The sequence below is a fragment of the Nocardiopsis sp. NPDC055551 genome, assembly GCF_053619415.1.
This window is the reverse complement of the sequence record NZ_JBSHJJ010000014.1, coordinates 1-111,795: the sequence shown is the minus strand read 5'-3', so window position 1 is coordinate 111,795 and position 111,795 is coordinate 1. Positions and strand designations below refer to the sequence as shown.

The following is a 111,795-nucleotide window of genomic DNA, read 5'->3' as shown; positions in this document are numbered from 1 at the left end:
CGATCCGGAACGGGGGCGGACACAGGATGAGGCCCCCGGCACACGCCGAGGGCCTGCTCACACCGTCCCCCGCCGGTCGGCCGCTACCGGCGCCGACCGATGGGGGCCTGCTCAGGTGGGTCGCCAGGGCGAACCGGTGTTGTCGTTGATGTCCTCGGCGGCCACCTGTCGCAGCTGTCGGGACAGGTCCGACAGGGCGCGCGAGACCGCCAACTCCTCGCCGATCTCGGGCATGTCCAGGTCCCAAGGGTGCTTGCGGGCCATGCCGTGGCCGCGCAACGCGGTACCGTCCTCGGCCTCCAACCCCACCTCGGCCCAGGTACGAGCCATCTCCCCCTCGCTCTCCTCGGCCACGACCACGTCGACGTTCCACCGCTTCGTCGTCTGCATGGCGATCTCCCCTCGCGTGCGGTGAGTGTTCGATGTTCGCGTCGGGCCCTGAGCCGACAGGGCCCGGCGGGGTCCCCCACGAACCTCGCCTACTCCCATCATCGCGCCCGGATCCGCGACCCCGTCGGGGGTTGACCCTTTCGTTCCCGCTCGTTGGCGAGGTTTTTGGCCACCGGACCATCACCCTTCCCCTGATAACGTCACGGCGTGGCCCAGCACTACTTCGACTCCGATCCCGACGCCGCCAGCCGGCCCTCCACGGCCGACCTGGTCCTGCCCGACGTGCACCTGCGTCTGCACACCGACCGCGGCGTCTTCTCCCCCGACAAGGTCGACCTGGGTACCCGGGTCCTGTTGGAGAGCGTTCCCGCACCACCTCCCGAGGGCGACCTGCTCGACGTGGGTTGCGGCTACGGTCCCATCGCCCTGACCCTGGCCCACCGGGCGCCCAACGCCCGGGTCCTGGGTGTGGACGTCAACTCCCGCGCGGTGTCCCTGGCCCGCCGCAACGCCGCCGAACACGGGATGGACCACACGCGCTTCGCCGTGGTCACCCCCGAGGGCGGCCTGGCCCTGGAACAGGGGAAGGGCACCGACAGCCCGCCCGGGGCCGGCGACCTTCAGGGCCCCTTCGACGTCATCTGGTCCAACCCGCCCATCCGTGTGGGCAAGGACGTCCTGCACGGTCTGCTGCTCACCTGGCTGTCCCGCCTGGCCCCCGGCGGGGTCGCCCACCTGGTCGTCCAGCGCCACCTGGGGTCGGACTCCCTGCAGAAGTGGTTGGAGTCCCAGGGCCACCCCACCGAGCGGCTCACCTCCCGCGCCGGCTTCCGGGTCCTGACCGTGCACCCCGCACCCACCATCTGAACCCGGGAAAATCCCCTTTTCGGACGCCATGCCCGATCCCCCACGTGCAGGTCGGCGCACGGAACGGTACGCTTGGGCGACCGGCGCCGGACCACCCGGCCCCCATCGACGAGGAACACACCGCAGTTGAGCACGCAGTTGCGTCCCACGGACGTCAAACGCCTGAACCGTCAGTGGCGCAGGCGCACCGAAGGACGCCTGTCCCTGATGGTCGAGTCGGTCACCCAACCCTTCAACCTGGGTTCGATCCTGCGCACCTGCGCCACCCTGGGCGTGGACCGGCTCTGGCTCACCGGCAACAGCGCCGACCCCGATGACCCCAAGGTCGGCAAGACCGCCCTGGGTACCGGGGCCAAGGTCCCCCACGAGCGCCTGGCCACCACCGCGGAGGCCCTGGCGGCCGCCCGCGCCGACGGCTACAAGGTCGTGGCCCTGGAACTGGCCAAGGGTGCCGTCCCCCTGCACGCCGCGCCCCTTGAGCCCGACGTGTGTCTGGCCGTGGGCGCCGAGGACCACGGGTGCTCCCCCGCGCTGCTCAACGGCGCGGACGCCATCACCTACATTCCCCAGATCGGTCGGGTCGGCTCGCTCAACGTGGCCGTGGCCACCGCGATCGCCCTGACCGAGGCCCGTCGCAGGGAGTGGGCCGGCTTCGGCGACGAGGCCGACGCCCCCATCGGTTCCTGAATCGAAGAATCGTCACCGGGGGCGGGAATCTTTCACCGCCCCCGAACGTATCCTCTTCGACCCCATGTTCCACGACAATCACATCATCCGAGGCGCTACGGCGCAGAGAGAGGAACAGTGGATTCGTCCCGAAGTACCAGCAGCATCCCCCGTGGATGCTGTGACTCTGACACAGACGAGCCCCCTTCTTGGCGGGGCGCACACCTTCGAAAGAACTCGGCCCTTAGACGGACCCAGGCGGTGTGTGCCCGATGAGCACCGTCCTCAGTATCGCCTTCGGCGCGCTGGTGGTCTTCTTGATCACCGTGGCGACCGGATACTTCGTCGCCCAGGAATTCGGCTACATGGCCGTGGATCGCTCACGCCTGAAGGCGCGGGCCTCGGCCGGTGACAATGGGGCCAAACGGGCCCTGGCGATCACCAATCGCACCTCGTTCATGCTCTCCGGCGCCCAGTTGGGCATCACGGTGACCACTCTGTTGGTCGGTTACGTGGCCGAACCGATGATCGGTACCGGGGTCGGAGAACTGCTCGGTGAAGCCGGCGTACCGAACGGCACCGGTCTGGCCATCGGCACCGCCCTGGCCCTGATCTTCTCCACCGTCGTACAGATGGTCTTCGGTGAACTGTTCGCCAAGAACCTGGCCATCGCCCGACCCGAGCCCGTGGCCCGCTGGTTGGCGCTGTCCACCGGTATCTACCTCAAGGTCTTCGGGCCCGTCATCTGGTTGTTCGACCAGGCCTCCAACCTGCTGCTCAAGGCGGTCGGCATCACGCCGGTCGAGGACGTCCAGCACGCGGCCACCCCGCGCGACCTGGAACGCATCATCGCCGAGTCCAGGGAGAGCGGGGACCTGCCCGCCGAGGTGTCCACCCTGTTGGACCGCACCCTGGACTTCCACGACCAGACCGCCGAGCACGCGATGATCCCCCGCCCGGAGGTCACCACGGTTGAGGAGAACGACCCGGTCAGCCTGGTCGTGGAGCACATGTCCTCCGGACACTCGCGCTTCCCCGTCCTGGGACAGGGAGTGGACGACATCGTCGGTGTCATCTGCCTGCGCGACGTGCTCGCCTTGGGCGACCGTGACCTGGCGGGCGTGCGCGTCAGCGAGATCGCCCGGCCCACAGTGATGGTCCCGGCGTCCCTGCCCCTGCCCGGGGTACTCGGCCAACTGCGCGAGGTCGACGAGGAGTTCGCCTGCGTGGTCGACGAGTACGGCGGTCTGGCCGGCGTCATCACCACGGAGGACCTGGCCGAGGAGCTCGTCGGCGAGATCGCCGACGAACACACCCCCGAGGAGGAGTCGCCCGCCCGGTTGGGCGGGGACAACGGCTACCTGGTCCCCGGTGGGCTGCACATCGACGAGGTCGAGCGGCTCATCGGCCACGACCTGCCCGATGGCGACTACGAGACCCTGGGTGGTCTGGTCATCCACGAGCTGCACCGGCTGCCCAAGGCCGGCGACCGTGTCGACCTGCCGCTGCCCCGACCCTCCAGTGCCCATGACGACGATCCCGACATGGCGTTGGCCATGATCGTCCACGCCGTCCAACGGCACGTGCCCCACAGCATCGAGGTCAGGTTGCGTGAGGTCCAGGGCGAGGACGCACAGGAGGTGCGGGCATGAGTGAGATGAACGTGTGGTTGGCGATGGCGCTGACCGTGGTCTTCATCGCGTTGAGCGCGTTCTTCGTGGCGATCGAGTTCGCCCTGGTGGCGGCTCGCCGCTACCGGTTGGAGGAGGCCGCGCACACCAGCGCCTCGGCCCGGGCCGCTCTCAAGAGCGCCCGCGACCTGTCGCTGCTGTTGGCAGGCTCACAGCTGGGCATCACCCTGGCCACCCTGGCCCTGGGTGCCATCTCCAAGCCTGCCTTCCACCACCTGCTGGAGCCGCTCTTCGGTTCCCTGCCAGGATCGGTGGGGTACGTGCTCTCCTTCGTCTTCTCCCTGATCATCGTGACGTTCCTGCACCTGATCGTGGGTGAGATGGCGCCCAAGTCCTGGGCGATCTCCCACCCGGAGAAGTCCGCCACCATGTTGGCCATCCCCATGCGGGCGTTCATGTGGCTGACCCGCCCGATCATCGTCATGCTCAACTCCATGGCCAACGCCGTGCTGCGCCGTTTCGGTGTGGAGGCCGTGGACGAGATGGCCAGCGGGCACAACCCCGAGGACGTGCGCGAGCTGGTCGAGCACTCGGCCAAGGCCGGTGCCCTGGACTCCGAGCGCCGTGACCAGCTGGCCACCGCCTTGGAGGTCAACTCCCAGCCCATCAGCGAGCACATCACCCCGCGCGAGGACATCGCCTGGGTGGGACCCGACGCCGGTGTGGAGGAGATCAAGCGCGTCTCCCGACAGACCACGCACCTGCGTCTGGTCGTGATGGAGGACGAGCAGCCCGTAGGGGTCGTGCACGTACGCGAGGCCCTGACCGGCGCGGCCGACACCACCGCCGAGGACCTGATGCGTCCGGTCCTGACCCTGGATCCGACCACACCCATGTACGCGGCCATGGGCATCATGCGGGAGAGCCGCAACCACCTGGCCCTGGTCGAGAACGAGGACGGCCTGGTGGGGCTGGTGACCCTGCAGGACATCCTGGAGCGGTTGTTGCTGCTGGACACCGCCGCCTGACGTCGGCGCCGCGACGCGGCGCGGACGGGAACCACGGGGAGGGCTCTTGGGCCCTCCCCGTTTCATTGGTCCGTTGGGCGTGGGAACCCGGTCCCTCGGCTCCGGAAGGAAACGTCCTCCGCCTTCCAGGTGTGCTCGTGGCCGGCCGCTCGTTGAAGCAGACGCGCGTACTCGTGACCGACGCCCTGGACGGCGCCCCGTGGGTGGTGGTGATGTCGACCCTGGTCACAGCGCTGGAGCGGATCATCGTGATGGGCCCAGAGAGCGGGCATCCGCGCCCGGTGATCATGGGGGGCGAGTAGGAACGGAACGGTGAGTCCCGACAATTGTCACATCTGTTGACACCCATAGCGGGACCCATCACCCTGTCGGGATGGACGGTGACGCGGTGGCCTTCGTCAAGGCCGATGTGGAACGGGTGTGCGCGGAGTTCGCAGACCTGGCCCCGGCAGTGCGGCTACGCAAGCTCGCCGAGCTGCGAGCGGCCCTGGACGAGACCCTCGGCCAGGCGGCCGTGTCCGCGATGAGCGACGCCCGATCCGAGGGGTGGGGGCTGCGCCGGATCGCGGCGTTCTCGTCCGTCTCCCACGAGCAGGTACGGCGCACCCTCGCCGCAGCAGACGAGGGCACCGCGGGATGAGGGGCCCTACTGGCCGGAGCGAGGCGCGCGTAGGGGACGCGGCTGCCCGGCACCGATCTCAGGGGCGATCTTGAAGCTGTAGCGGCCCAGCATGTTCAGGTGCTCGCTGCCCAAAGGGCTCAGGCGAGCGATGTCGGAGGCGTTCACCCGGGTGCCCTCGGCTCGGATCTGCTCGATGGCGCGGGCGGTGTAGACGGTGTTCCACAAGATGACGACGTTGACCACGAAGCCGAGCGCACCGAGCTGGTCCTCCATGCCCTCTCGGTAGCGCTGGCGCAGCTCACCCTTTTGGCCGTGGAAGATCTTGCGGGCCAGGGTGTGGCGGGATTCTTGACGGTTGAGCTGGGTGTTGACCCGGCTTCAGAGGAGTTCATCGTCGAAGTAAGAGGCCAGGTAGATCGATCGGTCCAGGCGTCCCAGCTCCATCAGGGCCCGGCCGATCGGGGTGGGGGTGCCGCCTCCGGCCAGGTAGCGGAACAGTTCGCTGGTCTTGACCGGGACGACGAAGCGCAGCCCGTCGGCGGAGGCCGGCTCGCCGCCGCCCCAGACGGCCACGATGTCCAGACGTGAGTGGTAGTCGACCAGGTCGGCGTTGGCCGGGGTGAGGGTGGCCTCGCGGATGTAGTTCTGCTCGGTCCAAAACAGCCGGTCCAGGGACAGGGCCTCGCTGGCCTCGGAGACCATCGGGCGCATGCCGACGTTCATGGCCTGGGCTCACAGCACGGCGGCGATGGAGGTGATCATGTCCTCCTTGCGAGAGGGTGTCTGGCCGCCCACGTGGGTGAACCGGTCAAGGCACCCGGTCCAGGAGTGGACCTCCAACAGCACCTCGGGGAAGTCCACAACGGGAACGCGGGCGGCCACATCGGCGCGCAGCGCGGACAGTGAGGCGGGCTCGTCCAAGGCGTCCAGGCCGGACAACACGAGGTGGTCACGACCCTCGCGATCTTCGATGCGCACCGAGGGGTTGGCCGCAAGGCCGTCGGCGAGTTGGGCGACGGCTTGGGCGCGGGCGGCCTTGGCGAAGCGTGCCAGGGACACAATCCGTCCCGGTGGAACCGAGGACAGGTTCCAGGCGGAGGCGCCCAGGGAGCGGATGGCGGCGTAGCGGTCCAGGGCTTTGACGACGCCCTTGCCGCTGATGTCGGTGGGGCTCTTGCGGTAGCGGTCCAGTTGGGAGACGCGCCCTCCTTCGGCCACGTTGACCAGGGCCTGAAGGGTTGTGCGCTGCTCGGGTGTGGGGGCCGAGGACAGGAGTTTGAACCGGCGCAGGGCCACGCGCTCGCGCACACCGGCGATGAGCCGTTCCAGGGTGGTCACGCCGGGAAGCAGGATCTTGGCCTCGACCAGGCGGTTGGTGGCCAGGTCGAACAGCACGCTGGGGCGCTCGTTGCCCGACCAGGAGCGCCGGTAGGCCCAGATGCCCAGCAACAGCCACTGGTGGGGGTCGAAGAGGGTGTAGCCGTAGCGTTCGCGGATCAGCTTCTGGTGGTCCCAGCGGCCTTTCTTCTCCCCGTACCCCTTGAGGTCGTCGGCGGTCAGGCCGAGTTGTTCGGCGATGAAGTCGACGACGGCGGTGGGCACCTCGGTGGGGTCATCCAGGAACGTGCCCAAAAAGCGCACGGTGGTCAGTTGCAGGGCCAGGCCGAGCTGGTTGCGCGGCCCGTAGGCGCTCATCGCCAGGCGGCGCGCGTCGGCGCCCAGTTGTGACTCGTCGGGGACGGTGTTGAAGCGGCTGTAGCGCTCGCGCTGGGCGGCGGTGAGGAAGTTGACCGGCATGAGGGGATGCCTTCCATGGAGCCCGCCCACCGCCCCAGGGCGGTGGGCGGGCTCGGCACGGGGATTGTCCCAGGGGCAAGCCGATCAGGAGGCCGATTCGGCACAAAAGCTCGGATATGGGGGCGGTTATCCGCTCACCCTGCGCTGTCGCAGCCCTCTATAGGGCTGCTTCAACACGCTGCCGTTCGAGTGCGGCCAGAGCGACGGTAGCTCGACTGTGGCCTTCCAACCCGTCCATGACAGCACCGACCACGAGGTGCTGGTGGCGATGGCTTCGGTCAGGCCTTGAACACGTAGCTCAGCTCCGCCTCTGTTCGGAGGCGGAGCTGAGCACCTTGCCCGCTAGGTGATCGTTAGCGACGAGATTTCGCGGCTCGCCGTAGCTCCAGGAATCGCGGGCCTACCTGCGGAAACGATATTCTGTTACCGCTTTCTCCCATATCCGGTCCGCACCCCCAACATGTCCCGCTCCCAGAGGAGAGCGGGGCGTTTTCACCTTCATGTCACAGACGTCTTACCGTGCGTCTACACGATCGGGCCGGACACGTCTCAAGACGAACATGCACCCGACAACGATCAGCCCCAAAGCCGCGAAGCCCAACCAATGGAGGGTGCCTCCGGAGTCAGCGAGGCTGGGGACGAGCAGAACCAATCCCGCCCCGGCCAACGCCATGGGGATGAGAAAGGCGAGGAAGAGCCGGTAAGACCCCTTCCCTTTAGACATGGTGATCACCTCAGAAACAGCTCGCGATCGCTGTGATCGAAGCACCGCCGACGACCGCGAACCCGCCGACGCACGCCGCGCAGACCGGGGCGGTGACAGGAGTCATGGGAACGGAGCAGGAACCGACGCAGGCATAGGCGATGGCGGCGCCCACCGCGCCGCTGACACCGAGCACCGCGGCGACGCACGCGCCCGTGTTGGCGCTCTCGGCGACCGCTTCGTTCGCGACCGCTGTCTCGTCACGGAGCTGCTCGTCACCCACGAACGGGATACCGGTGTCCTCGCTCTGCGTGAGCGCACCGTCCACGTAGCTGCTGATGTGGAAATTGCCGGAGTCGGCCTGGCTGTACAGGGTCTCGGCGTACTGGATGACGGCGCCCTCAGCATCGAAGAGAACCGTCAGGTTACTCAATGGCTCGCTGTAGCCGCCCGAGATCGGGACACTCACCGACGTGTGCTGCGGCTGGTCCGAGTCGGTCTCGATCTGGTAGGCCTTGGCTCCGTCGCGCACCAGGGCCTCGGCCGACGCGTGCACCGTCACTTCGCCGTCGCCGACGAGCGCGGACACATCGGCCGTGAGCCGTTCGGCCGGTGCGCCCTCGATCAGGGCCATGTCGTACGCGTCATCTTGGTTGGCGCCCGCGGCCACGGCGCCGTTGTCAGAACATTCGGTGGCCGACTGGGCCGACGACACCTCAACCGAACCCGCTCTTGGCGGCGTCGGCGATGCCACAGCCGTTCCGGCCGGGATCATCAGAAACGCTGCGGTGACCACACCGATCACGTTGATCGTACGAATGGGGGTCCTCTCGATGAGGGATGGATGGGGTCAGACCCTCCCCTTGCCGTAGCGGCGGCGAGACAATCGCACGGGGCCACCTTCGGTCACACTAAGCAGTGAAATCACTGCTCACGGCAATAGTAGGAGAAGTAGGCCTATACCAAGGCCTCAATACCCCTTGCATCCCAGCCGCCACTGTGGCAGAAAACCCGGCGGTCTACCACAGCCCAAACGCCTCCGGCGAGGGCCTCAGGAATCCAGGTTGGGGAGGGGAGGCCAGTCGGGTGCACCTCTGCTGTGGCCGGGGCAGGGACCCTCAGCTCTCACCCCGTCACCCACCAGCGGTCGAAGACCAGCACACCGAGCCCGAGGCCGCCAGCCCTCCGCGCCACCGGGAGCTGCGGCTTCCGCTCTACGTCGCTCCACCCGGTCACCCGGCAGCGTTCCCGGGCCGAGCCTCGCTCCGCGATGTGGCACCCCGGACACGGCGTGCTCGCGCGGAGCGCGCCGACGGATGACGGGATGGACCTCGAGGAACGGGGGCGTGCGTGGACCGGTCATCGGTCCACCGTGAGCGCCTCCAGCGCGGCGGCCTTATCGGCTTCGGTGGGCAGGGCGTAGCGGCGGGTGGTGTTGATGTCGGCGTGTCCCATCAGTTCGGCGACCGTGACCAGGTCGACCGGCTCGCGCGCCGGCTCGCCACGGCCGCGCACCAGGTCGGTGCCGAAGGTGCGGCGCAGCACGTGCGGACCGAACACCTCGCCGTCATCTGACGGTCCGACCCCCGCCGCCGCGCCCAGCGCGGTGACCGCCGCGGCGGCTGCCCGCGTCGACAGCCGGCCCCCGTCGTAGTTGCGCACCAGCGGTCCCGCGCCGGGGCGGCCGAGATCGTCCAGGAGGAGTTCGAGGGAGGAGCGGATCTCGGCGTGCAACGGCACCGTGCGGTCTTTTCCGCCCAGGCGTCCCTTGCCACGTACTCGCACCGTGCCCTTGCGGGCCGAGGCCCGGAGGTCGGCCACGTCCAAGGCGACGATCTCGGCGATGCGCAGCCCGGCGTAGTAGGCCAGGTGGCAGATCACCCGGTCACGCACCGAGGCGTCCCGGGCCACGGTGCGCAGGAACCGCAGCAGCGTGCGCTGGTCCAACGCCCGGGGCGCGGAGGGGCGGCTCAGGTGTTCGCGCACCACTGCGGGGCGCCCCGAGCCGCGCAGGGCGAAGAAGGCGTCCAGCGCGGCGAGCCGGTTGTTGATCGTGGCCGCCGACAGGCGAGCGCCCCCGCGGGTGCGGGTGTTCTTCAAGGTGCGCCGCCAGTCGCGCACCGCCCAATCCCGCGCGGTCGCATCGGTGAGCGGGTCGCCGTCCAGCGCGCCGGCCTCGCGCGCGTCGGCGAGCCAGGCCAGGAAGTAGCCGACGTTGCGCCGGTACTTGTCGCGGGTGGCCGCGCCCAGGTCGGTCGCCGAGGCCAGCCTCGCGGCGAAGGTCGCACGTTCTGCGTCCAGGTCGCCGGGCAACGCCACGGTTCGGCGCGGTCGCCCGGTGCGTGTGTTTCCAGAAGTAGAGCCTCCCGCAGCGAGGCCGTGCAAGTCACCTGCGAACTACGTGTCCTGCTGGCGAAGGGGCGGAAATGTGAACCAAGGGTGTCAACAGATGTGACAGTTACCGGAACTCACCGTTCCGTTCCTACTCGGACCCCATCATCGACCACGGTGAACCCGTGGGCGCGGCGGCCCGCACCACACCGTGAGCGGGGGCGGGCGTCTTCGGACGTCCGCCCCCGCTCGTTTCGTGCTCACCCGGCCGTCGTCATCGTGCGTTCGTCGACCGAAAAAAATCTTCCTGCATTTTAAACTCCGGTCGCGTTAACCCCCTACTCAAAGGGCGCAAGGGCTCGCAGAGTATGAAGAGGTCTTCGGGAGGGAAGAACCGAAGGGACCCTGGTCCCGATCCCTGACATTCTGGAATTACCAGGGCGTGTTCACTCAAGACCCACCCCTGTACACGCTTCACTGCGATTGCTAGGTTCACGTTATGACCCAACCGCGGGAACTCCGCGTCATCGAGCAGAAAAAGCTCCTGGTCAGTGTCCGCAAAGCCGCCCAAATACTCGATGTATCAGAGCGCGTGGTATATGACCTCTGCTACAGCGAAGAACTGGAGTCGGTGAAGATCGGACCCAAGAAATGGATTCGTAGAATCACGTGCGAATCACTCAACAAGTACGTCGACAACGCCGTACGCGAATCCCGAATCGACCACGAGCACGGATCACAGACACCGTTGAAAGGTGGTGCCCCGTGAATACACTACCCACAGCCGAAAGAATTCCGGCCCTTCCCAGGCGCGAACCGACCCGACCGATCGAGCCCTCGGTCTCCGGACCCCGCAGACTGACCGCGTGCGCTCGCGACGTGGCCGCCCTGATCGAGGCGGACCCCGGGCTGTGGCCGGCCCTGACCACGTGTGTCACCGACACCAACGGGCTGACCACCGTCCACTACGCCGCCGTGCACGGCGGTGGTCTGGCCTCCTCACTGTTCGGCCCCGACGGGGTCGTCTCCCGCTGGCGCGCCCGCCTGCACGCGCCCACCGAGGCCAGGCGCGAACGCTCCCAGGGCCGCGAACGTGTGGTGACCCTGCGCGGCCACCACTCCGGATACGCCGTCACGGTGCTCTTCACCGTCCTTTCCGGCACCCGCGCCCCCGACGGGGACACCCCCGAACAGGAGTCCGAGAGGTGACCACTCCCCCATCCTCGTCCCGTCTGCTGTACGTGGACGTCAACACCACTCCTTGGCCGCTCAACCACCACGCCTACGTGCACGCGTGCGCCGAACGGTTGCGCAAGGAGGTCGACCACGCCCCGCGGGTCCACTTCCCCGAGAGCCACCTGCAACGGAGCGACACCCGCGGAGCGCTGGTGCGTCTGGACGGACCCGACCACGACGACGTCCTGCTGACCTGGGACGAACAGCGCGGCTGGGCCCGGCTGGAACAGTCCGTCCGTCGTCCCTTGGTCCTTGGCGCCGAGCCCCTACTGGAACCGGAGGCCTTCGCCCACGCCGTCACCGCCCTGCTGAGGCCGGGGACCCGACAGCTGGTGATGGTCCTGGATCGTTCCCGCCTGTTCGCCCATCCGGTGGACGTGGTCTTCGAACGCCGACTGGCGGCCTACCGGGATCTGTGACCCTCCCGGGAGAGTCCTCCTTCGAAACGGGAGGGAAGGAGGACCCCACACCCGTCAGCGGACCCTGTGGGCCAGCACCACAGCGTCGGTCATGGTCACCTCGGTGCCGTCACCACGGCGGCGTGTGCGCGACCGCGGCTCCGCCGCCAGCACCCGCCACCGGTCGGTTCCCAGTACCGCCGTCACCTCCTCGGGCGCCACGTGGGCGCGCCCGTGGCCGGCGTGCGGGGCGTGCCCGTGGGCGTCGGAGGGGTCGTGGCCCACGATGAGCAGCCGCCCCCGCGGCGCGACCCGGTCGGCCAGGTGTTCCACCAGCTTCACGAAGGGCCCCTCGGGGTGGGCGTAGTGGCTGGTGACCAGGTCGAACCCGCTCAGGTGCGGGTCGAGTGCGCCGGCGTCGGCCCGCACCCACCGGATGCGCGCGGCGGCCTCGGCGTCGACCCTGCCCACCGATGCCCGGGCCCGCTCCAGCGCGTTGGCGGAGATGTCCACCGCGGTGACCTCCCAGCCGTGCCGGGCCAGCCACAGACTGTCGGCGCCCAGCCCGGCGCCGACCTCCAATACCCGACCCGGATCCAGGTCGCCGGCGGCGGCCACCAGTTGCGGGTTGGGCTCACCCGGCCCGTGCTGCCCGTGCTCACCGTGCCCGTGGCCGTCCCGGTAGCGTTCTTCCCAGAACTCCCGGTCGAAGTCGTTCCCCATGTGCGTCCCCCCGTCGTCGTTGCTCACAGTCGGTGCCCCTGGCCCACACGCGCGGCCACCTCACGCTCGGCCTCGGCCGAGAAGGGGCGCCGCGCGGCCAGGGCCCGGTCGATCTCGGTGTTGACGAGGTCGGCGTTGATCTGCGCCGCGACAAGGGTGCCGGCCGCTCCGGAGGCCCCCACCTGGGCGGACACGTCGGTGGCGTTGCCCGCCACCCACACCCCGGCCACCTCGGCGCGGCCCATGGCATCCACCGTCAGGTGCTCGCCCACTCCCATGGGGTGGGTCACCGGTGCCAGACCCAGCGGGGCCAGGAAGTCGACCCTGGCCACCATCCGGCCGGCCACGACCAGTGCCCGGCGCTCCACCAGTCCTCCCCCGGCCAGACGTACCCCCGCCAGGGCATCGGCGACCGTCTCCACCCCGGCCACCCGCTCCTCGATCACCTTGATGCCGCGCACGGCCAGCCGCTCGGCCTGTTCGTCCTCCACCGTGGTCCCGTTCGCGAAGAAGAGCACGTCCGCGCTCCACTGGCTGAACATCAGCGCCTGGTGCACCGACATCGGCCCGGTGGCCAGCACTCCGATGGGTTCGTCACGTACCTCCCACCCGTGGCAGTAGGGGCAGTGCAGTACGTCGCGGCCCCAGCGCTCGGCCAGTCCGGGGATGTCGGGCAGTTCGTCGACCAGTCCGGTGGCCACCAGCACCCGGGCCGCTCCCACCGTGCGCCCGTCCTCCAGCGAGGCCACGAACGCGCCCGCCTCGCCCTCGACCGAGCGCACCCGCCCCCGCGTGACGTGGGCCCCGTAGGAGCGGGCCTCGGCCCGCCCCCTCTCCAACAGCTCACCCGGGGGCGTGCCCTCCAGGCCCAGCAGACCGTGCACCCCGGCCGCCGGGGCGTTGCGCGGCTCACCCGCGTCCACCACCAGCACCGATCGTCGGGCCCTGGCCAGGGTGAGCGCCCCGCTCAGCCCCGCCGCGCCGCCGCCGATCACCAACACCTCGTAGAAGTCCTCGACCTGATCGTCCACTGTGGACCACCTCCCCGGACCACAGTGCGCCCCGCCCCCACCATCCGACAAGCCCTGTTGCCGGTGTGGCAAAATACGGGGATGGACCACGATCTCGATCAGGCTCTGAACTCCGTCGGACCACGCCTGCGCACCCTGCGCACCCAACGCGGCATCACCCTGTCCGACCTGGCCACCACCACCGCCATCTCGGTGAGCACCCTGTCACGGTTGGAGACCGGCGAGCGCAGACCCACCCTCGAACTCCTCCTGCCCCTGGCGCGCGCCTACGGGGTCACCCTCGACGAACTCGTCGACGCACCACCCACCGGCGACCCGCGTATCCACATGCGTGCCACCACCCGAGACGGCATGACGATGATCCCCCTGACCCGTCGCCCCGGCGGCATCCAGGCCTACAAACTCGTCTTTCCACCGGGCACCGACCGCCGCGAACCCGACCCCCGCACCCACGAGGGCTACGAGTGGCTCTACGTCCTCAACGGACGCCTGCGCGTGGTCCTGGGCGAACACGACCTGGTTCTCAAGGCCGGTGAGGCCGCCGAGTTCGACACCCGTGTCCCCCACTGGTTCGGTTCCGCCGACGAGCGCGCGGTGGAGTTCCTCAGCCTCTTCGGAGCACAGGGCGAGAAGGCCCACCTGCGCGCCCGCCCCAAGCAGGGTGATCGACCCGCCTGAAGACCCGTCGACGCCCTCACCCCCGGGACAGCACCCGGCCCAGCCGACGGGCGCCCTCGACGAAACCGCCCGGATCGGGACCGGCGTAGTTGAGCCGAAGGTAGGGTCCGGCCGGCTCGGCCGGAAACCACTCATCGCCCGGCGCCACCAACACCCCCTCCTCCTCGCACCGACGCGCCAGGGCCTTGACGTCGCTCCCCTCGGGCAGTCGCACCCACAGGTTCAACCCGCCCGCCGGCACCGCCTCCACCATCGTGGTGGGGGCGTGCTCGGTCAACGCCGCCACCAACAGGTCCCGACGCTGGGCCAACCGCCGGCGCAACCCCTTCACGTGTGTATGCCAGGCCGGGCGGGTGACCACGTCCAAGGCCACCTGTTGCAGCACACCGGACACGTACATCGACTCGCTCTGGGCCCCGGCCGACACCCGTTCCCGCACCGGCCCACGGGCCACCACCGCCGCCACCCGCACCGCCGGCGACACGCTCTTGGTCAGCGAACGCACGTACACCACGTGCCCGTCGTCCTCACGGGCCGCCACCGGAACGGGGTCGGCGTCGATCCCGAAGTCGTGCGCCCAGTCGTCCTCGATCAGGAACGCCCCGTGCGAGCGCACCACCTCCAGCACCTCCTCGATGGTGCGCGTCGACCACCGGGCACCGGTCGGGTTGGCGAAGGTGGGTTGGGCGTAGAAGGCGCGCGCCCCCGTGGTGGCGAACGCCCGGTCCAACTCCACCGGGTCCGGTCCGTACGCCCCGCTGGGCACCGGCACCGCGGCGATCCCCGATCGCGCCGCCGCGGAGATGGCGCCCCAGTAGGTGGGCGACTCCATCAACACCGGTCTCCCCGGGCCCGCCAAGGAACGGAACACCGTACTCAGCCCGCTCTGGCTGCCGGGGAAGATCACCACGTCCCCGGCCGTGACCGGGCTGAGCGTGCCCGGGGTCGACTCGGCCAGGGCGGCGGCGAACCACTCCTGCAATTCGGCCAGGCCCGCCGCCGGAGGTCGATCCACCACCGCCCCGCCGCGGCCGGCCCGTGCCAGGGCCGAACGCACCAAGGACTCGGGCAGCAGTTCCCGATCCGGATAGCCCGAGTGCAGGGCGATGACGTCGTTGGGGGCGGTGCGAAGCGCCACCGAGGGACGCCGGGCCCTTGGGGAGGCGCCCAGAGCGGCGCTCTGCCAACCGTAGTCACGGGCGCGCACCACCCGAGGAGCGCGCACGAAGGAACCCGCCCCGGGCCGACTCTCCACCAACCCCTGCGTCACCAGCACGCGCAGCGCCTTCTGCACCGTCACCGGGCTCACCCCGTGGCGGGCCACCAACTCCCGGCTGGAGGGCAGCCTCGCCCCGGGCGCGGCCCCACCGATCCACTCGCGAAGCCACGCCACGACCCGCTCACTGCTATCGTTGGACATGAAGAAACACGATAGCGCTATCGAACCAGAGGCGCCACCGCTACTCATCTCGCGGGCCGGCCTGGGCTGGGGCCTATTGGGCGTGGCCGCCTTCTCCCTCACCGTCCCCCTGACCCGCCTGGCCGTGGCCGACGGAGGCCTGGCACCCCTGTTCACCGGCACCGGGCGGGCGGTCGTGGCGGCCCTGCTCGCCGCCGGCGCCCTGGTCCTGACCCGACAACGTCTTCCACGCCCTTGGCAGTGGGCCCGACTGGGTCTGGTCGCCGCGGGAATCGTCGTCGGTTTTCCCGTACTGACCTCGCTGGCGCTGACCGGTACCGGCGCCGCGCACAGCGCCGTCGTCATCGGCCTGCTGCCGGCCGCGACCGCCACCGTGGCAGTGCTTCGCACCGGCGAGCGCCCCGGTGCGCGTTTTTGGGCCATGGTCGCCCTGGGAGCCGTGGCCGCGGTCGCCTTCGCCACGCTCACCGGCGCCGCTCCCGGGCCACCCGACCTGTTCGACCTGCTGCTGTTCGGCGCGGTCGTGGCCGCAGCCCTCGGGTATGCCGAGGGCGGCCTGCTCGCCCGGGAACTGGGTGCCTGGCAGACCGTGTCCTGGGCGCTGGTCCTCAGCGCCCCGGTGACCCTCCCCTTGACCCTGTGGTCGCTCTCCCAGCATCCGCCCCAGGCCACCGCCGCCCAGTGGGCGGCCTTCGCCTACCTGGCCCTGATCAGCATGTACCTGGGGTTCTTCGCCTGGTACCGAGGGCTGGCCATCGGCCCCATGGCCCGCGTAAGCCAGGTCCAACTCACCCAACCGGTCATGACCATCACCTGGGCCGCCCTGCTGCTGGGCGAGCCCCTGACCGGGCCCGTCCTGGCCGGTGGCGCGGCCGTGCTGGCCTGCGCCGCCGTGGCGGTGCGGGCACGCCTGGAACCGGGCACGCACGAGCGGGGCCGTACCCACACCGGGTGGGTACGGCCCCGCGGGCGAGCGGCTACGCTCAGGCGGTCTTCGCGGCCAGGTTGACCACGATGTTGCCGCGGGTGGCGCGCGAGTAGGGGCACACCTGGTGGGCGTCCTCGACCAGCTTGTCGGCCTCCTCCTGCGACAGGTTCGGCAGGTTCACGGTCAGGTCGACCACCAGGTCCAGACCCTCGTCCTTGCCCAGGGTGACCTGGGAGTCGATGCTGGATCCGGACACGTCGGCCTTGGTCTGGGCGGCGACCTTCTTCAGGGCACCGTGGAAGCAGGCCGCGTACCCGACGGCGAAGAGCTGCTCGGGGTTGGTGCCCGGGCCGTCGTCGCCGCCCACGCCCTTGGGCACCGACAGGTCCACCGACAGGCGGCCGTCGTCGGTCTTGCCCGAGCCCTTGCGGCCCTCACCGGTGACGGTGGCGCTGGCCGTGTACATCTTCTGGAAAGCCATGACTTGTCCCTTCCTCAGGGGTCGAGCCGCTCGCTCGGCCCCGTTCGCGATGTGGTTCGGTGCCCCGCCTGGGCGGTCACCGAACGGGTGACGTGGTCGAGTAGCGCACGCAGGTCCTCGACCTTGCCCTCGGGCAGGTCGGTGGCGCACAGGACACGAGGGGGAATCCCCTCTGCGCGCTCTCGTAGGCGCTCGCCCTCATCGGTGAGAGCCACGTGGACGATGCGTTCGTCCTCGGGTCCGCGTCTGCGGGTGAGCAGCCCCGCCCCCTCCATCCGACGCAGCAGGGGCGAGAGCGTACCGGTGTCCAGGCTCAACGCCAGCCCCAGTTCCTTGACCGGCAACGTCCCCCGTTCCCACAGCACCAGCATCACCAGGTACTGCGGGTAGGTCAGCTCCAGCTCGGTCAGGATCTCCCGGTAGAGCCCGGTCAGGGCCCGGGAGGCGGTGTAGAGGGCGAAGCACAGCTGGTTGTCCAGAGCGAGGGGGTCCCCCTCCTCGGTGCCGGCCATGTCCCCTCCCCACGATGCGCGTCTCGGCGTTCGTCGGCCACGCTAACAGAATTCGGTTGTGCACAACACTATTGGGCGCGACTATTTTGGTCGGTGTCCTCGCCCGGCCGAGAACGGGCGCCCCGGCGGGGCCCGCACCCCTGGGGGCACGGGCTCCGCCGATCACCTCACAAGAACTCCACGCCCTGGGCCAAGGGCAGCTCACCGCCGTAGTTGACGGTGTTGGTGGCCCGCCTCATGTACGCCTTCCACGAGTCCGAACCCGACTCCCGTCCCCCACCGGTGTCCTTCTCGCCACCGAAGGCCCCACCGATCTCGGCCCCCGAGGTACCGATGTTGACGTTGACGATCCCGCAGTCCGACCCTGCCGCCGACAGGAAACGCTCGGCCTCGGCCTGGTCCTGGGTGAAGATCGCCGAGCTCAACCCCTGCGGCACCCCGTTGTGCAGCTCCACCGCTTCCTCGAAGGTGCGGTAGGACATCACGTACAGGATCGGCGCGAAGGTCTCCTCCCGCACCACCTCGGTCTGGGACGGCATGCGCACCACGGCCGGCTCCACGTAGAAGGCGTCACCGGCCTCCTCCTCCAACCGGCGTCCACCGCCCACCAGCACCCGCCCACCATCGCCCTGGGCCCGCTCCAGCGCCGAGACCATCGCCTTGTGACCGCGCTCGCCCACCAACGGCCCCACCAGGGTCGATTCCTGATAGGGGTCACCGATCCGGTCGCGCAGCTGGGCGTAGGCGTCCACCACCCGCTCACACACCGCCTCCACCACGTCCTCGTGCACGATCAGCCGGCGCAGCGTCGTACACCTTTGACCGGCCGTGCCCGCGGCGGAGAACACGCTGCCGCGCACCACCAGGTCCAGGTCGGCCGAGGGCGCCACCACCGCGGCGTTGTTACCCCCCAGCTCCAACAGGTACCGACCCATCCGAGCCGCCACCCTCGGCGCCACCGCGCGACCCATCGCCGTGGACCCGGTCGCCGACACCAACGCCACCCGGGCGTCCTCCACCAGCACCGAACCCACCTCGGCGCCGCCCAGCACCACCCGGTGCACCCCTTCCGGGGCGCCCACGTCCGCGGCCGCGCGCATCAACAACCCGTGGCAGGCCAACCCCGTCAGCGAGGCCGTCTCCGAGGGCTTCCACACCACCGTGTCACCGCACACCAGGGCCACACAGGTATTCCACGACCACACCGCCACCGGGAAGTTGAAGGCGGTGATCACCCCGACCACCCCCAAGGGGTGCCAGGTCTCCATCAGCCGGTGCCCGGGACGCTCCGAGGGCATGGTGCGCCCGTACAACTGGCGTGACAACCCCACCGCGAAGTCGCAGATGTCGATCATCTCCTGCACCTCGCCCAGCGCCTCGGAGCGGATCTTGCCCGCCTCGATGGTCACCAGCTCGGCCAGGTCCCCCTTGTGTTCGCGCAGCAACTCGCCCAGACGGTGCACCAGTTCTCCGCGCCGGGGCGCGGGGGTGTCACGCCAGGTGGAAGCGAAGGTCTCGGCGGCCTCGGCCACGGCCCGTTCGGCGCTTTGGGGGGTATCGAACTCCACGTCGAACAGGTCCTGCCCGGTGATCGGTGTGCGGGCACTCCCGCTCGCCCCGACCGGCTCGGGCAGATGGGTCACACCGCACCGTTCCAAAGCGGTCCGCGCGCGTTCGGCGAGGACCTGCGTTTCGGGTAGGGAACCGTTGGTCATCAGTTTTGCTCTCTCCGTTGAGAGGGACGACGGACACCTCACACCTTGCCAACTCCGCGCCCCACAAACCAGACCCATCGTCACTCTCGCCCCGCCCCACGGGCCTTCACGGCTTTTTCGTCACCCGTGAACGTTAGACTCGGCGGGCCCATCCCCGACTCGGACAGACCACCCCGTGCACCCTGCCACCACCCTCGAAGAGGACCGCGCCCGCCTGCCCTTCCCCCGCAGGTCGCTGGCCCGGTCCGGATTCGACGCCGCCGATCCTCTCTTCAACGCCGACCTGCGCGACTCCACCACCTACGAACAGGTCCGGGAGGTGGTCACCTCCCACGCCTCCCGCCTGTGGACGGAGGCCACCCGCACCTCCACCAACGGCCCCGTGGACGACCGCCCCCTGTACTGGGCCAGGCTCACCCTCTCGGCGCGCCTACGCGCCTGGAGTCCGTCCTTCGATCTGAGCCCGGACGAGCACGCCGAACTCCTGCGCCTGTGGGAACGCACCTCCCGCGGCATCACCGACCTGGAATTCCCACCGGGAGACCGGTGGGTGCGCGTGGTCGTGACCGGTTTCGACCCCTTCGGACTGGAGGAGGACCTGGAGTGCTCCAACCCCTCCGGGGCCGCCGCCCTGGCCCTGCACGGCTGGACCTTCCCCGTGGGCGAGCGCACCGCGGTGGTGCGCTCGGCGCTGTTCCCGGTGCGTTGGGACGACTTCGCCCACGGCCTGGTGGAGGACGCCCTGGCCACCCGGCACGGTGTCGTCGACGCCGCACTGACCCTGAGCCGTGGTCGCCCCGACCGCTTCGACCTGGAGGTGTTCAACGGCGCCTGGCGCGGAGGGGGCCTGGACAACGTCGGTGTGGGTCGCACCGGGCAGATCCCACTACCCGAGGGGCCGGGTCCCCAGTGGACGCGTTCGTCCCTGCCGGTGGAGCGCATGGTGGAGGCGGCCTCGGGCCCCTTCACCGTGGTGGCCAACACCGAGGTCGTCGAGGTGGCGGCGGACGCGGACGAAGAGGTGAGGCTCCCCCAGGGACCGAGCGAGGGCTCTGCTGCCCGGGCCGGTGGCGGCGGGGACTACCTGTCCAACGAGATCGCCTACCGCAACACCGTGTTGCGTGATCGGACCGGCACCGGGGCGCGTTCGGGTCACGTGCACCTGCCGCGGACCACCCGCCCGGACGAGCACGTGCCGATGGTGGAACAGTTGCGCCTGCTCGTGGCCGCGGCGGTGACGGAATAGAGCCTTCTTTCGGGGCCCGACGCGCCCGGTCGCGTGCCGGGCCCCGAACTTCGCATTCCACCCACGATGGGGCGATTTATTACTCTTTGAAATGCTAAGGTCGCGCTGCGTCCCACTCAGGACCCCCCTCCTTCGATATGGTCCACCCGTGGTTGTCACCTCACTGCAACGAAAAGTCACCGTCTGTAGCGCCCTGGGGCTGCTTCTGCTCCCCGGCTGCCAGGCGGCGGACACGACCGATCCCTACGCCGAAGCCATCGGATTCATCTCCGCCGACCTACCGGACCTGCACACGCGCACCGTGTCCGTGGAAACCGACCACAACACGGTGAGCTACCGGTATCCGGTACTGGGTGAGTCGCACCCGCTTTCGATCCAAGTGCGCACCGCCATGGCCGAACGCCAGACCGCCTTCCTGGAAGAGGCACCCGAGGGGCGCGCCCCCGAACTGAACCAGGACACCGAACTGTTGGCCGCTTCCGCCGACGTCATCGGCCTACGCCTCAACGTCGTCGACTCCACCGCGCAGGGCCCCGAGTCCTCCACGCTGTGGTACGACGCCCATGGCGGGCAGGTGCTGCCCTGGACCTCCCTGTTCCGTGACGAACAGGCCCTGGCCCAGGCACACGTGAACCTGATCGATGTCCTGCGGGAGGAGTACGAACTGACCGACGAGGAACTGCCCGACCCGCTCGGCGAGGTCGCCGCCTACGCCGAGTCCCTGGCCACCGAACAGCAGGGCCAGGAGAGCGAGACCCAAGAGGAGGAGGGCCGCGACACCAAGGAGCAACCGGCGCCGGCCGATTCCTCCGACCGATCCAAGGGCTCCGAAGACGAGGACGGCTCCGACCGTTCCGATGACACCGACGACTCCGACGGGGACGAGCGTGCGGCCCTGCCTCCGGGGGAGGCCGACCTCACCGACCCCGAACAGGCCCAAGAGGTGGCCGATGCCTGGGCCCACTCGCCACTGGCCGACCTGGCCTTCAGCACCGCCGGCGGCCTGGCCGTACGCATGGACCCCGACCAGGTGCCCGGGCCCGGCAACGACGACGAGGTCCTGGTTCCCATCGAACCCGAGGTGGCCGAGGAGACACTGTCCGAACTGGGCTACCAGGCCCGTGACGCCGCCGTCCACGGCAACGCCTCGACCGAGAGCCTGGACCTGGGGCCCGAGGCCACCACCGAAGGCACCACCTTGGACTGTGCCCAGGCCAAATGTGTGGCCCTGACCTTCGACGACGGCCCCGGTGAGCACACCGAGGCGCTGCTGGACAGCCTGGACGACTACCAGGCCAAGGCCACCTTCTACGTCCTGGGCTCGTTGGTGGGCGAGTTCCCCGACGTGGTCGAGCGCACCGCCGCCGAAGGACACGAGGTCGCCAATCACACCTGGAAGCACGACGATCTGGCCACCATGTCCGACGACGCCATCCGAAAGGACCTACAGCGCACCGACGACGCCATCGAGGAGATCACCGGCGAGGCCCCGGTGACCATGCGCCCGCCCTACGGCTCGCTCAACGCCACCGTGCGCAGCGCCACCGGGCATCCGCTCATCCTGTGGGACGTGGACACCATGGACTGGGAGAGCCGCGACACCAAGGCCGTGTCCAAGCACGCCCTGGACGAGACCCAGGCGGGCAGCGTGGTGCTCTTCCACGACATCCACAAGTCCACCGTGGACGCCATCCCGAAGGTCTTGGCGGGCCTGCACGAGGAGGGCTACCACTTCGTGACGGTCAAGGACCTGTTCGGTTTGGACGATATGGAGGCGGGCGAGGTCATCACCGACGCCCGACTGAATTGATCGGGGGTAGAAGGGGCCGGGGCGTGGACGACGCCCCGGCCCCTTCTGTGTGTGCCATCCGGCCCCCGCATCCCCTGGGGCACGGCGCGATCCTCGTTCCATCCCCCTGACGGAGCGAGGAGTCCTTGCTCACTTCGAGGCTCTGAACTGGGCTTACCTTTGCCCCCACCCGAAACTTCGCATACATTTCGACGCGTGAACGTTACCTCTTTGATGCGTAAGGCCGCCGCTGGCGGGGTATTGGCCACCACCGGGCTCTTGACCCTGACCACGCTCCCCGCGGCCGCGGACACCGAACGCCCCCGACCCGACTGCGCCGACGTCAAGTGCGTGGCCCTGACCTTCGACGACGGCCCCGGTGAGCACACCGACGAACTCCTCGACATCCTCGACGAGAACGACGCCAAGGCCACCTTCTACGTCCTGGGCTCCAAACTCGACTCCCACACCGAGGAGGTCGAGCGCATGGTCCGGGAAGACCACGAGGTCGGCAACCACACCTGGGACCACGCCGACCTGGCCACTCTGTCGGCGAGCAAGATCAAGGACGACCTCCAGCGCACCGACAAGGCCATCAAGGACGTCACCGGTCAGACGCCCACCACCATGCGCCCGCCCTACGGCTCCCTCAGCGACACCGCCCGCGAGACCATCGACAAGCCCATGCTCCTGTGGGACGTCGACACCCTGGACTGGCAGCACCGTGACCCCGAGACCACCGTGGACATCGCCGAAGAGGAGACCGACGAGGGCAGCGTCCTGCTCTTCCACGACATCCATGAGACCACCGTCGAGGCCATCCCCGACGTGCTGGAGACCCTCTCCGAGGACGGCTACGAGTTCGTGACCGTCGACGAGATGATGGGCTCCGAGGTCGAGGCCGGCACCGCCTACTCCGACGCCCGTTCCCTGGGTTGACCGGGCGGGTCGGAACCGTGAGGGGTAACGCACCGCGGTCCGAACACGCGGAGGATCCCCCTCGTGTTCGGACCGCCCGGCCGCCCTTCGCGATACCGGCGCCGCCTCACACCATCCGACGCATCAGTTTCTCCTTGAACTCCGTGATCGGGGCGTAGGCCAGCTTCATCGTGTCCAGCGCCAACGACTTGTCCAACACCGGCTTGACGTGCGAGAACGTGTCGATGGAGGCCTCGGCGTGGTAGGCGCCCATCCCGCTCTCACCCACACCGCCGAAGGGCAGGTCCGGCACGGCCAGGTGCGCGATCGGCAGCCCGAACGCGACCCCGCCCGAGGACGTCTCGGTGATCAACCGTCGCTTGGTGACCTCTGAGTCGGTGAACCCGTACAGCGCCAACGGCTTGTCCCGCTCATTGACGAACCGGATCGCCGCGTCCAGGTCCGGGACCGTGAGCACCGGCAGGATCGGACCGAAGATCTCCTCTGCCATCACCGGGCTGTAGGGGTCCACACCGCCCAACACCGTGGGCTCCATGTACAGCGAATCACGATCGGCGCGTCCACCGGCGACGACCTCACCACTGTCCAACAACGCGCTGAGCCGGTCGAAGTGCCGCTCGTTGACGATGCGCCCGTAGTCGGGGCTCGTCTTGGGGTCGGAGCCGAACATCTCGGTGATCGCCGTCGCCAACTCACGCTGGAGCCTTCGCGCGGTGTCGCCGATGGCCAACACGTAGTCCGGGGCCACACAGGTCTGGCCCGCGTTGGTGAACTTGCCCCAGACCAGACGCCGAGCCGTGGTGGCCAGGTCCACGCCCGGCTCCACGACCGCCGGGCTCTTGCCGCCGAGCTCCAACGTCACCGGTGTCAGGTGCTTGACCGCGGCCGCCATCACGATCCGCGCCACCGCCGCGTTGCCGGTGTAGAAGATGTGGTCGAACCGCTCCTCCAGCAGGGCGGTGCTCTCGGGCACCCCGCCCTCGACCACGGCCACGGCCTCGGTGTCCAGGTAGCGCGGCACCAACTCGGCGAGCGCGCCGGAGGTGGCCGGGGCCAACTCGCTGGGTTTGATCACCGCGCTGTTACCCGCCGCGATGGCGCCGGCCAACGGCGCCAACGCCAGGTTCAGTGGATAGTTCCACGGGCTGATGATCAGCACCGTGCCCAACGGCTCACGCACCCATCGCGCCTTGGCCGGTGCCAGCGCCATCGGCACCCCCACCCGCTTGGGCCGCAGCCACGAGGCCAGGTTCCTCAGAATGTGGTCGATCTCATTGACCACGTACCCGATCTCGGTGGTGTGCGCCTCCAGGGAGGGCTTGCCCAGATCGTCCTTCAGGGCCTTGTCCCAGGTGGGACGCTCCTCGGTGAGCATCCGGCGCAACGCCCGCAGCTGGGCCCTTCGCCAGGAGATCGGCTTGGTCCGGCCGTTGTCGAAGGTGGACCGAAGACGCGCGACCACAGGCGGGATCTCGGTGGTCAACGTCAGGGGTTGGGGAGTCTCGGTGTCAGCCATGCCCTGGATACTAAACGAAAACGTTTCGTTTTTACCAGGTGCCGGCCACTAGGATTCATCCCATGACGACGGACCATCTGCCCGACACGACCGCACCGGTCGCCCCCCGAGGGAGGCCCCGCGACGCCGGCCGGGACCGCGCGCTGATGGACGCCACCCTCACCGAACTCCGACTCAACGGCTACAGCGGCCTGACCACCGCCGCCGTCGCACGACGCGCCGGTGTCTCCACCGCCACCCTCTACCGGCGCTGGAGTTCCAAACAGGACCTGGTCGTGGGAGCCGCACAGGCCTGGGCCGAGGACCTGGGGCCCGACCACGACACCGGCACCCTGCCCGGCGACCTCGGCGCCCTGCTGCACGACAAGGCCGCCGCGCTCCAGGGCCCCTCCGGGTTGCTGTTGCGCGCCATCCTGGGCGAGGCCGCCCACAACCGTGCCCTGGCCGACGTCCTCTACGACGCGTTCATCCTGCCCCTGCAAAACCGGGTCCTGGCCCTGCTGGAGCGCGGTGTGCTGCGCGAGGAGATCCCACCGGTGGAGGACCCACTGGTCGTCGCCGAGATGGTCATCGGCCCCATGGTCAGCCACACCTTCCTCCTACCGGACGACGACGGCCGTGACCACGGCGACGACATCGCCGACCGCCTCCTGCCCTATCTCCTGCGCGCCCTGGGCCATCGCCCCTGAGACGAGGACTCTTCGAGGCCCTCACCACGCGGGCTCTCCCCGTTGCGGCGAGCGGTCGTGGTAGCGGACCATCTGCTCCCAGTACACGAGCGTGAGCGCCATCTGCGCCGCACAGGCCACCGCCGTGGGCAACGGGCGACGGTACCTCGCCCCGATCAACGCGACCACTGCCGCCGCCGTGGCCGCGGCGTTGACGGCCAGGGCCGCGTCCCGGGGCCGCTCCAGCATCCACCGCTCCTCACCGAGCATCGCCCGCGTCGACCACGCCCGCTCATGGGCGGGCCGGGGGAAGATCACCGGATTGAGGGCGAACCAGACGGCCACCGCGGCGGCCTGTCCTCGACTGCGCGTCCAGACGGGGAGCAGGACCAGCGGGATGGTGGCCCACCGGCTCCAGGCACTCCACGGATTCGAGTGGCGGGCGAACACCGCCCGCCTGATCCGAGCGAACCCGCCACCCGGGGAAGTCTTGCTCATGTGCGCTGCGCTCCCTCTCGCGAACCACGGACGCTATCCCCAGAGCGGAAACGGTTCAACTCCCCTCCCCGGCCCTACCGCCCCACTCCCGGGATGAGCCCTCAGGCGACCTCGCGCCTCATCGGCCGTTGGCGCGAAGAACGGCCACCGCGGAGACGGTCGTGTACCCGCGCCACTCCAGGGCCGCGGCTTCGGAGTGACTCGAAAAGTCGACGGCCCAACCCCCGTCTGGGCGCCGGCCCCGCTCCAAACGGTCCAGGTCACGGGTGACGGCGGCGGCGTCGACGACATCGCGCATCGGGTGTTCGGGCAAGGGCGCCAGGTCCAGCAGGTGGAGCGTCTCACCCTCGGTGCCTCCCTCGACCGGGAGCGCCCCATCGGCGGGAACGAACCGTGCCAGGCGCGCCCGCTGCTCACGCGCCTGGGGATGTGTGTCCGCGGCGGCGTCGAGGAACCCCAGCGCGAATAACAGGACGTAGGCGAACGGGGCCTCCTCGATTCGGGCGATCGCGTCCAGGCAGTACCTCGTCGCTCGCGCGGTCCAGGGATGCGTCCTCGCCTCGGCGTCGAATCGCCCCACGCGGAGGGCCTGGGCCGCGACCGCCGCGGTGATCTGCAACGACGACACCCGGGGGTCGGCCTGGGCCCAGAAGGGCGCGCACGCGGTCGGATCGGCGACGGGCAATGCGAAGGGCAGGCCGCCGTCGGGCAGGGTCACCGAGTCCAGCCAGTCGAGCAACCCGAGGGTCGCGGGCGTGGTGGTGGGTCCGGCTTCGGCGATGGCCTCCAGTGCGTGCAGGGCGCCGGCCGGTTGGCTCTCGGGGGCGCGCAGATCCGGCTCGATCCCCCAGCCGTAGCCGCCGTCGTCGTTGCGGTAGCCCTCCAGCGCGGCGAGGACGGCCCGCCGGTCGCGCTCGGTGGCCTCGCCGGTGAGCAGGGCGAAGCGGCGCCGATCCAACACACGTGCGTGGGCCGTCATGAACGAGGTGGCCCGGTCGATGTCGATGCTCATGCCGTCGACGGTGTCATGCGCGGAGCCGATCGTCTTGAAGGAATCGGCCGGCCTCGGCCCAGGAGGTCTCCGGGGGTCGTTCCGGCCAGGCGTCGCACGTCGCGGTTCAAGTGGGACTGGTCGGCGTAGCCGGCCGCGGTCGACGCCTGGGCCAACGATGTGCCGGAACGTGCCAGGTGGAGCGCGTGCTGGAAACGGTGGATGGTGGTCAGGGTCTTGGGTCCGTACCCGAAGACGCGGTCGCCCAGGCGGCGCAGGGTACGTTCGGACATCTCGTGCCGGTACGCGAGGTCGGGGACGTCGAGCCCGGCCCGGGCGAAGCGGTCCAACGACTCCGCCAGGTTCAAGAGGATCGGGTCGGGTTCGGTCCGTCGCCACAGCGTCACGTAGAGGTCCTCCAACGCCGCGACCGGATCACCGTAAGCGCTTTCCCTGATTCGGGGCGGGATCGTGGTCAGCTCCTCCAACTCCAAGCGCCGATCGGTCAACTCAAGGGCGGGGACACCCAACAGCGAATACGCCACGCCGGGGGCCAGTCTCAGTCCCCAGGTCACCGCACCGTCCTCGCCCGGAGAGACCATGGCGGTGGTGTCCGCGCCGGCGAACAGGAAGCGGCCTTTGGACCACATCAGGTCCATGACGGCGTCGGGCAGGATACGCACCTCGCCGGAGCCGGTCCGAACCCGCCACAGCGTCGCCCCCGTGCGGGGACCGCGCCATGCCCGGTAGTCGTCCATCGCCGGCGCCTCCTCGCCTCGACCGTACCGCCGCCGCTGCGCCGAAGGGGTGTGCGCGCATGTCGGCCCGGGCGCGGGCACGATCGTGGTTACCGTGGGGTTAGTCGGCCAAGGGTGCCTCCACGGCACAGCGTCCACGAGGGGAACCCGATGCGCTCACCGATCATGGACTACCTGGACGACATCATCGCCCAGACCGCCCACGTCGATTCCGGGGCCCCGGCCGACTACATCCCCGAACTCGCCGCCGCCGACCCCGAGCGCGTGGCGGTGGCCCTGTGCACGGTCAACGGCACCGTGTACGCGAGCGGAGAGGCCGACCATGAGTTCAGCATCCAGTCGATGTCCAAACCGTTCGCCTACGCGCTGGCCATCGAGGACCGCGGACTGGACGACATCCTCGACCGTGTCGGTGTGGAGCCCAGTGGCGAGGCCTTCAACGAACTCTCGTTGGACCCCGAGACCGGCAAACCGCGCAACCCGATGATCAACGCCGGGGCCATCGCCACCCACGCGCTCATCCACGACGAACCGGCGCCGGCGGTGGACCGGTTGCTCGCGCTCTACTCCGAACTCGCCCAACGGCCGATCGTGATCGACGAGTCGTTGGCCGCCTCCGAACTGGCGACCGGCGACCGCAACCTCGGTCTGGCCTACCTGCTGCACGCCTCGGAACGCTTGTCCAAGGACCCCGCCGCCGCCGTGCAGGGATACATCCGCCAGTGTTCGGCCTCGGTCACCGTGCGCGACCTGGCCCTGATGGCCTCGACCCTGGCCAACGGCGGAGTCCAGCCCAACACCGGCCGGTCACTGTTCGGCCGCCAGACCACCCGGCACCTGCTGAGCGTGATGACCACCTGCGGCATGTACGACGCGGCCGGGGACTGGCTCACCTCGGTGGGCATCCCCGCCAAGAGCGGCGTGGCCGGCGGCATCATCGGGGTACTTCCCGGACAGGTGGGCGTGGCGGCGTTCTCACCCCGGCTGGACGAGCACGGCAACAGCGCCCGCGGCGTGGTGATGATGGAGAAGCTCTCACAGGACCTGGGCCTGCACCTGATGGAACCGGGTCGGCCGGCGCGTTCGGCGCTGCGCGAAATCCGAAAGGAGACGGTCGAGGGTGAACCTGCCACCATCTACGTGCTCCAGGGCGACATGGTGCTGAGCAGCATCGAGGCGCTGGTGCACGAACTGGTCCACAACCCGCCCTCCACCGACCTGGTCATCTTCGACATGAGTCGGGTGGACGAAGTACTGCCGGTGGCGCGCCGCACGTCGGCGGCGATGGCGACCAAACTCATCGACGCCGGCCACACCCTCATCCTGATCGACCCCGAGGAGACCATGCCGGGGTTCCAGGACGCTCAGGGACGTGGGATGCAGCGCTGGACGAGCGCGTACCTGGCGCGTCACCTGGACTAGCCGGGCCTGGAGTCGGCGGAACCGCCGAGGTGCCCGGGGTGGTGGGGCGACGGGGGTCGTTCGAGGTGTGGGCAGCGCGAAGTGGGCGAAGACCGTGGCTCCCCCATATCAATGGGACACCACGCGAACCCTCCCGCGCCACCTCGGCCCCTCGCGCCTGTGGACGGCCCGCCCTCTCCCCCGCGAGAATCCCTGCCCTGTCGGAAGACTGGACAGTCATTCGAAAACATGTTCGAATCAGGGCATGCGCTGGGAGAACCTGCGAGAAGACAGCGACTCAGGACAGACCGCACTGTTCGAAGCACCCACCACATCACCGGCCCGAGGCAGCGGCCGGGCCGGGCTCACCGCGCCCTCCCCCGCGCCCATCCAGGCGGGCGCGGACGGCGAACCGGTCGCCATCGAGATCCGGGCCCGCTCCATCATCAACCGCGTCCCCGGCGCCGACCCCATGTTCCGGTGGACCATCAATCCGTATCGGGGGTGCGCGCACGCCTGCGTGTACTGTTTCGCCCGACGCACCCACGAGTACCTGGACCTGGACAGCGGCCGGGACTTCGACACCCGAATCCTGGTCAAGACCAACGCCGGCGAGCTGTTGCGCGCCCAACTGGCGCGTTCCTCCTGGCGGGGCGAACACATCGCCATGGGCACCAACACCGATCCCTACCAGCGGGCCGAGGGCCACTACCGGCTCATGCCACAGATCATCTCCGCGCTGCGCGACGCCGCCAACCCCTTCTCCATCCTCACCAAGGGCACCCTGATCCTGCGCGACGCCGACCTGCTCGAACAGGCCGCCCGCGTCACCGAGGTGGGGCTGGCGGTCTCGGTGGGTTCGGTCGACGAACAGGTCTGGCGCACCGTGGAACCGGGCGCCCCCGCGCCCCGGGCCCGCCTGGACGTGGTGCGCCGACTGGCCGACCGGGGGCTGAAGTGTTCGGTGCTGATGGCGCCGATCCTGCCCGGTCTGACCGACTCGGTCGAGCAGATCGAACGCACCGTCGCCGCCATCGCCGAGGCCGGAGCCCAACGCCTGACCCCGATCGTGCTGCACCTGCGCCCCGGCGCCCGCGAGTGGTATCGGTCCTGGCTCGAACGCGAACACCCGCGCCTGGTACCGCTGTATCGGGAGCTGTACGGCAACGGTTCCTACGCCCGCGCCTCCTACCGGCGCATCGTCACCTCGGCGGTACGCGAGATCGCCGCCCGCCACGGCCTGAACCGCCCGGGCTCACCCCGCGACGCCGGCCGAGAGCCCCCCGTCGCCGAGACCGACACCGACGGGCGACTCCCCCTCGACCTGCCCGCCCCCACCGACCGAACCGGGGCATACTCGTCCGCGTGAGCGCTCCTTGTACCGGCCTCGGCGCGGAACGGCCATCGAAGGACCCGGGTCACCACTGTTCGATGAGCGGGTCGTCGTGCTCGGCGCGACGCCAGAGTTCGTTGAGGCGTTCCAACCGGCCCCGGGAGGACACACCGACCAGGTTCACGACCTTGCCCTCCCGCAGTCCCAGGGCCACCACACCCACGACCCGGTCCCCCAGCGCCGCGACCATGGCGGGCGTTCCGTTGACCACGGCCGCGTGGATCGACGGCGACCCACCGACGAGCCTGCGCTTGGCCGGGGTCGGTTTGAAACCGGCCCGCAGGTTCGCGGCGATCGGTCCCACACCCGTGCGGCGCATCAGCTTGCCGCCCACACCGGCACCCTCGCTGACCACCGTGGCGTCGTCGGTCAACAACTCCACCAACCGTTCGGTCCTACCCGAGGACGCGGCCTCGACGAACGCCTCGACGATGCGCCGCGCAGCCGAACGGTCGGCCTCCCCCGCGACCCTCTCCGAGGCCACCCGCCGCCGGGCACGGTGCACATGCTGCTGACTGGAGGTCTCGGTGATGTCGAGGATGTCGGCGACCTCCGCGTGACTGTAGGAGAACGCCTCGCGCAGCACGTAGACGGCGCGTTCGACCGGACTGAGGCGCTCCATGAGCAGCAACACCGCCAGGGTCACCGACTCGCGTTGTTCGACGGTCTGGGCCGGGCCCAGCATCGGGTCTCCGTCCAGCAGGGGTTCGGGCAACCAGTCGCCGGCCGCGCGTTCCCGCCTGACCTGCGCGGACCGGAGCCGGTCCAGGGCGAGGTTGGTGACCACCTTGGTCAGCCACGCCTCGGGCACCTCTATGCGAGCGGGGTCGGAGGCCTGCCAACGCAGGTAGGCGTCCTGGACGGTGTCCTCGGCGTCGGCGGCCGAGCCGAGCAGGCGATAGGCGAGGGAGGCCAACCGGTCGCGGTTGGCCTCGAACCGTTCAACGGTGACGGTGTCCACGAAGGCCACGTTAGTCGGCGACCACCTTCCCCGTATCGACGGACACCGGCCGGATCCGGCGTCTGCGTGTGGGCAGCCCGAAGGTGGGGTGACCCATGCTCCAGGCGACGGTGCGGAGCACGGCCGACTTGACCCTGGTGGCCGCCCATCCCCGCAGCGCCCAGGTCTTGGGGCGGGCCCGGCCGTCGACCACCTGGAAGAACGCGTCCCGGGAGCCGAGGCTGACACAGTTGCCCAGGTAGGACAGCGGGACCTTCGCGGGTTCGGTCCCGGTCAGCTCGGCGATGATCGCGGACGTGGCCTGCATCCGGGTGAATCCGGCCGAGGCGCAGGACATCGGCAGCGGCCGACCGTGGTCGTCGATGGCGTGGACGCTGTCTCCGGCGGCGTGGATCTGGGGGTGGGAGACCGAGCGCATCCGCCGGTCGACGCTGATCCGACCATCGGCGGCCACCGCCAGTCCGCTGTCGGCGGCGATGGGGTGGACGGCGAACCCGGCCGCCCACACGGTCACGTCGGTCTCGAACACCTGGCCATCGGCCGCGATGGCCTCCCCTTCTCCGACCTTGGTGATGGTGGTGTGTTCGTGCACCTCGATGCCGAACCGGGCGAAGGCCCGGGCCAGGTGGTCTCGGGCCTGGGAGCCCGACCAACCGACCGGCTCGCCGGTGGTGGCCAGGGCGACCCGCAGCCGCGGGTGGGCTTCGGCGATCTCGGTGGCGGCCTCGACCGCGGTGAGGTTGCCGCCCACCACGAGCACTCGGCCGCCCGGCTCCAGTGTGTCCAGCCTTTGCCGCAACCGTTCGGCGGCGGGCCGTCCGGCGACGTGGAAGGCGTGTTCGCGTACTCCCGGCACACCGTGGTCGGCGATGGTGCTGCCCAGTGTGTACAGCAGGGTGTCGTACTCCAGTTCCTCGGTGCCCGACTCCCCCACCACGGTGACGGTCCGTCGCTCGGGGGCCAGAGCGGTCACCCGGGCGATCTTCAAGTGGACGCCGGTGCCGGCGAACATGTCCGCGAGCCCGCGGCGACGCGGTGGTCGTCCGGCGGCGACCTGGTGCAGGCGCATTCGTTCCACGAAGTCGGATTCGGCGTTGACGACGGTGATGTGGACGTCGTCGGGGTGCAGGTGACGGGCGAGGTATCCGGTCGCGGCGGCTCCGGCGTAGCCGGCCCCGAGGACGATGACGCGGTGTCGCATGAGCTTGCTCCTGTCCGTTCGTGTGCCCCTTGAACGAGACGGCTCGCGTGTTCCTGACAGGGCCTTGACGTGACTTGAGTCACATGACTTCTAAGGGTGTGAATAGATCCGAACCAGCACCTTGACGACGTAGATTCACAATCGAAATCGAAGTGCCCGGGACCAGCGAGCCCGGCTCCCCGTCGGCCACCCCCACCGATTCACGCCCACGGGACCGCCACACGCCGAACACCCACCTCACACACCCCGGTACGGACCCGGGCCCGGGTCCGTACCGGAACGCGCCCCCGGTGGAACCCCCGACGAAAGTAGGGGGCCCTCCCCCACTTAGGCGTCGCGAACCCGCCCCGCATCATGCCTTTGGCCGACAAGCGGTTCGGCCTGTGGGTGGAGGTTTCGGGCACCTTCGCGGACCTAGCGTGATGAACACGCCCGGTTCAGGTCCGCCCTACCGGAGTCGACCAGTCACCGTCCCATCCAGGAGTCACCCGCCGTGAGCATGCCGTCAGCACAACCCCAGTCCCCCATCCAGGCCCCTCCGGTCGTGGTGGCCCGGGCCCTGACCAAGACCTACGACACCGGCGGCACCCAGGTCCACGCCCTGGCCGGCGTCGACGTCGACTTCCACCGCGGTGCCTTCACCGCGATCATGGGCCCCTCCGGGTCCGGTAAATCCACCCTCATGCACTGCCTGGCCGGGCTCGATGTTCCGACCTCCGGCAGTGTGCACCTGGGGCGCACCCAGATCACCGGCATGCGCGATGGCGACCTCACCCTGCTGCGCCGGGACCGGATCGGGTTCATCTTCCAGTCCTTCAACCTGCTGCCGATGCTGACCGCCGAGCAGAACATCCTGTTGCCCTCCCAGATCGCCAAGCGCAAGGTCGACCCCGCCCGTTTCGACCACATCGTCGACGTGGTGGGGCTGCGCGATCGCCTCGGGCACCTGCCCGCCAAGCTCTCCGGCGGCCAGCAACAGCGCGTGGCCGTGGCCCGTGCCCTGCTCAACGCCCCCGAGGTGGTCTACGCCGACGAGCCCACCGGTAACCTCGACTCCCGCTCCGGCGCCGAGATCCTCACCTTCCTGCGCGATTCGGCTCGTGATCTGAACCAGACCATCGTGATGGTCACCCACGACCCCGTCGCCGCCTCCTACGCCGACCGTGTGGTGTTCCTGCGCGATGGGCGTCTGGTGGACGAGGTCAGCGACCCCACCGCCGAGCTGGTCTCCGAGCGCCTGCTGAAGCTGGAGGCCTGAGCCACCATGTTGCGCACCACCCTGGCCGGCCTACGCATGCACAAGGCCCGCTACGTCACCACCACCCTGGCCATCCTGCTCGGAGTCATGTTCATCTCCGGCACCATGGTCTTCGCCGACACCCTCAAGGCCAGCTACGAGAAGTCCGTGATGGGGTCGGCCTCCAGCGTCGACACCATCGCCGTCCCCGAGGCTTTGGAGGCCCAGGACGGGACCTGGGAGGATCCGGAGCCCTTCACCCAAGAACAGCTCGACCAGATCCGGGACCTGCCCGAGGTCGCCGATGCCGACGGAGTTCGGCAAGGCCCCGGCCTGCTCCTGGACGCCGAGGGACGCGCCTTCAGTCATGTTCCTCCCGAGGCCATGGCCGTGGAAGAGGTGACCCGCTACGAGATCACCGAGGGGGAACTTCCCGACAGCTACGACGAGATGGTTCTGGCCACCACCATCAGTGACCAGACCGGTTTCGAGGTGGGCGATTCGGTCACCGTGCTCGACGCCGAGCAGCAGGAGCAGGAGTTCACCGTCACCGGCCTGCTCGACGTGGGGGTGGGCTCCGAGCTGAGCTACCGTGGAGCCTTCATCCTGACCCCCGAGGCCTTCGCGTCGGTGACCGGCGCCGAGGGCTACCACGAGATCGACGCCCTGGCCGCCGACGGGACCTCCGAAGAGGACCTCGCCACCGCCGTGGCCGGGGTGCTCGGTGAGGGCTCCGACGTGAAAACCTCCACCGAGTTCGGTGATGAGATGGCCGCTCAGGCCGGCGCGAGCGCCGATATGATCCGCACCGGCCTGATGCTGTTCGCGCTCATCGCCGTCTTCGTCGCGGGCATCGTCATCTACAACACCTTCGCGATCCTCGTCGCCCAGCGCCAGCGAGAGATGGCCCTGCTGCGCTGCGTGGGAGCCAAGCGCGGCCAGGTCTTCCGTTCCATGCTGACCGAGTCCTTCGTGGTCGGCCTGGTGGCCTCGACCTTGGGCGTACTGGCCGGAGTCGGCCTCGGGATGCTGGGGTTCCGCTTCGTCGGCCCACTCATGGGTGAGGACATGGACGTCGCCACCGTGATCAGCCCGACCGCCGTGATCATCGGTCTGACCGTGGGCGTGACCATCACCGTGTTCTCCGCGATGGTCCCGGCCATGCGCGCCACCCGAGTGCCCCCGTTGGCCGCGCTGAGCACCAGCGCCACCGCGGCCGGCATGGAGAAGGGCACCGGCAAGCTGCGCGCGGTCATGGGGATCCTGTTGTTCCTGGTCTCCGGCGGGATCGTGGCGCTGGGGCTGCAGGGCGACCCCGACAGCTCGGCGATGTGGATCGTGGCCGTCGGCGCCATCGTCGCCTTCCTGGGCGTGGTCGTGCTCGGCCCCCTGCTGGTGCGCGCCATCGTGGGTCTGATCGGTGTCCCGTTGCGTCACGTCGGTGTGCCGAGCAGACTGGCGGTGGACAACTCCACCCGCAGCCCGCGCCGCGCCGCCACCGCCATGATCGCCCTGACCGTGGGCGCCACCCTCATCACCGGATACTCGGTGATCAACGCGACCATGCAGGAGAGCATCGCCCAGGAGTTGGACGGTAAGTACCCCGTGGACTACCAGCTCTCGCCGATGCTGGACCTGGGGGGCGAGTCAGCGGAGGAAGGCACGGAGGAGACCTCCGAGGAGGTCGGCGGCACCGACCTGAGCACCATCCCCGAGTCGGTGCGTTCGGACCTGGCGGCGCGCTCGGAGATCGATCAGGTCTTCGCCAATCGCTTCGACTCCGTGGACAGCGATGACGACAGGATCACCAACGACGACGGAACCGTCCCGGTGTCCTCCGTGGTGGGCGCCACCGTGGGCGAGGAGGTCGAGGTCGACGTGGTCAAGGGCGACCTCACCGACTTCGGCCCGGGCAGCGTGCTGATCACCGAGGAGCGGGCAGGATCCCTCGAAGCCGGCGACACCATCTCCCTGGGCGATCCCGAACACGAGTTCGAGATCGCTGCCGTGGTCGCGGACACCGGGATGTTCTACGGCGTCAACCTGGACCCGGCCGACTACGAGCAGGTGGTTCCCGAGATCACGGGTGACTCCAGCGTCATGATCCGGGGCAGTGACTCCGCGTCGTCCTCGGAGCTGCGCGAGGTCGTCTACTCCGCGGTGGACGACCACCCGACCCTGAACGTCATGTCCATGGGCGAGATGCGCCAGCAGTTCGAGGACATGTTGGACATCGCCTTCTACGCGATCGCGGCGATGCTCGGTCTGGCCATCATCATCGCGGTGTTCGGTATCTCCAACACCATGGCGCTGTCGGTGCTGGAGCGCACCCGCGAGTCCGCGATCCTGCGGGCCCTGGGCTTGAACAAGGCACAAATGCGCCGCATGTTGGGGGTCGAGGCGGTGCTGCTGTGCCTGATCGGTGCCGGCATCGGTGTCCTGCTCGGCGTGGTATTCGGTTGGGCTGCCATCTCCGCGACCCTGCCCAACATCGTCTTCGGGTTCCCCATCGGTCAGGTGGCCACGTTCTTGGCCATCGCGATCGTGGCCGGTTTGGTCGCCTCCCTGCTGCCCGCTCGCCGGGCGGCGCGTACCTCCATCACCGGGGCGCTCGCCTCGCAGTGACCCGAACCGGGAGCGTGTGACCCGACCGGGGTGGCCCCACCGTCCAGGTGGCCACCCCGGTCTTCGCATGTCCGGGGACGATCGTGCGACGCCACCGACCCGGCACCTTTACCTCGTAGATTACATCGGGTGTCATCGTGGAGGACCAATCATGTCCCGGACGACTCCGGAACACCCCACATCGCCCGCGCAGTCGTCAGATCCAGGGCCGTTCGTGGTGGCGGGACCAGGCCCTCGGCGCGCCCCTTGCCGAGTTCCGTGCGCAGTCCGTCGAGGACGGTCCGGCTCGTGGGCGAGATGCCCGAGCCCAGGGTCTTCCATGGGCCGGCGTCGGGTACCGAGGGCGGCGGCGGAGCCGATCCGCCCGCCCTCTCCAAGGAGGCGGCGATGAGCGCTCGAAGTGCCGGATCCAGCCCTTCCTCGGGGACGGCGGGGAGTTCCGGTACCGCTTTCAGTGCGATGGGAGCGGACCTCCGGTCCTCGGATGGAGCGGTCGTTTCCGGCAGAGGATCGTGCATGAGTTCGTTCGGCACCGACCGACACCGCCGGCCACAGATCGCACAGGTGCCACCGGGTTCGTTACGGGTGCTCTGGTGCACCGGGCAGGTCTGGTCGGCCTTGCCCTGGCTGTCCAGCAGGAACCGTTCGGGTAGGGCGAAGGGTTCGGGCTCGCCGGTGGTCGGCCAAATCGTGGGCGGTCCCGCCCACGAGGGCCCCGAAGCGTCCATGCCCCTGCCCAGGGTTCCGGCCAGGAACGCGTGGGCGGCTTGCAGACTGCGCATTCGGATCATCAGGGCCGGGAAGGGCCGCCGCACCCCGTCGAGCCCCGAAAGTAGGGCTCGCGTCTGCCCCACGCTCAGGCCTTGACTCAGGAGGTGGTCCACCGCTTCGCCGAGCTGTTGTCGGTCGGCTTGCGGATCGGACAGGAACCGATCATGAATGCGATCGATGATTCCGTGCGGTCCGTTTTCCGACTTTTGCCGCCTTTGCCGATTTTCTTCCTCTGTGGTTTCGCTGCCACGGACGGAACCACCCACCCCATTCCCCGAACAGTCGCCATCAAAAGAGTCTGTAGCTCGATCTGAGCTGGGGCCCAGCCCATTCTGAGCTCGGGTCCCGGCCTTCGGTATCCGCTTCAAAGGGGGACGATTGTGCGGGGTGAGCGGCTCCTCCCCCAGGCTCTCCCGGCAGGCGTTGATCTCGGCCAAAACCGGCTCGGGGTAGACCTCGGCCGGGACCAGGACCTCCAGCACGCACGGCAGCCGGTAGATGGAACGGCCACGGGCGATGTCGGCGGCGAAGAAGTCCAGCGTCTCCGAACGGCTCAACTTGCGGATCAGACCCGCCTCAATCAGGTCCTCGATGGCCCGCTTGATGCTGCTGACGCTGAGGAACCCATTACAGCGTTCGGGCAGGTTCTCCAGGTAACAGAAGCTCCAGCGGCCGTCGACGTCCACCAGTTCGGCCAGGGCCACCAGGAACAGGAACGAGCGGGCCGTGGGCAGCCGCCCCTTGCGGTACAGCCGCTGAACCCACAGGGAGAGGATGAAGCCGATGCCCTCGAACTCACCCTTGCGACGCTTGCGGGCCGGAGAAAGACCGGGCGGATTCGGCGATTGGGCTGTGGTGGCGGGGGCCGAGGCGGTAGAGTTCACAGCGAGTCGCCTTCCTGGTGCGTACAGGTAGGTGGCACGGCCGACACACCTGTTTGCGCAGGCGTCGACCAAAACCCGACCTGGTGTTGATTGCACCCGGTCGGGTTTTTTCTTGTCGACATTCAAGCTAGCCGAACTAAACCGAGTTCGTGGGTCTTTCTCTCAAATCCACACTTGCCCGAGAGTGGAGTTTGGCCCCACCGGTTCACAATGTCGGCATTTCCCGATTGGTTCGATTTGGATCGATATGCCAGCTTATTGACCGCAGTGAGAGCTGGGATTCCTACCCAAACCCCTTTCCAAGATGGGCCTTGGAAAGCCCCGACCCGCTTCAAGGCCACCTTCGACCCTTCGCGTAACACGCTCGGCGAGGCCATTCCACAGAGCCCGGCGATCGGCCCGGGTAGGTTCTGCGGGACCCCTCGCATACGCCTGCCCTGAAGGGCAGGCCCACGACCGGAACCGTGTCGAGAAGCCGGCCGCTTACGCGGCGACAGGCATCGGCGTCTACCTGCTGGTGGATCGCGACACCAACACCGTCGTAGTCCACAGCCGCCCCGCCCACGGTCAGTACCTGGAACGCAGCACCCATTTCCATGGCGAGGCCGTCCCCATTCCGGGCCTCGGGGTCGCCCTGTACACCGAGTCTCTCAAGCGTTTCGCCCGCTGATCACCGAAGGGCCGTTGCGGGGGCCTGCGGCGAGACGGCTAAGTGAGGCACTTCGACAACTCCTCACGGGCCGGCCACCAGCGATAGGCGAGGCTCCACGAAGACAGCACCGGATCCAGGAATGGATTGAGGACCTCCAACACGGAAACGGCCCCTCGCCGGAGCGAAGGGCCGTTGTGGTTTATGAGTCAGCGCAAGTCGGAGCGCACCCCGGACAGCAATGCCACCCATTCATCGCGGGCAAAGGTCAGGTGCCCGGCCTCGCGGTTCTGGGTGTCACGCACGTCCGCTCCGTCAACACCCTCGCGCAGCTCGACACAGTTTCCACCATTAGCGCTGTAGCTGGACTTGTGCCATTCGGAGGTGGTGTTCATGTGAGCTTCCTCAGTACTTCGAGTGAGAATGTGAGTGGCAAAGACGCTGCCAGCGCTGCGGTGGCCTGACTGGACAGCCTGTCATGCGAACCGTCTTCGTGGATCACGTTACCGTCAGCGTGATCGCTCACGACCGCCAGTTCCCCCGAAGCGAGACGGAACAGCATCAGTGGAGCGGAAGGCGCCAGCAGCGTTGTCCCCTCTGGTACGAGATGGACGCCCACACGCCCGGTTTCGACCCACTCAATGAGATGAAGCGCCTGGGCCCGACGGAGCGGCTCGGTGAGAGCGGAGACGGCCGTCACCGGAAAGACAGCGGTCACTTCCAGTTCGGGGAGTTCCTTCAACCTGCCGGTACGCAGCGCGACCAATCGGTCGAGGTCGTCCGAGGTGGCGAGCGGATGCGCCGCCCGGAACACCCCCCGAGCCACCTCGGAGCACTGAAGCAGGCCGGGCACGAGCGCGGGAGCCACGATCGTCACCTGTCTTGCCGCTCTCTCTATGGCGTCAAGGTTCCTGGCCCACTCAGGCAATCCGTTGCCCGTGGTCACGGCACGCCAAGCCGCCAGCAGTGTCCCGTCTGCTTGTAGGGCTTCATCCAAGGCTTCAACGTTGTCCCGTTTTGGGAGGGAGCCACCCTTTTCCCAACGGTTCACGGATGAGTGCGCCGTCTGAGATCTCTTGGCCAACTGCAACTGGGTGAGACCTGCGACTTCACGCAATCGAGCGAGGGCTTCGGCGAAATCATTGGGGGCCACGTCTTCATTTTTACCCTCAAGACTCCAACCTCGCACAGCAAATCCCAAGTTTGATCGAAACCCTGTGAGATGCCTCTTGGAGTGCACACCATCGGACCATGACTCCTCGTAAAGACCCCGTAACAGACTCAGAAGAAATCGCGCTGTGTGCGCTGCTCTCCGCCTTGCGGCGACGCGGGCTCGCACCCTGGGAGAATCCCGACGACGGATCGGTGACCGTGGAGTTCGGCTACCGCCGGGTCACCGTCCACCTCACCGATGACGGCTGGGTGCGACACCTTCCCGAACGTCCCGGCTCCGCCGTCCGCTTGGCGGCCCAGGGCTGCGAGGAAGCCCTGGGCCGGCAACTGGCGCGGGAGCTCCTGGACCGGTTGCCATGACCGACCGGCACGCCACCACCACACCTCAGGAGCAGACCGACTTCCTCTTCGACGAACTCTCCGCCGCGCTACGCCACATCCCTGACGACCCGGCCCAAGCACTCGACGCCCTGCGTGTCGCGGACCGGGCCTTCGACGCCCTCCACGCCTGGCTGCGCGCCGGTAAACCACTCCCCCAACCCTGGCGTGACAAAGCCAAGGCACGACCTCCCGAAGAGGGACCGGGAGACACCGGCTGAGCACGGGCGCTCGGGTGAACACGGCGCCAACCTCCAGGTGGGACGGTGAAGCCCTCATGAACTGCAACTAAAATTGCCATCTCACACCTTGTCGCAAGAAAAATTGCTCGTAATGTGGGCGTCGTGAACCTACAGGAGCGAATGAACAGGTACCGCGACCGGCTGACCAAGTCGGATCGCGTCCTTCTCGACGAACTTCTCTCCAACCCGGCCGAGGCCCCGCTGTGGCGGGGCGGAGAGGTCGCCCAACGTGCGGGGGTCCACCCCGCCGCCGCCACCCGGCTGGCGCAACGGCTCGGGTACCAGGGCTACCTGGAACTACGCGAAGACCTGCGCGAAGCCCACGAAGCACACCTCAACGGTGCCGGCGACCGGTTCCGCGCGGAACTTCGAGAGCAGGGTCAGAGCAGTGTCCTGGACACACTCCTTGCCACCGAACTCGACTCCCTCGCCGCGGTCGCCCACCACGTGGACCAGGCACGGATCGACGAGGTCGCCGACCGCCTCGTCGGCGCGCGCGTGGTCTACCTCTTCGCCCGCGGCAACGCGGGGGTCCTGGCCGAGCTTCTCGATAGTCGGTTGCGACGGTTCGGGATGCACGCGGTCAACCTCCTCGGCCCCGGCCGGCAGGTCGCCGAGCGTGTCCTGGCGATGTCGGACTCCGACGTCGTGGTGTCGTTCGCGTTTCGTCGCGCTCCACGCAACCTCACGGATCTATACGCCCACGCCGCCGAGGTGGGGGCTCGTTCCGTGCTCGTCACGGACACCCTCCACACCCTCGACCCGGCTCCCACCACCGTGCTCTCGGCCCCGCGCGGGCATCAGGAGGGCTTCTCCTCCCTGAGCGTCCCGATGATGATCGCGAACGCCATCGTGCTCACCATCGCCCAGCGGCACCCGGAAACCATCCTGCCCGCCCTGGACCGACTGGACGACCTGCTCACAGCGTTCGACTGACACCTCGGTCCCCCCTTCCACACGACGGCCGGTTCGCACCGGTCTCGCTCCCCCATGCGCGAAAACCGACACAAAGGACTGTCATGCGCTCCTCGAAACTGCTCACCACCTCCATCGCCCTCCCACTCGTCGTGACGCTCGCCGCCTGCGGTGGCGGCACTCCCCAGACCCCCGACGCCGACGCGGCCGCCCAATCCCACGAACTCGACGACGCCACCCATGAGGAACTCGTCGAACTGGCCGAGGAGGAGGGAGAGGTCACCGTCTACTCCTTCACCTCACGCATCACCTCGGTCGAGGAGGCCTTCGAGGCGGAGTACCCCGGCATCGACTTCGTCGGCCACGACATCTCCTCCTCCGAGCAGATCACCCGGTTGCAGTCCGAGGCACAGGCCGGAACCCCATCGGCGGACGTCGCCTACATCTCCGACGCGCCGGTGGTCATCACCGAACTGCTCGCGAGCGGCATCCTGCGGAACCACGTGCCACAGCGCGTCGCGGACTCCGTGCCCGAGGAGTACCAGGAGCCGCTGCTGGCCAACCGACTCTCGACCAAGATCCTCATGTACAACGAGGAGGCCCACCCCGACGGCAGCCCGATCGAGAACCTGTGGCAGCTGACCGAGGACGAGTGGAACGGCAAGGTCGTCATGGTCGACCCCGGGGTACGCGGCGACTACCTCGACCTCATGACGGAGATCGTCCGCCAGTCCGAGGAGATGGCCCAGGCCTACCAGGAGCTCCACGGGTCCGAGATCGAACTCGACGACGACGTCGAGAACGCCGGAGCGCAGTTCATCAAGGACCTGTACGCCAACGGTCTGGTCCTGGTCGACGACACGGACAACGTCAACGCGGCCGTGGGCCAGACCGGGCAGGAGGACCCGCCGGTCGGCATCACGTCCTACTCCGACCGCCGGGACAACGAGGAGGAGGGCTGGGCGCTCCAGGCCTCCCTGGACACCACCCCCTCGCTCGGCATCACCTTCCCCGCCTACATCGGCATGGTGCAGGACTCCGAGAACCCCGCCGCCGCACGCCTGGTCGCGGACTTCCTCATGGGCGACGACTCCGCGACCGGCGGCGCCGGCTACGAGCCCTTCTACGTCCCCGGTGACTACCCGGTCCGCACCGACATGGACCAGCCCGAGGACGCCGCCTCCCTCGACGAGCTCGGTGCCTGGGACATCGACCCCGAGGCGACCGCGGAGATCCGCTCGGACGTGGCGGACTTCCTGCTGACCCTGTGACCTCCTAACCCCGCCCCTTCCTCGATCTCCTCACCGCCCGAAAGGACCCGATGTCAACGGCACCCGCTCCCCGCCGCACCACGGTCGGCCGTACGGTGGCCCGTGCGCGCACGGCGCTCACCCGGCCGACCGTGGTGCTGGGGGCCGGCACCCTGCTCGTCCTCCTGGTCCTGGTGATGGCACCGCTCATCGGGCTGGTCAACACGACCTTGCAGAGCGATAACCGCCAGGCGTGGTCGGACGTGTTCGCCAGCCCGATGTCACAGAACCTGCTGTGGCGGCCCATGGGCAACTCGATCCTCATGGGGGTCGCCACGGCCGTCGGCTCCACGGTGATCGGTGGATTCCTCGCCTGGGTCGTGGTGATGACCCGCATTCCCGGGCGAAGGCTCCTTGGATTGCTGGCGATGATCCCCTTCGCGCTACCGAGCTTCGCGCTGGCGCTGGCGTGGGAGTCGGTCTTTCGCAACGACCTGGTGGGCGGATCCACCGGAATCCTCGTGAACCTGGGGATCTCCGTCCCTGATTGGTTGGCCTGGGGCCCGGTGCCGGTCGCCGCGACCTTGACGGCCCACTACTTCTCACTGTCGTTCATGCTCATCGCGGCGGCGCTGGCCGGTGTCAACGGCGACCTCATGGAGGCCGCGGAGATGACGGGCGCCTCCACGCTGCGGGTGGCCAAGGACATCGCGTTGCCCGTGGTGGCCCCGGCGATGATCTCCGGCGCGCTGCTCGCGTTCGCCGAAGGCGTCTCCAACTTCGTCTCACCCGCCCTGCTGGGTCTGCCGGTCCGGTTCCACACGCTCTCGACCCGGTTGTACGGGGCGATCTCGACCGGTGACGTCTCACGCGGATACGTGTTGTCGATCGTGCTCATCCTCGTCGCGGCGCTGATCATGTACGCGTCGACCCGCGTCACCGGGGGTCGGCGGAGCTTCGAGACGATCACCGGCAAGGGCGGCCGTCGACGGGGCGTCGAACTCGGGCTGTTGGGGCGCCCCGTGGCCGGGCTCGCGTGGCTGCTGGTCACGTGCACCACGATCGTGCCCGGCATCGTGCTGGTGCTCAGTTCGCTGACCCGACACACGAACGACTTCACCTCCGGGCTGACCCTGCACTACTGGATCGGTGGTTCGGACCCCGCGCTCGCCCAGGGACAGCCGGGCGTGCTGAACAACCCGCAGATCCTTCAGGCCACCTGGAACACCGTCCTGCTCGGGGTGTGCGTGGCGATCGGCGCCGGTGTCCTCGGGTTGCTCATCTCCTATGTCATCACCCGGTCGAGCGGCCCGAAGCGGCTGGTGGGGACCTTGAACGTCACCTCGTTCGTGCCGTTCCTCATCCCCGGAATCGCGTTGGGCGCGGCGTTCATCGCACAGTTCGGGGCGCCCATCGGCCCTCTTCCGAGCCTGTACGGAACGTTCGCGATCCTCGTGTTGGCCGGGATCGCGGCGACGATCCCGTTCTCGGTCCGGTCGGGCACCGCGGCCCTGAGCCAGGTGTCCAAGGACGTCGAGGAGTCCGCGGTGATGGCCGGCGCCGGTCTGTTCCGCAGGATCGGTGCCATCATCGCGCCGTTGACGGCCCGTGGTCTGTTCACCGGCGGGGTGCTCGTGTTCGTCCAGATGGTGCGCGACCTCTCCCTGGTCGTGCTGCTGGCGACCCCGGCGATGCCGGTCCTGGCCGTCCTCACCTACCAGTACTCCTCGGAGAACTTCACCCAATTGGCCAACGCGGTCACGGTCGTCATCGCGGTGATCTCGGTCGCGGCGACCATCATCGCCCGGCGTTTCGAAGGCGCCGCCCAGCCCTGGAACTCGAACTCATGACCTCAAGGACCGGTCTTCACCGGGTCGAAAGGACCGACATGCGACCCCGAGCCTCCTCGGCCTCCCTGACCATCACCGATCTGCGCAAGGACTTCGGCGACACCCCGGCCGTCGACGGCATATCGATCGACGTACCGGAGGGCTCGTTCCTGGTGCTGCTCGGGCCGTCCGGGTGCGGAAAGACGACGACTCTGCGGATGCTCGCGGGGTTGGAGGATCCCACCGGGGGTGAGATCCGCTTCGGCGACCGCGTCATCGCCCGCGGTGACGGAACCGAGATGGTGCCACCCGCCGAACGCGAGGCCGGTCTGGTCTTCCAGTCCTACGCGTTGTGGCCGCACAAGACCGTGTTCCAGAACGTCACCTGGCCGCTGACCGTGGCCAAGTGGTCGAAGGAGGCGCGGCGGGCCCGGGGCGAGGAGGTGTTGTCGTTGCTGTCGATCTCCGACCTGGCCGACCGGTATCCGGGAGAGATCAGTGGCGGTCAACAGCAGCGCGTGGCGATCGCCCGCATGATCGCCCCGCAGCCCAAGGTGTTGCTGTTCGACGAACCGTTGTCCAACCTCGACGCGAAACTTCGGGTGGACACCCGTGGCGAACTGATGCGCGTGCACAGGTCGACCGGTGCCACGAGCGTCTACGTCACGCACGACCAGGTCGAGGCGATGACCATGGCCACGCACATCGCGCTGATGAAGGACGGCCGGATCGAACAGTTCGGCACTCCGCGGGAACTGCTCGAATCACCGCGTACCGCGTTCACCGCCACGTTCATCGGCACCCCACCGGCGAACATCATCGATTGCGAGGTCGCCGGCGGGCGTCTGTCGGCGTTCGGCGTCGACTGCGGCGCCGCCCCCGCTTCGGTCCGAGGCGGGGCGCTCAAGGCGATGTACCGGGCGGGTTCGATCGAAATCGATCTTGAGGCGTCGGCTTCCGGATGTCTGGAGGCGACGTTCGCCGATCAGGTTCCGATGGCCGACAAGTGGGTCGTGGGCGTGGACCTTCTCGACGGTACGCGGGTGAGCGTCTCCCGCGACACACCGGTCGACCTGTTGCCCGGCGACGGGATCGGGCTGCGTCCACCGCAGGCTCCGGACGCCTACTTCGACGTCGATGGCGCCCTTCTGGACACCGAGGTGGTCCGATGACGCGACTGATCCTGGTCCGCCACGGCGAAACCGCGTGGAACGGACAGCGCCGTCTCCAAGGGCAGCAGGACATCGGCCTGTCGCAGGACGGGCGCCGGCAGGTCGCCGCGCTGGCACGGACGGTCGCTCACCTGGCCCCCGGGTACGTCGTCACTTCGAGTCTGTGTCGCACGCGGGAGACCGCCGAGGTGCTCGGTGTCGAACCGGATGTGTGCGATCCCAGGCTCAACGAGGCCTACCTGGGCGACTGGGAGGGGCGGTACTCGGCGCAGATCAAGGAGGAGGACGCCGCAGAGTACACCGAGTGGCGGGCGGGGAGGTTCCACCCCCCGGGCGCCGAGAGCTTCGGCGAACTCACCGATCGGGTGGTCGCCGGGGTGGACGCCGCCGTGCGGCGGGCGAGGGAGGGTGACCATGGGACGCTCCTGGTCGTCACCCATGGCGGGCCGGTCCGGGCCTTCCTCGGGGCCGCCGTGGGACTGGACCCGAGTCGCACGGTGCCGAGCCATCCGGCGAGTCTGAGCATCGTCGACGTCGCTTCGGGTTTCGTCTCCCTCATCGAACCGGGGGCGGCCAAACTCCGGTTGTTCAACCACTCCCCCGCGATGTCACCGCTGGACCCGCCGGACTGACGGCCGTGCGAAGGTCGACGACCGGACCCGGTGGTCGACCACGCACGGCGCTCGGCCGGGGAACCCCGGCCGAGCGTCCGGCGAAGCGATCGGTGGGAACGGGATCCCTTCACGTCAGATGCAGTCGCCCCAGTTCCTTGGTGCATCGGGTGAGCGCGACATAGAGCCCGTTCCAGCCTCGCGGTTCAGCGACGATGCCCGGGGCGTCGATGAGCAGGGTGGCGTCCCATTCCAGGCCCTTGGCCTCGGTCGCGGAGAGAACCGATACGTCGGGTAGCGCCGCGCGCAAAGCCGGCACGCGTTCGAGGGGCGCGATGACACCGACCAGCCCTCCCGTCCATCGTTTCGACAGCTCCTCGACGACACGTGCCGCCTCGGCCACGAGATGGCCCTCTTCCACAGCGCGTTCCCAGGGCTCGACGCCTGAGGCCCGGACCGCGCGAGGCGGCTCGTTCCGACTTCCCGCGTTCTGGAGCACCGGCCCGGTGAGAGCCATGGCCTCGAACGGAGTGCGGTAACAGATGGTCAATCGGGCCTCCGTCCACCTCTCGCCGAAGGCCGCACCGACCGCCTCCTCCCAGGTGGTGTGCCGGTGCGGCGCCTCGGCCTGGTCGATGTCGCCTACAGCGGTGATCGACCGCGAAGGGCATCGGCGCATCACCATCTGCCACTGCATCTCCGAGAGCTCCTGGGCTTCGTCGATGACGACGTGTCCGTAGACCCAGTCCCTGCGTGCCGCGGCACGATCGGTCAGAAACTCCCCCTGCTCACCGTTCGACCGAGCATCACCCAGCGAGTCGGCCAGGGCATCGAACAGGGGGATGTCGCTGCTCGCCCACTCTCGCGGTTCAGCGAGAACCATTCCTCTTTCGGTGTCGGTGAGCCCCGGCACCCATCGGCGCAAGAGCGCTTCGTCACCAAGGAGCCGACGTAGTTCCACCTTCGTATCGCGGGTCGGCCACCATTCCCGCAACGTCGCGGCCACGCCGGGGTCGGTGGCGATCCGGTCGTGCAGCCGCTCCAGGTCCTCCTCCGTGAGTTCCCCGTCGACATCGGTGCCGGTGGTGCCATTGCTCGCGGCACGATTGTCGGAGTGAGCGAATCCGGCGTCGAACCGATCGAGTATGTCCTCGAAGCCCTCCTCCATTCTCGCCAGTGTCTCTTCGTTGCGTTCGGCTATCGCATCGGTCAGAAGATGGTGGACCTGTTCGCTGAAGCCGGCGCGCGCCGCGTGGTAGGAGTGCCCCGAGGTAGCCGAGGCGAGGGCTCTGGCGACCCGTCGTTCATCGATCGTGTACCGCTCCCCCTCCCACTCCAGTTCGAGGTCGACGGGCCGCGGGACGAGCGCCGCGGAGTACTCGGAGAGTGCCTGTTGCCAGAGCGCCCGACCTTTGATCTCCGCGACTTCGCGCGACTCGGCACGCTCCACACCGATTCCCGGCACGAGGGTGTCGCAGGTCGCCGAGACGATGGCGGTCTCCCCGAGTGCCGGCAGCACCTGGGTGATGTAGTCCAGGAAACGCAGTGACGGTCCGAGAACCAGTACGCCCTGTGCGGCGAGCCGCGGATGGGTGAAGAGCAGGTACGCCACTCGGTGCAGTGCCACCACGGTCTTGCCGGTGCCCGGGCCGCCTTGGACGACCAGTGGCCCGCGGGAGTCGGCGCGGATCACATCGTCCTGCTCACGTTGCAGGGTGGCCGCGGCGGTGCCCATTCGGCCGGTGCGCCGCTCGTCGAGGGCTGCGAGCAGGGCGCCCTCACCGACCAGCTCGTTCGCACCCGACCCATCGAGTGGTTCGTCATCGACGCCGATCACCACGCACCCGTCGACGCGTACGTGGCGACGTCGGCCCTGGCCCTGGGGGTCGATCGGTGTCGCGGTGTAGAAGGCCCGTGCGGCCGGTGCACGCCAATCGATCACCAGGGGATCATCGTCGTCTCCGGCGCTGGAGATGCCGACCCGCCCCACATGCAGGACCGTCCGGTCGAGCGCGTCGAGTCGGCCGAAGATCAGACCCTGGTCGGCGCGCCGCAGATCCTCGCGGTGGGCGGCCAACACGCGCATCCGGGCATGCCCGGTCGCGTCGCCCGCCGGGATCGCGAGTTCGGCGTCGAGGTGCTGGAGTAGCTCGTCGCGGCGGGCGAAGGCCTCGTCGAGGACCGACTGCTCCTCGGCCACGGCCGCCGCGTGCGCGGCGGAGTCTTCGTTCCGTGGTGTGGAGACACTGTCCAGGTGCACTCGCACTCCGTTCTCTATGCTTCACGATGATCGGAAAGAGCGAACCATCACGACGTCGTGGGATATCAGGGGCGTCCGCGAGGAGAGTCATACCTGAGTCGTGCTTGCCGGAAAGGACGACCCGGGGCGCTTATCGCCCATCGGGTTCGATGGGCGTCATGAACGCTAGGCCACATCTTCGACGTTAATGCAACCCGTCATCCGATGGTGCGGAAGTCCCTGACATCACAGTGACCGTCGATGGCATTATACCTATCTTGTGGTCACGGCCAGACGGTTGCGTGAGGCCCCGGTGTCTGTTAGCGAATACCGAATTCCGCATTCTCGATTGTCATCCCGAATTCCGAACCCGGTTTCCCAGAGTCTTCCCCTCGACCGAGGAGGAACAGGAATGCCGAAGGTGGTGTCCTGGCTCATCGGACGGTGGCCGTTCGCGTGTTCGGGGAATGACCACACCAGCGCGGTCGAGCATCCCCGAACGACCGCGAACCGGCTCGTGGCCACCAAGACCTGAGATCCGACCGGAGTCTCATCCCGCCTTCGTTCCGCGCGGGTCGGTCTCCGCACCTTCCTCGGGAAGACACGTCAACAGGTCGTCCGCGTTCGTTCGTGCTCCAACGATTCGAGCCACGATCCGGTCCTGGATCGAACGCGGAACCATCCGACTCAACACGTTCATCACTCGGGCGCCGGACGGTGACAGCACGCAGAACGACCGGCGGGCACTCCTGCGGGAGCACCCCTCGCGGAGAGGGATGGACGAGGCGCTCAGGCCCCGGATACGAGCGGGAAAAACGGATTCTGGGCGACACGCCCCATCACGGAGCGTGTCCGGCATGTACAGCACGTGCAGGATACGAGGAGGTACCCGAGGGAGGACACATGCCCGAGCACCGGCCATTGACCGTGCACATCGGCCACCATGAGCTGGTCATCCGGCGTCGCTACGAAGTCGTCAGCATCTGCAACGACATCCTGATCGCGGCGTGGTTCATCGCCGGGAGCATCATGTTCTTCTATTCGAGCATGATGGTCCCCGGGACCTGGTGCTTTCTCATCGGCAGCATCGAACTCCTGATCCGCCCGGCCATTCGACTCACCCGCCTGGTGCACATTCGGAGCATTCAGGGCCAAGGTGGATCCGGCGGCACGTCCTCGGAGACCGCGATGGACTTCTAGTGCCCCGGTCAGGACGCGAAAAGGCACAAGAGGGAGTAGGCGGTGAGGAAGCTCAGAACGAGGGCCGCCACGAGTACGAGCAGGTCCGGGCGAAATCGGCTTCTCTCGCGCGCCTCCCCTTCCACGTCCCGAAGCCGAGAGCGGTCGAATTCGTTCTGGAGAAGGGTACCCGGGGCGTGGCGAAGCCGGGGACCGGCCGATGTCCGCCATCGGTCAGCACCAGGGCGAGCCCTCCTGTGATGGCCGGCGTCAACAGGGCGGTGAAGGACATCAGAGACGTGAGGGTGGCGGCGGTGACCGTGCGGCATACCGGTTTCGTCCGCATCGTCGCCTACCGGTTCGCTTCTTTTCGCGAACGCCTAGTGTTCCGAGTCGTTGATTCGATGGGTAGATGGTGACGGTGACTCGGATTTCCGTGGCGGGGTGGTCGGGTGCTTGGCCGGGTCGAACTGTTCGGTGGCGATCAGGATCACCACGAACGCGAGCGGTACGATCCAACCGCTCCAGCCAAGGATCGTCGCTTGCGTGGTGTCGATGTGCTCGCCCGCCATCGCGAAGAGGAGGTAGCTGCCGCCGGCCCCGTTGAACGCGGCGTGGGCGAGGGCGGCGGGCCATACCGATCCTGATCGGAGCCGCAGCCAGCCGAAGACCGCACCGATCAGGACGCACATGATGACCATCGCGGTCAGGCCGAGCCAGCCCGGCGCGCCGGGGTAGTTGTACCCGAGCAGGATGAGCGGGGCGTGCCAAAGGCCCCAGATCACGCCGGAGACCAACAGAGCCGGAAGAGTGCCTAGAGGCATCAGCTTGGGAAGCAGCCATCCCCGCCACCCGAGTTCCTCGCCCAGCGCTGGGATGAGGTTGATGAACGCCGCCAGGGGGAGTGTGGCGAGCTGGAGGGCGATGAGCGCACCGATCGGGATCGGGGTTTCGGCCGCTCCCGATGTGCCCACTTGCTCGTCGAGGGACTGCTGGAAGGCGGAGAAGTTCGCGAAGTCGGCCGGGTAGACCCCCAGGAGCGCGCCGACTGGGAGCGCAACCAGGACGAGTGCGATGGGCACGAAGATCCCCAGGGCGGCGTAGCCGAGCAGCCTTGGAGCCGGCCTGAGCGGCCATAGTCCCAGCGTCCACGCCTTGTGCCGCGGTCGTTCCATGAAGAACACGACGATCAGGGCGGCGATCGTCGGTGTCATCATCGTCGCGACGGCGACGGCGGGGAACCAAGGGCTGGTGAGTCCATCGCCGAGCCAGAGCGGGAGCGCGAGCAACCAGGCGAGCGCGAACGACAAGATGGTGAACACGCTGATGGATCGCAGGTCGCGTCTGTTCATGCGGGGTCCGCCTCGGGCCTGGGCCGTCTTCGAGCCGACTGGAGGTTTCATGGTCACGACGTCTGCCTTTCGAGTATGTGCAGCCCGGCGATGGTGCGGTCGTCACGGAACGTGATCCGTGCGGTGTAGTCGCCCGCCTCGAACGAGATCGGCGTGTTCGTGACCGTCACATCACCGGCCCGGGCGACCTCCGGCTTTCCCTGCCCCTCGAACGCTCCCGACAGGCCGACGATCTGCGCCCACGCGGCGGCGAGCGCGTCCTCTGAAAGTCCGTCGCGCATGGTCGGGTCGAACTGCTCGGTGACACGTGACCAGTGCCCGGAGGCGAGGTCTTCGATCACGGAAGCGACCAGTTCGACGGTGCCGGGGAGCGGGGTGTTGTTCATGGGTTGTCCTGTTCTGGGGTCGATGGGTTTGCCGTAGCGCTGAAACGCCGCTTGCCTGCTCACGCCGAGGGCGTCGCCGATCACCTGCCACGTAGCGCCGTTCTGGCGTGCTTGCTCCACGACCGCGCGCACAACGTCCTCGGCTGCCGTTTGCATGCTCACGGCGTGCCCGATCGGGTTGGCCCAGTCGTTGGTGGCGGTCAGGACGCGTGACGCGAGGAGGGCGTCCGTGTGGGATTTCAAAGCCCGCAGCGCTTCTGTTAACTTCTCTTGCATGCGTAAAGCATAAGTTGACGCGTAGGGCTCTTGTCAAGCCAGCGAGCGCAACGGTGTGGCGTGACGGGGGCGCGGAGGCATCCTCAGGGGCGTCGTCGAAGTCGGTCGCGGAGGCGGTGGACTACGCGGCGGAGTTCGGTACCTCCGCGGAGAGCGCGATGGACTTCTATCGCTGCTGTCAGGGCGCGACGAGGTACCCGATAGCCTGGGCGGAGAGGAAGCTCAAAACCAGGGTCGCCACGAGTACGAGCAGGTCCGGCCGGAACCGAGTCGTCTCGTGCGCCTCCCCTTCCACGTCCCGAAGCCGAGAGCGGTCGAGTTCCTCCTGAAGTCGATCCCCCGGGGCGTGGTGGAGCCGGTAGCGCCGCATTTCCCCATAGGGCGAGGGGTCGAATCCGGGAATCGGCCGATGTCCGCCATCGGTCAGCACCAGGGCGAGCCCTCCGGTGATGGTCACGAAGTCGACCAGGTGGAAGGGCACGAAGCGGTCGACGAACATGCCCCGCAACTCGAATCCTGTGTCGGTGATCAACACTTGACGGGTGGCCACCTTGAAGGTGAGCCACAGGACGACGGCCAGGGCGAGCGATCCCCATAGGTGGATTCGCAGGAGTGTGTCCGAGGAATTGACACCGCTCTTGGTCGACATCACGAAGATGACCAGCATCAAAAGAACGATAAAGGACATCAAAGACGTGAGGGTGACGGCGTTGACCGTGTGGCGTACCGGATTCGTCTGCATCGTCGCCCATCTGTTCGATTCTTTTCGCGAGAGCCTAGCGAGAACGGGACCGGTGCGTCCCTCGGGCCCCTGGGAACCACGTAGGACGCACCGGCCGCTTCACCTCAACGCTGCGCGGTCGGCCGCACCACGATCTCGTTGACGTCGACCTCTTCTGGCTGCTCGATGGCGAAGGCGATGGCGCGGGCGATCGCCGCCGCCGGGATCGTGTTGGCCCGATAGGCGACCATCGCCTCGCGTGCGGTGCGGTCGGTGATCGTCTCCGCGAGTTCGGACTCGACCACGCCGGGCGTGATCGTCGATACGCGCAGCCAGGGTTCGCTCTCCAGGCGCAACCCCTCGGTGATCGCCCAGGCGGCGGACTTGGTGGCGCAGTAGACGGCCGCCGTGGGCGACACCTCGTGGGACCCGACCGAGGCGATCGTCACGACGTGGCCGCCGCGTTGGGCCTCGAACACGGGGAGTACCGCGGCCATGCCGTGCAGCAGTCCACGCACGTTGACGTCGAGCATGCGAGTCCACTCGTCCGTCTTGAGCGCGGCAAGCGGCGACAACGGCATGACGCCAGCGTTGTTGACGAGTACGTCCACGCGCCCGTGCTCGGTGACGGCGCGGTCGACGAAGGCGCGCACGTCGTCGGCGTCGGTCACGTCGAGGGGGTGGGCGTGGGCCCGCCCTCCGATCTCTTCGATGCGCTCGACCAGCGACCGCAGCCGGTCGATTCGGCGCGCTCCCAGCACCACGACGCAACCCCGCTCGGCCAGGTGCAGCGCGGTCGCCTCTCCGATGCCGCTGGAGGCTCCGGTGATGAGTACGACCTTGTCCGACATCTCCTTCATCAGGCGTTCTCCTCTTCGGCGCGACGGGTGAGCACCATGCCGGCGTGGTGCAGGGTGTTCGCTTCGACGAAGTCGCCGTCGGCGCTGAAACCGGTGTCGTCGACGTAGTCGATGTGCGTGCCGGTCACCGTGTACCGGCCGGTGTAGGCGCGTTCCCGGCTGCCTCGGGCCTCGACGTAGCGTCCCTCCGGCAACAGTTCGTGTCGGATGTGGCCGTCGGCGGTGACCCACAGGCCGACGTAGGGATGGTCTGTCATGGTGGTGCCCAACCTCTGGGTGAGAGTCCTTCTTCTGTCCAGACACCACCCTGTGCGCGCTCGGCCGACCGGACCAGGCCGGTGCGAGCCTGGGTGCACCGCACCCTCCCTCCCAGGGCCCGGCGCGGGGTAGCGTTTCGACATGACCACACCCGCCCTGGCCCGATTCCTGCGGGCCCGCCGTGACGCGACCACGCCGCAGAGCGTCGGATTGCACGGTAACGCCCGGCGCCGGGTGCCCGGCCTGCGCCGGGAGGAGGTCGCGATGCTCGCCGACGTGAGCGTGGACTACTACGTCCGGCTCGAACAGGGGCGGGAGACCGGGCCCTCGGCGCAGGTCCTGGACGCTCTCGCCGACGCGCTCACCCTGGACGACGACGGGCGCGGCCACCTCTACCGCCTGGCAGGTCTGGCGCCCCGTCCACGCGCCGACCTCGGTGCGCGGCGGGTGGACCCGCACCTGTTGCGGCTGATGGACTCGTGGCCGGACACCCCCGTGCTCATCACCAACGCGGCCTACGACGTTCTCGCGCACAACGTGCTCGGCGAGGCCCTCTACCTCGGCTTTCCCGTCGGCCGCAACCTGGTGGAGCACGTGTTCCTCGCCCCGGACGCCCGCGAGTTCCACGCCGACTGGTGGCTCGCGGCGCGCAACTCGGTGGCCGCGCTCCGGTTGGCGCAGGGGCGGGCGCCGGAGCATCCGCGTATTCGTTCGCTCGTCGACGGTCTCCTCGGGGCGAGCCCGGAGTTCGCGCGGTTCTGGGAACACAACCAGGCCCGTGGCAAACGCATGGAGGTCAAGGGTTTCGTGCATCCACTGGTCGGTGAGCTGACGCTTCGGGTGCACACCTTCGACGTCGCCGAGACGCCGGGCCAACAGCTGCTCTGTTACCAGGCGGAGCCGGCGAGCCGTAGCGCCGAGGCCCTCGCGCTGCTCGGTGCTCTGTCCGCCAAGACGTACACGCCCTAGGTCGGGGCGGTCACGCGCCGACGTTCGAGTTCGGCGTTGACCACGGCCCCCAACAGCACGATCATCGAGGACAACCACAGCCACAGCATCAGTACGATCACCCCGGCGAGTGTGCCGTAGGTCGCGCCGAAGTGGCCGAACCGCTGCACGGCGAAGGTGAACACCCAGGAGCCCGCGACCCACAACACCGTCGCGATGAACACGCCCGGGGTGAGCCGGCGGCCCGAGGGTGACTCGCGGTGGGGCGCGATCCGGTAGACGACGGCCAGGCCCATGACGGTCACGCACCCGAGCACGATCCACTGGCCGACGATGACCAGGAGTGCGGCGATCCGGTTCAGGCCGACCTGGTCCAGCAGTACCGGGATGACGACCATCGAACCGGCACCGACGCACAGGAAGGCGCCCACGCCCAGGGCCAACGACAGGGCGATGCCGCGCTTGACGAGGTAGTTGCGCCTGTCCACGACGTCGTAGGCGGCGTTGCAGCCCTGCATCAGCCCGTACATGCCGCCGGAGGCACTCCAGGTCGCCAGGAGGACGGAGCCGCCGAACGCGAACCCGAGGGTCCCGGTGTCGGTCGCGATGATGGTGCGGAGCTGGTCCTCGATCAGCTCCCGTGCGGCTTTGGGGACGGCGTGCAGCCAGGTGCCGATCTGGTCGGTGAGGTCGTCCGGGTCGGCGAGGATTCCGAAGACGCTGACCACGGCGATGAGGGCGGGGAACAGCGCGAGGAGCGCCCGGAACGCCATTCCCGCGGCGAGCAGGCTGAACTGGCTCTCCTTCAGGTCCCGCCAGACCCGTGCGGCGACGGCGCGCAGGTCCGCTTTGGAAAGCAAGGCCGGTCGCCACGCGACGGCACCCGACGCGCGGCGCGCTCCTTCGCTCCGACCCCGCTCTTCCGACATCCGCCCTCCCTGGCCCTGGGCCCCTCATTGTCGGCGACAAGAGGGCGAGAACCACGTGACCCGGCCGAGACCGATACTGACGGGGGTCTTGGGCCCGGAGCGGTGCCACTCTCACGCCGGGCCCACGGTCCCGTCAGTTGGTTTTCGTCGACTCCCTCAGTACCTTGGCGGATCCGAGTGCGTGGGATAGTCGTAAGGTGTCACACCGGCGATGGGGGTCCAGTACTCGTGATCGAGGTGGTATTCCTCTTCGGCAGGCTGGTAGTCGGGATCTCTAGAAGGATCATCCTGTGAGGTCACCAACCAATCGCCGCCTCTCACCGAGGGGTTCCACTGAATCGTGAAACCGTAGATGTAACGACGGGTATAACGCGTTCCCAAACTGATGTCGAACCCTTCGTCGGCTAGAACGAACATGTCGACCGTGTCCTCACCCGTCGACCACCATGTCACCCCGACAGGAGTGATCTCGAAAACCTCCCCTGGCATCGGAAACAGATCGGCGTTGAAAAACACGCCTTCCCTGTTCGCGATACGAGAGATGTCTTCGGATCGCTGATCCAGCACTTCCTCTTCGACTATTTCCCGGGTCACCTCGGAGTCGAGATCATGATAGGTATTCATCAGCTCCGCGAGACTCTCGGCGCTGTTGGTCGACTTCCAACGAAGATAGACGACGACCATGGAAACTCCGCCTTCGGGTGAATCCGAGAATCCAACCGGGTACTGGTCTTCGGTGATGTCGGCCCCATGCTGCACGGAGAACGAGCTCAACCCATAACTGTCGGGTTCGTTGGAGTCCGAAGGTGAGTCGGATTCCCCATCCTCCATGGTCGGTTCAGTGCCATCCGACTGTCCGCCCTCGGCCGTCGTCCCCGATGACTCTTGGCCTCCCATGGCCTTCCCAGCGAACCAGCCGACGAGGACGGCCAATACGAGCGCTACCGCCCCGAGAACGAGTAGAAGTCTCCCATGCTTGCTCGACACCTTCGCTCGCACTGGTTTCGAGTAAGCCTCCTGAGCACCACTGGCTCTCCCACCCACCGTAGATGGCATGTTCCCTTTTCCTGACATTAATGCCCGCATCTGATCAATTCCAGAGAGAATCCCGGACATTTATACCATCCGCAATCGAACAGCGCTGCACTCTAGTGGAGAAAGCACTCTCGCCATCACTCCCGTCACGGGGACACCCTGAGGTCCCGGACGAATCAACAAGCAGGAGAGTCCCCTGGTCGGAGGAGGTTCGCGCGCACTTCACGGTCGATCCCCACGATGTCGATGTGTCCGTTCACCAGAACCTCGGGGATGGGTTGGCCACCATCGGTCACGTACAGGCTGCTCAACCGGTAGGGATGTTCCGGGAAACGCTGGGATCGCACCTCTTCCAGGGCCGGTTCGCGAAACTCCACCGCGAGATGGTGGTCAAGCCCCTGGGACACGAAAACTTCGGGGTTCTCGTAGAGCCGGGCGACTTCATCCGCCCTGTCGTGAACGCGCTGCTGAACACCCCTACACCGTGTCGCGTCGAAGACGATGCGTTGGCCGAATCGAAGGCAAACGCGACGGCACCCGACGCGCGGCGCGCTCCTTCGCTCCGATCCCGCTCTCCCGCCATCCGCCCTCCCCGGCCCTGGGCCCCTCATTGTCGGCGACAAGAGGGCGAGAACCACGTGACCCGGCCGGGGCCGAGGCCATCAGGGTCGGGGGCGGTGGGCTCGAACGTCCACGGGGCGCCCGTCGGGGTCGCGTGCCGTCATCGTCCCCTGCGTGGGCAGCGTCTCGATCTCTCCGACCGGCCCTCCGGTCTCCAGGAGGCGCTCGCGGATCTCGCACAGTCGTGCGTGTGTGCCCACGCGCAGACCCCATCCGGCCCCGCCGATGGGGTCGAGGCCGGTGGGGTGGGCGTCGCCGGCCTCGACGATCATGAGGTGGTCGCCCCCGCCGACGTCGACGACCGCGATCCAAGGGGTGGTGGAGGTCGCGGCGCGCTCGAACGCGAGTACCGCTCCGAGCAGCTCCGTGTAGTACCCCACGAGCCCGTCGAGATCGGGGCTGGACAGGGTCGGGTGGTTAATGCCGAGGAGGTCGCTCATGGTCGGCCCACTGTAGGCCACGTGCCGGGCGGCGGTCGGTGACGGACCGCCGCCCGGAGAGGGTTACCGGGCAGGGAGGATCTTGCCGGTGACCTCGCCGAAGTCCACCCTGGTTCCGTCGGGGCCCGGGGCGGTGGCGGTGATGGTGACCTCGTCACCGTCCTCCAGGAACGCGCGTTCGGTGCCGTCGGGCAGCTTGATGGGCTCCTTGCCGGACCAGGTCAGTTCCAGGAGGCAACCACGCTGTTCCACCTCGGGGCCGCTGACGGTACCGGAGGCGTACACGTCGCCGGTGCGCAACGAAGCCCCGTTGACGGTCATGTGCGCCAACTGTTGGGCGGCGGTCCAGTACATCTGGGAGAAGGGCGGGTTGGACACCACGTGTCCGTTGAGCCGCACCTCCAGGCGCAGGTCCAAGCCCCACGACCGCTCGCCCTTCAGGTAGGGCAGCGGCTCCGGGTCCTGGGCGGGCTGTTCCACGCGGGCCGACTCCAGGGCGGCGACCGGCACGATCCACGGCGAGATGGACGTGGCGAACGACTTGCCCAGGAACGGGCCCAACGGCACGTACTCCCAGGCCTGGAGGTCGCGCGAGGACCAGTCGTTGAGCAGGAACACCCCGAACACGTGGTCGGCGAAGTCGTCCACCGGCACCCGTTCGCCCATGGCGCTGGGTGTGCCGACGACGAATCCGACCTCGGCCTCGATGTCCAGGCGCGCGGAGGGACCGAACACCGGGACGGGTTCGGTGGGCGGTTTGCGCTGGCCGGTGGGGCGCACGATGTCGGTGCCCGAGACCACGATGGTGCCCGAACGGCCGTGGTAGCCGATGGGCAGGTGCTTCCAGTTGGGAGTCAGTGGCTCCTGCTCGGGCCGGAAGATGCGACCGACGTTGGTGGCGTGGTGCTCGGAGGCGTAGAAGTCCACGTAGTCGCCGACGGTGAACGGCAGGTGCAGCGTCACCGCGGCGCGGTCCACCAGGTGGGGGCGCACGACCTGCTCGTGGACGGGGTCGGTGAGCCAGGTGGTCAGGCTCTGGCGCACCTGGTCCCACACCGGCCGACCGGCGGCCATCAGGGCGTCCAGGTTCGGGCCGCTCACCGCCTCGGCGAACGGTGCCCCCTGGGCGCGGGCCACCGCGCCCAGGTCCAGCACGTACTCGCCCACGGCCACGCCCACGCGGGGGCGCGCGCCGTCGACGGTGTACACCCCATAGGGCAGGGTCGCCGGGCCGAACTGCGCGTCGGGGGCGATGTCGAGCCAACTGTCGGGCATGGAACTCGCTTTCCGGGTCGTTAGAGGGCCCCGAGGACGGTGAGGTCCTCCAGGGGGTCGATGATGCTGCACGTGCCGAAGGAACGGAACCGGGCTCTGATCTCGGCCTGTTCGAGGTCGGACAGGGCGGCGATACGGGCGGCCAGTGCGCGACCGTCCCGGTCGGCCAGGGCCGCTTCGGCGTCGGCCGCCGACCCCGCGTTCAGCAGGGTGTGGGTGGCCAGCAGGACGTTGAGGAATCCGTGCTGTTCGAAGCCCTCGTCGGTGGTGTGGCGGACGGCGTGGTGCAGTCCGGCCGTGCACTTGAACGGGACCCCGGCGGTGATGGCCGCCCAGAGCAGGTCGGCCAGTTCGGCCTCGGTGGGATGGGCCTCGGCCTTCACCCCGCCGGTGCGGAACTTGGCGTTGGCGCCGGTGCCGGCCAGGGCGGCGATGTCGGCGCCCGCCTTCACTCCTCGGGCCACCTCGACGTAGCCGACCGCGCCGCCCGGCAGTGCCTTGGTGAGCGCGGTGGCGGTGTCGGAGGCCTCGCCCGGTGCGGCGGCGACCTCCATGCCGACCAGGTTCAGGACCGGGTCGACGCCGAGCGAGTCGAGGGCGCCGGGTACGTCGTCGGCGCCACCGGGGACGGTGATGACCACGTCCAGCGGTTCGGACGCTGGTTCCTCGCGGGCCAGGACGGCGCGCAGTTCACCGACGCGTCCCCCGGAGACCAGGAAGGGGCCCACGTAGGGGGCGCGCGCGGACGCGCGGTGCTCCCGGTGCGCGGGCAGGGCCTGGCCCATGGGCGCGTTGCCGGGTGGGAACAGCGCGGCGTCGTCGAACAGGCCTCGGTAGAGGACGTCACCCATGCCTTCTCCCGTCACTTGTCCCGCCGGCCCTTGGACCAGGTCCAGGCGTAGACGCCGTCGTCGACGGCGACGCCGCCCTCGCCCAGGTCCAGGGGTCGGAAGGTGTCGACCATGACGGCGAGTTCGTCGAAGGCCTGCACGCCGACGCTGCGCTCGTAGGCGCCGGGCTGGGGGCCGTGGGAGTGCCCGCCCGGGTGCAGGGAGATGGAGCCCTGCCCGATGCCGGACCCCTTGCGGGCCTCGTAGTCGCCGCCGCAGTAGAACATGACCTCGTCGGAGTCGACGTTGGAGTGGTAGTAGGGCACCGGAATGGAAGCGGGGTGGTAGTCGACCTTGCGGGGCACGAAGTTGCAGATGACGAAGTTGTTGCCCTCGAAGACCTGGTGGACGGGCGGCGGCTGGTGGACGCGGCCGGTGATGGGTTGGAAGTCCTCGACGTTGAACGCGTACGGGTACAGGCAGCCGTCCCAACCCACGACGTCGAAGGGGTGGGTGGGGTAGGTGTAGACGGTGCCGGAGATGCCGCCGGGGCCGTCGCCTCGGTGCTTGATGAGCACGTCGACGTTCTCGCCCTCGGCCAGCAGTGGTCCCTGGGGGCCGCGCAGGTCGCGTTCGCAGTAGGGCGAGTGCTCCAGGAACTGGCCGTAGCGGGACAGGTAACGCTTGGGCGGGGCGATGTGGCTGTTGGCCTCGATGGCGTAGGCGCGCAGCGGTTCGTCGCCGGTGGGCACCCAGCGGTGGGTGGTGGCCCGGGGCAGGATGACGTAGTCGCCGCGGCCCACCTCCAGCACACCGAAGACGGTCTCCACGCGGGCGGTGCCGGATTCGACGTAGACGCACTCGTCGCCGATGCCGTTGCGGTACAGGCGCGAGGGCGCCCCCGCCACGACGTAGGAGATGCGCACGTCGTCGTTGCCCATGACCAGGCGGCGGGACTCCACGACGTCGGCGGCCTTCCACTCCTGGCCCTGGAAGAGGTCGTGGAGCTTGAGGTGGCGAGGGATCATCGGGGCGTTGCGCTTGCGGGACTGGTCGGGGACCTCCCACTCGGCGGCGTCGACGATGGCCGACGGGATAGCCCGGTGGTAGAGCAGGGAGGAGTCGGCGGAGAAGCCCTCCTCCCCCATGAGCTCCTCGTAGTACAGGCCGCCGTCGGGGTTGTGGTGCTGGGTGTGACGGGTGCGGGGCACCTCGCCGACCTGGCGGTAGTGGGCCATCGTCGTCCTCCTGGAGTTCGTGGGTCTGCTGGTGGGATGCCCGGGCGGGCGGTGTCCTACGTCAGGGCGGTGGACCACGCGGGCGCGGTCTCGGTGACGGCCCGGCCCAGGGCCGTGCGTACGGCGGCGCGCACGGCGTCGGTGTCGGTGCCGGCGACGACCGCGGCGACGTGGGCGTCGGGGCGGATCAGCCACACCTGCCCGGGCTCGGGGGTCAGGGCCTGGCACAGGGCACCGGTGGGATCGACGTCGACCAGGTGGTGGGTGGCGACCGGGGCGGGGGTGGCCCGGGAGGCGATGGTGTGCACGGCGGCGCGCAGGGTCTCGGCGTCGGTTCCCTCGGGGGCGGGGCCCAGCAGCAGGGTGAGGCCTTCGCGCAGCAGGGGTCGCAGTCGGATGAGGTCGGGTCGCTCGGCCAGGGCCAGCGGCACGTCGGGCAGGATCACGCCGGGGCAGGGCGTGGGCGCCTGACCGCGCGGGGGTCGACCGCCGAAGGGCCGTTCGGGGCAGGGTGTGGTGAGGGTCGAGTCGCAGTACCAGAACGGTTCGGCCAGGCGCCCGGAGTCGACCTTCGGGTGGACGTCGGGGTCGGTGAGGGCGCGCTGGAGCACTTCCAGGCGCATCCGGTGATCGGCCTCGTCGTGGGGGACGAGGAAGCGCATGGTGGCGCTGGTGATGTCGGCGTTCTCCAAGGCGGCGGCGTGACGTTCGGTGTGGTAGCTCTCCAGGAGCGTCTCGTCGGCCCACCCGTGGCGGACGTAGGCGATCTTCCAGGCGGCGTTCTCGACGTCCTGGACCCCGGAGTTGAGGCCGCGGGCGCCGAACGGGGCGACCAGGTGGGCGTTGTCCCCGGCGAGCAGGACCCGGCCTCGGCGCATGCGGTCGGTCACCCGGGTGTGGAAGCGGTACACCGAGTGCCACACGATCTCGTAGGGGGTCTCGCCCACGATCTGGCGGATGCGGGCGTCGAGGCGGCCGCTGGACTCCTCGGTCTCCAGGTCGAAGTCGGCGGGGACCTGCCAATCGATGCGGAACACCGAGTCGGGACAGGGGTGGATGAGGACCTGTCGGCCGGGGTTCCACTCGGGGTCGAAGTAGAAGCGGCGTTCGCGTTCCCAGTCGCCCAGGTCGGCGCGGATGTCGCAGATGAGGAAGCGGTCGTCGAAGCTGGTGCCGGTGAAGTCCACGCCCAGTGCCTCGCGGACGACGCCGCCGTGGGCGCCCAGGCAGGAGATCGCGTGGGAGCCGCGCAGGCGGACGGGTCCGTGCGGGGTGGCGCACTCGACGTTGACACCGTGTTCGTCCTGGTCCAGGCCGGTGACCTCGTGGTTCCAGCCGATGACGATCCCGGCCTCGGCGAGGAGGTCGTCGAGGACCTCCTCGGTGCGGGACTGGGAGAGGTTGACGAAGGAGGGCAGGGAGGAGGCTCCCGGGTCGGGCAGGCGCACGCTGAACAGTTCGTGGCCCTGGTAGAAGGTGCGAGCGGTGTTCCAGGTCAGGCCTTCTTCGGCGATGGTGCCGCCGCCGAGCCATTCCCACACGTCCAGGACGTCGCGTTGCTGGCAGATGGCCTTGGAACCGACCGCGTCGCGCCCGGGGCGGGCGTCGACGATCCGTACGGGGACCCCGCGTCGGGCGAGCAGTAGGGCCGCGGTCTGTCCGACCGGTCCCGCGCCGAGCACCAGGACGGGGTCGGTGGTGGGGTCCGCGGGTGGTCGGGGCGCCGGGGGGTGCGGCATGGTGGGCTCCGTATCTCGGGGCGCCCCGTACGGGCGCGGTGGATGGTGGAGAGGGAGGGTCAGTCCTGCAACTGATCCCAGACCTGGCGGTCGCGCTCCGCGGTCCAGATGACGGGTCGTTCGATGCCGGAGAACTCGTCCCACAGGCGCGAGACGTCGAAGGGCAGGCAGTGCTCGAAGATGGGCCAGTGGCCGTAGTCGTCGACCAGCGCGACGTGGGTGGCGGTGAAGGCCTCCTTGAGGGTGCCGCCGCGTTCGTGGACGGCGCCGACCTCGCGGATCATCACGTCGAGGAAGTTGCGGGTCTGTTCGATGGCGGCGTCCACCTCGGCGCGGCCGCGGCTGACGGCGCCGCGTCCGCCGACGAGCATCTCGGCCTGGAGGGCCTTGACGTTGTCGAGGGTGGCGCCGGCCCAGTCCTTGTGGAAGGCGTCGCCGGTGTAGAGGGCGGCCTGGGCCTCGACGAGGTCGCCGGCGAAGAGGATCTTCTGTTCGGGCAGCCAGGCGACGATGTCGCCCTCGGTGTGGCCGCGTCCGAAGTACTGCAGGACGAGTTCGCCGCGGTCGCCGCCCAGGTCGATGGTGGTGCGGTCGGCGAAGGTCTGGGTGGGCCAGGTCAGGCCGGGCACGGAGTCGGCGTCCTTGGCCAGGCGCGGCATGCGGCCGAACTCGCTGTCCCAGTCCTCCTTGCCGCGTTCGCGGATGAGTTCGTGGGTCTTCTCGTGGGTGAGGATGATGGTGGCGTCGAAGGCGCTGGCGCCCAGGACGCGGACCGCGTGGTAGTGCGAGAGCACCAGGTAGCGGACGGGCTTGTCGGTGTGCTCGCGCAGTTTGGCGAGCCATTCCCCGGCGGCGGTGGGGGTGGCCAGTGCCTCGAAGGCCACGACGAAGTCCTCGCCCTCGATGGCGCCCACGTTGGGGTCGCCCTCCGCGGTGAGGGCGTAGACGCCGTCGGCCAGGACTTCGAGGGTCTGTTCCTTGGCCTGGGTGTCGGCGGAGGAGGCGAACGGCTTGGCTGCCATGGTCGAAGGGCCCTTCACTCGTCGCGGACGGCTCGAACCGCCCAAATGATCAAATGTTTGATGAATCTGACCATAACGTGTCGCGCACCACAGCACCATGGGGCCCAGACCCCAAGCATCGGTGACGCGGCTCACAGAAGCAGGCTACTCCTTCGCCCTTCGAGCGCCGATCCACGACGTGCCCGCCACCGCGACCGAGAACGACCCGACGAAGGGCCGAGTTATAGGCTGGCCGTCGTGACTCACAACACCGCACCCCCCGACGAGCTCACCTTCTGGTCATTCGTGGACTACGCGGTGCACAAGGCCGAACGCGAGCTTCCCTCCGTCAACGCCGAGGCCATGCGCATGATCCTCACCCTCAACCGGGCGACGAGCATGGTCGTCTACGACCTGGAGTCCTCGGTACACCGCCCACGGGGTTGGACCTGGCCGGGCTTTCGTGTGCTCTTCGCGCTCTGGCTCGCCGGACCCATGGAGGCCAAGACCACCGCCCAGATCTCCGGCATGAGCCGCGCCGCCCTGTCCGCCCTGCTCAACACCCTGGAACGGGACGGACTGCTCTCCCGCGAACGCGCCACCCACGACCGGCGCGCGCTCCAGCTCAGCCTGACCGAGGCCGGCTACGGGGCGATCCTGGGCGTGTTCCGCGCGCACAACCGCCGCGAGAGCGCCTGGGCCGAGGCCCTCGAACCCGAGGAACGCCGCGAACTGGTCCGCCTGCTCAACAAACTCATGGCCGGCTCCACCGACGCACAGGCCAAGTTCCGCAACTGACCGGGCCGGCCCGACCGAGAAGGGGCCACTCCCGACCGGATCGGCCCTTGAAGCGCTCCCCTTGCCCTGTGACCATGCCTCCCATGGACCAGACGGCACAGCGCCTGCAAGAGGCGCAACGGGAGTTCTCCGCGCACGGCACCTACGTCAACACCGCCACCCACGGCCTGACGCCCCACCCGGCGACGCGGGCCCTCCAAGAGCACATCCACGAGGTGGCCACGGGGCGGTTCTCCGCCGGTGCCCAGGACCCGGGCATCGAACGCGCCCGCGCCGCCTACGCCCGCCTGACCGGACTCACCCCGGACCGCGTGGCCATCGGCACGCACACCTCCCAGTTCACCGGAACGGTCGCCGCGAGCCTGCCCGCCGGGTCCGAGGTCCTGGTCGCCGAGAACGAGTTCAGCTCCACCGTGCACCCGTTCTCCGTCCGCTCCGAACTACGGGTGCGCGAGGTACCCCTGGACCGACTGCCCGACGAGGTGCGCCCCGACACCGCGCTGGTGGCGGTCTCGGCGGTCCAGTCCGCCGACGGTGCCCTGGCCCCGCTGGACGATCTCGTCGTGGCCTGCGCCGACCACGGCGCCCGGACCCTGGTGGACACCACCCAGTCCACGGGTTGGCTGCCCAGCGACGACGATCGGTTCGACTACGTGGTGTGCAGCGCCTACAAGTGGCTGTTGGGCACCCGGGGTTCGGCGTTCCTGTCCGGGACCACCGAGGCGTTGAGCGAACTGCGACCCCTGGCCGCCAACTGGTACTCGGCCGTGGATCAGTGGGACTCGCTGTACGGGGCCGCGATCGAACACGGCACCGAGGCGAACCGCCTGGACATGGCACCGGTGTGGCCGGCGTTCGTCTCCCTGGAACACTCCCTGGCCCTGATCGAACGGGTGGGAGTGCCGGCCATCCACGAGCACGACGTCGCCCTGGCCGACCGGTTCCGCGCCGAGGCGGGACTGGAGGGCAAGGGATCGGCGATCGTTTCGCTGCCCGCGCCGGAGGGCGCGGCCGAGCGTCTGGCCGAGGCGGGTATCGCGGCGGCCGTGCGCGATGGCCGACTGCGGGTGGCGTTCCACCTGTACAACACCGATACCGACGTGGACCGCCTGTTGGAGGTCCTGGCCGACCCGCGCTGAGGCCGGCGGCACCGGCCGGGAACCGTCAGGGCTCCCAGACGGCGCCCTCGGGCAGGGGATGTTCCAGGGCGCGCATCCGCCGCAACACCCGCAGCAGGCGGGCGGCGGCCGGCCCCAGGGTCCGGTGTTCGGGTACGACCACGCTGATGCGGCGTTCGGTCACCGGACCCTGGAGCGGCACCCGCGCGTGTTCGGCGAAGCCCATCAACGGCAGGGTGAGCGCGGGCAGGGCCGAGACCCCGATTCCCGCGCCGATCAGACCGCCCACGGTGGAGATGTTGCCGGCCTGGATCAGGTGCGGCTCGTCCACGCCCGAGTCGCGTAGGGCGTCCTCCACGACCCTGCGGACACTGGAGTCCCCACCGGTGACGACGAAGGGCTCGGCGGCCAGTTCGGCCCAGGTGGTCTCGTCCCGCTCCGCGAGGTGGTGCCCCGGTGGCAGGACCGCCAGGAAGCGGTCACGGACCAGGGCCGAGGCGTGGAGTCCCGGACGGAGCCGGCCCACGGCCACCAACGCCAGGTCGCTCTCGCCCGCCTCCAACCGGTCCAGGGCCGACTCGGCCATGCCGTCAAGGACGTGCACGTCGACCTCGGGGGCCTCCTCGCGCAGGCGCACGATCGCCGGGGGCAACAGGGTGGCCGCCAGGGAGGGCAGGGTCGACACGGTGACCGTGCCGCGATCACCTCGCAGGTAGCGTTCCAGGCCGTTCATCTCCGCCCGGTGCCGGGAGAGCAGGCGTTCGGCCACCGCGAGCACCTCCTCGCCCTCGGGGGTGCAGCGCACCCTGCGGGTGGTGCGCTCCAGCAGGGACACGCCCAGGCTCCGCTCCATCGACTTCACGGTGCGGCTCAGGGAGGACTGGGCGACGTGGAGCCGTTCGGCGGCCTCGGTGAAACTCCCGCGACGGGCGACGGTCGCGAAGACCTCCAACTGCCTCAGCGTTAGATCCATGCTCTCAGAGCATAGGTCAATGCCCGATCGATGCTGGACAGGCAAGGACGACCAGGGCGAACATGGCGCGTGTGGCCCGCGCCACAACCCCCTGGAAGCCGAGGAGCCGACCGCATGTTGACCGTCATGGGATTCGCGACCATCGCCGTGGTGCTCGCGCTGTTGTTGTCCAACCGCGTGGGCGCGGTGGTCGCCCTGATCGGGGTACCCGTCGCCGCGGCGTTCCTGATGGGTTTCGGTCCCGACGAGGTCGCGGAGTTCGCGACGGCGGGCATCGGCGGGGTCGCCGCGACCACGGCCATGTTCGTCTTCGCCATCCTGTACTTCGGGGTGATGCGCGACGCGGGCCTGTTCGACCCCATCGTCCGCCGGGTGCTGCGGTTCGCCGGCGACAACCCGGTGACCATCGCGGTGGCCACGGTGGTGTTGGCGATGGTGGCCCACCTGGACGGGGCCGGGGCCACCACGTTCCTCATCACCATCCCGGCGATGCTGCCGCTCTACGACGCGCTCGGCATGCGACGCGTGGTCCTGGCCGCGCTCACCGGCCTGGGCGCGGGAATCATGAACTTCGTCCCCTGGGGCGGACCGACCGCGCGGGCCGCGACCGCCAGCGGGATCCCCGCCAACGACCTGTGGGTCCCGCTGATCCCCGCCCAGATCATCGGCATGATCACCTGCGTGGCCATCGCCTACTACCTGGGGGTGCGCGAGCGGAACCGGCTCCGCGCGGTCCCGACCGAGGAACGGGCGCCGAGTCGCGTGGGCGGCGGCGACCACACCGCGAGCGGAGCGGCGGAGCAGGCCCCCGTCTACGAGTCCGAGAACCCCGAACTGCTGCGCCCGCGCCTGTACCGGCTCAACGCGCTGCTGACCCTGGCGACCGTGGGCGTGCTCATCTCGGGGGTGCTGCCGCCTGAGCTGGTGTTCATGCTCGCCCTGGTCGTCGCGCTCGTCCTGAACTACCCCGGCATGAAGGAGCAGACCGCCCGCATCGACGCCCACGCCAAGGGCGCGATTCTCATGGCCAGCACCCTGCTGGCCGCCGGGGTGTTCCTCGGGGTCATGGAGGAGAGCGGGATGATCGACGCGATGGCCCAGGCCATGACCGGGGCGATGCCCACCTTCCTCGGCCCGGGTCTGCCGCTGCTCATCGGGGTCCTCGCGGTGCCCATGAGCCTGCTCTTCGGACCGGACGCCTACTACTTCGCCGTGATGCCGGTGCTGACGGCCGTGGGCGCGGAATTCGGGGTGGAACCGTCGCACGTGGCCCAGGCCTCCATCACCGGTCAGGAGACCGTGGGCTTCCCGATCAGCCCGATGACCGGTTCCTTCTACCTGCTGGTGGGGCTGAGCGGGGTCTCCATCGGCTCGCACATCCGCTTCCTGTTGCCGTGGGCCTGGCTGGTGAGCCTGGTGGTCTTCGGCGCGGCGGTGGCCACGGGCGTCATCCCGCTCTGGGTGTCCTGACCCCGCGCGGAACCGAACACACGTACCGATACCGAAGGAGTGCACGTGTCCGAAGTCGTCCGTATCGGCTGTGGGGCGGGGTTCGCGGGCGACCGCCTCGAACCCGCCGTCGACCTGGTGGAGCGCGGCGCGCTCGACACGCTGGTCCTGGAGTGCCTGGGCGAGAGGACGGTGTCGTTGGCGTCCCTGCGCGCCACCGACGGTTCCGGCCCCGGCCACGACCCGCTGTTGCGCAGACGCCTGTCGTCGTTGTTGGAGCCCCTGGCCCGCCGGGGCACCCGGTTGGTGACCAACGCCGGGGCGGCCGACCCGATCGGCGCCGCGCGCATGGCCCGCGAACTGGCCCTCGAACTGGGTGTGTCGCCCAGGATCGCGGCGGTCACCGGTGACGACGTGCTGGACCGGATCGACCTTTCGGCGCCGGCCTGGGAGGACGGCCGCCCTCTGGAGGAACACGGCGAGTTGGTCTCGGCCAACGCCTATCTGGGGGTCGACGCCCTACTGCCCGCGCTGCGCGGGGGCGCCGACGTCGTCATCGCCGGGCGGGCCGCCGACCCCTCCCTGTTCCTGGCGCCGCTGCTGGACTCCCTGGGGTGGGACCCTCGGGACGAGGAGCCGATGGCGGCGGGAACGCTGGTGGGGCACCTGTTGGAGTGCGCCGGTCAGGTCACCGGCGGCTACTTCGCCGACCCGGGTGTCAAGGACGTCCCGGACCTGGCGAACCTGGGGTTCCCGCTGGCCGAGGTCTCCCGGGACGGTACGGCGGTGATCACCAAGCTCCCCGGGACGGGCGGGCGGGTGGACCGGTGGACCGTGACCGAGCAGCTGACGTACGAGGTCACCGACCCCACCGCCTATCTGACCCCGGACGTGACCCTGGACCTGACCGGGGTGCGGCCCGAGGAGGTCGGAGCGGACCGGGTGCGGGTGTCGGGGGCGCGCGGCCGTGCGCGGCCGGAGCGGCTCAAGGTGAGCGTGGGGTACTGGGCGGGTTTTCGCGGCGAGGGCGAGATCTCCTACGCCGGGCCCGGGGCTCGGGCGCGTGCCCGGCTGGCCGGTGAGGTGGTGCGCGAACGGTTGCGCGGACTGCTTCCGGTGCGGGTGGACCTCGTCGGTGGCGGGGACGACCCCGCCGAGGTCGGTGAGTGCAGGCTGCGGGTGGCGGGACTGGGCGCGGACCGGACCATCGCCCAGGCCGTGGAGGAGGAGGTCACCGCGTTGTACACGTGCGGGCCGGCCGGTGGCGGCGGGGTCCGCACCCGCGCCTCGGAGGTGATCGGGATCCTGTCGACCACGGTGGGACGCGACCTGGTCGAGCCCCGCACCACCTATGTCGGGGAGGGAACGGTATGAGCGTGGTCCTGCGCGAGATCGCGCACACCAGGGCCGGGGACAAGGGCAACCTCAACACGATCGCGGTCATCGCCCGGCAGGAGCGCTGGTACCCGGTGTTGTGCGCGGGCCTGACCCCGGAGCTGGTGCGCGAGGTGTTGTCCGATCGGGTGCGCGGCCCGGTGGAGGTACACCGTATGGACGACGTGCACGCCCTGATCGTGGTGTGCGCGCGGGCGTCCGATGACACGGTGACCACGTCCCCGCACACGGACACCCACGGCAAGACGTTGGGGTCGGTGCTCTCGGCGGCCCGGGTTCCGTTCCCCGAGGAACGGGACCGGGCCTGACGGGGTGGCCGCTCAGGAGGCCTTGGTGATGACGAAGACGGGGATGTGGCGGTCGGTCTTCTTCTGGTAGTCGGCGTAGGGCGGGTAGGCGGCCACGGCCCGGTCCCACCAGCGGCCCCGTTCGTCGCCCTCGACCTCGCGGGCGTGGGCGGCGAAGGGCTCGGGGCCGTCCTGGAGGGCGACCTCGTCGGGGGCGGCGCGCAGGTTGTGCACCCAGGCCGGGTGGGTGGGAGCGCCGCCCTCGGAGCCGATCACGGCGTACTCGCCGTCGTGTTCGACCCGCATGAGGGCGGTCTTGCGCACGTCGCCGCTCTTGCGGCCGCGGGTGGTGAGGATGATGACGGGCATGCCGGTGTCCATGAGGGTGTTGGCCTCACGGCCGCCGGTGCGCTCGTACTGCTCCACCTGGTCCCTGGTCCGTTGGGAGGCGCTGGGCCGGTACTCGCCTTCGAGGATCTGCTTGGTCATGTCGCTCCCTGGGTCGGTGGTCGGGCCGATCCGATGGTGGCACGTGTGCGCGTCGGCGGTGGGACACGACATGCCCACCAGCGGAGGCGGACGCTCAGAACACCACCCCGCGCGGTGGTGGCCGTTCCCGGTGCGGGGCGGTGTCCGCGTATCCCTCCCCGCTTCTTAGAAGACGACGCCGCAGAAGGGCGCGTCGGTACGGTGCAGGGCGGTGTCCAGGCGCTCGACGGTGCCCGGGGTGTGCTCGGTGATCAGGCCGGCGTTCAGGTAACCGGTGAGCGGGATCTGCCCCAGGTGGGCCGCACCCAGGTGGGAGGCGTCCAGGGCCAGGTCGGCGGCGGCCTCGGTGGCCTCCACGTGGGCGCCGTCGGTGTCGGCCTTGACCCGCCAGCGGCCGGCGTTCCAGGGGGCGTAGCGGTCGGTGACCTCCAGGACCGTTTCAAAGGGCGCCTTGTAGGTGCGTTCGCGCAGCGCGCCGGGCACGTCCACCAGGCGCACCCACAGGGAGTTCTGCGGGGTGAGACGGGCGCGTTCGGGGTCGACCAACAGGTGCGGGATCGGGGTGTCGGCGGGCAGCTCGTGGAAGGTCACCGTGGCGGTCAGGTCCCGGTTGAACAGGTGTTCCAGCAGGGCGACCCGGGCGGTGGGAGTGGTGGCGGTGAACTCGATGACGTGCACCTCGCCCTGCGATCCGTCCGTTCCCCAGCCGGCCTTGGTGCGGTACAGGGCGTATCCGAGCGGGGTGTGGCCGGCGTAGACCACCACGGCCATCAACGGACCCTGGTCGCGGCGCTGCTTGGGGCCGTCGCGCAATTGCTTGTCCCACCACGCCTGGGAGCGTTGGAACTGTCCCAGTTGGACGGCGGCGACCTCGCGGTGCACGCGTTCCAGGTCGGCGCGGACCGATTCGGGGTCGGACAGGATGACGCGCAGGTTCTGGTCACGCGGCGCGTCGGCGCGCAGCACGGTGTGGCGGCGGTGGACCGTCAGCGAGGTCTCGATGGCGGACAGGCCATAGCCGAAGCGTCCGTAGATGGAACCCTCGGAGGCCCACAGGGCGGCGTGGTGGACCCCGGACTCGTGGATCTCGGTGAGCTGGCGGCGCATGAGGGAGCTGAGCACGCCCTGGCGGCGGTGGGTGGGCCACACGCCCACGCCGGTCACTCCGGCGACCGCCCGGGGACCGCCGGGCAGGGTCATCTCGTAGGGGAAGTGGTTGGTGGAACCGACCACCTCCTCACGCCCCTCGCGGTCGTCCACCGCGTACAGGACCCGGTCGTAGCCCTCGGCGTCGTGCAGGGGCCGCATGCGTTCCAGCATGGACTCCGGGGACTCGTCGGCCAGGAGTGCCAGGCCGACGACCCGGGCCACCTCGGCGAAGTCGTCGCGGTCCCCGTGGCGCACGGTCCACGCGCGCGGGGCCCCGTTCATGGGTACGGCCTGCTGGTTCTTCGTCATGGTCGATGACTATCAGGCCACGGGAGATGACGGCCACCGCTTTTTCCGGCGCTGGTCGGGCGAGTAAGGGGGCCGGGGTCGGGGCACCCTCTGTTCGTGACGACACGACGAAATCCTCTCTCCTCCTCCCCTGCCCTGGTCGTAGGGGTGGACGCGGGGGGCACCACCACCCGTGCCCTGGTGACCACCCTGACCGGCGAGCGGCGGGGCGAGGCCCGGTCCGGGGGCGCCAACCCCAACACCCACGGTCCCGAAAGGGCCGCGGAGCAACTGACCGAGGCGATCGGCACCGCGTTGGACCGGTCCGGTACCGGAGCCCGGGAGGCCGTGGCCGCCACCGTCGTCGGACTGGCCGGGGTGTCCGGACTGCGCGAGGAGGCCGTCCGCGCCCGGATGGATCGGGCGATGACCAAGGCGGGGCTGACCCCGAGCGCCGTGCGCTTCATCGGTGACGACGTGGTGGCCTTCGCCTCGGGCACGCCCGAACGCGACGGCACCATCCTCATCGCCGGAACCGGGGCGATCGCCACCCGGATCGAGGGTCGGCGGCGCGCCCGGTCGGCGGACGGGATGGGGTGGCTGATCGGCGACGAGGGGTCGGCGTTCTGGATCGGGCATCAGGCGGCCCGGGAGACCGCCCGGCAGTTGGGGATCGGTGGTGAGCTCAGTCCACTGGCGCGCTCCATCGCCAAAAGGGTCATCCCCGGCCAGCGCCCCAACGGGCCCGACCACATGCCCGAGGAGCACGCCCGAAACTTCGCCCGGACGCTGACGGCCGGCCCGCCGATCGCCCTGGCCGAGTTCGCGCCGCTGGTCACCGAGGCCCACCACCAGGGCGACGCCGCCGCGCAGGTGATCGTGAACGCGGCCGCCGGTCACCTGGCGCAGTCGGTGCACCAGGTGCGTGTTCCGGGTGAACGGTCACCGGTGGTGTTGGCCGGCGGGGTGCTGGCCCGATCCGCTCCGGTGCGGGAGTCGTTGACGCACAAGCTCACCCTGGGCACGGCCTCGCCGGTGCTGGGAGCGGGCTGCACCGCGGGCGGCGCGGCCTGGGTGGCGGCGCTGTGGGCCGGCGCCGACGAGCACGACGCCCGATTGCACACCGCGTTCACGGTTCCCACCTGATGGAAGCCGGTTTGCCCGGTTCGGTCGTGGTGGCCTACGGTGTCCTTGGTTAGGTTCACCTAACCTGAGCGAGAGGGGGCGCCGTGTCGGAGCGGCCATCACGTCCGAAGCAGGTCGTACACACCGGTCGGGTCGAGCGCGTGGAGCGCCTGACCCCGCACATGATCCGGGTCGTACTGGGCGGTGAGGGACTCGCCGCTTTCGACACCAACGGCTCCACCGACAGCTACGTGAAGCTGCTGTTCCCCGCGCCCACCCCGCAGGACCCCGAGACCTTCGACCTGGAGGCCGCGCGCGCCGAGCTGCCCCGGGAGCAGTGGCCGGTCACCCGCACCTACACCGTGCGTTCCTGGGACCCGGCCGCGCGTGAGATGAGCATCGACTTCGTCCACCACGGCGACCTCGGGTTGGCCGGGGTGTGGGCCGCCGGTGCCCGCCACGGGGACCGGCTGCGTTTCCTGGGCCCCGGCGGCGCCTACGCCCCCGACCCGGAGGCCGCCTGGCACCTGTTGGCCGGGGACGAGAGCTCCCTTCCCGCCATCGCCGCCGCCCTGGACCACCTGCCCGAGGGCGCCATCGCGCACGTGTTCCTGGAGGTGGAGAACACCGCCGAGGAGCAGAAGCTCACCGAGGGCGAGAACGTGCACGTGCGGTGGCTGCACCGCGGCGACGCCACCCCCGGATCGTTGCTGGTCCCGGCCGTGCGGGAACTGGAATTCCCCGACGGCCGGGTGCACGCGTTCGTGCACGGCGAGGCGGGTTTCGTACGCGACCTGCGCCGAATGCTGCGGGTGGAGCTGGGTCTGGCCAAGGAACAGCTCTCGATCTCCGGGTACTGGAGGCTGGGCCGTAACGAGGACGGCTGGCAGGCCTCCAAGGCCGAGTGGAACAAGAGTGTGGAGGCCGAGGAGGCCGCCGCGCTCCAGGGCTGAGCCCCTGCCCTGGGCGCCTCACACGTCGAGCGCGTCCAGGGCCGCCAGGTAGCCCTCGTTGAAGGTGGGGAACTGCGGGATGGAGTCGCGCAGCGCCTCCACCGGCAGCCTCATCCGGATCGCCAGGGCCGCGGTGTGGATCCACTCCGCGGCCAGCGGCCCGAACGCCCAGGCTCCCACCAATACCCCGTGCTCGCGGTCGGCGACCAGCCCGAGGTGGCCGACCGGATCGGTGGCGTAGGTCCAGGGACGGGCCAGCGCCTCGGTGAGGTCGACCTCGGAGGTGACCACGTCCACGCCCGCCTCGCGCGCCTGTTCCTCGGTCAGGCCCACGGCGGCGATCTCGGGGGTGGAGAAGACCACGCGGGGCACGGCCGTGTAGTCGGCGGTGCGCGGGGAGCCGAGGACACCGTCGGCCGCGATCCGCCCCTGGTACTTGGCCACGTGGGTGAACATCGCGCGCGCGTTGACGTCGCCCACCGCCCACAGTCCCGGGGCCACCCGACAGTGCTCGTCGATGGGCAGCGCCGACCCGTCCATCTCCACGCCCAGTTCGGCCAGGCCGAGCTCGTCTCCTCGGGGACGTCGTCCGGTGGCCAGTACCACCACGTCGGTGCGCACCTTCGAGCCGTCGGAGAGGGTGGCCAGGACACCGTCACCATCCCGGCGCACGGACTCGACCTGGGCACCGGTGCGCACGTCCACACCGTCGGCCTCGAACCGTTCGGTGATGAGGGCGCACAGCCGCGGATCCTCGCGGTCCAACAGCCGTGATCCGCGCTGGACGATCGTCACCTTGGTGCCCATCCCGGCCAGGAAGGCGCCCAACTCGACACCGACGGCGCTGCCACCGATGACCAGGGCGCGGGGCGGGATCTCGGTGAGGGTCGTGGCCTCACGGTTGGTCCACACCAGGTCGGGACCCAGGTCGTCCAGTCCGTCCACCGGCGGGCGCACCGCGCTGGAGCCGGTGGCCACCACCACGTGGTCGGCGGTCACCTCGGTCTCGCCCACCGCCACCCGCCAGGGGTCGCGGCCCACCACCCTGGCGACGCCGCGCAGGACCCGGGCGCCGCGTTCGCGGTAGCCCTCGACCTGCTTGGAGTCGTCCAGGTGGCGGATCATCTGGTCGCGGTGATCGCGCAGGGCCGACCAGTCCAGGTCGGGACTGGTGGTCCCGGCCGCTTCGGTGGCCTCCGCGCGCACCTCGGGGGCGCGCAGCAGAACCTTGGTGGGGATGCACGCCCAGTAGCCGCATTCACCGCCGATGAGTTCGCGTTCGACCACCCCCACCCGGCGTCCCTCGGTGAGCAGCCTGTCGGCCACCACCTCTCCCCCGGGTCCCATGCCGATGACGATCGCGTCCAGGTGTTCCATGGTCTCTGTTTCCGCCCTCTGGTCGGTGGTCTCACCCGATGCTCCCTCCGAGCCGGGTCGGTGGGAAGACCGACACGCGATTCTCCTCTCCGCGCGGGCGAAACCGTCAGGGGCGGCGGATCGCGCGGGCGCTGTGGACGGCCCAACGGCCGTCCACACGGGTGAGGCGGATCGGGTGGTCGAAGCAGGCGCCGATCCCTTCGCCGGTCAGGACCCCCTCGACCGGGCCCGCGGCCTGGCGGGTCCCCTCGCGCAGCAACAGCGCGTGCGTGGTGCCGGGCGGCAACTCCTCCAGGTGGTGGGTGACCAGGACCGTGGCCGGCTCGGGACAGGTGTACTGGAGGGTGTCGATCCGTTCGATGAGCTGTTCGCGTCCGGCCACGTCCAGGCCGGTGGCGGGTTCGTCGAGCAGCAGCAGGCGCGGGTCGGGCATCAGGGCGCGGGCGATGAGCGCGCGTCCCCGCTCCCCCTGGGACAGGGTGGTCCAGGGGGCGTCGACGCGGTGGGCGAGCCCGAGCAGGTCGATCAGGTGTTCGGCCCGGTCGGCCTCTTCGGTATCGGGTGTCCATCGGGGCGGCCACGCGGTGGTGTTGGACAGGCCCGTCAGCACGACCTCGCGCAGCGCCAGCGGCCCGTCGGGGGTGTGCCTCGGATTGACGTGGCCGATGTGGGAGCGCAGTTCGCGCAGGTCCACCCGACCCAGGCGGTGGCCGAGCACCTCCACGGTGCCGCGGGTGGGGTGGGAGAGCGCGCCCAGCAGACCGAGCAGGGGTGCTCTTGCCGGCGCCGTTGGCACCCAGCAGCGCCCAGTGCTCCCCGGCCCGGACGGTCAGGGAGATCCCGCGCAGGATCGGGTTCCCGCCACGTACGAAGTCCACGTCGACGGCGCGTACGACCGGGGGCGCGTGGTCGTCGGCGGTGTCTTCGTGGCGGGTGAGGAGCAAGGATTCGGGCTGCGACATGTGCCGCACCCTAGAGCACGGCGGATTAGGGTGGGGAATCGCGGTCGGCAACTCGGTTCGCGTCCGGAAGGGAACCGCCTCTCAGGCGCACGCTCATGACCTCGTTCGATGTTCTGCTCGTCCTCGACCTCCTCGGGGTCTTCGCGTTCGCCCTCGACGGCGCCCTGACGGCGATCCGTTCCGCCCGGGTCGACATCGTGGGGGTGATGGTCCTGGGGGTGGTGACCGCCATCGGCGGCGGCATCATCCGCGACGTCCTGTTGGGCGACACCCCCGCGACCTTCCAGGACTGGCGTTACCTGGTGGTCGCGTTGACGGGGGCGACGTTGGCGTTCTTCCTCAACCGCCAGCTCACCCACCTGAGCAAGCCCATCCTGTTGTTCGACGCGGCGGGGCTGAGCCTGTTCGCGGTGATCGGATCGACCAAAGCACTGGAGTACGGGTTCGGGCCGATGCAGGCGGTGATCCTGGGGGTGATCACCGGGGTGGGCGGCGGCACCCTGCGCGACGTGATGCTCAATCGGGTACCGACGGTACTCAGCGCCAACTCCCGCCTGTACGCGATCCCGGCGATGCTCGGCGCGGGGATCGTGGTCGTCGGGAACCTGTTCGGCTTCGCGGCCTGGTGGGTGGCCGTGGTGGGCGCCCTGATGTGTTTCGGTATGCGGATGATGTCGCTGCGCTACCGCTGGAACGCGCCCAGGCCGCCCGGATCCCCGCCCCTGTAGCCTCCTCAGCCGGTGGGTTCGACGATGATCGGTTCTTAGCGGCGCAGACCCCCTGCTTCAGCCGTGGGGTTAGCCGCTCTCCGTATCCGGTAGACTACTTTTCGTTCACGACAGCCAAGTGGACACGCGCCGCAGGGCATGCGGTGCCAGCCTGTGGAGACCTCGCCGTTGGGCGGTCTGCGAAGCAGGAACCAGCTACGGCCGCGAGGCACGTAGCGCCACCCGGCCGTCAGGTCGGGTCGGAATCCCCCGGCTTCAGCCGTGGGGAGGAAGTCAACTGCCAGAGGTGGCCGTCCAGGTCGGCGCAGACCGCCGAGTGACCCCACGGGTGGTGTTGGGGCGGGGTGACGACCTCGCCCCCAGCCTCGGTGACCCGGTCCACGACCTGTGCGACGTGGTCCTCGGTGGGGACCGCCATGCTCAGCAGACACTCGCTGGTTCCGGGTCGGGCGATCTCACGGCCGTCCCCGACGACCCAGCCGAACCCTCCGGTGGGGACCAACATCAGCAGCGCCTGGTCGTTGAGTCGGAACTGTAGGGGCTCGGGCACACCGTCCTCGGCGGGTTCGCCGACGAGCTCGAAACCGAAGGCGTCGCGGTAGAACACCATCGCGCTCATCCGGTCGGCGATGGGAAGGCTGAGGACGAGCAGACCCGCGGGTGTGGTCACGATGGCTCCTGGTCGTTCGGGGATTCCATGGTCCCCTGTACCGACCCCAGCGTGGCGTGGAACTCATCGCGTGTCGAGGTCGGTTTCGGGTGCGGTTCCTCGGGTGGGCGGTGTGCGGGCCGCGACGCGGCGCAGGGTGGCGAGCATGGCCGGGACCGGTTCGGGCGGGCGGCGGCGGTGCACGGTGTAGATCTCGCGGGCCAGGTCCACGCCGCGCAGGGGTCGGCTCACCCACCCGTCGCCGCGGGCGGCGCCCAGGATGCTCCCGGGGATGAGCGCGATGCCCACACCGGCCTCGATCAGGGCCAGGGCCACCTCGTAGTCGCGGGTCTCGTAGGCCACGGTGAGGTGGACCCCGGCGGCGGCCGCCGCGATGTCCAGACTCACCCGGTTGTGGATGCCCGGGGCGCCGCAGATCCACTCCTCCTCGGCCAACTCGGACAGGCTCATCTCGGTGTCGGCCACGGGGTGTCCGACGGGGGCCACCACCATGAGCGGGTCCACCAGGAGGCGTTCGCGTCGCAGGCCACCGGCGCGGGGCAGCGGCACCCCGGGGTAGCGGTGAGTGATGAGCAGGTCCAGGTCCCCGGAGGCGACCAGGTCGTGGCCGCCGGGTGGTTCGATGTCGGACAGCGACAGTCGCACGTGGGGATGTTCGTGGCCGAACACCGCCAGTGTCTCGGGCAGCAGGACCTTGCCGGCGCTGGCGAAGGCGCCGAGGGAGAGCCGGTCGGGGCGTTGTCCGGCGGCCTCGCGCACTGCCGCCTCGGCGTCGCGCAACTCCCCCAGGACGCGCTCGCCGTGTTCGAGCAGGACCTGCCCGGCCCGGGTGAGGGTGGCGCCGGTGCGGCCCCGTTCGACCAGGCGGCAGCCGAGTTCGCGTTCGAGTTTGGTGAGCTGTTGGGACAGGGCGGGCGGGGTGAAGGAGAGCCGTTGGGCGGCGGCCGTGATCGATCCGGCGTGCGCGATCTCCACCAGGATCCGCACCCGGTTGGCGTCCAGCATCCGGCCCTCCTCGCGCTCAGACAAAAGTTGACACAAAGTTGTGCTTAATGATCTTTAGAAGACCCAACTTTAAGTTAACCGCCGGTAGCGACAGAGTGGGAACATGAGCACCATGACCGCGCCCGCAGTACCCACGGCCACCGACGTCCGTGCAGCCGCCGAACGCATCGCCCCGCACGCCCGGCGCACTCCGGTGATGCGCACCGAACTGGACGGACATCCCCTCACCCTCAAGTTGGAGCACCTCCAGCGCACCGGGGCCTTCAAGCTCCGCGGGGCGCTCAACGCGCTTCTGGGCGGCGAACCCACCGACCGGGTCATCACCGCCTCTGGCGGCAACCACGGTCTGGGGGTGGCCACCGCCGCGAGCATCCTGGGCGTGCGGGCCACGGTGTACGTGCCCGAGACGATCCCCGAGGCCAAGGCCGCACCGCTGGAGGCCACCGGCGCCGAGATCGTCCGGCTCGGCGAGCACTACGCGGTGGCCGCCGAGGCCGCCCGCGAGCGGGCCGACTCCGAGGGGGCACGCTACCTGCACGCCTTCGACGACGCCCTGGTGGTGGCCGGACAGGGCACCATCGGTCTGGAGGTGGTCGACGACGTGCCCGACTGCGACTCGATCGTGGTGGCCGTGGGCGGAGGCGGACTGGCCGCGGGGGTGCGCCTGGGCGCGGGCGGCCGTCGTGTGGTGGGCGTGGAGCCGCAGGGCTGCCAGAGCATGCACGCGGCGTTGGCCGCCGGGGAGCCGGTGAGCACCCCGGTGGAGTCGGTGGCCTCCTCCGCCCTGGGCGCCTCCACCCTGGGACGGGTGCCCTTCGAGGTGTTGCGCGCCGAACCCATCACCCCGGCGTTGGTCTCCGACGCCGAGATCATCAGCGCGCAGACCCGCCTGTGGGAGGAATTTCGCATCGCCACCGAACCGGCCGCCGCGGTGCCCTTCGCCGCCTGGCTGGCCGGACGGGTCCCGGGCGAGAACCCGTGCCTGGTGGTGTGCGGGGCCAACGCCGACTGGCGACCGATCGGCTGAACACCACGATGGCCGGTGGGTGACCTGGAGCACTCTTTCGAGCGCGCGCGTTTCATTACCCATCGGTCACCCTTACATTGGGTTCGGCCGTCCCTCGCTCACGGCGTCCGACCCCATGACTAGGGAGAACACACGTGCTCTACGGTGCGTTGCGGCAGACCGCTGCGGTCCTCGCCCGGACCCTGTGCCGCCCGACCATCGAGGGCCGTGACAACGTCCCCGCCACCGGGCCGGTGATCCTGGCCGGCAACCACCTGTCGTTCGTGGACAGCGTCGTCATACCGTTGTCGGTCACCCAGCGTCGGGTCCGGTTCCTGGCCAAGTCGGACTACTTCGAGACCCCCGGGGTCAAGGGTCGTCTCACCAAGACGATGTTCGGCGCGCTGGGCGCCATGCCGGTCCGCCGAGGCAACGCACGCGACGCCATGATGTCGCTGGAGATGATGTTGGGCCGGCTCAACGACGGGGAGGCCTGCGTGGTCTACCCCGAGGGCACCCGCTCGCGGGACGGGCGTCTGTACCGGGGCCGCACCGGAGTGGCGCACCTGGCGTTGGAGTCAAAGGCCGTGGTCGTGCCGGTCGGGCTCAGCGGTACCCAGGAGGTGCAGCCGATCGGTGCGAACATGCCGCGCCCGCGCCGGTTCACCGTGCGGTTCGGCGAGCCGTTGGACTTCTCCACCGGGTTCGATCACCTGGCCCCGGGCAAGGCCCGTCGGGTCATCACCGACCGGATCATGGACTCCATCGGCGACCTCACCGGCCAGGAGCGCGCCGGCACCTACAACGAACACGACGCCGGCGACTAGGCACCCGCCGGCCCATCGAAGACGTACAGGTGGGGCGGGTGCGGGATCGGCGGGGTGAGCGCCAGGGTGAGCGCGCCCTCGACCGACCCTCCCTCGGGGGTCGCGAACTCGGTCTCGGGCATGCGACGCAGCACCTCGGCGCGCATCGGCCCCAACACGGTCTCGCCCACCGAGAAGAGCCCGCCGCCCCAGGACAGGCGCCGAGCCAGCCCGGGTGCGGCGGCCGCCACGGCGGCCCGGCCCAGGTGCGTGCCCGCCTCCTGCCAGATCCTTCGGGCCACGACGTCCCCGCTTCGCGCGGCGGCGGCCACGTCGGGGGCGAAGCCGGCCAGGACGGTGGCGGCGTCCGCCGCCGAGGCCGCGTAGACCCGGTGTTCCAGCGCGCTCACGCTGCCAAAGCGTGCGGTGAGGTGGCTCGACAAAGTCGACGAACCACCGCGTCGGCCGTCGTGGGCACGCAGCGCGGCCTGGAGTCCCTCCCGTCCCACCCAGGCTCCCCCGCCATGGTCGCCGAGCAGGATCCCCCACCCGTCGGCGCGGCTCCAGGTGCGTTCCAGGTCCGTGCCGAGCGCGACCGCGCCGGTGCCGGCCGCGACCACCACGCCGGGCCGGCCGCCCAGGGCTCCGACATGGGTGGTCACCGAGTCCCCGGCGAGCACCACGGTGCCCACCGGTACGCGCCCCCGCAAGCCTCGGACCAACTCACCGGGGTCGGGGACCAGATCGGGCAGGCCGGTCATGCCGATGGCCACCCGGTCGAACACCGGGGCGGCCCGGGTCAGGAGCGTGGACAGGCGTGCGGCCAACCCGTCCAGATCCAGCCCCCTCTCCCCTCGGGGCGCCGGAACGTCCTCTCCGGAGCGGACCGTGCGGTCGCCGTCGTGGACGAGCACACGGATCCCTCCGCCGCCCACGTCGATACCGGCGCATCTCACCCGACCCGTCCCCCGATCGAACCGCCGCCGTCGCGGTCGGCGCCGTAGTGGTCCAGGAGTCGACGGGAGAGGGCGAGGGTGCCCTCGGTGGGCGCGGGCCGGGCCGGGGGTCCGTGCCGCAGGAACCGGTCGGCGTGGTCACTGAGGCGATCGGTCAGGCGGGCGGCGGCCCGCTCGGGTTCGGTCAGGGCCTGGGTCAGGAGCCCTCCCCACAGCTCCCAGCGCACGCGGTAGTGACCGCCGACCAGGCCCGACCACAGGCGCGCGGCGTAGTCGTCCAGCCGCAGGTTGTCCAGGTTGATCCAGACGGTGAGGACGCGGCGGGCGTTGTCGGCCAGCACACGATGATCCTCGGTACTGGTGGCCCAGGAGGTGGCCTTGGCCTCCCAGGTGGCGAAACGGTACTCGGGCCGGGTGTCCAGCAGAGCGTCCAGGTCGTCGAACACCCGTAGGAACCGGCCGAGCAGATCCTCGGGGACCTCCCGGTGCCGGGCCGCGTGTTCGACCAGCTCCAGGTGGTGGCGGTCGGCGGTCCGGGAGAGCACCGCCATGGCCACGTCGACCAGGTCGTGCGCCAAGGGCCCCTCGGCCAGGGCCCGGTCGGTCTCGGCCGCGCCGACCAGGTCCGCCCAGGCCCGCGACAGGCGTGGCCAGGGGTACCAGACCAGGCCCTCGACCTCGGCTCGATGCCGTTCGGGTGCGGCCAGGTCGGCGAAGTCGGGGCGCCGGGTGAGGACCCCGTTGAACTGTTCGGGGAAGATCCGCACCCCCGAGGCGCCCAGGACGGTCTCCGCCAGCCCCCGCCAGCCGGACAGCAGGGCGGGGTCGTCGGAGCCGTAGCGTTGCCGTACGAAGTCGGGCAGCCAGTCGGTGGCCACGTCCTCGGTCCGCCACCAGGCCTGGTCGGCGACCAGTTCGAAGAACGCCGGGTTGTTGCGGGTGCCCTCCATGGACAGGCCGATGCCGGTCGGCGGGTACTCGGCCCGTTTGGCCTCGCCGACGCGGTCCACGGCGCCCTGCAGATCGGCGATGGGTTCGCTGCGTCCACCGAAGTTGAGCAGGGCGCACCAGGTCCAGGGGGTGCCGCCGAAGGCGTCGAAGCGGCTCCACTGGGGGTCGTGTTCGGCCCACAGGTCGAGCAGGTGCAGGCGTTCGTCGGGGATGGCCTCAAGGAAGGCGGTGACGCGTTCGGCGCTCCAGAACCGGCTCTGGTAGGAGAACGGCCAGGTCTGTAGCGCCCACACGGCGTGGGGGTCGGCGCTGGTGAGCCCGTCCAGGGTGGCGCGGGCCAGCCGCGCCGGGAATCCGGGGTCCGCGTCGACCGGGACCATCTCGATGAACGGGTCGATGGCGTAGAGGTGGTCGGTGCCGAACAGTTCCCGTTGGACGCACACGATGTCGGCGGCGAGCTCGGGGTAGCGGGGGTCGGCGGGGTCCAGGACGTGGGTGGTCAGGCCGTGCCAGGTGCGGGCGCGGGTCCGGTCGGGGGCCAGTTCGGCCGGCACGTGTCCGGTGAACCCGGGCAGCACCGGGGTCATGCCCAGGGCGCGTTGGCGCCGCAGGATGCGCAGTCCCAGGTCCCGATGGCCGTCGATCCATGAGGCGGGCAGGGGGCCGGCGAAGCCGTCCAGGTTGCCCATGTACTGCCAGGGCAGGTAGCCGGGGCCGCCCAGGAAGGCCCGCACCCGATCCGGTTCCAGGCCACGGCGGGTGTAGGTCTCGAACAGGACGGCCTCGTGGCCCACGACGGTCAGCGGCATGGTGACGCCGTGCAGCGCCATCCAGTCGATCTCGCGTTCCCAGTCGTCCCAGTCCCAGTAGGCACTGGTGTACCCGGTGGTGCAGAAGTTCAGGTAGTAGCCCTGGTCGACCTCGGCGGTGCCGTGTACGGGTCGTACCCGTTCGGGGTGGTCGACCCGCAGCGGCAGCGGGGTGTCCCAGGTGACCGAGCGTCCGCACTCACGGCGCAGGTAGGTGTGCAGGGCCACGGCGGCGGCCACCGCGTCGGTCGCCTCGATCGTGAGCGCTCCCCCCTCGACGTGGTAGGTGAAGGAACGCTTCGCGCCGGGGCGCTCACGAAAGTCGATCGGACGGTGTGATCGGCCCAGGACCCGGTGGGCCAGCGCGTCCACGGATTCGCCCCAAATGGGCGGGTCCTTCGGAGTGTCGGCCATCGGATCGCCCCTCTTGCCGGGATGCTCGGGAGTTACGTACGGTACATACCTAATTCACCGACGGGCAAGGGTGGAAAGGGGCGGGGGCACGTGGACGTGCCGGTCGCAGCGGGCACGCGGTACATGCGCGAGGTCAACACGACCGCCGTGCTCACCCTGCTGCGCACGGTCGAGCACACCAGCGCCCCCGAGCTGGCCCGACGGACGGGGCTGTCCCGGCAGGCGGTGTCGCGTTCGTTGTCCGACCTGAGCGAGGCCGGCCTGGTGGAGTTCCTGGCCCCGATGCGCTCGGGGGCCGGTTCGGGCCGGCCCGCCCAGCGGGTGCGGTTCCGCGCCGAGGCCGCACACGTGGTGGGCGCGTCGGTCTCCCCCGAGGGGATCCGGGTGGGTCTGGCCGACCTGTCGGGCGCGATCGTGGCCGCCCACCACACATCACCGCCCGGGTTCGAGGAGGTCGACTCCGAGGTCGTGGCGCGGGCGCTGACCGAGGCCACGCACCGGGTCCTGGCCGAGGCACGGATCGAGGCCGGCGGGGTGTGGCACGCCTCGATCGGTGTGCCCGGCATAGTCGACCCCGCCACCGCACGGGTGCGATTCGCGCCCAGCATGCCCGGTGTCACCGGCGACGCGCTGATCCGGGCGCTGGGTGAGGCGGCCGGTTGCGAGGTCTACCTGGACAACGACGTCAAGCTCGCCACCGTGGGCGAACTCTGGCACGGCGCCGGGCACCGCTCCATGGTGTTGATCCACTGGGGCGAGCGGGTGGGCGCGGGCATCGTCGTGGCGGGTGCGCTGCATCGTGGCGCCGCCAACGACGCCGGGGACCTGGGCTACCTCGACCTGTTCACCGACGCGCCCGAGCCCGCCCGGGAAGAAGGCGACACCCTTCTGGGCGCGTTCGAGGCCTGGGCCGGTACCGGCGCGTTCGCCGGCCTGGTCCGCGAGGCCGCTCGTGAGCGCGGCGACCACGCCCTGCTCACCCGACTGGCGCGACCGCAGGCGCGGACCGCCACCGTCGTCGCCGCGGTGGTCGATGGAGCGCCCGCGGCCCTGACGGCGCTGGAGGAGATCGCCCGTCGCTTCGCCCAGGGCGTCGGCGCGGTCCGCGCCCTGCTCGACCCCGACGTGGTCGTCGTCGGCGGCCCCATGGCGCGGTGCGGTCCCGCGCTGTTGGCGGCCCTGCGCGCCCACCTGCGCCGCCAACGCCTGGGCCCTCCCCCGTTGGAGTTGTCCCGGCTGGGCGAGGACGCCGTGGTCCAGGGCGCCCTGCGCCACTCGCTCGACCAGGTCGAACACACCCGTCTGAGACCCCCTTCGACGACCGGCTGAACCGGTCCGGCCCGGCAGACCCGACAACCACGGAGGACACCATGTCCACCAGGTCCACCGATCCACTGTCCATCCGTTCACGAATCGACCGACCTCTGATCCGGGTCGCGGCCGGTGCCACGGCCGTCCTGCTCCTCACCTCGTGCGCGACCCTGTCCAGCGGGAACGGCGAACGCGACAACGTGCCCGAGGACGTGTCCACCACCATCACCGACGAGCCGGTCGAACTGACCTTGGCCTACACCGACGACCCGCCCTCCACCGAGCTGGTCGAGGGGTTCACCGAGCAGCACCCCAACGTCTCCATCGAGCTGCAGCAGACCCCGTTCACCGACTACGTCAAGACCGTCACGTTGTCGATGTCCTCCGATGAGGCGCCCGACCTCGCCCAGTACAACCCGGGGGCGATGCGCTCGCTCATCCCGAGCGGGCACGTGATGGACCTGGAACCGTACGTGGAGGCCTACGGGTGGGAGGAGTCCTTCCCCGAGGCGAGCCTGGAGCCGTTGCGCGCCGACGAGGACGCCACCCGGTTCGGCACCGGAAGTCTCTACGCCGTCCCGGGGGCGCTGTCCATGCTGGGGGTGTTCTACAACCGTGAACTGTTGGCGGAGGCGGGGGTGGAGGAGCCGCCCGCGACCTTCGACGAGTTCGAGGACGCCCTGGCGGCGGTGGACGAGGAGGGCATCGCCCCGTTCAGCGTGGGCGGGTTGGAGGTGGGCGGCTTCCAGGTCTGGAACACGCTGCTCAACGCCTTCGGCGACCACGAGGCCTACCGCGACTGGGTGCACGGGGCTCCCGACTCCACCATCGAGACCGACGGGGCCATGAAGGCGACCGAGACCCTCACTCGGTGGGTGGACGCCGGATACATACCCGAGAGCGCCAACGCCACCTCCGACGACGACGCAAAGGCCGCCTTCGGCAACGGTGAGAGCGCCTTCCTGATGATCGGCAACTGGGCGGCGTTCGAGATGGAGGAGGCCCTGGGCGAGGACGTGGGTTTCTTCCTCCTGCCGGGTGAGGACCCGGAGCAGGCACCGATGACCTCCGGTTCCAGCGTCTCCTACACGGTCTCCTCGGGCACCGAACACCCGGACGTGGCAGCGGCGTTCTTGGACTACCTGTCCTCGCCGGAGGCCGCGCGGATCCAGTTGGACACCGGGTTCATGCCGGTGGACACCGACGCCTCCACCGGGGAGGGCGGCGTGCTGGAGGAGATCAACGGCGTCTACGGGACGGCCGCCGAGCAGGACGGCATCGTGCCCTTCCCCGATTTCGCCACGCCCGGCATGATCGACCAGCTCACCCCTGGGGTGCAGGGGTTGATCGCCGGGAGAACCGACGAGGAGACGTTCCTGTCCGATCTGCAGACCGAGTGGGACCGCGTCCATGGCTAGTGGCGCGCTGCTGCGCGGGAACGCGACCGCCGGGGCCCGGCGCCCCGGGCGGTCGCGCCTGCGCGCCTGGCTGTACCTGTTGCCCGCGCTGGCCGTCTACGCCGGTTTCGCGATCTACTCCGCGGCCAGCACCGTGTGGTTCTCCTTCCTGGACTGGGACGGGGTGGCACCACCCACCTGGGCGGGCCTGGCCAACTACACCCGGGTACTCACCGAACCACTGCTGGCCCAGGCCATCCTCAACGGCCTGATCCTCATCGTGTTCTTCTCACTCATCCCCATCGCGATCGGGCTACTTCTCACCGGACTACTGCTGGGCCGGGTACGCACCGGGATGACGTTCTTCCGCACCGTGTTCTTCCTGCCCCAGGTCCTGCCACTGGTCGCGGTCGGCATCACCTGGCGCTGGCTCTACAGCGACGAAGGCATGATCAACCGGGCCCTGGAAACCATCGGGCTGGGCGCCATCACCCGCGCCTGGCTGGGCGACTACCACTTCGCGCTCATCGCCCTGGGCCTGATCGGCACCTGGTGCATGAGCGGACTGTGCATGGTCCTGTTCATGAGCGGGGCCCAACGCATCGACCCCTCCCTGAACGAGGCCGCCGCCATCGACGGCGCCGGCCCCTTGCGCCGGTTCGTCTACGTCACCCTGCCCGGGCTGCGCCGCGAGGTCGGCATCGCCGCGGTCATCACCACCATCGCCGCCCTGGCCTCCTTCGACCTGGTGTTCGTCACCACCAACGGCGGACCGGCCGGACAGACCAACGTGCCGGCCCTTTTGGTGTACCGGTTGGCGTTCAACGAGGGCACCATCGGCGGGGCGAGCGCGCTGGCGGTGGTGCTGACGCTGCTGGTCATCGTGCTGGTGAGCGTGATCCGTCTACTCACCCGGGAGGCGAAGTGAACCGTTCGGCGATGACGACCGCGCTGCGGTACGGGCTGCTGAGCACCCTGGCGGTGTTGGTGCTGGCGCCCTTCGTCGGGATCGCGCTGGCCTCGGTGCACCCGGCCGGTGGGCAGGTCGGCGCGTTCTCCCTGCCGAGTGAGTGGTCCTGGTCCAACTTCGCGCTCGCCTGGCAGAGCGGCGACTTCGGCCGACTGATGTGGTCCAGCTTCGTCATCGCCGTCTTCGTGGTGCCCTTGACGGTGTGTTTCGCGACGCTGGCCGGGTACGCGCTGTCCATCCTGGGTGTGTGGGGTGGCAAGGGTATCTCCCTGGCCTTCGTGCTGGGCCTGACCCTGCCGGTGGAACTGCTGGTCATCGCCCTGTACTTCAACATGCGTGAGGTGGGGCTGACCAACTCCTACACCGGGGTGATCCTGGCCGAGATCGCCCTGTTCCTACCCTTCGGCGTGTACTGGATGCAGTCGCACTTCGCCTCGGTGCCCCGGGAGCTGGTGGAGGCCGCCCGGGTGGACGGGGCGCGCGACCACACCGTGCTGGCCCGGGTACTGCTGCCGATCTCGTGGCCGGCCATCACCACCCTGGCGGTGCTGGTGTTCATGTGGTCGTGGAACCAGTTCCTGTTGGTGTTGGTGATGATGCAGGACCCGGACCTGCGCACCGCGCCCACCGGGCTGGGGTTGTTCGTGGGCCAGTACGGCACCGACATTCCCTTGTTGTCCGCGGCGAGCCTGATCGTGATCGCCCCCATCGTCGTGGTCTACCTCCTCTTCCAGCGCAGCTTCGTCAACGGCCTCACCCAAGGAGCGGTCAAGGCCTGAAGGAACACCAACGAACGGAGTCCCATGGGTTCACCGGAAGCCGCCTACCGAGCCGTTGCGGGCGGCGCCCTCGACGTCGACACCGCCTTCTACGACCGATTGGCCACGCACACCGACGGCCGTGTCCCGGTGGAGCGGTTCACGATCCCGATCCGTTCGGGCCGGGCCTGGCGGGTGCCCGCCGGTCACCTGTTCCGGATCCTGACCCCCGAGGGCCCGCAGGTGGGCGACCTGAACGTGTGGAACACGCACAATCCCCGGGAGCGCCTGTGGGCCTCGCGCACCCGGCAATTGCAGAGCGCCCATGTGTCCACCCACGACCGGCTCTGGTCCACGCTGCCCTACCTGCGGCCGCTGGTCACCATCACCGCCGACAGCCTGGCGTGGTACGGCACCGACGCCGACGGCGGGCGCGTGCACGACCTGTTGGGCACCCGCTGCGATCCGTACGTCAACCGGATGCTCACCGGCGAGGACTTCGACCTACACTGCCACTCGAACCTGACCCGGGCGGTACTGCCGCACGGGTTGACCGAGTTCGACGTGCACGACGTGCTCAACGTCTTCCAGTGCACCGGGCTCAACGACGAGGACCGTTACTTCATGAAGGCCTCGCCCGCCCGTCCCGGTGACTTCCTGGAGTTCTTCGCCGAACAGGACCTGTTGTGCGCGCTGTCGACGTGTCCGGGCGGGGACCTGTCGGTGCCGTTGTGGGGTCCGGACGCGCGGGACCCGATCGACGTGTGCCGCCCCTTGGCCGTGGAGGTGTACCGGCTCGCTCCAGAGTTGTTGGAGGGCTGGAGCGAGCCGGAGCCGGCCGCCTACCGGGGCGCGCACGGGTTGCGCTTCCAGGGCTGAGGGGACCGGGGCCCGGTCCGCCTACGCCACCCGGCCCTCGTCCAGGGTGAGACGGTGGTCGGCGCCCGCGGCCTCGTCCGGGAAGTGGGTGGCGTGCACGATGGTGGTCTCGCCCCGCAGCGAGGCGATCACCCGCGCGATCCGTTCCCTGGCCCCACGGTCCAGGCCGGCGGAGGGCTCGTCCAACAGCAGTAGGTCCGCCTCCTGGGCCAGTCCTTGGGCGATGAGGGCGCGCTGGCGCTGGCCCCCGGAGATCTCTCCCAGTTGGCGACCGGACAGGTCGGCGATACCGACCCGCTCCATCGCCCCTTCCACCACCGCGCGGTCGTGTCGGGTCGGTGGCCGCCACAGGCCTTGATGGGCCCAGCGCCCCATGGCGACGGCGTCGCGCACCGTGAGCGGCAACGTGTCGGACACCGCACTGCGCTGGACCACGAAGGCGGGACGGGCACGCGTGGCCCGGACGATCTCACCGCCGCGCGGCCTGAGGGTGCCCGCCAAAACCGCGAGCAAGGTGGACTTGCCCGCGCCGTTGGCCCCCACCAGCGCGGTGACCCGGCCTTGGGGGATGTGCGCGTCGACCCCCTTCAGCACGTCCTCACGCCCGTACCCCGCGTGAACGTTCCGCAACTCGGTGTGGTTCATCCGCTTCCTCCGCCTTCCCCTCATTCGACCCGATGTTAAAACGATAATGGTTATCGTTGTAGAGTGTCCCATCATGGAAGCACTGATCGATCCGTTCGGGGTCACCTTCGTCCAGCGGGCGCTGTGGGGCGGCGCCCTCGTCTCCCTCATCTGCGCGATCGCGGGAACGTGGGTCGTCCTGCGGGGAATGGCCTTCCTCGGGGACGCGATGTCGCACGGCATGCTTCCCGGGGTGGCCCTGGCCGCCCTGCTCGGTCAGAGCCTGTTCCTGGGCGCCGCCCTGGCGGCCGGGGCCATGGCCGCGGGGGTCACCCTGTTGAACCGCTCCCCGCGGCTGTCGCAGGACACGAGCATCGGACTGTTGTTCGTCGGCATGCTCTCCCTCGGCGTCATCCTGGTCTCCCACTCGGCCACGTTCGCCGTCGACCTCACCGGGCTCCTCTTCGGTGACGTACTGGCGGTACGCGAACGCGACCTGTGGCACCTGGGGATCTGTCTGCTGGTGGCACTGGTGGTGGCGGTCGTGGGGCACCGGGCGTTCATGGCCCTGGCGTTCGACCCCCGCAAGGCGCACACCCTGGGGCTGGCCCCGCGCGCGGCCCACGCCGCGATGCTCGCCCTGGTCACTCTGGCCGTGGTCGCCTCCTTCCACGTGGTCGGCACCCTGTTGGTGTTCGGCCTCCTGATCGCGCCGCCCGCGGCGGCCGTGCTGTGGGCCAGGAGCGTGCCGACGATCATGTGCGCCGCCGCCCTGATCGGCGTCGCCTCGACCTTCGTCGGGCTGTTGGCCTCCTGGCACTGGGAGACCGCGGCCGGGGCGAGCATCGCGGCGACCGCCGTGGCGTTCTTCTTCGTCTCGGTGGCACTCTCGGCCCTGCGTTCTCGACTCACGCGACGAGAGCACCCCACGACCCCCTCCGCCACGTCCCCTTCCCACCCTCGACTCGAAGAGAGGTCGATGACCCCGTGAGACCCCTGACCACAGCGAAGGCCGCAGCCGTGGGGCTGTGCGCCCTGCTCCTGGCCGGCTGCGCCGGAGAACCGCCCCGGGACGAGGCGCCCGAGGCCGAGGAAACACCCCACGGCTACGTCGAAGGGGCCGAGGAGGCCGCCGAACCGCAGTCCCGGCTGGTCCTGGCCGACGCCGACAGCGGCGAGGTGCGACTGGTGGACCTGATCACCGAGGAGACCAGCGAACTCGGCACCGTCCCCGGAGCGGACGGCATCGCCGGGGATGGCCGATTCGCCTACCTCAATTCATCCGGTGATGGGATGACAGAGGTGTTCGACAGCGGGGTATGGACGGTCGACCACGGCGATCACAACCACTACTACCGGACCGGCACCGGGCCGGTCGGCGCACTGGACGGGGTCACCACCTCCTCGGTCGTCACCGACACCGTGCTCACCTCGGTCATCGATGAGGCGGGTACCTCCCTGGTCCTGGAACGGGAGGGGTTGGAGGACGGAACGGTCTCCGCCGTCGACCCGACCTCCGAGGAAACGTCGCTCGCCCTGCCGTTCGGCGGTGGCCTGGTCGCCGTGGACGACGACGGCGCGGTCCGGTCCCTGGACAGGGACGGAGGGTCCGCCCAGACGTTGGACGAGACCTGCGCCGACCCCCGAGGGGCGGCCGTCACCCGCCGCGGCCTGGTCGTGGGCTGCGCCGAGGGCGCCCTGCACCTGACCGAGGAGGACGACGCCCTCGAAGCGTCCCTCCTGTCCTACCCGGGGACCGGGCGCGTCGACTCCTTCCATCACCGCCCCGGATCGGCGGTCCTGGCCGCGCTGTCCACCGATGGCGACCCGTGGGTCCTGGACCTGGCCGCGGCCCAGTGGCGCGCCCTCGACCTCGACGACACGATCGCCGTCACCGCGGTCGGCGAGGGGATGCCCGTTCTGGCCCTGGACGGTGAGGGCGCCCTGCACTCCCTCGACCCCGAGACCGGGGAGGAGATCGCCCGAACATCGCTGGTGGCGACCGTCGACGCCGAACATCCACCCACGCTCCAGGTGGACACCTCCCGCGCCTACGTCAACGACGCCGAGGCCGGTCTGGTCCACGAGATCGACTACAACGACGACCTTCGCACGGCCCGCACCTTCGAGGTGGACATCGCGCCGCACCTCATGGTCGAGACGGGACGGTGATCGACGTGCGTCCCCGCAAGGCTTTGGCCGCGCTCACCGTCACCGGACTCGTCGTCGCGCTGGGCGCCTGCTCCGCCGACGACGGCGGTGAGGGGATCGTGGTGACCACCAACATCCTCGGCGACATCACCCGGGAGATCGTCGGCGACCAGGCCGAGGTGACCGTACTGATGAAGCCCAACGCCGACCCGCACTCCTTCGGCGTCTCCGCCCAGGAGGCCGCGAGGCTGGAGAACGCCGACCTGGTCGTGCACAACGGTCTCGGTCTGGAGGAGGGGATCGCGCGCAACGTCGCCGCCGCGGAGGAGGCGGGCGTGCCCGCCCTGGAGGTCGGCGCGAACGTCGCCCCCCTCCCCTACACCTCCGACGAGAGCGAGGGCGAGCCCGACCCGCACTTTTGGACCGACCCGGCCCGTGTGCTCATGGCGGTGGACCTGATCACCGAACACGTGGTCGAGGAGGTCGACGGGGCCGACGCCGACACCGTGCGCGCCAACGCCGAGGCCTACATCACCCAGGTCCGGGAACTCGACGCGTGGATGGGCGAGGAGTTCGCCGCCCTGCCGGACGAGGACCGCCGGCTCGTGACCAACCACCACGTCTTCGGCTACCTCGCCGACCGCTACGACTTCGAGGTCATCGGCGCGGTCATCCCCAGCGGCACGACCCTGGCCTCGCCCAGCACCTCCGACCTCAAGGACCTCTCCGACGCCGTCGCCGAAGCAGGTGTCTCGGCCGTCTTCGCCGACTCCTCCCAACCCGACCGGCTGGCCACCGTCATGGCCGAGGAGGCGGGGGTGGAGATCGAGGTCGTCCCGCTCTACTCCGAATCCCTCACCGAGGAGGGCGGGGGCGCCGCCACCTACCTGGAGATGATGCGCGCCAACACCGAAGCCATCGCCGCCGGACTCGGCGGCGACTGACCCGAACTCCGGGTCCCCACGTCGTGGTCTCCCGCCACGGCCGTTTTCTCCCACACCGAGAACCGAAAGAGAACCATGCGCACACCGCACCATCGACGCCGGGCCGCACTACCCGTCCTGCTCTGCGCGGGGCTGTTGCTGACCGCCTGTGGCACCGACGACGACAGCTCCTCCGAGGCCGGAGCGGAGACCTCCGACGAGACCGGCGTCTCGGTGAACGAACCGATCGTCACCACCTACGACGGTGGCCTCTACGTCCTGGACGGCCAAACCCTGGAGGTCATCGAGGACATCGAACTGGAGGGGTTCAACCGCCTCAACCCCGCCGGGGACGAGCAGCACGTGTTCGTCTCCACCTCCGAGGGCTTCCAGGTCCTGGACGCCGTCGGCGCGCGGCTGACCGACACGGTCTTCGCCGCGGACACCCCCGGGCACGTGGTCCGGCACGCGGGCCGCACCGTGCTGTTCGCCGACGGAACCGGTGAGGTGACCGCCTTCGACACCGACGCGCTCGGCGAGGGAACGCCCGCCGACCTCGACACCTACACCACCGAGGAGGCCCACCACGGCGTGGCCGTGGAACTGGGGAACGGGGAGCTGCTCGTCACCCTCGGCGACGAGGAGGAACGTGTCGGCGCCATCGTCCTGGACGAGAACCACGAAGAGGTCGCCCGAAGCGAGGAGTGCCCCGGCGTGCACGGGGAGACCACGGCCGAGGGTGAGGCCGTGGTCATCGGTTGCGAGGACGGTGTCCTGACCTACCAGGACGGCGAGTTCACCAAGGTGGACAGCGAGGACGACTACGGGCGCATCGGCAACCAGGCCGGCTCCGAGGACTCCCCCATCGTCCTGGGCGACTACAAGACCGACCCGGACGCCGAGCTGGAACGCCCCGAGCAGGTCGCCCTCGTCGACACCGCCGACTCCTCCATGGATCTGGTCGACCTGCCCTCCAGCTACACCTTCCGTTCCCTGGGCCGTGGCCCGGACGGTGAGGCCCTGGTCCTGGGCACCGACGGCACGTTGCACGTGATCGACCCCGAATCGGCCGAGATCACCGACGGCATCGACCTGATGGACGCCTGGGAGGAGCCGCTGGAGTGGCAGGAGCCCCGTCCCGCCCTGTTCGTGCGCGGTGGCACCGCCTACGTGACCGACACCGCCACCGACCAGGTGCACGCCGTGGACCTGGCCGATGGTGAGGTCACCGCCTCGGTGACGCTGGAGCAGACCCCCAACGAGCTCAGCGGGGTCGATCACTGATCGACTGATCGGTCAGTGATCGTCGGCCTGGGCCGGGTCGCGCAGCATGGTGTGCAGGGTCGGCCCGTCGGGCATGGGGACCTCGGTCAGGACTCGGAACCCGAAGCGTTCGTAGAACGGCAGGTTCTCCGTGTTGCTCGACTCCAGGAAGACCGGCGCACCGTGCAGGTCGGCCCGTTCCAGCCCATGACGCAGCAGGCCCACACCGGCCCCGACGCCACGAACGTCGGGGTCGGTGCCCAGTTCCGCGAGGTACCAGTGCGGCGTGCGGGGTGTGTGTTCGGAAAGGCTGGTGAGGCCCCGGAGCACGGTGGGCAGCCGATCCGCCCCGAAGAGCGCGGCCAGGTGCGGAAGGGAGCGCAGGGCGCCCGGGCCCGTGGAGACGTCGGGTCTGCCCCACAGGGCAGCGCCTACGACCCGGTCGTCGAGCACGGCTACGTCCATCAGCCCGTACGGCAGGTACTCGAACCCGGCCTCGATCGCGTAGAGCCGGCGTGCCCGCCGCCCGAGGTCCTCGGGGAACATCCACGCCACGAACGGGTCCTTCTCGAAGGCCCGTGCCAGCACCCGGGACACGGCCCTCACGTCCCGACGGCCGGCCGCCCGTATCGAGAGCCCGCCCCCTCTTTCCTCCGCGCTTCCCATGCCTCTCCTTTCATGAACCGTCCAGACGGTACAGTACCGGAGATCGGCCCGACGAGGGACCCCTTCGCGGGGTCAGGGAACGCGGTGACCTGCGGCGCGGGTCAGTTCGTACCACTCGGGGCGGGTCAGGTTCAGCTCCGAACCCTGGGCGGCGCCGGTGACCCGCTCGGGGGTGGTGGTGCCCAGTACGACCTGCATCCGCGCGGGGTGGCGGGTGATCCAGGCGGTGGCCACCGCGATGGGCGGCACGCCGTACTTCTCCGCGAGACGGTCGATGACCGCGTTGAGTTCGGCGTGTTCGTCCGAGCCCAGGAACACCCCGTCGAAGAACCCGGCCTGGAAGGGCGACCAGGCCTGCACGGTGATGTCGTGCAGGCGGGCGTGGTCCAGGACACCGCCGCCGTCGAGGGTGGCCGACTGGGGCTCGCCCAGCATGTTCGACGCCAGGCCCTGGGTGATGATCGGGGCGTGGGTGATGGACAGCTGGAGCTGGTTGGCCACGATCGGCTGCCGCACGTACCTGCGCAGCAGGTCGACCTGGCGGGGTGTGTGGTTGGAGACCCCGAAGGCGCGCACCTTCCCGGCCGCTTCGAGTTCGTCGAAGGCGCGGGCGACCTCCTCGGGTTCGACGAGCGCGTCGGGTCGGTGCAGCAGCAGGATGTCGACGTGGTCGGTGTCCAGGGCCCGCAGGGAACCCTCGACGGAGGCCACGATGTGCTCGTAGGAGTGGTCGAAGTAGGGCCCGTCGGGGACGATACCGGCCTTGGTCTGGATGGTCAGGGACTCGCGCTCGGAGGGGGTCAGGCGCATCGCCTCGGCGAAGCGACGTTCACAGGCGTGGGTGGTGGGCCCGTAGATGTCGGCGTGGTCGATGAAGTCGATCCCCGCCTCGCGTGCGGCGCCGACCAGGGCGCGGATCTCCTCGTCGGTCTTGCGGGCGATGCGCATCAGCCCGAGCACGACATTGGGAACGGTGATGCCCGTTCCGGGCAGGGTGAACGTCTTCAACGGGGGTCCTTTCCGATCGGGCGCCCACATTACGGGCACCCGATCGAAGAATCCACTACTTGACGGCGCCCATGGACAGGCCGCGGACGAGTTGACGCTGGGCGGTCCAGCCGATCACCACGATGGGCAGCGACGCCATGACCACGGCGGCCGACAGCTGCGCCACGAACAGTCCCTCGCTGGTGATGAAGCCGGTGAGGAAGACCGGGACGGTGGCGGCCTGGGCGGCGGTCAGGTTGACCGCGAAGAAGAACTCGTTCCACGCGAAGATCATGCAGATCAGGGCGGTGGCCGCGATGCCCGGTGCCATGATCGGCAGCATCACCGACCACAGCACCCGGCCCAGACCCGCCCCCTCCACCCGGGCGGCCTCCACGATCGCCTTGGGCACCTCCAGGAAGAACGAGCGCAGCATCCACACCGCGATGGGCAGGTTCATCGCCGTGTACAGCACCACCAGGGTCCAGATGTTGTCGAGCATGGACAGGTGCGCGGCCGCGACGTAGATCGGCACGACCACCGCCACCACCGGCAGCATCTTCGTGGAAATGAAGAAGAACAGCACGTCGTTGGTGCGCTTGACCGGGGCGATGGACAGCGCGTACGCCGCGGGTATGCCCAGGGCCAGCACCAGGAGCGTGGAGGCCAGGGTGGCGATCACGGAGTTGCCCAGGTAGGGCATGAAGTCCGCGCCCAGCACCGCGGCGAACCGGTCCAGGGTGGGTTGGAAGAAGAGCGTGGGCGGGTCGGTGGCGGCCTGGTTCTCCTGCTTGAACGCGGTCAGCACCAGCCACAGGACGGGTGCGACGAACACCAGGCCCACGAGCCAGGTGAACACGCTCAGGGCGATCGCGCCGATCGGCCGGCGCGGCCGGTGCGGGACGCGGGTGTCGGCGGAGGCCGAGGGTGCGGTGGCCTGGGCGGTCACGATGTGGCCTCCTGTGCGTTCATGAACGTGCGGAAGATCAGTCGCAGCGCCAGCATCGCCACGAGGATGGTGCCGACCACCACCACGACGCCCATCGCCGCCGACTGACCGATGTCGAAGCCGAGGAAGGTGCGCTGGTAGATGTAGAAGGGCAGGTTGGAGCTGGCCGTGCCCGGGCCGCCCTGGGTCATCATGTAGATCGTGTCGAAGGTGTTGACCACGTAGATCGACCCCAGCAGGACGCCCAGTTCGATGTAGCGGCGCAGGTGCGGCAGGGTGATCCACACGAAGCTCTGCCACCTGGAGGCGCCGTCGACCTGTCCGGCCTCCAGGGCGTCGGTGTCCTGGCTCTGGAGACCGGCAAGGACCAGCAACGTCATGAACGGGGTCCACTGCCACACCAGGGCGATGACCACGGACACGATCGGTGTCTGGGAGACCCAGTCGTAGGTTTCCACGCCCAGTGGGGAGAGCACGAAGTTGATCAGGCCGAACACCGGCTCGAACATGATGTGCTTCCACAGCAGCGCGGTGGCCACCGGCAGGATGAGGAACGGGGTGATGATGAGGGTGCGCACCACGCCCCTCCCCCAGAATTTCCGGTCCAACAGCAGGGCCAGGCCGACGCCCAACAGCATCGCCACCACCACGCAGGCGGCGGTGATGAGCACCGTGTTGGCCGTCGCGGCGAGGAACTGCCGGTCGGTGAAGACCGCCAGGTAGTTGGTGAGCCCCACCCACGCCTGGGAGTCGGGGCGCACCAGGTTCCAGGACCTGAGCGAGTAGACGATGGTGGCCAGGAACGGCAGCTGGGTGACGACCAGCATGAACACCAGCGCGGGCAGCAGGGGTGCCCGGCGCACCCACCCGGCGGCGCGTGGGCCGCGACCGGTGCGGGCCGCGGGTGCGGTCGGTTTCCCGGACGTCTTCTCGGCGGGTGCCGTCGCCGTGCTCATCGCCCGTCCTCCTTGTAGGTGTCGCCGACCGTCTCGGCGTACTCCTGGCTCTGCGCGAGCGCCTCTTCGACGGTGATCCGTCCGGCGATGGCGGCGCTGAGCTGCTGACTGACCCGGGTGCCCAGGTCCTGGAACTCGGGGATGGCCAGGAATCCGATGCCGTCGTAGGGGACGGGTCGGGTGCCCGGGTCCTGCGGGTCGGCCTCCTCGATGCCCTGGAGCATGGGTTCGGCGTAGGCCCCCGCGACCTCCTGGTACGCGGGCTCCTCGAAGGTGGACAGTCGGTTGCCGGGCGGGACCCGCTGCCAGCCGTACTCCTCGGCGACCGTGCGCACGTAGTCCCGGTCGGTCATCCACTCCAGGAAGGTCCAGGCCTCCTCCTTGTGCTCGGAGGTGGAGGGGATGCCCAGGGCCCAGGCGTAGAGCCAGCCGCCGTAGTCGCTCTCGGCCACCGGGGCGGGCGCGTAGCCGTTGAGTCCGGCCACGGTCGCGGTGTTCTCGTCCTCGATGGTGCTGACCATGGAGGTGGAGTCGTAGAACATGGCCGCGCGGCCCTGGGAGTAGTGGTTCAGGCAGTCACCGAAGCCGCTGTTGGCGGCGCCGGGCTGGCCTTGTTCGCGGACCAGGTCCACGTAGAATTCGGCGGCCTCCTGGAACTGCGGGGAGTCGAGTTCGGCGTTCCACTCCTCGTCGTACCAGCGGCCGCCGAAGGTGTTGAGGACGCTGTTGAACGGGCTGAGGACCTCACCCCACCCGGCCAGGCCGCGCATGCAGATCCCGGCCACGCCCGGCTCCACCCCGTCGAGTTCGGCCGCGAGATCGGCGACCTCGTCCCAGGTGGGGTTCTCGGGCATCTCCAGGCCGGCCTGTTCGAACAGGTCGGTGCGGTAGGTCAGGAAGGACGACTCCCCGTAGAAGGGCACCGAGTACATGTCGCCGTCCACGGACAGGTCCTCGCGCAGGGAGGGGATGAAGTCCTCGTGGTCGTAGCCCTCGGATTCGTCGATGAGGGGTTGCAGGTTCTCCAGCCAGCCGTACTCGGCCCACTGACGGGTCTCGTAGTTGCTGATCATGACGGCGTCGAACTCGCCCCCGCCGGTGGCCACGGACGTGGTGATCTTGGCGCGGGCCTCGTTCTCGGGCAGGGACACGAAGTCGACCTCGATGCCGGGGTTCTCCTCGCGGAACTCGTCCTGCAGGGAGATCGCGTCCTGCATCTGTGGGTTGGACACGATCGCGACGGTCAGTCGGACGGCCCCCTCCCCCGCGGAGGTGGCCCCCGCCCCGGCGCAGCCGGTGAGCAGGAGCGCCGAGGCCGCCACGGCGGTGGCGCCGGTGGTGAAGGTGGTGGTGCGCACGGTGATGCCTTTCCGGCTCAGGCGGAGGTCTCGGGGACGACCTGGATCTTGACCCCGCTACCGGCCCGCATCATGGCCAGTGCCTCCGGGAACTTCTCCAGGGGCAGGGTGTCGGTGAGCAGCGGCGCGGTCTGGATCGCCCCGGAGGCCATGAGGTCCACGGCGGCTCCGTAACTGTTCAGCACGGCCATGGAGCCCACGATGGTGATCTCGTCGTTGTAGATCCGGAAGGGCGAGAGCGAGATCTGGGCCTCTCCGTCGGCGACCCCGAAGACGAGCAGGCGTCCCCCTCTGCGCAGGGACATGAAGGCCGCTTCGATGGCGGGGGGCGCCCCGGTGACGTCCACCGCGGCGTCGAAGCCGTCGGCCGGTCCGACACCGTCCAGTTCGGTGACGTCGGTGGCGGTGTGTTCGGCGCCCAGGTCGGCGGAGATGGCCAGGCGGCGGGTGTTGCGGTCGACCATCGTCACCCGGGCACCGGAGCTTTGGAGCAGCTGTTGCAGGAGCAGGCCCATGGTGCCGGCGCCGATCAGCAGGAAGCGTTCGCCGTTCTCCACGCCGATGCGTCGCACGCCGTGCACGGCGCAGGACAAAGGTTCGACGAGGGCGCCCTCGCGCATGCTCATCGAGTCGGGCATGCGGTAGCAGTTGGCGGCGGGGACGGCCACGTACTCGGCGAAGGCGCCGTCGACGGTGTCGCCGATCGCGCCCCAGTTGGCACAGAGGTTGCCGCGTCCGGCGCGACAGTACTCGCAGTGTCCGCAGAACAGCGAGGGGTCGACGGCCACCCGGTCGCCGGGGCGCAGGCCCCCGGGGGCGCGCTCGCCGACGGCGGTCACGGTACCGGCGAACTCGTGGCCGGGCACCAGCGGGTAGGGGCTGGGCGGAAACTCCCCGTCGGCGATGTGCAGGTCGGTCCCGCAGATGCCACAGGCTCCGACCCGGACGACGACTCCGTCGGGGGCGGGAGTGGGTTCCGGGCGGTCTCCCACGGCGAGGGATCCCGGTTCGGTGATGATGGCGGCGCGCACGGCTGAACCCTCCCGAAAGCGTGATCGCTCGTTTGAGCGATCTGTGTCACAGATGTTCGTACATTCAAAGCCCACCGGAATCAGCGTGTCAATGGGTGGAGCAACAATCGAGTACACTCATGCACATATGAGCGATCGGCGCAGTGACCCTACCCCCGACGGCCCCGCGGAGATGGTGCGGCTCGCCGCGATAGCCCGCAGGTTCTACCTGGAGGGACGCTCCAAGGTGGAGATCGCCGAGGAGTTCGGACTGAGCCGGTTCAAGATCGCTCGCGACCTGGAGACCGCTCGAACGAGCGGGATCGTGCGCATCGACATCCGGTTGCCCGCGCGGCTGGCCGGGGAACAGTCCGAACGGCTCAGAGAGGCCTACGGGCTGCGGCGGGCCATCGTCGTGGACGCCTTGGAGGACCCACTGGAGACCCGCCGGGCCCTGGGTTCGGTGGCGGCTCGACTGCTGGCCGAGATCGTGCGCCCCGACGACGTGCTGGGACTGGCCTGGAGTCGCGGCCTCCAGGCCATGGGCGCGGAGATGGTCGAACTGCCCCGATGCACGGTGGTGCAACTCAACGGGGTGCTCTCGGAGCACACCGAGGCCGGCGGGTCGGTGGAGACGGTACGCAGGGTGGCGCGGCTGTCCGGTGGCGCGGCGTACCCGATCTACGCGCCGCTCATCCTGCCGGACGCGGCGACCGCGCGGACCCTGCGCGCCGACCCGGGCATCGCCGCCGCGTTCGGGCACTTCGATCGACTCTCCACCGCCGTGGTGGCCATCGGCGGCTGGGACGAGCACAACTCGACCGTCTATCCCGCGCTGACCCCGCGGGCGCGCGAGCGGTACACGGCGCTGGGCGTGAGCGCGGAGATGTCCGCCCAGCTCTTCGACTCCGAGGGGCGGCGCATCCACACCGACCTGGACGAGCGGGTCATCAGCATCGACACCGACCGACTGCGCGAGGTTCCCGAGGTGGTGGCGGTCGCCGGAGCGGGCGACGAGGCCAAGGCCCGGGCGATCGGCGCGGTGCTCAAGAGCGGGTTGGTCTCGACCCTGGTGACCGACGGCGACGTGGCGAAGGTACTGCTCGAAGGGTTCTGAGGGTGGCCGCCTCCACCAAAGGTCGTAGACGCGGTCTCGACCCGCGCCCGATGCGGCGAGGGGGCGCCCTCCACAAGGCTGGGATCACACACGAGAAGGAGATCCGTGATCCCCATGAAGACCGACCCACCCACCCGCCGGTACCGGACCCCGGTGACCCTGGCCGCCGCCCTCGGCGCCCTGGCCGTGCTCGCCACCGGGTGCGCCTCCGGCTCGGCCGACCCGGTCGCGGCCGCCCCCGCCCCCGTGCCCCCCGTAACCGCCGAACTCACCGAGGAGAACGTCAACGCCTGGTTGGACGGATTGGTCCCCACGGAGTTGGCGAGGACCGAGATCCCCGGCGCCTCGATCTCCGTGGTCCACGACGGTGAACTGCTCACCGCCCGCGGCTACGGCTACGCCGACACCGGCGTCGACGGGGAGGAACCGGTACCCGTCGATCCGGAGGAAACCCTCTTCAGGGTCGGTTCCGTCTCCAAGGTGTTCACCGCCACCGCCGCCATGCAACTGGTGGAGCGCGGGGAGATCGACCTGGACACCGACATCGACGAATACCTCGACTTCCCCCAGCCCAAGAACTTCGACGAGCCCATCACGATGCGGCACCTGCTGACCCACACACCCGGGTTCGAGGAAAGCATCGAAGGGGCCATCCTCGCCGAGGGCGCCGAGACCGATCTGGCCCAACGTCTGAGCACCGACCCACCGGAGCAGATCTACCCGCCCGGTGAGGTCCCGTCCTACTCCAACCACGGCAACTCGCTCGCCGGACTCATCGTCGAACAGGTCAGCGGCGTCCCCTTCGACGAGTACGTCCGGTCCGAGGTCCTGGAACCACTCGGCATGGACTCCTCCTCCTTCGCCCAGCCGCTACCCGACGACCTGCGGGAACGTCTGTCCGGCGCCTATGAGGTCACCGGCGGCCCCGCCCAACCGTTCGAGACGGTCGCCGAGGCCCCCGCCGGCGCGTTCACCGCCTCGGCCACCGACATGGCGCGGTTCATGCTCGCTCACATGCCACAGGAGGGCGAAGGGGAGATCCTCGAACCCGCCACCCTGGAGCAGATGCACGCCCCGGCCCTGGACGAGGACGTCCTGGGCCCCATGGCGGGTGGACCGCGGATGACGCTGGGGCTCTTCGAGGAGGACCGTAACGGTCACCGCATCCTCGGGCACGGCGGGGACACCCAGCACTTCCACACCGAGATGCAGTTCCTGCCCGAGGCGCGCAGCGGCATCTTCGTGACCCTCAACGGCAGCGGCAACGCGGACATGGCCAGCCACCTCCTGCGCATGGACGTCGTGGACGGATTCTTCGACCGGTACTTCCCCGCCGAGGAGGGAAGCGTCGAGGACGCCTCGGTCGAGGACACGGCCGCCGAACACGCCGCCCTCGCCGAGGGCTACTACATCAGCTCACGGCAGATGGAGAGCAACTTCCTCGCCACCCTGAACCTCCTGGGGCAGACCCGGGTACAGGACCTCGGCGACGGGACGATCCTGGTCTCCCCCGGACCGGAAACGTTCGTTCCAACGGTCTACGAGGAGATCGAACCGTGGGTGTGGCGCCAGGTCGACGGACACAGCGTGATCACCATGCGCCCGGACGAGGACGGGCAGAGCGTCGAGGCCATCGGCTTCGCGTCGGCGTTCACCCTGCTTCCTGTCGACGGTGAGCGTCAGCAATCGGTGGCGTTGCCGATCATGGCGGCGGCGGTGCTCATCCTGGTGGTGACCGTGCTGTCGTGGCCGATCGGGGCCCTTCTGCGGCGCTGGGCCGGCAAACCCGGGCGCGGCCGCGAAGGTCGGCTCGCCCGCGTCCTCACCAGGGTCGGTGTGGGATCCACCGTGGTGGCGCTCTCGTCCTGGGTGTCGGTCGTCATGGTCATCATGGAGTTCCAGACCGTCCCCACCCTGGTGCTGCGCTCGATCCAGGCGCTGCAACTGCTCGGGATCCTGGCGATCCTGCCCGCGGCCTGGAGCCTGTTCCAGGACCTCCGACGGCGCGCGGGATGGAAGTATGTGGTAGGCGGTGCCCTGGTCCTGATCGCCCTGTTGATCGTGCAGTGGTTCGCGGTCACCTTCGGGCTGCTCTTCCCCAGCGTGTCCTACTAAGGCGAGAGGTCATCACCATGGATCGGTCGGCGACGCACCGTTTCGATCATCTGCTGGACGGTCTGGGACTGCGGGGGGACACCCGCCGCGACATCGCCCTGGGTCTGCTGGTGGCAGCGGTGTCCGTCGCCGTCCTGTGGGTGTCCCTGCCCGCCTTGGAGGCGTTGGAGGGCGTCGTGCTCGCCCGGGGAACGATCGTCTCCGCCGGCCTGGTGTTGCTGACGCAGGCCCTTCCTCTGGGGCTGCGTCGGCGGAACCCGGTCCTGTCCCTGGTGGGGGTCGCGGCGCTCCAGGTGTTGCTCGCGGCCCTGACCCCGGCCGGGTTCAACTTCCATGGGCCGGCCCTGTTCATCGCCGCCTACACCTGTGGCACCGTGCTGTCACTGTCGCGGTTGTCGGTCGTGCTGGTGGCGTGCGCCCTGGTGTACGGGACGGCGGAGGGCCTGCTCACGGGTGCTCTGGCGCCGGCCGCAGGAGTTTCCCTGGTACTGCCGGGCGAACCGCCTCCCTGGGTGACGGCGCCGATCCTGACCGTGCCGGCGCTCCTCATCCCGGGCCTGATCGGCATCTACGTGGGGACCCACCGCCGTTACGCGGAACTGGTGAGGCTGCGCGACGCCGAAGAGATACAGGCGCACAAGGAGCGCGCACAGACCGCGATCCGGGCCGAACGCACCCGCATGGCGCGGGAGCTGCACGACATCGCCGCCCACCACCTGTCCGGCATGGTCGTCCAGGCGGGGGCCGCCGAACGGCTGATCGGTCGCGACGACGAGGCCGCCCGCCACGCGATGGACTGGGTGCGTACCCAGGGCAAGGAGACCCTCACCGGCCTGCGGGCCGTGGTGGGGGCACTACGCGACCCGGACGAGGAGGAGGCGCGGCCCGGCCACGAGACGGAGGTCCGGGACGCGCCGGTTCCGGGACTGGCCGCCGTGGAACGACTCGTGTCGACGGAACGGGAACTGGGCACCGACCTTCGCCTCGTTCGTGAGGGCAGCCCCTACGAACTGCCACCGATCGCCGACGTGACCGCCTACCGGACGGTGCAGGAGGCACTGACCAACACCCGTGACCACGCCGCCGGCGCGAAGGTGTCCGTACGGTTGTGGTACCGACCCGCGCGGTTCGCGTTGGAGGTCGAGAACGAGAGGGGCGGCACCCCGGACACCGACCGGCGCCACCGAGGGCTCGGGGTGTTGGGGATGCGTGAGCGCGCGGACGTGGTCGGCGCGAGATTGGACGTGGGGCCCACGGACGGCGGGGGCTGGCGGGTTCGGTGGGAGATTCCGGTGGAGCGGGAGGAGACGCGTTGATCAGGGTGCTGCTGGTGGACGACCAGGCCATCGTTCGGACCGGGTTCCGGGTCATCCTGGAGTCGGCCGAGGACATCGAGGTGGTGGGCGAGGCCGGTGACGGGCCGAGCTCCGTGGAACTGGCCCGTCGGATGGAGCCCGACGTGGTGCTCATGGACGTGCGCATGCCCGGTGGCGACGGCTTGTCCGCGACCCGGGAGATCCTGGACCATGCCGGCGGGCAGCCGCCCGAGGTGCTGGTCATCACCACGTTCGACCTCGACGAGTACGTGTTCGGGGCGCTGGAGGCCGGCGCGTCCGGGTTCGTCCTCAAGGACACCGACCCGGACGATCTGGTGGAGGCGGTACGGCGGTTGGCGCGAGGGCAGGGGTTGATGGACCGGTCGGTGACCCGGCGGGTGATGGCCGAGTTCGCCCGGCGGCGACCGCCCAAGGAGCGCGCCCCCGAGGTGGTGGACCTGCTGACCTCGCGCGAGGCGGAGATCGTTCGGATGCTGTCCAAGGGGATGTCCAACGCGGAGATCGCCGAGGTGTTGTTCATCGAGACCAGCACCGTGAAGTCGCACCTGGGGCGGGCGATGACCAAGATCGGTACCCGGGACCGGCTTCAGACGGTGGTGTGGGCCTACCGGACGGGTGTGGCCCGGCCCTGAGGCGTCGAGTACCTCAAACCAGTTCGAGGGTGGTCAGGCAGGTCGGGTCGTCCGCACCGGTGGAGATCGGCGTACTACCGGAGCGGCCCTCGTACTCGACGGTGACGGTCGCGTCGATGCCGCCGGGCAGCCAGTAGCCGACGAACCCGTTGTCGAAGGTGGGGGCGGTCTCCTCCACCAGCACGGTGTCGTCGGCGTCGTCGGTGATGGTCACGGTGACCTCCTCACCGCGCAGCTCGCCCATGCAGGAGGTGAGGCTGTGGTGGAAACAGTCGTGGGTCCGGTCCACGTAAGGGGCCATGGACAGGTAGAAGAGGTCCTCGGGCAGGTCGAGTTCGACCTCTTCGCCCCCGGCGGTGTCGGACAGGAGCAGTGAGCCGGGCCGCACCGAGGCCATGAGGTCGGTGGGTCGATCCTCCACGGCCATGAGGTCGAGGCGGTCGACGAGCTCCCGGGGGTCGAGCCCTTCGAGGTCGTCGAGCCCGTGCGCGGCCAGGAGTTCCGTGACCTGGTCCGCGGGGGCGCCCTCTTGGGTCTGTGGAGCGGCGCACGCCGTGAGTGCGAGCGCCGCGGCGGCGACCGTGGCCATGGCCGTGTACCTCATGTCCGATTCCCGTTCCGATCCCGTGGTCGACGTCGAGCGGGATCATCCTATACCCGCCCGGGGTACCCGGCTCGGCGGATCGGTGGAACGTGCGGGGTCCTACCTCAGCAAGCGCTCTCCTCGGCCTCTTCGGCGGTGACGCCGCCCAGGTCGTCGGTGATGGACAGGTCGGTCTCGGCCGAGGAGTCGCCCGAGAGACCGTTCCAATCGGTACCCGCGACGAGTTCGAGGGTCTGCTCCAGCCCTTCGGTTTCCTCGGTCACGGCGTTGTCCAGGGAACCGGCGAGCAGCTCGGCCGCCGCCTCGTCGCCGGGGCCGTGGTAGACGGTGGTCGCGGCGGGGGCGCGCAGTTCGGGGTTTCCGGTACCGGTGACCACGAAGCCTTCGTCGACCAGGAGGGTCTGGATCTCCAGGGCGAGCCCGTCGATGCCGGTGTTGTTGACGATCTCGACCGAGATCTCGGGTGGATCGGCCGCGTCGTCCCCGTCCCCGTTCTCTCCCCCGGACACATCCGCTCCCGCGTTGATCGCCTCGAACAGCTCCGTGGCCTGGGGCCGGCTCATCATGATGCGGTTCTCGTCGTCGGGGTGCGCCCCGTTGGGGACGGTGACGAACTGGACCCGGTTCAGGTCGACCTCGCGCATGGAGATGGCCAGGTCGGTCATGATATCGACGGTGAGGTCGTCGTCGGTGCTGATGGAGTCGGTGACGGCGCGGAGGAAGTTGGTGATGGTGACCGGGTTGGTCATGACGTCGCTGCTGAGGACCTCGCGGAGCATGGCGCCCATGAACTCCTGTTGGCGGTCGATCCGCGACAGGTCGCTGCCGTCCCCTTGGGCGTAGCGGGAACGCACGAAGCCCAGGGAGTCCTCGCCGTCGAGTGTCTGGAGTCCGGCGTCCAGCCGTAGGTGGGCCTTGGGGTCGTCGACGGCCTCGGGGATGCACATCTGCACCCCGCCCAGGGCGTCCACCATGTCCTTGAACCCGGTGAAGTCCATCATGAGGAAGTGGTCCAGGTGCACACCGGTCACCTGTTCCACGGCCTTCCACTGGCAGCCCACCCCACCCAGGGTCATGACGGAGTTGATCATGCCCTGCTGGGGGTCCATGCCCTCGTAACCCTCCACGGCCTCACAGCCGGGCAGGTCGACCATGAGGTCGCGGGGCAGGTTGACCAGGGTGGCGGCGCCGTTGTCCACGTTGACGCTGGCGATGAGCATGGTGTCGGGGCGCTCGCCCTCGGCCTCGCCGTAGTCGGCGTTCTCACCCGAGCGCACGTCGGACCCGATGATGAGGAGGTTCATGACCCCCTCGACGCTGGTGGGCCGGTCCCATTCGTCGGTGTCCACCTGCGTGGTGGTGATGTTGCCGATCAACCCCTGGTACCAGCCGTAGCCGCCCAGACTTGCGACGATGGTCAACGCCGTGACGACACAGGCGACCCGCTGTCCAGTGGACAACCGAGGGGATGGTGGACGTGACAACCCCTCCTCCTCTCCCGTTTCCGACCGAACCCGCCCAGCGTGTCAGTGGTTGCTGAGTTCTTCCTGAAACGAACCTGAAGGTCGCCTTCAGGTGGGGAGCGAAGAAGGGGCACGAAACCGCCGGAACCCCCGGTCACCGACCGTCAGTGGTCCGCGCGGACATCCACGACCGCGCCCGAGAGGTCGAGGATCACGTGGTACTCCTGATCGTCGGAGCCCCGCACCCGGACCTCCCACCCGCGCCGGCCGGCCTCGTCGACGCGCTCGGTTTCGGTGGCCCGAGCCCCCTCTCCGACCGCTTCCTCCGCGGCGAGGGCCACCTCACCACGGCCGGCCTCTCCCGAGGCCCCGGAGTCCTCCCACGGGGCGGGCCCGCCGTCGGTGTCGCGCAGGGGCGACCCATTGATGGTGAACACACCGGCGTCGTCCCTGTCGGAGTCATAGCGCACACCGAGTGTGACCTCGGCGCCCTCCAGGGCACGCAGTTCCGCCAGGACCGGGTCCGCCACGCCGTCGCCATCGAAGTCCCCTACGATCGCATCGGTGAGCAACCACGCGCGAGGGCCGACGTCGACCCCGACACCCGCGACGTACCAGTCCTCGACGGCCGCACCGGAACGCAGGCCACCGACCAACTGCTCAAGGCCGTCGACCGGCCGGGAGGGGCCCTCCCCCACCGGGGAGCGGAGGGTGGGAGCACCGGTGAAGCCTTCGAGACGGATCGTGTCGACCGTCCTTTCCGGGTCCCCGAGCAGGACGTACCCGCCCATGGCCAGGGCCGACAAGGCGGCCGCGCAGGTGAGGAGGAACCTCGGCAGGCGTCGCATCATCGGCTCCTTCCTCGATGGGGTGTCGAGCGAACCTCATTGTCCACCAGCGCGATGATGGGAACCTGAAACCAACCTGAAGCCCGTTTTCAGGTTCCCCTCATGCTGGGCTCAGCATCGACCGGCATGCTGGAGCGGTCCAAGGAAGCAGGAGGGTGCGGCGCGGTGACGATTCTGGTGGTGGAGGATGAGGAGGGCATCGTCTCCTTCGTCCGGCGCGGCCTGGAGGACGCCGGACACCGGGTGGTGACCGCCTCCGACGGTGTCGACGGGTTGGTCATGGCCCTGTCCACCGATGTCGACCTGATCGTCCTGGACCTGGGGTTGCCGCACCTGTCGGGTGAGGAGGTCCTGCGTCGGCTCCGCCTGCGCCGCCCCTCGGTACCGGTCATCGTGCTCACCGCCAAGGACGCGGTCGGTGACCGGATCGCCAACCTCGACGCCGGCGCCGATGACTACATGGTCAAACCGTTCAGCGTGAACGAACTCCTGGCCAGGATCCGCGCCCGGCTGCGTACCGGCGGTCAGGACCGTACCGACACCCTGACCGCCGGGGACATCACTTTGGACCTGGGACGGCACACCGCCTTCGTGGACGGTGCCGCCATCGCCCTGTCCGCCCGGGAGTTCGACCTGTTGGCGGTCTTCCTGCACCACCCCGGTCAGGTGTTCTCCCAAACCCGGTTGCTGGACCTGGTCTGGGGTTACGACTTCGACGGGGCCTCCAACGTCGTCGAGGTCTACATCAGCCAACTGCGCCGCAAACTCGGAGCGGATCACATCCAGACCGTGCGCGGTGTCGGCTATCGCTTGAGCGACGGCGCCAGGTGAGCCTCACCGAACGCGTGGTCCTACGGTCCCTGCTGGTGATGGTGTTGGTGGTGGGCGGTATCACCGCCCTGACCTATGAGCTGGTCCTGGTCTCCGGCCGAAACGACGTCGACGGCCTGCTGAGTCAGGAGTCCGAACTCCTGAGCGACACGTTGGGGGAACAGATGCCCACCGCCGCCGGGCTGGACGGTGTGGTGTCGGGTCCCGAGGCCGAACGCGCCGCACGCCGGGCACTGTCGATCCGCCCCAGTGGGGCCCGACATGTCTCACTGATACACGTCGACGGGGTCCGTCTGCAGAGCACCGGCGGCCCTTCCAAGGTCGCGGGGCTCATGCGCGGCGACGACGCGCCCGCTTCGGTCCCCGGGGTCGCCCGAACGATGGACACCGACGTCGGCCGGATCCGTGTGCTGGACACTCCCGTCACCGACGCGACCGACGAGGAGATCGCCGTGATCACCGTCGTCGCGCCCTTGGACATGGTCCACGACACGGCCGCCACGGTCCTGTTGGTCACCGCCCTGGCCGGAGGGATCGGTGTCGGCGGCGGCGGGATCGCGCTGTGGCTGGTGGTGCGTCGCACCTTGGCCCCGGTGCGGGAGGTGTCGACGGCCGCGCAGGGGATCTCCCCCGCCGACCTCACCACACGTGTGCCCGTCCCGAAAACCCACGACGAGGTCAGGGAGCTGGCCACCGAGATCAACCGGATGCTCACCCGTATCGAACAGGCGGACACGGGTCGGCGCCGCTACCTGGCGGCGATCTCCCACGAAGTACGCACCCCGCTCGCGGTCGCCGAGGGGCACCTGGAGTTGCTGGGAGGGCCGGAGGCGGAGATCGTGCACGCCGAACTCGAACGGTTGCGTCGGGTCCTGGAGGACCTCATGGCGGTGGCACGCGGCGGCGACGAGATCGACGCCGACCGCGGTCCGGTGTTCCTGCCCGACCTCTTCGATGCCGTGCGGGCCAGGATCGAGTCGCTCCCCTTCGCGCGATCAGTGGTCTTCCAAGAGGCCTCGCCTCAGGTCGTGCTCGGAGACCAGGCCAGGTTGGAGCAGTGCCTGATGAACCTGATCTCCAACGCGATCGACCACAACCCACAGGACGTGGTCGTCGACGTGGCCACCGACGTCGACGAGGGCACCGTGGCCCTGACCGTCACGGACGACGGAACCGGGGTCGATCCAGAACTGCTCCCGCACGTGTTCGAACCGTTCGTGACGACGCGCTCCGACCAGTCGGGGAGACTCGTCGGTCTGGGGTTGCCGATCGTACGATCCCTGGTGAAGGCGCAGGGCGGCCGTGTGGCCATAGAGAGTGGGCCCCAGGGGAGTTCGGTCCGTATCCTCCTGCCCATCGCCACAGCCTGAAGGACGACCCGGCGGGGAAGAAGGCCCTGTTCCCCCCTTGCCGGACAGCCAGACTAAACGTAAGGTAACTTTCCAATACCAGGGGTCACCGAACCCGTACCCACGGCCGACGTGACCCACAGGGATCGACTCCGCCCGCCACGCCCCTTGGGCCCCTCCCCCCGGAGCACGCCATGCGTACCCTGACCTCCTCGACCGCCGCCCTCCTCACCGCGGTCGCCCTCCTGCACACCCCCGCCGCCGCCGCCGCCGAGACCAAGGAACCGGTGCCCACTGCGGCGACCCTGGTCTGGTCGGACGAGTTCGACGGCCCCGCCGGCTCCGCCCCCGACCCCGCCAATTGGAACCACGAGACCGGCGACCACGGCTGGGGCAACAACGAACTGCAGAACTACACCGACAGCCGGGCCAACTCCGCACTGGACGGCAACGGCCACCTCGTCATCACCGCCCGCCAGGAAGCCGACGGTTCCTACACCTCCGCGCGCATGACCACACAGAACAAGGTCCAGCCCCAATACGGCAGGATCGAGGCACGCATCCAGATCCCGCGAGGACAGGGCATCTGGCCGGCCTTCTGGATGCTGGGCGCGAACTTCCCCCAAACACCTTGGCCGGACTCCGGCGAGATCGACATCATGGAGAACATCGGCCGCGAACCCCACCTGGTGCACGGCAGCCTGCACGGACCCGGATACCACGGCGGCAACCCCCTGACCGGTTCGTACATGCATCCGCAGGGGTGGTCCTTCGCCGACACCTTCCACGACTTCGCCGTGGACTGGCGGCCCGGATCGGTGACCTGGTCGGTCAACGGCAACGCCTACCAGACCTACACCTGGGAGGACACCCGAGGAAACCCGTGGGTGTACGACCAGCCGTTCTTCATGATCCTCAACGTCGCCGTGGGCGGCGACTGGCCGGGCTACCCGGACGGCAGCACACAGTTCCCGCAGGAGATGCGCGTGGACCACGTGCGCGTGTACTCCCTGGACTGACCGAGTGAGCGGCGGGGGTGTCGGGTCCGAGGCCGTCCGGGCCGGGCATCCCCGCTTTCCCCCGGTGGAGCGGCTTCCCGCAGGACGAAGGACACCGCGATGATCACCGACGCACAGATCCGAGCCACGCTGACCGAGTACCTGCGACGTCACCCCGAAGAAGCGGCCGCGCTCGCCGAACCGGCCCGAATGCTGAGCCAGGGCCGCGACCTCGCCTCACGTCGGACCTTCCCCATGCACGTCACCGTCGGCGCCCTACTCGTTCGCCACCGGGCCGAGATCCTGCTGGTCGAACACCGCGCCTACGGCCTCACCCTGCAACCCGGCGGCCACCTGGAGCCGACCGACTCCACGCTGATCGCCGGCGCCGCACGCGAGTTGGTGGAAGAGACCGGCGTCGACGTGGGCACGATCGCCCCTGGTCCGCCGGTTCCCGTCTATGTCGAGTTCGGCGAGGTCCCCGCCCGACCGGAGAAGGACGAGCCCGCACACTTCCACCTCGACTTCGGATACGCCTTCGCCACGAGTTGTGGGGAGATCGGGCGTGTACAGGAGTCCGAGGTCGAGAGCGCCGAGTGGTACCCGTTGGAAGTGGCCGAGCGTCTTGTCGGTCCCCGTGTGGGGCGGGCCGTGAACCCGTCGAGTCGGTTTTGGTGAGCATTGGTGAGAGGTCCTCCAGCATTTGCGGGTGGGAGAGCCTCTGGGTGGGATCTCTGAACGGATCTCTGCACTCGGGATACGGACCACGAGCTGCGGGCTGCGTGCCATGGGCACCGTCTCGATCTCCACGATCGATGACACCCCATGAGAGCTCCGGGGTGATCTGGGGTGATCTGGGGTGATCTGGAACGGTGTCGGGTGGATGCGTGGGGCGCCTGGGGTCGAGAGCCTGCCGGTGGTTGGGCGGGGTGGGGGTGGGTTCTCCCTCCTTCCCCGCCGCGTGATTGTTGCCGCCCGCACCGCACGCGTCAAGGCGATGGTGTGTGCTG

108 protein-coding genes and 3 pseudogenes are annotated in these 111,795 nt (G+C 69.4%); 56 read left to right on the top strand and 55 right to left on the bottom strand.

All coding sequences use genetic code 11. The features are described from left to right. Window positions 1–111: 111 nt before the first annotated feature. On the bottom strand, window positions 112–390 hold the full coding sequence (locus ACWGSK_RS23595) for a DUF1876 domain-containing protein (RefSeq protein WP_452456767.1): 279 nt from the start codon (window positions 388–390) through the stop codon (window positions 112–114). Window positions 391–597: 207 nt separating this feature from the next. Here ACWGSK_RS23595 and ACWGSK_RS23590 point away from each other — a divergent pair, with 207 nt between their 5' ends. The 6 genes from ACWGSK_RS23590 (at window position 598) to ACWGSK_RS23565 (ending at window position 5,222) form a co-directional block, all read left to right on the top strand. Further along, window positions 598–1,257, top strand: coding sequence for a class I SAM-dependent methyltransferase (locus ACWGSK_RS23590; protein ID WP_358505988.1), 660 nt, complete (start codon window positions 598–600; stop codon window positions 1,255–1,257). Window positions 1,258–1,383: 126 nt separating this feature from the next. Continuing rightward, entirely contained in the window at window positions 1,384–1,944 is a 561-nt protein-coding gene (locus ACWGSK_RS23585) for a TrmH family RNA methyltransferase (RefSeq protein WP_452456766.1), read from the top strand. Between the two features lie 251 nt (window positions 1,945–2,195). Further along, complete coding sequence (locus ACWGSK_RS23580) at window positions 2,196–3,575, top strand: hemolysin family protein (RefSeq protein WP_358505994.1); 1,380 nt, start codon at window positions 2,196–2,198, stop codon at window positions 3,573–3,575. Further along, the gene (locus tag ACWGSK_RS23575; RefSeq protein WP_358505997.1) at window positions 3,572–4,582 is read left to right on the top strand and encodes a hemolysin family protein; all 1,011 of its coding nucleotides are present in this window, start codon (window positions 3,572–3,574) and stop codon (window positions 4,580–4,582) included. The genes ACWGSK_RS23580 and ACWGSK_RS23575 overlap by 4 nt, the downstream gene beginning before the upstream one ends. Before the next feature lie 137 nt (window positions 4,583–4,719). Next, window positions 4,720–4,884 carry a hypothetical protein gene (locus ACWGSK_RS23570; protein WP_358506000.1) on the top strand — a complete coding sequence of 55 codons (165 nt, stop codon included), beginning with the start codon at window positions 4,720–4,722 and terminating at the stop codon, window positions 4,882–4,884. A 71-nt stretch (window positions 4,885–4,955) separates the two neighbouring features. Beyond that, entirely contained in the window at window positions 4,956–5,222 is a 267-nt protein-coding gene (locus ACWGSK_RS23565; RefSeq protein ID WP_358506003.1) for a hypothetical protein, read from the top strand. Between the two features lie 6 nt (window positions 5,223–5,228). On the opposite strand, the pseudogene ACWGSK_RS23560 reads toward ACWGSK_RS23565, so the two are convergent. From ACWGSK_RS23560 to ACWGSK_RS23545, 4 genes and pseudogenes are all read right to left on the bottom strand, one after another. Further along, window positions 5,229–5,927 (bottom strand): annotated as a pseudogene (locus ACWGSK_RS23560) (Tn3 family transposase). A gap of 9 nt (window positions 5,928–5,936) precedes the next feature. Beyond that, complete coding sequence (locus ACWGSK_RS23555; protein ID WP_452456765.1) at window positions 5,937–7,001, bottom strand: DUF4158 domain-containing protein; 1,065 nt, start codon at window positions 6,999–7,001, stop codon at window positions 5,937–5,939. A 734-nt stretch (window positions 7,002–7,735) separates the two neighbouring features. Then, complete coding sequence (locus tag ACWGSK_RS23550) at window positions 7,736–8,500, bottom strand: hypothetical protein (RefSeq protein WP_452456764.1); 765 nt, start codon at window positions 8,498–8,500, stop codon at window positions 7,736–7,738. Between the two features lie 563 nt (window positions 8,501–9,063). Continuing rightward, window positions 9,064–10,023: a tyrosine-type recombinase/integrase gene (locus tag ACWGSK_RS23545; RefSeq protein WP_452456763.1), complete on the bottom strand. Its 960-nt coding sequence runs from the start codon at window positions 10,021–10,023 to the stop codon at window positions 9,064–9,066. 511 nt (window positions 10,024–10,534) lie between these two features. Between ACWGSK_RS23545 and ACWGSK_RS23540 the strand changes: the two genes are divergently transcribed. The 3 genes from ACWGSK_RS23540 to ACWGSK_RS23530 are packed head-to-tail and all read left to right on the top strand — an operon-like array spanning window position 10,535 to window position 11,690. Continuing rightward, window positions 10,535–10,804: a helix-turn-helix domain-containing protein gene (locus ACWGSK_RS23540; RefSeq protein ID WP_358506011.1), complete on the top strand. Its 270-nt coding sequence runs from the start codon at window positions 10,535–10,537 to the stop codon at window positions 10,802–10,804. After that, window positions 10,801–11,244, top strand: a complete 444-nt coding sequence (locus ACWGSK_RS23535) for a hypothetical protein (protein WP_358506014.1) — start codon at window positions 10,801–10,803, stop codon at window positions 11,242–11,244. The genes ACWGSK_RS23540 and ACWGSK_RS23535 overlap by 4 nt, the downstream gene beginning before the upstream one ends. Next, the gene (locus ACWGSK_RS23530; RefSeq protein ID WP_358506017.1) at window positions 11,241–11,690 is read left to right on the top strand and encodes a DUF6292 family protein; all 450 of its coding nucleotides are present in this window, start codon (window positions 11,241–11,243) and stop codon (window positions 11,688–11,690) included. Before ACWGSK_RS23535 ends, ACWGSK_RS23530 begins: the two co-directional genes overlap by 4 nt. A 54-nt stretch (window positions 11,691–11,744) precedes the next feature. On the opposite strand, the gene ACWGSK_RS23525 is transcribed toward ACWGSK_RS23530, so the two are convergent. Then, entirely contained in the window at window positions 11,745–12,419 is a 675-nt protein-coding gene (locus tag ACWGSK_RS23525) for a class I SAM-dependent methyltransferase (RefSeq protein ID WP_452456762.1), read from the bottom strand. Continuing rightward, entirely contained in the window at window positions 12,416–13,423 is a 1,008-nt protein-coding gene (locus ACWGSK_RS23520) for an NAD(P)/FAD-dependent oxidoreductase (RefSeq protein ID WP_452456761.1), read from the bottom strand. The genes ACWGSK_RS23525 and ACWGSK_RS23520 overlap by 4 nt, the downstream gene beginning before the upstream one ends. Window positions 13,424–13,504: 81 nt before the next feature. On the opposite strand from ACWGSK_RS23520, the gene ACWGSK_RS23515 reads away from it, so the two are divergent. Then, window positions 13,505–14,101 (top strand): helix-turn-helix domain-containing protein, encoded by a 597-nt coding sequence (locus ACWGSK_RS23515; RefSeq protein ID WP_452456760.1) that lies wholly within the window; start codon window positions 13,505–13,507, stop codon window positions 14,099–14,101. A gap of 16 nt (window positions 14,102–14,117) precedes the next feature. Here the strand turns inward: ACWGSK_RS23515 and ACWGSK_RS23510 are convergent, their stop codons facing one another. Continuing rightward, a complete protein-coding gene (locus tag ACWGSK_RS23510; RefSeq protein WP_452456759.1) occupies window positions 14,118–15,521 on the bottom strand; it encodes an aminotransferase-like domain-containing protein in 1,404 nt (467 codons plus the stop codon). Between ACWGSK_RS23510 and ACWGSK_RS23505 the strand changes: the two genes are divergently transcribed. Continuing rightward, the gene (locus ACWGSK_RS23505) at window positions 15,520–16,530 is read left to right on the top strand and encodes a DMT family transporter (RefSeq protein WP_452456758.1); all 1,011 of its coding nucleotides are present in this window, start codon (window positions 15,520–15,522) and stop codon (window positions 16,528–16,530) included. The two genes, ACWGSK_RS23510 and ACWGSK_RS23505, sit on opposite strands and share 2 nt — an antisense overlap. On the opposite strand, the gene ACWGSK_RS23500 is transcribed toward ACWGSK_RS23505, so the two are convergent. The 3 genes from ACWGSK_RS23500 to amaB form a co-directional block, all read right to left on the bottom strand. Further along, window positions 16,505–16,930, bottom strand: coding sequence for an organic hydroperoxide resistance protein (locus ACWGSK_RS23500; protein ID WP_358506035.1), 426 nt, complete (start codon window positions 16,928–16,930; stop codon window positions 16,505–16,507). The genes ACWGSK_RS23505 and ACWGSK_RS23500 overlap by 26 nt on opposite strands. A gap of 14 nt (window positions 16,931–16,944) precedes the next feature. Beyond that, window positions 16,945–17,442 carry a MarR family winged helix-turn-helix transcriptional regulator gene (locus tag ACWGSK_RS23495; protein WP_358506038.1) on the bottom strand — a complete coding sequence of 166 codons (498 nt, stop codon included), beginning with the start codon at window positions 17,440–17,442 and terminating at the stop codon, window positions 16,945–16,947. A gap of 167 nt (window positions 17,443–17,609) precedes the next feature. Continuing rightward, window positions 17,610–19,157 carry an L-piperidine-6-carboxylate dehydrogenase gene (gene amaB / locus ACWGSK_RS23490; protein WP_452456757.1) on the bottom strand — a complete coding sequence of 516 codons (1,548 nt, stop codon included), beginning with the start codon at window positions 19,155–19,157 and terminating at the stop codon, window positions 17,610–17,612. Between the two features lie 175 nt (window positions 19,158–19,332). On the opposite strand from amaB, the gene ACWGSK_RS23485 reads away from it, so the two are divergent. From ACWGSK_RS23485 to ACWGSK_RS23475, 3 genes are all read left to right on the top strand, one after another. After that, window positions 19,333–20,403 carry a pyroglutamyl peptidase gene (locus tag ACWGSK_RS23485; protein WP_452456756.1) on the top strand — a complete coding sequence of 357 codons (1,071 nt, stop codon included), beginning with the start codon at window positions 19,333–19,335 and terminating at the stop codon, window positions 20,401–20,403. Between the two features lie 148 nt (window positions 20,404–20,551). After that, window positions 20,552–22,213, top strand: coding sequence for a polysaccharide deacetylase family protein (locus tag ACWGSK_RS23480; RefSeq protein ID WP_452456755.1), 1,662 nt, complete (start codon window positions 20,552–20,554; stop codon window positions 22,211–22,213). Window positions 22,214–22,408: 195 nt separating this feature from the next. After that, a complete protein-coding gene (locus tag ACWGSK_RS23475; protein ID WP_358506049.1) occupies window positions 22,409–23,131 on the top strand; it encodes a polysaccharide deacetylase family protein in 723 nt (240 codons plus the stop codon). Window positions 23,132–23,237: 106 nt separating this feature from the next. Here ACWGSK_RS23475 and ACWGSK_RS23470 read toward each other — a convergent pair whose 3' ends face one another. Beyond that, window positions 23,238–24,647 (bottom strand): aldehyde dehydrogenase family protein, encoded by a 1,410-nt coding sequence (locus ACWGSK_RS23470; protein ID WP_452456754.1) that lies wholly within the window; start codon window positions 24,645–24,647, stop codon window positions 23,238–23,240. A gap of 62 nt (window positions 24,648–24,709) precedes the next feature. Between ACWGSK_RS23470 and ACWGSK_RS23465 the strand changes: the two genes are divergently transcribed. After that, window positions 24,710–25,336 carry a TetR/AcrR family transcriptional regulator gene (locus tag ACWGSK_RS23465; protein ID WP_452456753.1) on the top strand — a complete coding sequence of 209 codons (627 nt, stop codon included), beginning with the start codon at window positions 24,710–24,712 and terminating at the stop codon, window positions 25,334–25,336. A gap of 21 nt (window positions 25,337–25,357) precedes the next feature. Here ACWGSK_RS23465 and ACWGSK_RS23460 read toward each other — a convergent pair whose 3' ends face one another. From ACWGSK_RS23460 to ACWGSK_RS23450, 3 genes are all read right to left on the bottom strand, one after another. After that, complete coding sequence (locus ACWGSK_RS23460; RefSeq protein ID WP_452456752.1) at window positions 25,358–25,813, bottom strand: DUF6653 family protein; 456 nt, start codon at window positions 25,811–25,813, stop codon at window positions 25,358–25,360. 118 nt (window positions 25,814–25,931) lie between these two features. Then, on the bottom strand, window positions 25,932–26,825 hold the full coding sequence (locus ACWGSK_RS23455; protein WP_452456751.1) for a hypothetical protein: 894 nt from the start codon (window positions 26,823–26,825) through the stop codon (window positions 25,932–25,934). Then, on the bottom strand, window positions 26,822–27,562 hold the full coding sequence (locus ACWGSK_RS23450; RefSeq protein ID WP_452456750.1) for a helix-turn-helix domain-containing protein: 741 nt from the start codon (window positions 27,560–27,562) through the stop codon (window positions 26,822–26,824). Before ACWGSK_RS23450 ends, ACWGSK_RS23455 begins: the two co-directional genes overlap by 4 nt. A gap of 150 nt (window positions 27,563–27,712) precedes the next feature. On the opposite strand from ACWGSK_RS23450, the gene glsA reads away from it, so the two are divergent. Next, window positions 27,713–28,984 carry a glutaminase A gene (glsA, locus tag ACWGSK_RS23445; protein WP_452456749.1) on the top strand — a complete coding sequence of 424 codons (1,272 nt, stop codon included), beginning with the start codon at window positions 27,713–27,715 and terminating at the stop codon, window positions 28,982–28,984. Between the two features lie 244 nt (window positions 28,985–29,228). Continuing rightward, window positions 29,229–30,332: an Rv2578c family radical SAM protein gene (locus ACWGSK_RS23440; RefSeq protein WP_452456748.1), complete on the top strand. Its 1,104-nt coding sequence runs from the start codon at window positions 29,229–29,231 to the stop codon at window positions 30,330–30,332. A gap of 49 nt (window positions 30,333–30,381) precedes the next feature. Here the strand turns inward: ACWGSK_RS23440 and ACWGSK_RS23435 are convergent, their stop codons facing one another. Beyond that, on the bottom strand, window positions 30,382–31,317 hold the full coding sequence (locus tag ACWGSK_RS23435) for a sigma-70 family RNA polymerase sigma factor (RefSeq protein ID WP_358506074.1): 936 nt from the start codon (window positions 31,315–31,317) through the stop codon (window positions 30,382–30,384). 10 nt (window positions 31,318–31,327) lie between these two features. Then, window positions 31,328–32,518: an NAD(P)/FAD-dependent oxidoreductase gene (locus ACWGSK_RS23430; protein ID WP_358506077.1), complete on the bottom strand. Its 1,191-nt coding sequence runs from the start codon at window positions 32,516–32,518 to the stop codon at window positions 31,328–31,330. A gap of 499 nt (window positions 32,519–33,017) precedes the next feature. On the opposite strand from ACWGSK_RS23430, the gene ACWGSK_RS23425 reads away from it, so the two are divergent. Both ACWGSK_RS23425 and ACWGSK_RS23420 read left to right on the top strand, forming a co-directional pair. Beyond that, window positions 33,018–33,776, top strand: a complete 759-nt coding sequence (locus ACWGSK_RS23425; RefSeq protein ID WP_358506216.1) for an ABC transporter ATP-binding protein — start codon at window positions 33,018–33,020, stop codon at window positions 33,774–33,776. Window positions 33,777–33,782: 6 nt separating this feature from the next. Then, the gene (locus ACWGSK_RS23420; protein ID WP_358506080.1) at window positions 33,783–36,380 is read left to right on the top strand and encodes an ABC transporter permease; all 2,598 of its coding nucleotides are present in this window, start codon (window positions 33,783–33,785) and stop codon (window positions 36,378–36,380) included. 149 nt (window positions 36,381–36,529) lie between these two features. On the opposite strand, the gene ACWGSK_RS23415 is transcribed toward ACWGSK_RS23420, so the two are convergent. Beyond that, the gene (locus ACWGSK_RS23415; protein WP_452456747.1) at window positions 36,530–38,035 is read right to left on the bottom strand and encodes a hypothetical protein; all 1,506 of its coding nucleotides are present in this window, start codon (window positions 38,033–38,035) and stop codon (window positions 36,530–36,532) included. A 451-nt stretch (window positions 38,036–38,486) separates the two neighbouring features. Between ACWGSK_RS23415 and ACWGSK_RS23410 the strand changes: the two are divergent. Next, window positions 38,487–38,705, top strand: a pseudogene (locus ACWGSK_RS23410) (Uma2 family endonuclease); the annotation flags it as partial. Window positions 38,706–38,893: 188 nt separating this feature from the next. Here the strand turns inward: ACWGSK_RS23410 and ACWGSK_RS23405 are convergent. Both ACWGSK_RS23405 and ACWGSK_RS23400 read right to left on the bottom strand, forming a co-directional pair. Next, the gene (locus ACWGSK_RS23405) at window positions 38,894–39,079 is read right to left on the bottom strand and encodes a DUF397 domain-containing protein (protein WP_067603829.1); all 186 of its coding nucleotides are present in this window, start codon (window positions 39,077–39,079) and stop codon (window positions 38,894–38,896) included. Beyond that, window positions 39,076–39,837 carry a Scr1 family TA system antitoxin-like transcriptional regulator gene (locus ACWGSK_RS23400; protein ID WP_358506086.1) on the bottom strand — a complete coding sequence of 254 codons (762 nt, stop codon included), beginning with the start codon at window positions 39,835–39,837 and terminating at the stop codon, window positions 39,076–39,078. The genes ACWGSK_RS23405 and ACWGSK_RS23400 overlap by 4 nt, the downstream gene beginning before the upstream one ends. A gap of 98 nt (window positions 39,838–39,935) precedes the next feature. On the opposite strand from ACWGSK_RS23400, the gene ACWGSK_RS23395 reads away from it, so the two are divergent. The 7 genes from ACWGSK_RS23395 to ACWGSK_RS23365 all read left to right on the top strand — a co-directional run bounded on the left by ACWGSK_RS23395 (window position 39,936) and on the right by ACWGSK_RS23365 (window position 46,275). Next, on the top strand, window positions 39,936–40,217 hold the full coding sequence (locus ACWGSK_RS23395) for a hypothetical protein (RefSeq protein WP_358506088.1): 282 nt from the start codon (window positions 39,936–39,938) through the stop codon (window positions 40,215–40,217). Then, window positions 40,214–40,456: a hypothetical protein gene (locus ACWGSK_RS23390; protein ID WP_452456746.1), complete on the top strand. Its 243-nt coding sequence runs from the start codon at window positions 40,214–40,216 to the stop codon at window positions 40,454–40,456. Before ACWGSK_RS23395 ends, ACWGSK_RS23390 begins: the two co-directional genes overlap by 4 nt. Window positions 40,457–40,570: 114 nt before the next feature. Then, window positions 40,571–41,413: a MurR/RpiR family transcriptional regulator gene (locus ACWGSK_RS23385; RefSeq protein WP_067599636.1), complete on the top strand. Its 843-nt coding sequence runs from the start codon at window positions 40,571–40,573 to the stop codon at window positions 41,411–41,413. Window positions 41,414–41,496: 83 nt separating this feature from the next. Continuing rightward, window positions 41,497–42,663 carry an ABC transporter substrate-binding protein gene (locus ACWGSK_RS23380; protein ID WP_067599626.1) on the top strand — a complete coding sequence of 389 codons (1,167 nt, stop codon included), beginning with the start codon at window positions 41,497–41,499 and terminating at the stop codon, window positions 42,661–42,663. Window positions 42,664–42,713: 50 nt separating this feature from the next. Next, window positions 42,714–44,492: an ABC transporter permease gene (locus tag ACWGSK_RS23375; protein ID WP_452456745.1), complete on the top strand. Its 1,779-nt coding sequence runs from the start codon at window positions 42,714–42,716 to the stop codon at window positions 44,490–44,492. A 38-nt stretch (window positions 44,493–44,530) separates the two neighbouring features. After that, entirely contained in the window at window positions 44,531–45,643 is a 1,113-nt protein-coding gene (locus tag ACWGSK_RS23370; RefSeq protein ID WP_067599712.1) for an ABC transporter ATP-binding protein, read from the top strand. After that, complete coding sequence (locus tag ACWGSK_RS23365; protein WP_067599620.1) at window positions 45,640–46,275, top strand: histidine phosphatase family protein; 636 nt, start codon at window positions 45,640–45,642, stop codon at window positions 46,273–46,275. The genes ACWGSK_RS23370 and ACWGSK_RS23365 overlap by 4 nt, the downstream gene beginning before the upstream one ends. A 109-nt stretch (window positions 46,276–46,384) precedes the next feature. Here ACWGSK_RS23365 and ACWGSK_RS23360 read toward each other — a convergent pair whose 3' ends face one another. Beyond that, the gene (locus ACWGSK_RS23360) at window positions 46,385–48,514 is read right to left on the bottom strand and encodes a HelD family protein (protein WP_452456744.1); all 2,130 of its coding nucleotides are present in this window, start codon (window positions 48,512–48,514) and stop codon (window positions 46,385–46,387) included. Window positions 48,515–49,396: 882 nt separating this feature from the next. Between ACWGSK_RS23360 and ACWGSK_RS23355 the strand changes: the two genes are divergently transcribed. Continuing rightward, on the top strand, window positions 49,397–49,693 hold the full coding sequence (locus ACWGSK_RS23355) for a YrhK family protein (RefSeq protein WP_067599614.1): 297 nt from the start codon (window positions 49,397–49,399) through the stop codon (window positions 49,691–49,693). A gap of 359 nt (window positions 49,694–50,052) precedes the next feature. On the opposite strand, the gene ACWGSK_RS23350 is transcribed toward ACWGSK_RS23355, so the two are convergent. The 5 genes from ACWGSK_RS23350 to ACWGSK_RS23330 all read right to left on the bottom strand — a co-directional run bounded on the left by ACWGSK_RS23350 (window position 50,053) and on the right by ACWGSK_RS23330 (window position 53,524). Then, window positions 50,053–51,024 (bottom strand): CPBP family intramembrane glutamic endopeptidase, encoded by a 972-nt coding sequence (locus ACWGSK_RS23350; RefSeq protein WP_452456743.1) that lies wholly within the window; start codon window positions 51,022–51,024, stop codon window positions 50,053–50,055. Window positions 51,025–51,077: 53 nt separating this feature from the next. Continuing rightward, complete coding sequence (locus ACWGSK_RS23345; protein WP_452456742.1) at window positions 51,078–51,686, bottom strand: DUF3887 domain-containing protein; 609 nt, start codon at window positions 51,684–51,686, stop codon at window positions 51,078–51,080. A 178-nt stretch (window positions 51,687–51,864) separates the two neighbouring features. Beyond that, on the bottom strand, window positions 51,865–52,353 hold the full coding sequence (locus ACWGSK_RS23340; RefSeq protein WP_452456741.1) for a hypothetical protein: 489 nt from the start codon (window positions 52,351–52,353) through the stop codon (window positions 51,865–51,867). A gap of 179 nt (window positions 52,354–52,532) precedes the next feature. Next, window positions 52,533–53,267, bottom strand: coding sequence for an SDR family oxidoreductase (locus ACWGSK_RS23335; RefSeq protein ID WP_067599601.1), 735 nt, complete (start codon window positions 53,265–53,267; stop codon window positions 52,533–52,535). After that, the gene (locus ACWGSK_RS23330) at window positions 53,267–53,524 is read right to left on the bottom strand and encodes an Atu4866 domain-containing protein (RefSeq protein WP_067599704.1); all 258 of its coding nucleotides are present in this window, start codon (window positions 53,522–53,524) and stop codon (window positions 53,267–53,269) included. Before ACWGSK_RS23330 ends, ACWGSK_RS23335 begins: the two co-directional genes overlap by 1 nt. 142 nt (window positions 53,525–53,666) lie before the next feature. Between ACWGSK_RS23330 and ACWGSK_RS23325 the strand changes: the two genes are divergently transcribed. Beyond that, window positions 53,667–54,494 carry a helix-turn-helix transcriptional regulator gene (locus ACWGSK_RS23325; protein WP_452456740.1) on the top strand — a complete coding sequence of 276 codons (828 nt, stop codon included), beginning with the start codon at window positions 53,667–53,669 and terminating at the stop codon, window positions 54,492–54,494. Here the strand turns inward: ACWGSK_RS23325 and ACWGSK_RS23320 are convergent. The 9 genes from ACWGSK_RS23320 to ACWGSK_RS23280 form a co-directional block, all read right to left on the bottom strand. Continuing rightward, window positions 54,491–55,333, bottom strand: coding sequence for a YihY/virulence factor BrkB family protein (locus tag ACWGSK_RS23320; protein ID WP_223809112.1), 843 nt, complete (start codon window positions 55,331–55,333; stop codon window positions 54,491–54,493). The genes ACWGSK_RS23325 and ACWGSK_RS23320 overlap by 4 nt on opposite strands. A gap of 225 nt (window positions 55,334–55,558) precedes the next feature. Further along, a complete protein-coding gene (locus ACWGSK_RS23315) occupies window positions 55,559–56,518 on the bottom strand; it encodes a hypothetical protein (protein ID WP_143847550.1) in 960 nt (319 codons plus the stop codon). A 95-nt stretch (window positions 56,519–56,613) separates the two neighbouring features. Then, a complete protein-coding gene (locus ACWGSK_RS23310; protein ID WP_157090956.1) occupies window positions 56,614–56,814 on the bottom strand; it encodes a hypothetical protein in 201 nt (66 codons plus the stop codon). A gap of 285 nt (window positions 56,815–57,099) precedes the next feature. Then, window positions 57,100–57,498 carry a VOC family protein gene (locus ACWGSK_RS23305; protein ID WP_067599695.1) on the bottom strand — a complete coding sequence of 133 codons (399 nt, stop codon included), beginning with the start codon at window positions 57,496–57,498 and terminating at the stop codon, window positions 57,100–57,102. 63 nt (window positions 57,499–57,561) lie between these two features. Next, window positions 57,562–58,773 carry a fumarylacetoacetase gene (fahA, locus tag ACWGSK_RS23300; protein ID WP_358506114.1) on the bottom strand — a complete coding sequence of 404 codons (1,212 nt, stop codon included), beginning with the start codon at window positions 58,771–58,773 and terminating at the stop codon, window positions 57,562–57,564. A gap of 20 nt (window positions 58,774–58,793) precedes the next feature. After that, window positions 58,794–59,624 carry a hypothetical protein gene (locus ACWGSK_RS23295; RefSeq protein ID WP_452456739.1) on the bottom strand — a complete coding sequence of 277 codons (831 nt, stop codon included), beginning with the start codon at window positions 59,622–59,624 and terminating at the stop codon, window positions 58,794–58,796. A gap of 11 nt (window positions 59,625–59,635) precedes the next feature. Next, window positions 59,636–60,841: a homogentisate 1,2-dioxygenase gene (locus tag ACWGSK_RS23290; protein ID WP_087101761.1), complete on the bottom strand. Its 1,206-nt coding sequence runs from the start codon at window positions 60,839–60,841 to the stop codon at window positions 59,636–59,638. Between the two features lie 56 nt (window positions 60,842–60,897). Next, window positions 60,898–62,580 (bottom strand): FAD-dependent monooxygenase, encoded by a 1,683-nt coding sequence (locus ACWGSK_RS23285; RefSeq protein ID WP_452456738.1) that lies wholly within the window; start codon window positions 62,578–62,580, stop codon window positions 60,898–60,900. A gap of 59 nt (window positions 62,581–62,639) precedes the next feature. Then, window positions 62,640–63,602, bottom strand: a complete 963-nt coding sequence (locus ACWGSK_RS23280; protein WP_087103500.1) for an MBL fold metallo-hydrolase — start codon at window positions 63,600–63,602, stop codon at window positions 62,640–62,642. A gap of 237 nt (window positions 63,603–63,839) precedes the next feature. Between ACWGSK_RS23280 and ACWGSK_RS23275 the strand changes: the two genes are divergently transcribed. Next, window positions 63,840–64,379 carry a MarR family winged helix-turn-helix transcriptional regulator gene (locus ACWGSK_RS23275; RefSeq protein ID WP_087103498.1) on the top strand — a complete coding sequence of 180 codons (540 nt, stop codon included), beginning with the start codon at window positions 63,840–63,842 and terminating at the stop codon, window positions 64,377–64,379. 83 nt (window positions 64,380–64,462) lie between these two features. Next, window positions 64,463–65,518, top strand: coding sequence for an aminotransferase class V-fold PLP-dependent enzyme (locus ACWGSK_RS23270; protein WP_452456737.1), 1,056 nt, complete (start codon window positions 64,463–64,465; stop codon window positions 65,516–65,518). Between the two features lie 25 nt (window positions 65,519–65,543). On the opposite strand, the gene ACWGSK_RS23265 is transcribed toward ACWGSK_RS23270, so the two are convergent. Next, complete coding sequence (locus tag ACWGSK_RS23265; protein ID WP_358506128.1) at window positions 65,544–66,470, bottom strand: LysR family transcriptional regulator; 927 nt, start codon at window positions 66,468–66,470, stop codon at window positions 65,544–65,546. Between the two features lie 114 nt (window positions 66,471–66,584). On the opposite strand from ACWGSK_RS23265, the gene ACWGSK_RS23260 reads away from it, so the two are divergent. From ACWGSK_RS23260 to ACWGSK_RS23250, 3 genes are read left to right on the top strand one after another with little or no spacing between them, the layout of a single operon-like run. Beyond that, window positions 66,585–67,940, top strand: coding sequence for a CitMHS family transporter (locus ACWGSK_RS23260; protein ID WP_358506131.1), 1,356 nt, complete (start codon window positions 66,585–66,587; stop codon window positions 67,938–67,940). A gap of 45 nt (window positions 67,941–67,985) precedes the next feature. Further along, window positions 67,986–69,293 (top strand): acyclic terpene utilization AtuA family protein, encoded by a 1,308-nt coding sequence (locus ACWGSK_RS23255; protein WP_358506134.1) that lies wholly within the window; start codon window positions 67,986–67,988, stop codon window positions 69,291–69,293. Further along, the gene (locus tag ACWGSK_RS23250; protein ID WP_358506137.1) at window positions 69,290–69,622 is read left to right on the top strand and encodes an AtuA-related protein; all 333 of its coding nucleotides are present in this window, start codon (window positions 69,290–69,292) and stop codon (window positions 69,620–69,622) included. The genes ACWGSK_RS23255 and ACWGSK_RS23250 overlap by 4 nt, the downstream gene beginning before the upstream one ends. A 12-nt stretch (window positions 69,623–69,634) precedes the next feature. Here the strand turns inward: ACWGSK_RS23250 and ACWGSK_RS23245 are convergent, their stop codons facing one another. Next, window positions 69,635–70,090 (bottom strand): nitroreductase family deazaflavin-dependent oxidoreductase, encoded by a 456-nt coding sequence (locus tag ACWGSK_RS23245; RefSeq protein ID WP_358506140.1) that lies wholly within the window; start codon window positions 70,088–70,090, stop codon window positions 69,635–69,637. Between the two features lie 165 nt (window positions 70,091–70,255). Then, window positions 70,256–71,548 (bottom strand): GNAT family N-acetyltransferase, encoded by a 1,293-nt coding sequence (locus tag ACWGSK_RS23240; protein ID WP_452456736.1) that lies wholly within the window; start codon window positions 71,546–71,548, stop codon window positions 70,256–70,258. A gap of 147 nt (window positions 71,549–71,695) precedes the next feature. On the opposite strand from ACWGSK_RS23240, the gene ACWGSK_RS23235 reads away from it, so the two are divergent. Both ACWGSK_RS23235 and ACWGSK_RS23230 read left to right on the top strand, forming a co-directional pair. Beyond that, a complete protein-coding gene (locus ACWGSK_RS23235; protein ID WP_452456832.1) occupies window positions 71,696–72,673 on the top strand; it encodes an N-acetylglucosamine kinase in 978 nt (325 codons plus the stop codon). Window positions 72,674–72,756: 83 nt separating this feature from the next. Next, a complete protein-coding gene (locus ACWGSK_RS23230; RefSeq protein ID WP_358506143.1) occupies window positions 72,757–73,605 on the top strand; it encodes a siderophore-interacting protein in 849 nt (282 codons plus the stop codon). An 18-nt stretch (window positions 73,606–73,623) separates the two neighbouring features. Here ACWGSK_RS23230 and ACWGSK_RS23225 read toward each other — a convergent pair whose 3' ends face one another. From ACWGSK_RS23225 to ACWGSK_RS23215, 3 genes and pseudogenes are all read right to left on the bottom strand, one after another. Continuing rightward, window positions 73,624–74,982, bottom strand: coding sequence for a dihydrolipoyl dehydrogenase family protein (locus ACWGSK_RS23225; protein ID WP_452456735.1), 1,359 nt, complete (start codon window positions 74,980–74,982; stop codon window positions 73,624–73,626). Between the two features lie 106 nt (window positions 74,983–75,088). Beyond that, the gene (locus tag ACWGSK_RS23220) at window positions 75,089–75,778 is read right to left on the bottom strand and encodes an ABC transporter ATP-binding protein (protein ID WP_452456734.1); all 690 of its coding nucleotides are present in this window, start codon (window positions 75,776–75,778) and stop codon (window positions 75,089–75,091) included. A gap of 10 nt (window positions 75,779–75,788) precedes the next feature. Next, window positions 75,789–75,944: pseudogene (locus ACWGSK_RS23215) on the bottom strand (hypothetical protein); the annotation flags it as partial. A 95-nt stretch (window positions 75,945–76,039) separates the two neighbouring features. Between ACWGSK_RS23215 and ACWGSK_RS23210 the strand changes: the two are divergent. Then, on the top strand, window positions 76,040–76,672 hold the full coding sequence (locus ACWGSK_RS23210; protein ID WP_358506151.1) for a trimeric intracellular cation channel family protein: 633 nt from the start codon (window positions 76,040–76,042) through the stop codon (window positions 76,670–76,672). 229 nt (window positions 76,673–76,901) lie between these two features. Here the strand turns inward: ACWGSK_RS23210 and ACWGSK_RS23205 are convergent, their stop codons facing one another. After that, window positions 76,902–77,342 carry a VOC family protein gene (locus ACWGSK_RS23205; protein WP_452456733.1) on the bottom strand — a complete coding sequence of 147 codons (441 nt, stop codon included), beginning with the start codon at window positions 77,340–77,342 and terminating at the stop codon, window positions 76,902–76,904. Window positions 77,343–77,405: 63 nt separating this feature from the next. After that, window positions 77,406–78,347: a LysR family transcriptional regulator gene (locus ACWGSK_RS23200; protein ID WP_452456732.1), complete on the bottom strand. Its 942-nt coding sequence runs from the start codon at window positions 78,345–78,347 to the stop codon at window positions 77,406–77,408. Between the two features lie 103 nt (window positions 78,348–78,450). On the opposite strand from ACWGSK_RS23200, the gene ACWGSK_RS23195 reads away from it, so the two are divergent. After that, window positions 78,451–79,374 carry a threonine/serine dehydratase gene (locus ACWGSK_RS23195; protein ID WP_452456731.1) on the top strand — a complete coding sequence of 308 codons (924 nt, stop codon included), beginning with the start codon at window positions 78,451–78,453 and terminating at the stop codon, window positions 79,372–79,374. Window positions 79,375–79,508: 134 nt separating this feature from the next. After that, window positions 79,509–80,180 carry a lysophospholipid acyltransferase family protein gene (locus ACWGSK_RS23190; protein WP_358506163.1) on the top strand — a complete coding sequence of 224 codons (672 nt, stop codon included), beginning with the start codon at window positions 79,509–79,511 and terminating at the stop codon, window positions 80,178–80,180. On the opposite strand, the gene ACWGSK_RS23185 is transcribed toward ACWGSK_RS23190, so the two are convergent. Together ACWGSK_RS23185 and ACWGSK_RS23180 are read right to left on the bottom strand one after the other, a co-directional pair. Beyond that, window positions 80,177–81,115: an N-acetylglucosamine kinase gene (locus tag ACWGSK_RS23185; protein ID WP_452456730.1), complete on the bottom strand. Its 939-nt coding sequence runs from the start codon at window positions 81,113–81,115 to the stop codon at window positions 80,177–80,179. The genes ACWGSK_RS23190 and ACWGSK_RS23185 overlap by 4 nt on opposite strands. Beyond that, window positions 81,112–83,289, bottom strand: coding sequence for an alpha-N-acetylglucosaminidase TIM-barrel domain-containing protein (locus tag ACWGSK_RS23180; protein WP_452456729.1), 2,178 nt, complete (start codon window positions 83,287–83,289; stop codon window positions 81,112–81,114). The genes ACWGSK_RS23185 and ACWGSK_RS23180 overlap by 4 nt, the downstream gene beginning before the upstream one ends. A gap of 90 nt (window positions 83,290–83,379) precedes the next feature. Between ACWGSK_RS23180 and ACWGSK_RS23175 the strand changes: the two genes are divergently transcribed. Genes ACWGSK_RS23175 through ACWGSK_RS23155 form a run of 5 tightly spaced genes read left to right on the top strand, consistent with a single transcriptional unit; the run spans window position 83,380 to window position 88,604 of the window. Further along, window positions 83,380–84,618 carry an ROK family protein gene (locus ACWGSK_RS23175; RefSeq protein ID WP_452456728.1) on the top strand — a complete coding sequence of 413 codons (1,239 nt, stop codon included), beginning with the start codon at window positions 83,380–83,382 and terminating at the stop codon, window positions 84,616–84,618. Window positions 84,619–84,659: 41 nt separating this feature from the next. Beyond that, window positions 84,660–86,018 carry an ABC transporter substrate-binding protein gene (locus tag ACWGSK_RS23170; RefSeq protein ID WP_358506174.1) on the top strand — a complete coding sequence of 453 codons (1,359 nt, stop codon included), beginning with the start codon at window positions 84,660–84,662 and terminating at the stop codon, window positions 86,016–86,018. Next, the gene (locus ACWGSK_RS23165; RefSeq protein ID WP_358506177.1) at window positions 86,011–86,925 is read left to right on the top strand and encodes a carbohydrate ABC transporter permease; all 915 of its coding nucleotides are present in this window, start codon (window positions 86,011–86,013) and stop codon (window positions 86,923–86,925) included. Before ACWGSK_RS23170 ends, ACWGSK_RS23165 begins: the two co-directional genes overlap by 8 nt. An 11-nt stretch (window positions 86,926–86,936) precedes the next feature. Then, window positions 86,937–87,746, top strand: coding sequence for a carbohydrate ABC transporter permease (locus tag ACWGSK_RS23160; protein ID WP_452456727.1), 810 nt, complete (start codon window positions 86,937–86,939; stop codon window positions 87,744–87,746). A gap of 24 nt (window positions 87,747–87,770) precedes the next feature. Continuing rightward, on the top strand, window positions 87,771–88,604 hold the full coding sequence (locus ACWGSK_RS23155) for an urea carboxylase-associated family protein (protein WP_358506181.1): 834 nt from the start codon (window positions 87,771–87,773) through the stop codon (window positions 88,602–88,604). Window positions 88,605–88,625: 21 nt separating this feature from the next. On the opposite strand, the gene aztA is transcribed toward ACWGSK_RS23155, so the two are convergent. Further along, window positions 88,626–89,249: a zinc ABC transporter ATP-binding protein AztA gene (gene aztA / locus ACWGSK_RS23150; RefSeq protein ID WP_452456726.1), complete on the bottom strand. Its 624-nt coding sequence runs from the start codon at window positions 89,247–89,249 to the stop codon at window positions 88,626–88,628. Window positions 89,250–89,322: 73 nt separating this feature from the next. Between aztA and aztB the strand changes: the two genes are divergently transcribed. From aztB to aztD, 4 genes are all read left to right on the top strand, one after another. Continuing rightward, window positions 89,323–90,219, top strand: a complete 897-nt coding sequence (aztB, locus tag ACWGSK_RS23145; RefSeq protein ID WP_452456725.1) for a zinc ABC transporter permease AztB — start codon at window positions 89,323–89,325, stop codon at window positions 90,217–90,219. Next, entirely contained in the window at window positions 90,216–91,400 is a 1,185-nt protein-coding gene (locus tag ACWGSK_RS23140; protein WP_358506188.1) for an ABC transporter, read from the top strand. Before aztB ends, ACWGSK_RS23140 begins: the two co-directional genes overlap by 4 nt. Before the next feature lie 59 nt (window positions 91,401–91,459). Then, window positions 91,460–92,323 (top strand): zinc ABC transporter substrate-binding protein AztC, encoded by an 864-nt coding sequence (aztC, locus tag ACWGSK_RS23135; RefSeq protein ID WP_452456831.1) that lies wholly within the window; start codon window positions 91,460–91,462, stop codon window positions 92,321–92,323. A gap of 75 nt (window positions 92,324–92,398) precedes the next feature. Then, window positions 92,399–93,586: a zinc metallochaperone AztD gene (gene aztD, locus ACWGSK_RS23130; protein WP_452456724.1), complete on the top strand. Its 1,188-nt coding sequence runs from the start codon at window positions 92,399–92,401 to the stop codon at window positions 93,584–93,586. Between the two features lie 12 nt (window positions 93,587–93,598). On the opposite strand, the gene ACWGSK_RS23125 is transcribed toward aztD, so the two are convergent. From ACWGSK_RS23125 to ACWGSK_RS23100, 6 genes are all read right to left on the bottom strand, one after another. Beyond that, window positions 93,599–94,231, bottom strand: a complete 633-nt coding sequence (locus ACWGSK_RS23125; protein ID WP_452456723.1) for a GNAT family N-acetyltransferase — start codon at window positions 94,229–94,231, stop codon at window positions 93,599–93,601. Window positions 94,232–94,303: 72 nt separating this feature from the next. Beyond that, window positions 94,304–95,239 (bottom strand): aldo/keto reductase, encoded by a 936-nt coding sequence (locus ACWGSK_RS23120; protein ID WP_358506197.1) that lies wholly within the window; start codon window positions 95,237–95,239, stop codon window positions 94,304–94,306. Window positions 95,240–95,294: 55 nt separating this feature from the next. Continuing rightward, window positions 95,295–96,167 carry a carbohydrate ABC transporter permease gene (locus ACWGSK_RS23115; RefSeq protein ID WP_452456722.1) on the bottom strand — a complete coding sequence of 291 codons (873 nt, stop codon included), beginning with the start codon at window positions 96,165–96,167 and terminating at the stop codon, window positions 95,295–95,297. Continuing rightward, window positions 96,164–97,123 (bottom strand): carbohydrate ABC transporter permease, encoded by a 960-nt coding sequence (locus ACWGSK_RS23110; protein WP_087103428.1) that lies wholly within the window; start codon window positions 97,121–97,123, stop codon window positions 96,164–96,166. Before ACWGSK_RS23110 ends, ACWGSK_RS23115 begins: the two co-directional genes overlap by 4 nt. Continuing rightward, complete coding sequence (locus ACWGSK_RS23105) at window positions 97,120–98,481, bottom strand: ABC transporter substrate-binding protein (protein ID WP_452456721.1); 1,362 nt, start codon at window positions 98,479–98,481, stop codon at window positions 97,120–97,122. The genes ACWGSK_RS23110 and ACWGSK_RS23105 overlap by 4 nt, the downstream gene beginning before the upstream one ends. 17 nt (window positions 98,482–98,498) lie before the next feature. Continuing rightward, window positions 98,499–99,512, bottom strand: coding sequence for a zinc-dependent alcohol dehydrogenase family protein (locus ACWGSK_RS23100; protein ID WP_087103424.1), 1,014 nt, complete (start codon window positions 99,510–99,512; stop codon window positions 98,499–98,501). Between the two features lie 172 nt (window positions 99,513–99,684). Here ACWGSK_RS23100 and ACWGSK_RS23095 point away from each other — a divergent pair, with 172 nt between their 5' ends. The 4 genes from ACWGSK_RS23095 to ACWGSK_RS23080 all read left to right on the top strand — a co-directional run bounded on the left by ACWGSK_RS23095 (window position 99,685) and on the right by ACWGSK_RS23080 (window position 104,692). Then, the gene (locus tag ACWGSK_RS23095) at window positions 99,685–100,608 is read left to right on the top strand and encodes a sugar-binding transcriptional regulator (RefSeq protein WP_452456830.1); all 924 of its coding nucleotides are present in this window, start codon (window positions 99,685–99,687) and stop codon (window positions 100,606–100,608) included. 114 nt (window positions 100,609–100,722) lie between these two features. Continuing rightward, window positions 100,723–102,723 (top strand): serine hydrolase, encoded by a 2,001-nt coding sequence (locus ACWGSK_RS23090; protein ID WP_452456720.1) that lies wholly within the window; start codon window positions 100,723–100,725, stop codon window positions 102,721–102,723. Window positions 102,724–102,740: 17 nt separating this feature from the next. Continuing rightward, window positions 102,741–104,039: a sensor histidine kinase gene (locus ACWGSK_RS23085; RefSeq protein WP_452456719.1), complete on the top strand. Its 1,299-nt coding sequence runs from the start codon at window positions 102,741–102,743 to the stop codon at window positions 104,037–104,039. Further along, the gene (locus ACWGSK_RS23080) at window positions 104,036–104,692 is read left to right on the top strand and encodes a response regulator transcription factor (RefSeq protein WP_452456718.1); all 657 of its coding nucleotides are present in this window, start codon (window positions 104,036–104,038) and stop codon (window positions 104,690–104,692) included. Before ACWGSK_RS23085 ends, ACWGSK_RS23080 begins: the two co-directional genes overlap by 4 nt. A 13-nt stretch (window positions 104,693–104,705) precedes the next feature. Here ACWGSK_RS23080 and ACWGSK_RS23075 read toward each other — a convergent pair whose 3' ends face one another. The 3 genes from ACWGSK_RS23075 to ACWGSK_RS23065 form a co-directional block, all read right to left on the bottom strand. After that, window positions 104,706–105,296, bottom strand: a complete 591-nt coding sequence (locus ACWGSK_RS23075) for a CueP family metal-binding protein (RefSeq protein WP_452456717.1) — start codon at window positions 105,294–105,296, stop codon at window positions 104,706–104,708. A gap of 104 nt (window positions 105,297–105,400) precedes the next feature. After that, complete coding sequence (locus ACWGSK_RS23070; protein ID WP_452456716.1) at window positions 105,401–106,780, bottom strand: LCP family protein; 1,380 nt, start codon at window positions 106,778–106,780, stop codon at window positions 105,401–105,403. 143 nt (window positions 106,781–106,923) lie between these two features. Next, complete coding sequence (locus ACWGSK_RS23065) at window positions 106,924–107,610, bottom strand: PepSY domain-containing protein (protein ID WP_087103411.1); 687 nt, start codon at window positions 107,608–107,610, stop codon at window positions 106,924–106,926. A 162-nt stretch (window positions 107,611–107,772) separates the two neighbouring features. Between ACWGSK_RS23065 and ACWGSK_RS23060 the strand changes: the two genes are divergently transcribed. The 4 genes from ACWGSK_RS23060 (at window position 107,773) to ACWGSK_RS23045 (ending at window position 111,463) form a co-directional block, all read left to right on the top strand. After that, on the top strand, window positions 107,773–108,438 hold the full coding sequence (locus ACWGSK_RS23060) for a response regulator transcription factor (RefSeq protein WP_358516090.1): 666 nt from the start codon (window positions 107,773–107,775) through the stop codon (window positions 108,436–108,438). After that, entirely contained in the window at window positions 108,435–109,808 is a 1,374-nt protein-coding gene (locus ACWGSK_RS23055) for an ATP-binding protein (RefSeq protein ID WP_452456715.1), read from the top strand. Before ACWGSK_RS23060 ends, ACWGSK_RS23055 begins: the two co-directional genes overlap by 4 nt. 173 nt (window positions 109,809–109,981) lie before the next feature. Continuing rightward, window positions 109,982–110,806, top strand: a complete 825-nt coding sequence (locus ACWGSK_RS23050) for a glycoside hydrolase family 16 protein (protein ID WP_452456714.1) — start codon at window positions 109,982–109,984, stop codon at window positions 110,804–110,806. 99 nt (window positions 110,807–110,905) lie between these two features. Further along, complete coding sequence (locus ACWGSK_RS23045; RefSeq protein ID WP_452456713.1) at window positions 110,906–111,463, top strand: NUDIX hydrolase; 558 nt, start codon at window positions 110,906–110,908, stop codon at window positions 111,461–111,463. Window positions 111,464–111,795: the final 332 nt, after the last annotated feature.

Excerpts from the sequence above, each read along its gene's own strand:
- ACWGSK_RS23595 (WP_452456767.1), bottom strand. The coding sequence starts at position 390 with ATGCAGACGACGAAGCGGTGGAACGTCGACGTGGTCGTGGCCGAGGAG.
- ACWGSK_RS23580 (WP_358505994.1), top strand. The coding sequence starts at position 2,196 with ATGAGCACCGTCCTCAGTATCGCCTTCGGCGCGCTGGTGGTCTTCTTG.
- ACWGSK_RS23575 (WP_358505997.1), top strand. The coding sequence starts at position 3,572 with ATGAGTGAGATGAACGTGTGGTTGGCGATGGCGCTGACCGTGGTCTTC.
- ACWGSK_RS23565 (WP_358506003.1), top strand. The coding sequence starts at position 4,956 with ATGGACGGTGACGCGGTGGCCTTCGTCAAGGCCGATGTGGAACGGGTG.
- ACWGSK_RS23555 (WP_452456765.1), bottom strand. The coding sequence starts at position 7,001 with ATGCCGGTCAACTTCCTCACCGCCGCCCAGCGCGAGCGCTACAGCCGC.
- ACWGSK_RS23540 (WP_358506011.1), top strand. The coding sequence starts at position 10,535 with ATGACCCAACCGCGGGAACTCCGCGTCATCGAGCAGAAAAAGCTCCTG.
- ACWGSK_RS23515 (WP_452456760.1), top strand. The coding sequence starts at position 13,505 with ATGGACCACGATCTCGATCAGGCTCTGAACTCCGTCGGACCACGCCTG.
- ACWGSK_RS23505 (WP_452456758.1), top strand. The coding sequence starts at position 15,520 with ATGAAGAAACACGATAGCGCTATCGAACCAGAGGCGCCACCGCTACTC.
- ACWGSK_RS23510 (WP_452456759.1), bottom strand. The coding sequence starts at position 15,521 with ATGTCCAACGATAGCAGTGAGCGGGTCGTGGCGTGGCTTCGCGAGTGG.
- ACWGSK_RS23500 (WP_358506035.1), bottom strand. The coding sequence starts at position 16,930 with ATGGCTTTCCAGAAGATGTACACGGCCAGCGCCACCGTCACCGGTGAG.
- ACWGSK_RS23495 (WP_358506038.1), bottom strand. The coding sequence starts at position 17,442 with ATGGCCGGCACCGAGGAGGGGGACCCCCTCGCTCTGGACAACCAGCTG.
- amaB (WP_452456757.1), bottom strand. The coding sequence starts at position 19,157 with ATGACCAACGGTTCCCTACCCGAAACGCAGGTCCTCGCCGAACGCGCG.
- ACWGSK_RS23470 (WP_452456754.1), bottom strand. The coding sequence starts at position 24,647 with ATGGCTGACACCGAGACTCCCCAACCCCTGACGTTGACCACCGAGATC.
- ACWGSK_RS23465 (WP_452456753.1), top strand. The coding sequence starts at position 24,710 with ATGACGACGGACCATCTGCCCGACACGACCGCACCGGTCGCCCCCCGA.
- ACWGSK_RS23460 (WP_452456752.1), bottom strand. The coding sequence starts at position 25,813 with ATGAGCAAGACTTCCCCGGGTGGCGGGTTCGCTCGGATCAGGCGGGCG.
- ACWGSK_RS23455 (WP_452456751.1), bottom strand. The coding sequence starts at position 26,825 with ATGAGCATCGACATCGACCGGGCCACCTCGTTCATGACGGCCCACGCA.
- ACWGSK_RS23450 (WP_452456750.1), bottom strand. The coding sequence starts at position 27,562 with ATGGACGACTACCGGGCATGGCGCGGTCCCCGCACGGGGGCGACGCTG.
- glsA (WP_452456749.1), top strand. The coding sequence starts at position 27,713 with ATGCGCTCACCGATCATGGACTACCTGGACGACATCATCGCCCAGACC.
- ACWGSK_RS23440 (WP_452456748.1), top strand. The coding sequence starts at position 29,229 with ATGCGCTGGGAGAACCTGCGAGAAGACAGCGACTCAGGACAGACCGCA.
- ACWGSK_RS23430 (WP_358506077.1), bottom strand. The coding sequence starts at position 32,518 with ATGCGACACCGCGTCATCGTCCTCGGGGCCGGCTACGCCGGAGCCGCC.
- ACWGSK_RS23425 (WP_358506216.1), top strand. The coding sequence starts at position 33,018 with ATGCCGTCAGCACAACCCCAGTCCCCCATCCAGGCCCCTCCGGTCGTG.
- ACWGSK_RS23420 (WP_358506080.1), top strand. The coding sequence starts at position 33,783 with ATGTTGCGCACCACCCTGGCCGGCCTACGCATGCACAAGGCCCGCTAC.
- ACWGSK_RS23405 (WP_067603829.1), bottom strand. The coding sequence starts at position 39,079 with ATGAACACCACCTCCGAATGGCACAAGTCCAGCTACAGCGCTAATGGT.
- ACWGSK_RS23395 (WP_358506088.1), top strand. The coding sequence starts at position 39,936 with ATGACTCCTCGTAAAGACCCCGTAACAGACTCAGAAGAAATCGCGCTG.
- ACWGSK_RS23390 (WP_452456746.1), top strand. The coding sequence starts at position 40,214 with ATGACCGACCGGCACGCCACCACCACACCTCAGGAGCAGACCGACTTC.
- ACWGSK_RS23380 (WP_067599626.1), top strand. The coding sequence starts at position 41,497 with ATGCGCTCCTCGAAACTGCTCACCACCTCCATCGCCCTCCCACTCGTC.
- ACWGSK_RS23375 (WP_452456745.1), top strand. The coding sequence starts at position 42,714 with ATGTCAACGGCACCCGCTCCCCGCCGCACCACGGTCGGCCGTACGGTG.
- ACWGSK_RS23370 (WP_067599712.1), top strand. The coding sequence starts at position 44,531 with ATGCGACCCCGAGCCTCCTCGGCCTCCCTGACCATCACCGATCTGCGC.
- ACWGSK_RS23365 (WP_067599620.1), top strand. The coding sequence starts at position 45,640 with ATGACGCGACTGATCCTGGTCCGCCACGGCGAAACCGCGTGGAACGGA.
- ACWGSK_RS23355 (WP_067599614.1), top strand. The coding sequence starts at position 49,397 with ATGCCCGAGCACCGGCCATTGACCGTGCACATCGGCCACCATGAGCTG.
- ACWGSK_RS23350 (WP_452456743.1), bottom strand. The coding sequence starts at position 51,024 with ATGAACAGACGCGACCTGCGATCCATCAGCGTGTTCACCATCTTGTCG.
- ACWGSK_RS23345 (WP_452456742.1), bottom strand. The coding sequence starts at position 51,686 with ATGCAAGAGAAGTTAACAGAAGCGCTGCGGGCTTTGAAATCCCACACG.
- ACWGSK_RS23340 (WP_452456741.1), bottom strand. The coding sequence starts at position 52,353 with ATGCTGGTCATCTTCGTGATGTCGACCAAGAGCGGTGTCAATTCCTCG.
- ACWGSK_RS23335 (WP_067599601.1), bottom strand. The coding sequence starts at position 53,267 with ATGAAGGAGATGTCGGACAAGGTCGTACTCATCACCGGAGCCTCCAGC.
- ACWGSK_RS23330 (WP_067599704.1), bottom strand. The coding sequence starts at position 53,524 with ATGACAGACCATCCCTACGTCGGCCTGTGGGTCACCGCCGACGGCCAC.
- ACWGSK_RS23325 (WP_452456740.1), top strand. The coding sequence starts at position 53,667 with ATGACCACACCCGCCCTGGCCCGATTCCTGCGGGCCCGCCGTGACGCG.
- ACWGSK_RS23315 (WP_143847550.1), bottom strand. The coding sequence starts at position 56,518 with ATGTCCGGGATTCTCTCTGGAATTGATCAGATGCGGGCATTAATGTCA.
- ACWGSK_RS23305 (WP_067599695.1), bottom strand. The coding sequence starts at position 57,498 with ATGAGCGACCTCCTCGGCATTAACCACCCGACCCTGTCCAGCCCCGAT.
- fahA (WP_358506114.1), bottom strand. The coding sequence starts at position 58,773 with ATGCCCGACAGTTGGCTCGACATCGCCCCCGACGCGCAGTTCGGCCCG.
- ACWGSK_RS23295 (WP_452456739.1), bottom strand. The coding sequence starts at position 59,624 with ATGGGTGACGTCCTCTACCGAGGCCTGTTCGACGACGCCGCGCTGTTC.
- ACWGSK_RS23290 (WP_087101761.1), bottom strand. The coding sequence starts at position 60,841 with ATGGCCCACTACCGCCAGGTCGGCGAGGTGCCCCGCACCCGTCACACC.
- ACWGSK_RS23285 (WP_452456738.1), bottom strand. The coding sequence starts at position 62,580 with ATGCCGCACCCCCCGGCGCCCCGACCACCCGCGGACCCCACCACCGAC.
- ACWGSK_RS23280 (WP_087103500.1), bottom strand. The coding sequence starts at position 63,602 with ATGGCAGCCAAGCCGTTCGCCTCCTCCGCCGACACCCAGGCCAAGGAA.
- ACWGSK_RS23270 (WP_452456737.1), top strand. The coding sequence starts at position 64,463 with ATGGACCAGACGGCACAGCGCCTGCAAGAGGCGCAACGGGAGTTCTCC.
- ACWGSK_RS23265 (WP_358506128.1), bottom strand. The coding sequence starts at position 66,470 with ATGGATCTAACGCTGAGGCAGTTGGAGGTCTTCGCGACCGTCGCCCGT.
- ACWGSK_RS23260 (WP_358506131.1), top strand. The coding sequence starts at position 66,585 with ATGTTGACCGTCATGGGATTCGCGACCATCGCCGTGGTGCTCGCGCTG.
- ACWGSK_RS23250 (WP_358506137.1), top strand. The coding sequence starts at position 69,290 with ATGAGCGTGGTCCTGCGCGAGATCGCGCACACCAGGGCCGGGGACAAG.
- ACWGSK_RS23245 (WP_358506140.1), bottom strand. The coding sequence starts at position 70,090 with ATGACCAAGCAGATCCTCGAAGGCGAGTACCGGCCCAGCGCCTCCCAA.
- ACWGSK_RS23240 (WP_452456736.1), bottom strand. The coding sequence starts at position 71,548 with ATGACGAAGAACCAGCAGGCCGTACCCATGAACGGGGCCCCGCGCGCG.
- ACWGSK_RS23225 (WP_452456735.1), bottom strand. The coding sequence starts at position 74,982 with ATGGAACACCTGGACGCGATCGTCATCGGCATGGGACCCGGGGGAGAG.
- ACWGSK_RS23210 (WP_358506151.1), top strand. The coding sequence starts at position 76,040 with ATGACCTCGTTCGATGTTCTGCTCGTCCTCGACCTCCTCGGGGTCTTC.
- ACWGSK_RS23200 (WP_452456732.1), bottom strand. The coding sequence starts at position 78,347 with ATGCTGGACGCCAACCGGGTGCGGATCCTGGTGGAGATCGCGCACGCC.
- ACWGSK_RS23195 (WP_452456731.1), top strand. The coding sequence starts at position 78,451 with ATGAGCACCATGACCGCGCCCGCAGTACCCACGGCCACCGACGTCCGT.
- ACWGSK_RS23180 (WP_452456729.1), bottom strand. The coding sequence starts at position 83,289 with ATGGCCGACACTCCGAAGGACCCGCCCATTTGGGGCGAATCCGTGGAC.
- ACWGSK_RS23170 (WP_358506174.1), top strand. The coding sequence starts at position 84,660 with ATGTCCACCAGGTCCACCGATCCACTGTCCATCCGTTCACGAATCGAC.
- ACWGSK_RS23165 (WP_358506177.1), top strand. The coding sequence starts at position 86,011 with ATGGCTAGTGGCGCGCTGCTGCGCGGGAACGCGACCGCCGGGGCCCGG.
- ACWGSK_RS23160 (WP_452456727.1), top strand. The coding sequence starts at position 86,937 with ATGACGACCGCGCTGCGGTACGGGCTGCTGAGCACCCTGGCGGTGTTG.
- ACWGSK_RS23155 (WP_358506181.1), top strand. The coding sequence starts at position 87,771 with ATGGGTTCACCGGAAGCCGCCTACCGAGCCGTTGCGGGCGGCGCCCTC.
- aztA (WP_452456726.1), bottom strand. The coding sequence starts at position 89,249 with ATGAACCACACCGAGTTGCGGAACGTTCACGCGGGGTACGGGCGTGAG.
- aztB (WP_452456725.1), top strand. The coding sequence starts at position 89,323 with ATGGAAGCACTGATCGATCCGTTCGGGGTCACCTTCGTCCAGCGGGCG.
- aztD (WP_452456724.1), top strand. The coding sequence starts at position 92,399 with ATGCGCACACCGCACCATCGACGCCGGGCCGCACTACCCGTCCTGCTC.
- ACWGSK_RS23125 (WP_452456723.1), bottom strand. The coding sequence starts at position 94,231 with ATGGGAAGCGCGGAGGAAAGAGGGGGCGGGCTCTCGATACGGGCGGCC.
- ACWGSK_RS23110 (WP_087103428.1), bottom strand. The coding sequence starts at position 97,123 with ATGAGCACGGCGACGGCACCCGCCGAGAAGACGTCCGGGAAACCGACC.
- ACWGSK_RS23095 (WP_452456830.1), top strand. The coding sequence starts at position 99,685 with ATGGTGCGGCTCGCCGCGATAGCCCGCAGGTTCTACCTGGAGGGACGC.
- ACWGSK_RS23090 (WP_452456720.1), top strand. The coding sequence starts at position 100,723 with ATGAAGACCGACCCACCCACCCGCCGGTACCGGACCCCGGTGACCCTG.
- ACWGSK_RS23085 (WP_452456719.1), top strand. The coding sequence starts at position 102,741 with ATGGATCGGTCGGCGACGCACCGTTTCGATCATCTGCTGGACGGTCTG.
- ACWGSK_RS23075 (WP_452456717.1), bottom strand. The coding sequence starts at position 105,296 with ATGAGGTACACGGCCATGGCCACGGTCGCCGCCGCGGCGCTCGCACTC.
- ACWGSK_RS23065 (WP_087103411.1), bottom strand. The coding sequence starts at position 107,610 with ATGATGCGACGCCTGCCGAGGTTCCTCCTCACCTGCGCGGCCGCCTTG.
- ACWGSK_RS23050 (WP_452456714.1), top strand. The coding sequence starts at position 109,982 with ATGCGTACCCTGACCTCCTCGACCGCCGCCCTCCTCACCGCGGTCGCC.
- ACWGSK_RS23045 (WP_452456713.1), top strand. The coding sequence starts at position 110,906 with ATGATCACCGACGCACAGATCCGAGCCACGCTGACCGAGTACCTGCGA.